The sequence below is a fragment of the Nitratireductor sp. WH36-1 genome (assembly GCF_058725515.1).
The window spans coordinates 1,207,270-1,322,047 of sequence record NZ_CM178970.1; the positions used below are offsets into that span (position 1 = coordinate 1,207,270).

At 61.6% G+C, this 114,778-nt stretch carries 101 protein-coding genes and 3 riboswitches (2 of these 104 running past the window's edge); of the genes, 51 read left to right on the top strand and 50 right to left on the bottom strand.

The genetic code is table 11. The features are described 5' to 3' along the window. From AC4PTT_RS05760 to AC4PTT_RS05820, 13 genes are all read right to left on the bottom strand, one after another. On the bottom strand, nt 1–392 hold the 5' portion of the coding sequence (locus tag AC4PTT_RS05760) for a flagellar basal body-associated FliL family protein (RefSeq protein ID WP_492162270.1). It extends 109 nt beyond the left edge of the window; the window shows 392 of its 501 coding nt (coding positions 1–392); the start codon lies at nt 390–392; its stop codon lies off the left edge, out of view. Between the two features lie 24 nt (nt 393–416). Further along, nucleotides 417–1,121 (bottom strand): flagellar basal body L-ring protein FlgH, encoded by a 705-nt coding sequence (flgH, locus tag AC4PTT_RS05765; RefSeq protein ID WP_113152875.1) that lies wholly within the window; start codon nt 1,119–1,121, stop codon nt 417–419. Then, complete coding sequence (locus AC4PTT_RS05770; protein WP_222473996.1) at nt 1,118–1,612, bottom strand: MotE family protein; 495 nt, start codon at nt 1,610–1,612, stop codon at nt 1,118–1,120. Before AC4PTT_RS05770 ends, flgH begins: the two co-directional genes overlap by 4 nt. A 27-nt stretch (nt 1,613–1,639) precedes the next feature. Beyond that, the gene (locus tag AC4PTT_RS05775; RefSeq protein ID WP_244974854.1) at nt 1,640–2,716 is read right to left on the bottom strand and encodes a flagellar basal body P-ring protein FlgI; all 1,077 of its coding nucleotides are present in this window, start codon (nt 2,714–2,716) and stop codon (nt 1,640–1,642) included. A gap of 23 nt (nt 2,717–2,739) precedes the next feature. Next, nucleotides 2,740–3,207, bottom strand: a complete 468-nt coding sequence (gene flgA, locus AC4PTT_RS05780; protein WP_113152872.1) for a flagellar basal body P-ring formation chaperone FlgA — start codon at nt 3,205–3,207, stop codon at nt 2,740–2,742. Nucleotides 3,208–3,213: 6 nt separating this feature from the next. After that, nucleotides 3,214–4,002: a flagellar basal-body rod protein FlgG gene (gene flgG / locus AC4PTT_RS05785; protein WP_113152871.1), complete on the bottom strand. Its 789-nt coding sequence runs from the start codon at nt 4,000–4,002 to the stop codon at nt 3,214–3,216. A 12-nt stretch (nt 4,003–4,014) separates the two neighbouring features. Continuing rightward, the gene (gene fliE / locus AC4PTT_RS05790) at nt 4,015–4,323 is read right to left on the bottom strand and encodes a flagellar hook-basal body complex protein FliE (RefSeq protein WP_206544144.1); all 309 of its coding nucleotides are present in this window, start codon (nt 4,321–4,323) and stop codon (nt 4,015–4,017) included. Then, nucleotides 4,320–4,739, bottom strand: a complete 420-nt coding sequence (gene flgC, locus AC4PTT_RS05795; protein WP_113152869.1) for a flagellar basal body rod protein FlgC — start codon at nt 4,737–4,739, stop codon at nt 4,320–4,322. Before flgC ends, fliE begins: the two co-directional genes overlap by 4 nt. A gap of 3 nt (nt 4,740–4,742) precedes the next feature. Beyond that, complete coding sequence (gene flgB, locus AC4PTT_RS05800) at nt 4,743–5,120, bottom strand: flagellar basal body rod protein FlgB (RefSeq protein WP_113152868.1); 378 nt, start codon at nt 5,118–5,120, stop codon at nt 4,743–4,745. 67 nt (nt 5,121–5,187) lie between these two features. Next, a complete protein-coding gene (locus AC4PTT_RS05805; RefSeq protein ID WP_113152867.1) occupies nt 5,188–5,853 on the bottom strand; it encodes a hypothetical protein in 666 nt (221 codons plus the stop codon). Further along, complete coding sequence (fliI, locus tag AC4PTT_RS05810; RefSeq protein WP_475082597.1) at nt 5,850–7,235, bottom strand: flagellar protein export ATPase FliI; 1,386 nt, start codon at nt 7,233–7,235, stop codon at nt 5,850–5,852. The genes AC4PTT_RS05805 and fliI overlap by 4 nt, the downstream gene beginning before the upstream one ends. Nucleotides 7,236–7,243: 8 nt before the next feature. Beyond that, nucleotides 7,244–7,960, bottom strand: coding sequence for a flagellar basal-body rod protein FlgF (gene flgF / locus AC4PTT_RS05815; protein ID WP_475082600.1), 717 nt, complete (start codon nt 7,958–7,960; stop codon nt 7,244–7,246). A gap of 8 nt (nt 7,961–7,968) precedes the next feature. Continuing rightward, complete coding sequence (locus tag AC4PTT_RS05820; protein ID WP_475082603.1) at nt 7,969–9,093, bottom strand: DUF1217 domain-containing protein; 1,125 nt, start codon at nt 9,091–9,093, stop codon at nt 7,969–7,971. Between the two features lie 144 nt (nt 9,094–9,237). Here AC4PTT_RS05820 and motA point away from each other — a divergent pair, with 144 nt between their 5' ends. The 6 genes from motA to AC4PTT_RS05850 all read left to right on the top strand — a co-directional run bounded on the left by motA (nt 9,238) and on the right by AC4PTT_RS05850 (nt 14,156). Beyond that, nucleotides 9,238–10,116: a flagellar motor stator protein MotA gene (gene motA, locus AC4PTT_RS05825; RefSeq protein ID WP_113152863.1), complete on the top strand. Its 879-nt coding sequence runs from the start codon at nt 9,238–9,240 to the stop codon at nt 10,114–10,116. 31 nt (nt 10,117–10,147) lie between these two features. Then, on the top strand, nt 10,148–11,086 hold the full coding sequence (locus tag AC4PTT_RS05830; protein WP_206553685.1) for a FliM/FliN family flagellar motor switch protein: 939 nt from the start codon (nt 10,148–10,150) through the stop codon (nt 11,084–11,086). 25 nt (nt 11,087–11,111) lie between these two features. Continuing rightward, entirely contained in the window at nt 11,112–11,498 is a 387-nt protein-coding gene (fliN, locus tag AC4PTT_RS05835; RefSeq protein WP_222473998.1) for a flagellar motor switch protein FliN, read from the top strand. 32 nt (nt 11,499–11,530) lie between these two features. Then, nucleotides 11,531–12,541: a FliG C-terminal domain-containing protein gene (locus AC4PTT_RS05840; protein ID WP_113152860.1), complete on the top strand. Its 1,011-nt coding sequence runs from the start codon at nt 11,531–11,533 to the stop codon at nt 12,539–12,541. A gap of 87 nt (nt 12,542–12,628) precedes the next feature. Further along, complete coding sequence (flhB, locus tag AC4PTT_RS05845) at nt 12,629–13,699, top strand: flagellar biosynthesis protein FlhB (protein WP_206544139.1); 1,071 nt, start codon at nt 12,629–12,631, stop codon at nt 13,697–13,699. 16 nt (nt 13,700–13,715) lie between these two features. Then, complete coding sequence (locus AC4PTT_RS05850; protein ID WP_113152858.1) at nt 13,716–14,156, top strand: BspJ family T4SS effector nucleomodulin; 441 nt, start codon at nt 13,716–13,718, stop codon at nt 14,154–14,156. Nucleotides 14,157–14,162: 6 nt separating this feature from the next. Here the strand turns inward: AC4PTT_RS05850 and AC4PTT_RS05855 are convergent, their stop codons facing one another. The 8 genes from AC4PTT_RS05855 to AC4PTT_RS05890 form a co-directional block, all read right to left on the bottom strand. Next, nucleotides 14,163–14,816 (bottom strand): response regulator transcription factor, encoded by a 654-nt coding sequence (locus AC4PTT_RS05855; protein ID WP_297561815.1) that lies wholly within the window; start codon nt 14,814–14,816, stop codon nt 14,163–14,165. A gap of 12 nt (nt 14,817–14,828) precedes the next feature. Beyond that, nucleotides 14,829–15,521: a helix-turn-helix transcriptional regulator gene (locus AC4PTT_RS05860; RefSeq protein WP_113152856.1), complete on the bottom strand. Its 693-nt coding sequence runs from the start codon at nt 15,519–15,521 to the stop codon at nt 14,829–14,831. Nucleotides 15,522–15,781: 260 nt separating this feature from the next. Continuing rightward, a complete protein-coding gene (locus AC4PTT_RS05865) occupies nt 15,782–16,870 on the bottom strand; it encodes an ABC transporter ATP-binding protein (protein WP_492162271.1) in 1,089 nt (362 codons plus the stop codon). Further along, nucleotides 16,867–18,555, bottom strand: a complete 1,689-nt coding sequence (gene bglA, locus AC4PTT_RS05870) for a beta-galactosidase BglA (protein ID WP_492162272.1) — start codon at nt 18,553–18,555, stop codon at nt 16,867–16,869. Before bglA ends, AC4PTT_RS05865 begins: the two co-directional genes overlap by 4 nt. Before the next feature lie 8 nt (nt 18,556–18,563). Continuing rightward, nucleotides 18,564–19,700 carry a carbohydrate ABC transporter permease gene (locus tag AC4PTT_RS05875; RefSeq protein ID WP_113152853.1) on the bottom strand — a complete coding sequence of 379 codons (1,137 nt, stop codon included), beginning with the start codon at nt 19,698–19,700 and terminating at the stop codon, nt 18,564–18,566. After that, entirely contained in the window at nt 19,697–20,659 is a 963-nt protein-coding gene (locus tag AC4PTT_RS05880) for a carbohydrate ABC transporter permease (protein WP_206544332.1), read from the bottom strand. Before AC4PTT_RS05880 ends, AC4PTT_RS05875 begins: the two co-directional genes overlap by 4 nt. A 282-nt stretch (nt 20,660–20,941) precedes the next feature. Then, entirely contained in the window at nt 20,942–22,297 is a 1,356-nt protein-coding gene (locus AC4PTT_RS05885) for an ABC transporter substrate-binding protein (protein WP_206544135.1), read from the bottom strand. A gap of 79 nt (nt 22,298–22,376) precedes the next feature. After that, nucleotides 22,377–22,601 (bottom strand): hypothetical protein, encoded by a 225-nt coding sequence (locus AC4PTT_RS05890; RefSeq protein WP_206547776.1) that lies wholly within the window; start codon nt 22,599–22,601, stop codon nt 22,377–22,379. Here AC4PTT_RS05890 and AC4PTT_RS05895 point away from each other — a divergent pair. Together AC4PTT_RS05895 and AC4PTT_RS05900 are read left to right on the top strand one after the other, a co-directional pair. Then, complete coding sequence (locus tag AC4PTT_RS05895) at nt 22,582–23,640, top strand: LacI family DNA-binding transcriptional regulator (RefSeq protein ID WP_244974852.1); 1,059 nt, start codon at nt 22,582–22,584, stop codon at nt 23,638–23,640. The genes AC4PTT_RS05890 and AC4PTT_RS05895 overlap by 20 nt on opposite strands. 56 nt (nt 23,641–23,696) lie before the next feature. Then, on the top strand, nt 23,697–25,052 hold the full coding sequence (locus AC4PTT_RS05900; protein ID WP_492162273.1) for a GH1 family beta-glucosidase: 1,356 nt from the start codon (nt 23,697–23,699) through the stop codon (nt 25,050–25,052). A gap of 17 nt (nt 25,053–25,069) precedes the next feature. Here the strand turns inward: AC4PTT_RS05900 and AC4PTT_RS05905 are convergent, their stop codons facing one another. After that, on the bottom strand, nt 25,070–25,852 hold the full coding sequence (locus AC4PTT_RS05905) for an SDR family oxidoreductase (protein ID WP_206553679.1): 783 nt from the start codon (nt 25,850–25,852) through the stop codon (nt 25,070–25,072). A gap of 365 nt (nt 25,853–26,217) precedes the next feature. Here AC4PTT_RS05905 and AC4PTT_RS05910 point away from each other — a divergent pair, with 365 nt between their 5' ends. From AC4PTT_RS05910 to AC4PTT_RS05935, 6 genes are all read left to right on the top strand, one after another. After that, the gene (locus AC4PTT_RS05910; protein WP_236042149.1) at nt 26,218–27,756 is read left to right on the top strand and encodes an OpgD/OpgG family glucan biosynthesis protein; all 1,539 of its coding nucleotides are present in this window, start codon (nt 26,218–26,220) and stop codon (nt 27,754–27,756) included. Further along, nucleotides 27,740–27,895 (top strand): hypothetical protein, encoded by a 156-nt coding sequence (locus AC4PTT_RS05915; RefSeq protein WP_162742196.1) that lies wholly within the window; start codon nt 27,740–27,742, stop codon nt 27,893–27,895. The genes AC4PTT_RS05910 and AC4PTT_RS05915 overlap by 17 nt, the downstream gene beginning before the upstream one ends. Before the next feature lie 69 nt (nt 27,896–27,964). Further along, entirely contained in the window at nt 27,965–29,761 is a 1,797-nt protein-coding gene (gene mdoH, locus AC4PTT_RS05920; protein ID WP_283799882.1) for a glucans biosynthesis glucosyltransferase MdoH, read from the top strand. A gap of 9 nt (nt 29,762–29,770) precedes the next feature. Next, complete coding sequence (locus AC4PTT_RS05925; RefSeq protein ID WP_492162274.1) at nt 29,771–30,949, top strand: OpgC family protein; 1,179 nt, start codon at nt 29,771–29,773, stop codon at nt 30,947–30,949. A 116-nt stretch (nt 30,950–31,065) separates the two neighbouring features. Continuing rightward, nucleotides 31,066–31,611: a hypothetical protein gene (locus tag AC4PTT_RS05930; protein ID WP_492162275.1), complete on the top strand. Its 546-nt coding sequence runs from the start codon at nt 31,066–31,068 to the stop codon at nt 31,609–31,611. A gap of 91 nt (nt 31,612–31,702) precedes the next feature. Next, nucleotides 31,703–32,383, top strand: coding sequence for an SH3 domain-containing protein (locus AC4PTT_RS05935; RefSeq protein ID WP_206547771.1), 681 nt, complete (start codon nt 31,703–31,705; stop codon nt 32,381–32,383). 67 nt (nt 32,384–32,450) lie between these two features. On the opposite strand, the gene AC4PTT_RS05940 is transcribed toward AC4PTT_RS05935, so the two are convergent. The 11 genes from AC4PTT_RS05940 to AC4PTT_RS05990 form a co-directional block, all read right to left on the bottom strand. Then, nucleotides 32,451–34,448 carry an alpha/beta fold hydrolase gene (locus AC4PTT_RS05940; protein WP_492162276.1) on the bottom strand — a complete coding sequence of 666 codons (1,998 nt, stop codon included), beginning with the start codon at nt 34,446–34,448 and terminating at the stop codon, nt 32,451–32,453. Between the two features lie 394 nt (nt 34,449–34,842). Further along, nucleotides 34,843–35,439, bottom strand: coding sequence for a dihydroxyacetone kinase subunit L (locus AC4PTT_RS05945; RefSeq protein ID WP_206544127.1), 597 nt, complete (start codon nt 35,437–35,439; stop codon nt 34,843–34,845). Nucleotides 35,440–35,451: 12 nt separating this feature from the next. Further along, on the bottom strand, nt 35,452–36,447 hold the full coding sequence (locus AC4PTT_RS05950) for a dihydroxyacetone kinase subunit DhaK (protein WP_492162277.1): 996 nt from the start codon (nt 36,445–36,447) through the stop codon (nt 35,452–35,454). Nucleotides 36,448–36,483: 36 nt separating this feature from the next. After that, nucleotides 36,484–37,500, bottom strand: a complete 1,017-nt coding sequence (locus AC4PTT_RS05955; RefSeq protein WP_210347710.1) for an ABC transporter permease — start codon at nt 37,498–37,500, stop codon at nt 36,484–36,486. Next, on the bottom strand, nt 37,497–39,011 hold the full coding sequence (locus AC4PTT_RS05960; protein ID WP_475082670.1) for a sugar ABC transporter ATP-binding protein: 1,515 nt from the start codon (nt 39,009–39,011) through the stop codon (nt 37,497–37,499). The genes AC4PTT_RS05955 and AC4PTT_RS05960 overlap by 4 nt, the downstream gene beginning before the upstream one ends. Before the next feature lie 152 nt (nt 39,012–39,163). Next, nucleotides 39,164–40,162, bottom strand: coding sequence for an autoinducer 2 ABC transporter substrate-binding protein (locus AC4PTT_RS05965; protein ID WP_204360835.1), 999 nt, complete (start codon nt 40,160–40,162; stop codon nt 39,164–39,166). 56 nt (nt 40,163–40,218) lie between these two features. Further along, the gene (locus AC4PTT_RS05970) at nt 40,219–41,733 is read right to left on the bottom strand and encodes an FGGY-family carbohydrate kinase (protein ID WP_492162278.1); all 1,515 of its coding nucleotides are present in this window, start codon (nt 41,731–41,733) and stop codon (nt 40,219–40,221) included. Beyond that, a complete protein-coding gene (locus tag AC4PTT_RS05975; RefSeq protein WP_206544122.1) occupies nt 41,733–42,833 on the bottom strand; it encodes a M42 family metallopeptidase in 1,101 nt (366 codons plus the stop codon). The genes AC4PTT_RS05970 and AC4PTT_RS05975 overlap by 1 nt, the downstream gene beginning before the upstream one ends. Continuing rightward, entirely contained in the window at nt 42,830–43,813 is a 984-nt protein-coding gene (locus tag AC4PTT_RS05980) for an ABC transporter permease (RefSeq protein ID WP_113152835.1), read from the bottom strand. The genes AC4PTT_RS05975 and AC4PTT_RS05980 overlap by 4 nt, the downstream gene beginning before the upstream one ends. 25 nt (nt 43,814–43,838) lie before the next feature. Further along, nucleotides 43,839–44,648: a BtpA/SgcQ family protein gene (locus AC4PTT_RS05985; protein ID WP_113152834.1), complete on the bottom strand. Its 810-nt coding sequence runs from the start codon at nt 44,646–44,648 to the stop codon at nt 43,839–43,841. 35 nt (nt 44,649–44,683) lie between these two features. Further along, entirely contained in the window at nt 44,684–45,457 is a 774-nt protein-coding gene (locus AC4PTT_RS05990; RefSeq protein ID WP_206544121.1) for a DeoR/GlpR family DNA-binding transcription regulator, read from the bottom strand. Between the two features lie 255 nt (nt 45,458–45,712). On the opposite strand from AC4PTT_RS05990, the gene AC4PTT_RS05995 reads away from it, so the two are divergent. Continuing rightward, a complete protein-coding gene (locus tag AC4PTT_RS05995) occupies nt 45,713–46,393 on the top strand; it encodes an outer membrane protein (RefSeq protein ID WP_492162279.1) in 681 nt (226 codons plus the stop codon). A gap of 111 nt (nt 46,394–46,504) precedes the next feature. Continuing rightward, on the top strand, nt 46,505–47,275 hold the full coding sequence (locus tag AC4PTT_RS06000) for a GGDEF domain-containing protein (protein WP_412032982.1): 771 nt from the start codon (nt 46,505–46,507) through the stop codon (nt 47,273–47,275). Between the two features lie 17 nt (nt 47,276–47,292). On the opposite strand, the gene AC4PTT_RS06005 is transcribed toward AC4PTT_RS06000, so the two are convergent. Further along, complete coding sequence (locus AC4PTT_RS06005) at nt 47,293–50,064, bottom strand: AAA family ATPase (protein WP_492162280.1); 2,772 nt, start codon at nt 50,062–50,064, stop codon at nt 47,293–47,295. A gap of 224 nt (nt 50,065–50,288) precedes the next feature. Between AC4PTT_RS06005 and AC4PTT_RS06010 the strand changes: the two genes are divergently transcribed. Both AC4PTT_RS06010 and AC4PTT_RS06015 read left to right on the top strand, forming a co-directional pair. After that, on the top strand, nt 50,289–51,557 hold the full coding sequence (locus tag AC4PTT_RS06010) for a serine hydrolase domain-containing protein (protein ID WP_492162281.1): 1,269 nt from the start codon (nt 50,289–50,291) through the stop codon (nt 51,555–51,557). A gap of 27 nt (nt 51,558–51,584) precedes the next feature. Beyond that, a complete protein-coding gene (locus AC4PTT_RS06015) occupies nt 51,585–53,252 on the top strand; it encodes a ShlB/FhaC/HecB family hemolysin secretion/activation protein (protein WP_492162282.1) in 1,668 nt (555 codons plus the stop codon). Nucleotides 53,253–53,292: 40 nt separating this feature from the next. Here AC4PTT_RS06015 and AC4PTT_RS06020 read toward each other — a convergent pair whose 3' ends face one another. Both AC4PTT_RS06020 and AC4PTT_RS06025 read right to left on the bottom strand, forming a co-directional pair. Next, on the bottom strand, nt 53,293–53,472 hold the full coding sequence (locus AC4PTT_RS06020) for a hypothetical protein (protein WP_113152827.1): 180 nt from the start codon (nt 53,470–53,472) through the stop codon (nt 53,293–53,295). A gap of 73 nt (nt 53,473–53,545) precedes the next feature. Continuing rightward, the gene (locus tag AC4PTT_RS06025; protein ID WP_492162283.1) at nt 53,546–54,469 is read right to left on the bottom strand and encodes a carbon-nitrogen hydrolase family protein; all 924 of its coding nucleotides are present in this window, start codon (nt 54,467–54,469) and stop codon (nt 53,546–53,548) included. A gap of 83 nt (nt 54,470–54,552) precedes the next feature. Between AC4PTT_RS06025 and AC4PTT_RS06030 the strand changes: the two genes are divergently transcribed. The 3 genes from AC4PTT_RS06030 to AC4PTT_RS06040 all read left to right on the top strand — a co-directional run bounded on the left by AC4PTT_RS06030 (nt 54,553) and on the right by AC4PTT_RS06040 (nt 57,514). Further along, nucleotides 54,553–55,470, top strand: coding sequence for a LysR family transcriptional regulator (locus AC4PTT_RS06030; RefSeq protein ID WP_492162284.1), 918 nt, complete (start codon nt 54,553–54,555; stop codon nt 55,468–55,470). Nucleotides 55,471–55,634: 164 nt separating this feature from the next. Beyond that, nucleotides 55,635–56,339, top strand: coding sequence for a GntR family transcriptional regulator (locus AC4PTT_RS06035; protein WP_206547758.1), 705 nt, complete (start codon nt 55,635–55,637; stop codon nt 56,337–56,339). Nucleotides 56,340–56,551: 212 nt separating this feature from the next. Beyond that, nucleotides 56,552–57,514, top strand: a complete 963-nt coding sequence (locus AC4PTT_RS06040) for a dihydrodipicolinate synthase family protein (protein ID WP_113155991.1) — start codon at nt 56,552–56,554, stop codon at nt 57,512–57,514. Nucleotides 57,515–57,599: 85 nt separating this feature from the next. On the opposite strand, the gene AC4PTT_RS06045 is transcribed toward AC4PTT_RS06040, so the two are convergent. Further along, nucleotides 57,600–58,628 carry an Ldh family oxidoreductase gene (locus AC4PTT_RS06045; RefSeq protein ID WP_492162285.1) on the bottom strand — a complete coding sequence of 343 codons (1,029 nt, stop codon included), beginning with the start codon at nt 58,626–58,628 and terminating at the stop codon, nt 57,600–57,602. 150 nt (nt 58,629–58,778) lie between these two features. On the opposite strand from AC4PTT_RS06045, the gene AC4PTT_RS06050 reads away from it, so the two are divergent. The 14 genes from AC4PTT_RS06050 to AC4PTT_RS06115 all read left to right on the top strand — a co-directional run bounded on the left by AC4PTT_RS06050 (nt 58,779) and on the right by AC4PTT_RS06115 (nt 76,131). Then, nucleotides 58,779–60,296, top strand: coding sequence for an aldehyde dehydrogenase (NADP(+)) (locus tag AC4PTT_RS06050; protein WP_432516079.1), 1,518 nt, complete (start codon nt 58,779–58,781; stop codon nt 60,294–60,296). A 250-nt stretch (nt 60,297–60,546) separates the two neighbouring features. Continuing rightward, nucleotides 60,547–61,608 (top strand): TRAP transporter substrate-binding protein DctP, encoded by a 1,062-nt coding sequence (gene dctP / locus AC4PTT_RS06055; protein ID WP_224873441.1) that lies wholly within the window; start codon nt 60,547–60,549, stop codon nt 61,606–61,608. Nucleotides 61,609–61,624: 16 nt separating this feature from the next. Beyond that, a complete protein-coding gene (locus AC4PTT_RS06060; protein WP_113152820.1) occupies nt 61,625–62,146 on the top strand; it encodes a TRAP transporter small permease subunit in 522 nt (173 codons plus the stop codon). A 1-nt stretch (nt 62,147) separates the two neighbouring features. Next, nucleotides 62,148–63,461 (top strand): TRAP transporter large permease, encoded by a 1,314-nt coding sequence (locus AC4PTT_RS06065; protein ID WP_492162286.1) that lies wholly within the window; start codon nt 62,148–62,150, stop codon nt 63,459–63,461. A gap of 132 nt (nt 63,462–63,593) precedes the next feature. Beyond that, the gene (locus tag AC4PTT_RS06070) at nt 63,594–64,403 is read left to right on the top strand and encodes an ABC transporter substrate-binding protein (RefSeq protein ID WP_113152818.1); all 810 of its coding nucleotides are present in this window, start codon (nt 63,594–63,596) and stop codon (nt 64,401–64,403) included. Nucleotides 64,404–64,460: 57 nt separating this feature from the next. Beyond that, the gene (locus tag AC4PTT_RS06075; protein WP_113152817.1) at nt 64,461–65,126 is read left to right on the top strand and encodes an amino acid ABC transporter permease; all 666 of its coding nucleotides are present in this window, start codon (nt 64,461–64,463) and stop codon (nt 65,124–65,126) included. A gap of 12 nt (nt 65,127–65,138) precedes the next feature. Then, the gene (locus tag AC4PTT_RS06080; RefSeq protein WP_492162287.1) at nt 65,139–65,792 is read left to right on the top strand and encodes an amino acid ABC transporter permease; all 654 of its coding nucleotides are present in this window, start codon (nt 65,139–65,141) and stop codon (nt 65,790–65,792) included. Beyond that, complete coding sequence (locus AC4PTT_RS06085; protein WP_113152815.1) at nt 65,785–66,507, top strand: amino acid ABC transporter ATP-binding protein; 723 nt, start codon at nt 65,785–65,787, stop codon at nt 66,505–66,507. Before AC4PTT_RS06080 ends, AC4PTT_RS06085 begins: the two co-directional genes overlap by 8 nt. Beyond that, complete coding sequence (locus AC4PTT_RS06090; protein ID WP_492162288.1) at nt 66,508–67,737, top strand: NAD(P)/FAD-dependent oxidoreductase; 1,230 nt, start codon at nt 66,508–66,510, stop codon at nt 67,735–67,737. 2 nt (nt 67,738–67,739) lie between these two features. Next, nucleotides 67,740–68,741, top strand: a complete 1,002-nt coding sequence (locus tag AC4PTT_RS06095) for a 4-hydroxyproline epimerase (RefSeq protein WP_206553658.1) — start codon at nt 67,740–67,742, stop codon at nt 68,739–68,741. Nucleotides 68,742–68,754: 13 nt separating this feature from the next. Then, on the top strand, nt 68,755–70,431 hold the full coding sequence (gene lhpI / locus AC4PTT_RS06100) for a cis-3-hydroxy-L-proline dehydratase (RefSeq protein ID WP_492162289.1): 1,677 nt from the start codon (nt 68,755–68,757) through the stop codon (nt 70,429–70,431). 25 nt (nt 70,432–70,456) lie between these two features. Continuing rightward, a complete protein-coding gene (locus AC4PTT_RS06105) occupies nt 70,457–71,485 on the top strand; it encodes a trans-3-hydroxy-L-proline dehydratase (protein WP_206547753.1) in 1,029 nt (342 codons plus the stop codon). Between the two features lie 662 nt (nt 71,486–72,147). Continuing rightward, complete coding sequence (locus AC4PTT_RS06110; RefSeq protein WP_492162290.1) at nt 72,148–74,700, top strand: autotransporter outer membrane beta-barrel domain-containing protein; 2,553 nt, start codon at nt 72,148–72,150, stop codon at nt 74,698–74,700. A gap of 294 nt (nt 74,701–74,994) precedes the next feature. Further along, the gene (locus AC4PTT_RS06115) at nt 74,995–76,131 is read left to right on the top strand and encodes a helix-turn-helix transcriptional regulator (protein WP_492162291.1); all 1,137 of its coding nucleotides are present in this window, start codon (nt 74,995–74,997) and stop codon (nt 76,129–76,131) included. 217 nt (nt 76,132–76,348) lie between these two features. Here the strand turns inward: AC4PTT_RS06115 and AC4PTT_RS06120 are convergent, their stop codons facing one another. Continuing rightward, a complete protein-coding gene (locus AC4PTT_RS06120; RefSeq protein ID WP_492162292.1) occupies nt 76,349–78,328 on the bottom strand; it encodes a TonB-dependent receptor domain-containing protein in 1,980 nt (659 codons plus the stop codon). A gap of 374 nt (nt 78,329–78,702) precedes the next feature. On the opposite strand from AC4PTT_RS06120, the gene AC4PTT_RS06125 reads away from it, so the two are divergent. Further along, on the top strand, nt 78,703–79,569 hold the full coding sequence (locus AC4PTT_RS06125; protein WP_492162589.1) for a helix-turn-helix transcriptional regulator: 867 nt from the start codon (nt 78,703–78,705) through the stop codon (nt 79,567–79,569). 233 nt (nt 79,570–79,802) lie between these two features. Here the strand turns inward: AC4PTT_RS06125 and AC4PTT_RS06130 are convergent, their stop codons facing one another. The 9 genes from AC4PTT_RS06130 to AC4PTT_RS06170 form a co-directional block, all read right to left on the bottom strand. Continuing rightward, entirely contained in the window at nt 79,803–80,327 is a 525-nt protein-coding gene (locus AC4PTT_RS06130) for a hypothetical protein (protein WP_492162293.1), read from the bottom strand. Next, entirely contained in the window at nt 80,320–81,624 is a 1,305-nt protein-coding gene (locus AC4PTT_RS06135) for a hypothetical protein (RefSeq protein ID WP_492162294.1), read from the bottom strand. Before AC4PTT_RS06135 ends, AC4PTT_RS06130 begins: the two co-directional genes overlap by 8 nt. Further along, nucleotides 81,621–82,382, bottom strand: a complete 762-nt coding sequence (locus tag AC4PTT_RS06140; RefSeq protein WP_492162295.1) for an ABC transporter ATP-binding protein — start codon at nt 82,380–82,382, stop codon at nt 81,621–81,623. Before AC4PTT_RS06140 ends, AC4PTT_RS06135 begins: the two co-directional genes overlap by 4 nt. Continuing rightward, nucleotides 82,379–83,431 (bottom strand): FecCD family ABC transporter permease, encoded by a 1,053-nt coding sequence (locus tag AC4PTT_RS06145; RefSeq protein WP_492162296.1) that lies wholly within the window; start codon nt 83,429–83,431, stop codon nt 82,379–82,381. Before AC4PTT_RS06145 ends, AC4PTT_RS06140 begins: the two co-directional genes overlap by 4 nt. 2 nt (nt 83,432–83,433) lie before the next feature. Then, nucleotides 83,434–84,522: an ABC transporter substrate-binding protein gene (locus AC4PTT_RS06150; RefSeq protein ID WP_113152796.1), complete on the bottom strand. Its 1,089-nt coding sequence runs from the start codon at nt 84,520–84,522 to the stop codon at nt 83,434–83,436. Nucleotides 84,523–84,892: 370 nt separating this feature from the next. Beyond that, entirely contained in the window at nt 84,893–85,819 is a 927-nt protein-coding gene (locus tag AC4PTT_RS06155) for a metal ABC transporter permease (protein ID WP_090327497.1), read from the bottom strand. Between the two features lie 29 nt (nt 85,820–85,848). Continuing rightward, entirely contained in the window at nt 85,849–87,063 is a 1,215-nt protein-coding gene (locus AC4PTT_RS06160; protein ID WP_492162297.1) for a metal ABC transporter permease, read from the bottom strand. Nucleotides 87,064–87,067: 4 nt separating this feature from the next. Further along, nucleotides 87,068–87,883 carry a metal ABC transporter ATP-binding protein gene (locus AC4PTT_RS06165; RefSeq protein WP_475082779.1) on the bottom strand — a complete coding sequence of 272 codons (816 nt, stop codon included), beginning with the start codon at nt 87,881–87,883 and terminating at the stop codon, nt 87,068–87,070. 96 nt (nt 87,884–87,979) lie between these two features. Then, on the bottom strand, nt 87,980–88,954 hold the full coding sequence (locus AC4PTT_RS06170) for a metal ABC transporter solute-binding protein, Zn/Mn family (RefSeq protein WP_475082782.1): 975 nt from the start codon (nt 88,952–88,954) through the stop codon (nt 87,980–87,982). A gap of 161 nt (nt 88,955–89,115) precedes the next feature. Here AC4PTT_RS06170 and irrA (AC4PTT_RS06175) point away from each other — a divergent pair, with 161 nt between their 5' ends. The 4 genes from irrA (AC4PTT_RS06175) to AC4PTT_RS06190 all read left to right on the top strand — a co-directional run bounded on the left by irrA (AC4PTT_RS06175) (nt 89,116) and on the right by AC4PTT_RS06190 (nt 91,572). Next, a complete protein-coding gene (gene irrA, locus AC4PTT_RS06175; RefSeq protein WP_492162298.1) occupies nt 89,116–89,622 on the top strand; it encodes an iron response transcriptional regulator IrrA in 507 nt (168 codons plus the stop codon). Next, nucleotides 89,622–90,164: an iron response transcriptional regulator IrrA gene (gene irrA, locus AC4PTT_RS06180; RefSeq protein WP_475082788.1), complete on the top strand. Its 543-nt coding sequence runs from the start codon at nt 89,622–89,624 to the stop codon at nt 90,162–90,164. Before irrA (AC4PTT_RS06175) ends, irrA (AC4PTT_RS06180) begins: the two co-directional genes overlap by 1 nt. Nucleotides 90,165–90,378: 214 nt before the next feature. Continuing rightward, nucleotides 90,379–90,930: a DUF2753 family protein gene (locus tag AC4PTT_RS06185; RefSeq protein WP_492162299.1), complete on the top strand. Its 552-nt coding sequence runs from the start codon at nt 90,379–90,381 to the stop codon at nt 90,928–90,930. An 87-nt stretch (nt 90,931–91,017) separates the two neighbouring features. Next, nucleotides 91,018–91,572, top strand: coding sequence for a superoxide dismutase (locus tag AC4PTT_RS06190; protein ID WP_492162300.1), 555 nt, complete (start codon nt 91,018–91,020; stop codon nt 91,570–91,572). A 77-nt stretch (nt 91,573–91,649) separates the two neighbouring features. Here AC4PTT_RS06190 and metE read toward each other — a convergent pair whose 3' ends face one another. After that, complete coding sequence (gene metE / locus AC4PTT_RS06195; protein ID WP_492162301.1) at nt 91,650–93,980, bottom strand: 5-methyltetrahydropteroyltriglutamate--homocysteine S-methyltransferase; 2,331 nt, start codon at nt 93,978–93,980, stop codon at nt 91,650–91,652. 94 nt (nt 93,981–94,074) lie between these two features. Further along, a riboswitch (cobalamin riboswitch) is annotated at nt 94,075–94,274 on the bottom strand. A 173-nt stretch (nt 94,275–94,447) separates the two neighbouring features. After that, a riboswitch (cobalamin riboswitch) is annotated at nt 94,448–94,647 on the top strand. Between the two features lie 99 nt (nt 94,648–94,746). Here metE and AC4PTT_RS06200 point away from each other — a divergent pair. The 4 genes from AC4PTT_RS06200 to AC4PTT_RS06215 all read left to right on the top strand — a co-directional run bounded on the left by AC4PTT_RS06200 (nt 94,747) and on the right by AC4PTT_RS06215 (nt 98,874). Continuing rightward, nucleotides 94,747–95,538: a (2Fe-2S) ferredoxin domain-containing protein gene (locus AC4PTT_RS06200; protein ID WP_492162302.1), complete on the top strand. Its 792-nt coding sequence runs from the start codon at nt 94,747–94,749 to the stop codon at nt 95,536–95,538. A gap of 47 nt (nt 95,539–95,585) precedes the next feature. Further along, nucleotides 95,586–95,777: riboswitch (cobalamin riboswitch) on the top strand. Nucleotides 95,778–95,908: 131 nt separating this feature from the next. Further along, complete coding sequence (locus AC4PTT_RS06205; RefSeq protein ID WP_492162303.1) at nt 95,909–96,943, top strand: ABC transporter substrate-binding protein; 1,035 nt, start codon at nt 95,909–95,911, stop codon at nt 96,941–96,943. A gap of 27 nt (nt 96,944–96,970) precedes the next feature. Beyond that, nucleotides 96,971–98,092 carry a FecCD family ABC transporter permease gene (locus tag AC4PTT_RS06210; RefSeq protein ID WP_492162304.1) on the top strand — a complete coding sequence of 374 codons (1,122 nt, stop codon included), beginning with the start codon at nt 96,971–96,973 and terminating at the stop codon, nt 98,090–98,092. Continuing rightward, nucleotides 98,089–98,874, top strand: coding sequence for an ABC transporter ATP-binding protein (locus tag AC4PTT_RS06215; RefSeq protein WP_492162305.1), 786 nt, complete (start codon nt 98,089–98,091; stop codon nt 98,872–98,874). Before AC4PTT_RS06210 ends, AC4PTT_RS06215 begins: the two co-directional genes overlap by 4 nt. A gap of 49 nt (nt 98,875–98,923) precedes the next feature. Here the strand turns inward: AC4PTT_RS06215 and AC4PTT_RS06220 are convergent, their stop codons facing one another. Beyond that, entirely contained in the window at nt 98,924–99,841 is a 918-nt protein-coding gene (locus tag AC4PTT_RS06220) for a helix-turn-helix domain-containing protein (protein WP_492162306.1), read from the bottom strand. Between the two features lie 211 nt (nt 99,842–100,052). Between AC4PTT_RS06220 and AC4PTT_RS06225 the strand changes: the two genes are divergently transcribed. From AC4PTT_RS06225 to AC4PTT_RS06235, 3 genes are all read left to right on the top strand, one after another. Then, nucleotides 100,053–103,424 (top strand): autotransporter outer membrane beta-barrel domain-containing protein, encoded by a 3,372-nt coding sequence (locus AC4PTT_RS06225; protein WP_492162307.1) that lies wholly within the window; start codon nt 100,053–100,055, stop codon nt 103,422–103,424. Nucleotides 103,425–103,514: 90 nt separating this feature from the next. Further along, nucleotides 103,515–105,026 (top strand): amidohydrolase family protein, encoded by a 1,512-nt coding sequence (locus AC4PTT_RS06230; protein ID WP_492162308.1) that lies wholly within the window; start codon nt 103,515–103,517, stop codon nt 105,024–105,026. 591 nt (nt 105,027–105,617) lie between these two features. Further along, nucleotides 105,618–109,244 carry a peptidoglycan-binding protein gene (locus AC4PTT_RS06235; RefSeq protein ID WP_492162309.1) on the top strand — a complete coding sequence of 1,209 codons (3,627 nt, stop codon included), beginning with the start codon at nt 105,618–105,620 and terminating at the stop codon, nt 109,242–109,244. A 525-nt stretch (nt 109,245–109,769) separates the two neighbouring features. Here AC4PTT_RS06235 and AC4PTT_RS06240 read toward each other — a convergent pair. Next, nucleotides 109,770–111,158 (bottom strand): type II toxin-antitoxin system HipA family toxin, encoded by a 1,389-nt coding sequence (locus AC4PTT_RS06240; RefSeq protein ID WP_492162310.1) that lies wholly within the window; start codon nt 111,156–111,158, stop codon nt 109,770–109,772. 470 nt (nt 111,159–111,628) lie between these two features. Here AC4PTT_RS06240 and AC4PTT_RS06245 point away from each other — a divergent pair, with 470 nt between their 5' ends. The 4 genes from AC4PTT_RS06245 to AC4PTT_RS06260 form a co-directional block, all read left to right on the top strand. Further along, nucleotides 111,629–112,387, top strand: coding sequence for a metallophosphoesterase (locus AC4PTT_RS06245; protein WP_492162311.1), 759 nt, complete (start codon nt 111,629–111,631; stop codon nt 112,385–112,387). Nucleotides 112,388–112,654: 267 nt separating this feature from the next. Beyond that, entirely contained in the window at nt 112,655–112,999 is a 345-nt protein-coding gene (locus AC4PTT_RS06250) for a hypothetical protein (protein WP_420505988.1), read from the top strand. A gap of 773 nt (nt 113,000–113,772) precedes the next feature. Next, on the top strand, nt 113,773–114,114 hold the full coding sequence (locus tag AC4PTT_RS06255; RefSeq protein WP_492162312.1) for a hypothetical protein: 342 nt from the start codon (nt 113,773–113,775) through the stop codon (nt 114,112–114,114). A gap of 176 nt (nt 114,115–114,290) precedes the next feature. Beyond that, nucleotides 114,291–114,778: the beginning of a hypothetical protein gene (locus tag AC4PTT_RS06260; protein ID WP_492162313.1), read on the top strand. 547 nt of this gene lie beyond the right edge of the window; the window shows 488 of its 1,035 coding nt (coding positions 1–488); the start codon lies at nt 114,291–114,293; its stop codon lies beyond the right edge, outside the window.

Here is a 114,778-nt window from a genome sequence, read left to right on the forward strand (position 1 = left end):
TCCACCTGGCGCAGCTTGATCGTGCGCAGATAGGCAAAGAGATCCTGATGGACGGCCTCGGCAATAACCGGGTCGGGTTCGCCCTCGAAGACCAGCGCCATTTCCGCGCGCACCCAGATTTCGCTGGGCTCGGCGAGATTGGTGGTGATTGGCTCGATCGTGTAGACGCCAACGGGACCGGGAACGGCAGCCTGTTCGCTGCCGGCATTGCCGTGCGCTGCGTCTTCACTTTCCGCCGTGCCGCTTTCCTCGACGGTGGTCCTGCTTTCCAGATAGCTGCCGGCGAACCAGGCAGCGCCACCGGCAAGCGCCGACATGACCAGCAGGATGGCCAGCTGGACGACGAGGGATGGTCCCTTGCTTTCCGGTGGTTGTTGTTCGAGCAGCGCCATGCGTGTTGAGGCTCCAGCGGCGGGTTAGAAGGGAAGCACCTGATCGAGGAACTGCTGGCCGTAGGGCGGCTGCTGAACCTCGCTGATCCGTCCGCGCCCGCCATAGGAGATGCGCGCTTCGGCGATGCGTTCGTAAGAGATCATGTTCTGCGGGTTGATGTCGCTCGGCCGCACGATGCCCTCAATGGTGAGGATGCGCAGTTCCGCGTTGACGCGCACTTCCTGCGTGCCGCGGATGCGCAGATTGCCGTTGGACAGAACCTGCGTGACGACGGCTGCAACGAGCAGGCGGATGTTTTCCGAGCGCTCCGTCTGGCCGCCGCCGGTGGTGGAGGTGCCCGAACCAATCTGCCCTTCGGCTGCTGCTGAAGAACCGGCACCGCCCACCGAATAGGAGCCGGACAGGCCAAGGCTGCGCGAGGCGTCGCGGGAGCGCTCCGACTCGTTCTTGAAACGCGCCTTGTCGTTGATCGAGATTTCGACCGTCAGGATGTCGCCCACATTGAGCGCGCGGGCATCGGTGAAGAGCCGGCTCTGCTTGTCGTCCCACAACGAATAGCGGGTGAGGGCCGGGGCCGGGCGTTTTGGATAATTGTAGGCGGCCATGACTTCCGGGTCGATGGTCGCGCCGACCTGGGTCATGGCCGGTTCCTTGCCGATTTCCTTCATCGACTGCGAGCAGCCGGCGACCAGCGCCAGCGGCAGAATCAGTAGGGGCCGGAACGTCATGACGGGTCCTCCGGCCGCGCGGCGCTGGCGATGATGGTCGTCAGCGTCGCTGCGGACTTGCTGTTCATTTCATTGAGGATGATGCCGGCCGTGCGTGGCTCGAGCTTCATCAGGATGGCGGCGGCGAGTTCGACGCGCACTTCCGCCAGTCGTTCTGCGGCGGCGTCGGGCCGCATGGACGAATAGATCTCGACAATGCCTGCCTCGGCCTGCGCCAGAAAGATGTTGCGGCGCTGGAGCCAGCCTTCGTAGTCGGCCCGCTTCTGCTCAAGAGCCGCGATGCGTTCGTCCACTTCGCCCTTGAGCTTTTCCAGCTCCATGGCCTGAAGGGCGTAACGGCGGTCGCGCGCCGCATCGGCGATGTTGGCGCAGAAGCGTTCCACTTCGGCGGGCTTCATGGTGGCGGGATTTTCTGCTGCCAGCGCGTGCAGCGGCGCAAGCTGCGCGGCAAGGAGAACGCCGGCGAAAGCGCCCGTTGCGATTTTCTTCAATGGGTTCCTGCGAGACATGCGGCGCACCTATTGCAGCACGAGTTCGGCCTGCAACGCGCCGGCGGACTTGATGCCCTGAAGAATGGCGATGATGCCATCGGGCTTCACGCCCAGCCGGTTGAGGCCGGAAACGAGGGTTTGCAGGTTGGGGCCGTCCAGCACCGCCACTCTGGCGTCGGGCTGGGTGGCTTCGATTTCGGTGAACGGCTCGACAGCCGTCTGCCCGCGCGAGAAGGGTTCGGGCTGAACCACGCGCGGCGTTTCTGTGATGCGCACGGTGAGCGCGCCATGGCTGATGGCGACGCGGGAGATGCGCACATCATTGCCGATGACCACGGTGCCGCTGCGCTCATCCACCACGACGCGGGCCGGTCCGTCGGATTCGACCATCAGGTTTTCGATCTCGGCGTAGAAACGGGCGTAGGAAACGCCCTTGGGCCGGCGAATGCGGATGGTGCGCGCGTCTTCTTCCTTGGCGAGTTGCGCGCCGAAACGCGGGCCGGTGTAGGAGTTGATGGCGTCGGCAACACGCACGGCGGTCGAGAAATCAGCATTGCGCAGCTGAAGCACCAGCGTTGCGCTGTCGGACATGGAGGCCTCGACCTTGCGCTCGATGATTGCGCCGCTGGGCACGCGTCCGGATGTGGGCACGCCCTGGGTCAGCGTTTCAGCCTGGCCCTGCGCATTGAAGCCGGAAACGATGACGGAGCCCTGCGCCACGGCGTAGATCTCGCCATCGGCAGCGCGCAGCGGCGTCATGACCAGCGTGCCGCCGGCAAGTGATGTGGCGTCGCCCAGCGAAGAGACGTTGACGTCGATGCGTGCGCCCGACTGAACGAAGGGCGGCAGGTTTGCCGTGATGATGACGGCGGCGACGTTCTTGGCGCGCGAGCGCACGCCTTCGGACGCGATACCGAGATTTTCGAGCATGGCGCGCATGGACTGTTCGGTGAAGGGCGAGTTGCGCAGGCTGTCGCCGCTGCCCTGAAGGCCGATAACCAGACCGTAGCCGACAAGCTGGTTGTCGCGCGCGGCCTGCAAGACGGCGATGTCCTTGATGCGCGAAGCCGCGCCGGCCGGGAGGGCCAGCGTGACGCTCATCATCACTGCGAAAAGGAGACGGGAAATCATATGGCGCCGACCTCGACGGTTCCGTCAGCGAGGACCACACCGGTGAAGGTGCGGCCGCTTTCGATATTGCGCAGGCGGATCATGTCACCGGCTGCCCCGTGCTCAAGCGGCACGGCGCGCAGCGAGATGGAGAGCGCGCCTTCATTGAAGGTGACGGTGACGGGGCTGCCCGTTTCCACCAGATAGGCCTCACGGACATAGCTGATGGGAATGAGCCGGCCCGGAAGCAGGGTGCGCCGGGCGACCTTGCCGTCAATGTCTTCCAGCATGCGGGCAACGGCGGTGTTGCCGCGCGGCGGGCGGCGCAGCATCACCTCGTTGAGGGCATCGACGGAGATCGTCTCGCCGGGATAGATGACGCGGGTGGACACAACCGCCTGCTCCTGCGCCACAGCCGAAAGGCCCGTGGCGAAGAGGCTTGCCAGTGCGAGGAAAAGCGCGGGGATGGGGTTGTGCCGTATCATGCGAACCTACCGGATCGACTGGGTGACGGTTGCGGCCATTTCATCGGCCGCGCGGATGACCTTGGAGTTCATCTCATAGGCGCGCTGCGCGGAGATCAGCTCGGTGATTTCCTTCACCGGGTCCACGTTGGAGCCTTCGAGATAGCCCTGTTCGATGACGGCGAAGCCCGGATCGCCCGGCACGCCCTGAATGGCCTCGCCGGAAGCCGGCGTCTCACGGAAGAGATTGTCGCCGATCGGATCGAGACCCGCTTCATTTGCGAAATTGGCGAGCGTGAGCTGACCGAGATCCTGAAGGTCGGCCTGTCCGTCGAGACGGGCGAAGACCTGGCCGGTCTTGTTGATCACGATCTCAATGGCGTCCTCCGGCACGATGATGGCCGGATTGACGTTGTAGCCCTGCGTGGTCACGAGCTGGCCGGTGGCATTGGTGTTGAAGGAGCCGGCGCGTGTGTAGAGTGGCTCGCCATCGGTGCCTTCGATCTCGAACCAGCCCTTGCCGACCAGCGCCACGTCGAGCTTGTTGCCCGTGTTGTTCATCGGGCCCTGAATGTGGAGGTTGCGCACGGCTGCGGCCTTCACGCCAAGACCGACATTCGCGCCTTCCGGCACGATGGCCTGATTGGCGCGGCTCGGCACGCCCTGCATGCGCTCGGTCTGGTAAAGCAGATCCGAGAACTCGGCGCGGGCGCGCTTGAAGCCCGTCGTGTTGATGTTGGCGATGTTGTTCGCGATGACTTCGAGGTTGAGCTGCTGGGCGCTCATGCCGGTTGCGGCGATCGAAAGGGCTTTCATGGATCAGGCTCCTCAGATGGCCATGCGGCTGATGTCGAGATAGGCGGTGACGAGCTTGTCACGCACGGCGATGGAGGCCTGCAGCGCCTGTTCGGCGCTCATCACGGCATCCACCACTTCGCGGGTGTCGGCCTCGCCCTGCAGGGCCTTGAGCGAAACGCCTTCGGCATGGTTGAGCTTGGCAACCGTGCTGGCCGCCGCCTCGCCGAGCATGGCGGAGAAAGCCTCGCCGGTTTCGGATGCGGGCATCTGGCGGGTGGGCTGAAGGCCCGTGGTCTCGGTCAGGGTCGAAGGGGCAATGCTGCCGACTGGAGGGATCATGACTGGCTCCGCATCAAATCAATGGTCATGGAAATGAGTTCGCGCGCCTGCTTGATCACCTGCAGGTTCGCTTCGTAACCGCGATTGGCCTCGCGCATGTCGGCCATTTCGATCAGCACGTTCACATTCGGCATCTTCACGTAGCCGCGCTCGTCCGCCGCCTCATGGCCGGGGTCGAACTGCAACGTGAAATCGGACGGGTCGCGGGCGACCGAGCCGACCTCGACGACGCTGCCGCCGATATTGCGGTCGAGTTCCGCGACGAAGCTGATCGTCTTGCGGCGATAGGGATCGCCCCCGGGGACGTCGCTGGTGGACTTGGCGTTCGCCAGGTTTTCCGAAACCACCTGCATGCGTTCGGACTGCGCTTGCAGGCCGGATGCGGCGACTTTCAGGGAAGCGGAAAGCGGATCCAAGATTTACCCCCTCGACGTGGTCATGAGCATGCGGTGAAACGCCTTGACGATGGCGGTGTTGAGCTCGAACGAGCGGCGCACCTCGCCGGCATTGGACAGCTCGTCTTCCATGTTCACCGTGTTTTCCGATGGCAGGACTGCCGGGTCATCCTTGCTGGTCACTGAGAAGGAGGCATTCGTTGCGCCAAACTGCAGATGGTTCGGATTGGTGTTCCGGAGCGCCACCCGCGTGCCGTTCAGAACGTTTTCGAACGGCTCCACTTCCAGCGCCTTGTAGCCGGCCGTGTTGATGTTGGCGACGTTGCTGGCCACCGTCGTCTGACGCACGGACAGCCATTTGGCCTGCTGTGTGGCGAGGTCGAACAGATTGACGGGCTGCATCTGGCAAGTCTCTCGGTCTATGCGAACATGTCTTCCGGCACTTTAGGCAGCCAGTCTTGTGCGGGCCTTACGTGCCGTTGCCGGCGTCGGCGGAAAGCGTGATGACGAGTTCGCGTGAGGTGATCACTTCCCAGTGGCCATTCTTCCACTGGATACGGGAGATGCGGCTGCCATCGGGCAGGCGCGAACCGCGCTGGAGCATCCAGTAGCCATCTTCGTCTTCGATCATGGCGCGACCGCCGACCACGTGAACCAGGCGAAAGCCCGGCTCGTCTCCGGGGAAGGGCTGATCCTCGAGCACCGCCGCCGGTCCACGGTCCACGGTGCCGGTGGCGGTGTAGTCCACCTGCGGCAACGGGATCATGTTGGTGGGCAGACGCGCGCCAATGAGCGCGGGCAGGGCGTCGCGCGATGGGCCTTCCGGCGTGGGACGTCCGGCAAAGGTCATCGGGCGCACGCCGAACTGTTCCTGATTGAAGAAGATGTACCAGGGGAACATGGCGCAGACGGCGGCGAGGCCGATCCCGCCCAGCATGATCATCCAGTCGCTGCGGCTGCTGCTCGGCGTGTGCAGCATGCCGGGCTTTGGTATGCGCCGGGGCAGGAAACCGGACCTGCGCCGTGGCGCTGCCTTTGCCGCCTGCGGGGGCTCGGGCATGGGGTCTGCTGCGGTCGGGTTGGGCTCCGTTCGCCGCCCGTCCGGAAGTTCGAGACTTGCCAGTCTGATTGTCATTGTACCGGCTCCCCGGCTTTCAGTTTCATCGCCAGATCCGTGAAGGGATCGGCGGAGCGTTGATCGTTCGGCGACTGCGTGAGGGCGTCGTAGATGAGCGGGATCTGCCGCACGGCCTGATCGAGCTCGGGGTCATGGCCCGGCTGATAAGCGCCGAGCAGGCGGATGTCTCGTGTGTCCTCGAAGCGGGCGATCATGGCGCGCAGCCGCGTGACGAGGCGCTTTTCGTCCGGGGTCCAGGCCCGGTCCGCAAGACGCGAGATCGAGGCCAGCGGATTGACGGGTGGAAAGCGCCCCTGTTCGGCAATCGCGCGGTCGAGCACCACGTGACCGTCGAGAATGCCGCGCACCGCATCGGCCACCGGGTCATTGTGATCGTCGCCATCGACCAGCACCGACAGGATGGCCGTGATGGAGCCGCTTCCCGTCTCGCCGGGGCCGGCGCGTTCCAGAAGGCGGGGGAGTTCGGTGAAGACCGAGGCCGGGTAGCCGCGCGCGACCGGCGGTTCGCCGGCTCCGATGGAGACCTCGCGCAGGGCGTGGGCAAAGCGCGTGATGGAATCCACGATGAGCAGAACCCGGTCGCCACGGTCGCGGAAATATTCAGCGATGCTCATGGCCGTGTCCGGCGCACGGCGGCGCATCATGGCGCTTTCGTCGCTGGTGGCGACCACCGCCACGGATTTCGCCATGCCCTGCGGGCCAATCGTGTCTTCGAGGAACTCGCGCACTTCGCGGCCACGCTCGCCAACGAGCGCGATCACCACTGTGTCGAATGCGTCGGCATTCGCCAGCATGGAAAGGAGCGTCGATTTGCCGACGCCGGAACCGGCGAAGACACCAAGCCGCTGCCCGTGGCAGAGCGGTGTGAAAATGTCGATCACGCGCACGCCCGTGCGGAAACCCTCCGAAACCCGCTGGCGCTGCATGGCGGGCGGTGTGACGGGGGCCTGGCCCGTGGTGAGCGGTCCGCCGGCGGGCGCAGGGCCGCCATCTGCGGGGCGTCCGAGCGCATCAACGACGCGCCCACGCCATGAGGGGCCGGGGGCGAGGCTGAGGGGGCCGCGATTGAAGACCGCTTCGCCGAGCCCGACTTCACCGGCCCGTTCATAAGGCGCAACCACCACGCCGTCGCGGGCAATCCGCACGACTTCGCCCGCACCCGCAGCGCCGCCATTGCGGCCGCGACGCGACACGAGATCGCCAAGCCTTGCCGTTTCCGAAAGGCCGCGCACGCTGTAATGGCTGGGCGAGACCTCGCTCACCCGGCCGCCATGGCTGACGAGAAAACGCACATCGCCTGCAATCCGCCGATAGGCTTCTTCCAGGGCGGTCAGCACGGTTTCCCGTGGCGGCGTTGCGGAGGAGGGCAGTTCTGTCACGGTGATGCTCACCCACCCAGAAGCTTGATGGCGTCCTTGAGCGCGGTGTCGCTATCGCTCATGAGCGCCGACACGTGCTCGAAGGTGCGCTGCACTTCGATGAGGTTCATCATCTGCTGCACGGGATTGACGTTGGCTTCTTCCACAAAGCCCTGCGCCACGCCGACGCCGGGCTGATCGACAACGGGCTGTGCGTCATCGGCAACGAAGCCGGAATTGCCGAAGCGGGCGTAGTTTTGCGAGGGGGCGAACTCATAGAGGCCGATGGCGCCGACAAGCTGGCCATTCTGGCGCAGTGTGCCATCGGCGCTGGCTTCCGGCGGGCCGGCCATCGGATCGAGCAGCAGCGGCGCGCCGCCGGCATCAAGCACCGGGTGCCCGTCGAGGCTGACCAGTTCGCCCGTCTCGCGCATGGTGAAGCGGCCATCGCGCGTGACCACGGTTCCCGCCGGTGTTTCGAGCCCAAACCACGCTTCCCCCTGTACCGCGAAATCGAACGGGTTCTTGGTTTCGCGCAGGCCCCCTTGATGGGTGTCGATGTTGGGGGAGCCGGGTGCGGCGAAAGAGACGGAATCCGGCCCGTCGCCGCTCACCAGGTCCCGGAAGTTCACCGATGTGCCGCGAAAGCCCACCGTGCCGGCATTGGCCACATTGTCGGCCAGTGTTCCAAGGCGCTTTTCCAGTGCGACCTGAGAAGAAAGAGCGACGTAAAGTCCGGTCTGCATCTGGTCTGCTACCTCTTTAACTGCGCAATGGTGAAAAGCATGTCGGTGGAAATGCCGAACTCCGCCGGCTGGCTGAACAGCGCGGCGATGGAGGTCTGCTGCGAGCCGGAGGGGTTTTCCAGCTCCCACATGGTGGTGAAGCGCTTCAGGAAATCCTCAAGCTTCTCGGGATCCTTGAAGTCCGCGATCTCGACGCGCTCCTTGATCATCTCGACCTGCTTGTCGATGTCGGCCTGCGCCAGCGCAGGGGGGAAGCCGAGCGCGGTGCGCACCACCTGCGCGATGGCCTTGTCGGCCAGCAATTCGTAGTAGGAACGGAATTCGGGGGCCTTGCGCTGGAAATAGAGCGCAAGCCGCACGCCCTCGTTTTCCTTGCCGGCATCCTCTTCGAGCGTCTGGCGCATATAGCGCTCGACGGCCAGATTGTTGGCGATGTTGTAGGTCGTCGCGTCCTCGCCATAGCGGGCGAAGTTGAACGCTTCGGCCAGCGCCCTGTAGCGTTTGTCTTCGGTCTGGTTGGCCGGGCTTTGCGGATCGTCGATCCCGCCTTCGAGCACCGAGCGCAGGAAGCGGAGGTCGATCACTTCCTCGACATCGAAACCGTGCGCCATGAGCGCGAAGGTCAGCATCTCCTGATCGCCCATCAGATCGTCGACCGATTTGATGTCGGGGATCTTCGCCAGATAGTTGTTGAGGCTGGCGATCAGCGTCGGGTCGTTTGGCGGCACGCCATTCTTGATGGCGCGCGTGAGATATTTGTCGACGGTGCCCTTCTGGGCCGGGTTGTAATTCGTGGTGTCGGGGCCGCCGGCGGCAAAATTATAGGTGCGGGCGAACTCGATATAGCGCTTGTCGGTCAGCTTGTTGGCAAAGCTTTCCGGGTCGCTGATGCCTTCTTCAAGCACCTTCACCATGAAAGCCTTGGCATAGGCCATGTCTTCCAGACCGTGCGCCTTCATGGCGTAGCGGAACAGGCGGTCATCATTGACGAATTCCTTGATGGAGGTCACCCGGCCGATGTTCTGCTGATAATATTCCGTCTCGCGCTGCACCATTGGCTGGGACTGGACGCGCTCCAGCGAGCGCGACAAGTCGCGGTTGATCAGGTTGTAGCTCGTGAACGTGTTGATCAAGGCGCACCCTCCGCCATCTTCGGTTGCGCCAAATTAGTCCGCGTATCTTGCGCGAGGCTTTCCGCGCGCCGTTCCGGGATTCAAGCCTCACGCAAGCCACGGCGGGTACACAGGAGAAAAGGCCTATAAAAGATGGCGGTATAGATGGGTATTCTTGTCGGACTCGTGGTAACGCTCGGCTGCGTGATTGGCGGCTACATGGCGATGGGCGGCCATGTGGACGTGCTTCTCCAGCCCTGGGAGGTCGTGATCATCTGCGGCGCGGCTTTCGGAACGTTTCTGGTCGCCAATCCGATGTCGACGGTCAAGGACGCCGGCAAAGCCTGTGTCGAAGCCCTGAAGGGCTCGGTTCCCAAGGAAAAGGACTATCTGGAGACGCTGGGCGTTCTTCACAGCCTGATGCGGGAACTGCGCACCAAGTCGCGCAGCGAAGTGGAAGCGCATATCGACAATCCCGAGGAATCGGCGATCTTCCAGTCCTACCCGACGGTGCTGGCGAACAAGGATCTGACCAGCTTCATCTGCGATTACTGCCGCATCATCATCATCGGCAATGCCCGTCCGTTCGAGATCGAGGCGCTGATGGATGAGGAAATCCAGACCATCCGCCGCGACAAGCTGAAATCCTACAATGCGCTCGTTGCGGTGGCCGAAGGTCTGCCGGCGCTGGGCATCGTTGCGGCGGTGCTGGGCGTCATCAAGGCCATGGGCGCCATCAACGAGTCGCCTGAAATTCTGGGTGGCCTGGTTGGCGCGGCGCTCGTCGGCACCTTCCTCGGCATTTTCATGTCCTATGCGGTGGTCGGTCCGATCGCCACCAAGATCAAGATCGTGCGTGAGAAGAAGAACCGGCTTTACGTGATCGTGAAGCAGACCTTGCTTGCCTACATGAACGGCTCGCTGCCGCAGGTGGCGCTGGAGTTCGGCCGCAAGACCATTTCGGCCCATGACCGGCCGACCATCGATGCGGTGGAGCAGAGCACGATGAACACCGGCGGGGCCGGTGACAAGCAGGCCGCGTGATGCGCGATCGTCAACGGAGCAACAACCGACCATGGCGCTGACCGAAGATCCAGAACTGATGCGTGCGCTCGTCGTGGAGCGTCTGGTGGGAGCCACCGGCGATCCGCGCCGCGTGTCGGAAGCAGCGCGCTCCTGTGCGACCCGCGCCCTGACGCGCGTGATGGACGCTCTGGAAGAAAAACTCCCCGCAGCGGTGAAGGTTGAGCTGATCGATGTGGAGATCGTTCGACTGGCGGAATTGAAGCCGAAGGAAGATTGCTGCGACGCGCTCGCGGTCATCGCCGGCGAAGTTTCGGGCGATGCGCTGACCATGCGTCTTGACCCGACGGCCATCTCCATTCTCGTGGGGACGATGTTTGGCGGCAATCCGGAACTGCCGGCTGTTCCGCTGCAGCGCCCGCCATCGGCGATTGAGCGCGATGTGGCGGCGCTGACATTTGATATTTTCGCCAAGGCTCTCAATGGCAAGGGCGCTCGCTCGCTTGGCCTGCGCCTTTTGCTGCCGACCGTTCAATCGGGAGCGGATTTCCGCCGTTTCGTCGTTCGCGACGGGCCGGGCGTGCGGATGCGCTTCGCTATCGGCGGTGAGGAAAGCGGCGGCGTTCTTACGGCCTGGATGCCGCAGCGCCTGCTTCTGGAAGCGCGGGAGCTGGAAGGCAGCGACCAGCGCCAGCAGAATGCGAAGGCGGCCGACTGGCACAATCGTTTCAGCGATGAAGTGATGCGCTCCAATGTGCGCATTCGCGCGACCATCCCGCTGATGCGCATGGCGCTCGGCGAGCTTGCCTCGCTGCACGAAGGCCAGGTCATTGAGTTCGGTGACGGCGCGCAGCCCGAGGCGCGGCTGGCGGTGCGCGACAAGACGGTGTTCACCTGTGATTTCGGCAAGGCCGGACATCACTACACGGTGCGGATCAAACAACCCTTCGATGCCCGCAAGGACGTCGTCGAAGGTCTTCTGGCGCAATGATGCGCCGGGAACGCGGTGAAGGAGAATGACTATGACCAATGCCGAGCCTGAGCCGCAGGAAAACGGCGAGGAAGAGCTCAACAAGGCCATTGAGGAGCTGAAGGACGTTCTCCACGAGGAAACGTCGGGCACCAGCGGCGAAGCCGGGTCTTTTGCGAGCAATCCCGAACTGGTGATGAGCATTCCGGTCGAGGTGCAGATCGTTCTGGGCAGTGCGGAAATGCCTGTTTCCCAGCTGATGGCGCTCAAGAAGGGATCGACGGTTTCGCTGAACCGTCGTGTCGGCGAGCCGGTGGAGATCGTGGTGAACGGCCGGCGCATCGCGCGCGGCGAGATCACGCTGGTCGAGGATGATCCTTCTCGCTTTGGCGTGAAGCTTACGGAAATTGCCGGCAGGGCTTCTGCCCAGTAAACTGGATTGCGAAGAGAAAGGTCGGATTGGTCATGACGGAAGCTCTGGCTCTGACACAGGCGCAGAAAGCGGCCACCATTCTGGTGGCGATGGGCAAGCCCGCAGCGGGCCGCCTGCTCAAATTCTTCAAGCAGGATGAGCTCAAGGCGCTGATGGAAGGCGCACGCCTGTTGCGGACCATTCCGCAGGCGGAGCTGGAAAAGGTGGTCGGCGAATTCGAGGCCGAGTTTACCGAAGGCGCCGGCCTGCTGGATTCTGCTGACAGCATTGACACCATTCTGACCGAGACGCTTTCCGAGGAGGAGATGAACCTCCTCATGGGACGCAACGACCCGAAGGCCGGCGAGGCCGAGGAAATCTGGGCCGAGCTGGAAAAGCTGAAATCCGAAGAGCTGATCGAGCTGGTTTCGAGCGAGCATCCGCAGGTGATCGCCGCCATTCTGAGCGGTATTTCGCCGGCGATTGCGGCCAAGGTTCTGGTGAGCCTGGAAAAGGCGCTGCGCACCGCCGTTGTGGCGCGCATGGCGGCCACCGGCGACATGCCGGCGGCGGCCAAGAAGCTGATCGAGAACCGCATGGCCGATCTGCTGCGCGACATGCGCGCCGGCAAGGATTCCACCGTGGGTCTGGCGCGCGTGGCTTCGCTGCTCAACGAACTCGACAAGGAACAGGCCGACGAGGTCATCCACGAGCTGGAGCGCAGCGGCACGAGCGATGTGAAAGCCATCCGTTCGCAGCTCTTCAGCTTCGAGGAGATCGTTCTTCTCGACCAGAAGGCGCGCGTCGCCCTGTTCGACGGTCTTTCGAGCGATCTTGTCACGACCGCGCTGCGCAATGCTTCGCCCGATGCGGTGGAGGCGGTTCTTTCCGCTCTTGGCCAGCGCACGCGGCGCATGATCGAGGCGGAACTCAGTGTCGGTTCCGAGGATGTGCCGGAGACGGAGATCCATCAGGCCCGCAAGCGCATTTCCGCGATGGCGGTTCAGCTTTCGCAGCAGGGCAGTTTCGAACTGCCCGGAATGCAGCAGCAGGCCGCCGCCTGACGCTTTTCGCAAGGCCTGTCCGGGTCGCGCCTGACAAGGCGTTCCGGGCGGCCGGTCTGGTCTGAATGCGTTTGAGCGAAGGGTCTGATGGCGGAAGGCGCTGACAAGGAAAGCAAAACAGAAGAGGCCACGGAGAAGAAAATCCGTGACTCCGTCGAGAAGGGACAATTGCCTTTCTCGAAGGAGGTGCCTGTTTTTGCATCTTTTCTGGCGATACTCACTTTCACGATCTTCTTCGCTCAGGACAGCGCGGTGCGGCTGAGCAGCTTCCTGTCGACCTTCCTTGAACGGGCCGATGGCTGGGCGCTCGAAACCCGCTCGGATGCGATGGCGATCTATCAGCTGGTGTTCTTCGAGATCGCCAAGGTGGTCGGCGTCGTGATGCTGCTTCTGGTGGCCGCCGGCATTTCAGCTTCGGTGTTGCAAAACACGCCCCGTTTCGTGCTCGACCGCATCAAGCCGAAGGTCTCGCGCATCTCGCTCAAGGAAGGCTGGAGCCGCATCTTCGGCGTCAAGGGCATGGTCGAATTCGCCAAATCCCTTGGCAAGATCCTTGTGGCGGGCGGGTTCCTGATATTTGCGATGCGTGAGGCGGAGACCCGCCTGCTTGCCGGGATGATCACCAATCCGGTCGAGTTCAGCACGGTCATCCGCGACATTGCTGTGGAAAGCCTCGTGGTTGTCACGCTCGTGGTGGCGGTGATCGCGGTGGCCGATCTGTTCTGGTCCCGCCATCAGTGGCGTGTCGACCTGCGCATGACCAAGCAGGAAGTGAAGGATGAGCACAAGCAGGTGGAGGGCGATCCGATCGTCAAGGCACGCCTGCGCTCACTCGCCCGCGACCGCGCACGCCAGCGCATGATGTCGGCCGTGCCGCAGGCCACGCTTGTGATCGCCAACCCGACGCACTTTGCAATTGCCCTTCGATATCGCCGTGACGAGGACGCAGCGCCCGTCGTGGTTGCGAAGGGGCAGGACCTCATTGCGCTGAAAATCAGGGAGATAGCGACGAATCATAACATCCCCGTCTTCGAAGAGCCACTGCTCGCCCGATCCATGTACAAACAAGTTTCGGTTGATAGTTTGATTCCATCACAGTTCTACAAGGCTGTCGCGGAGCTGATCCGCCGCATCTACAGAACTGGCGATAAACCGTAGTCAGCAGGATTATATTATGGATAAGCAGCCGCATTCGCCTGCTCGCGAAATCATAGTCGCCAATGCCATTCGCGCGGTGGCGAACGAATTGCGTCTTGTCGATGTTGCCGACTACATCGCGTTCATCAGGCTTGAGAGCCTGGCGAGTGTTGCGGATATCGTGGAGTCCGCTGCCGAACTCTATTTCATGCCGGGCACATTACGGTTGGGCCATGGCTGCGATGCGCGCGTTTCGTGGAGCGGAAGCCCGCAAATTTCGCTCGATCTGGAACTGCGCCCGGGTGGCGTGACCGTCTATTTCACGCTCGAACTGAGCGACGACAATGCGGCTGTCGAGGTCAATTACGTGGCCTTTGATGATCCGGCCGAAGACCCGGAAGTGAATTCGCGCTACCTGGCCGATGCGCTGCAGGCTTCGCGGATCGTGCGCAGCGAGCGACCGCTGATCAACGGGTAGACTTCTTCAGTCGATCAGGCCGTTGCGAAGCGCCTTGGCGACCGCGTGAACGCGGTTGACCGCATCCAGCTTCTGCGTGGTGTTTGCGAGATATTGGTTTGCAGTGTGCACCGACAGGCCGAGGCGTTTGGCGATTTCTTCGCTGGTCAGCCCGTTGGCGGTGAGTTTCAGGCATTGCAGCTCGCGTTTGGAGATCGCTGCGCCTTCGCTGTCCTCGGGGAGCGGGTCCTGCTCCGTGATCTGTGCAAAAAGCGCATTGCACCGGCTGTGCAGGTCGAGCAGCGCGTCGCGCTCGATCTGGATGTTCTGACCGATCATGATGACCGCGCCAAGGTGTCTCTGCTCTGTGGTGAGCGGCAGGACGAGCCCGCCGGCCTCATGCGCAGGCGGGATTTCCTCGCTGTGCATGCCGGCGTCGTCACCGGGCATGGCGATGCCCCAGTGAAAGGGGTGAAAGGCCTCGGCGATTTTCTTGCAGAAACGCTTTGGTAATCGACCGGCGAGTTCCTGCGCTTCATCATCTGTCTGCGGGCTTCTACCGGTGAGGGCGGGTGACAGTCGCTGTCTTGTGAGGCCCTTGACCGTATAGAGATGGAACCGGTCGGCACCGGTGCTTTCGGTGAGCTTTTGCAGCTCCTGTGCGATGTCCGAAAGCGTCATTGATCTGCCGTTCTAGATTAGCCCGTTGCGAATGGCCGTTGCGATGGCCATGGCTCGGTTTTTTGCTGCCAGCTTGTGAATCGCATGGGCGACATAGCTGTTTACCGTGTTGGAAGACACGTTGAGGATGAGAGAGACCTCATCGGCGGTCTTGCCTTCGGAGACCCAGTAGAGGCACTCGCGCTCGCGTTCCGATAAGGGTTCGCCGAGCGCATTGGTCTTTGTTCTGAAGCCTGAAAGGTGGTGGCACAGATTGATGTGCATGCGCCGCAGGTCTGCCGGATCGAGAGCGCCTGGCCGGTCCCCGGAAATCAGCGCGATGTAGCGCTTCTTTCCCGCTGGCAGTTTGAGGAGGAAGATTTCCTGATGATCATGAAGGCTCAGATTGGCAATGTCTTCACAGGAGAGAAGGGCGGCAAGTGCAGCCGGGTGCCAGGGGCGTGAGGTGAGGCCGGGAAAGGTGGAAGCAGAGCTTTCGATGAGCCGGGATATGGCCGTCATCCCGACATCTTCGATTGTGTCGAAGCTCCAGTTGGAAACGAGAATCCGGGCCATGCCGGTGGAACTGTCGGGTGCTGCTTCAGCGATCAGGTAGGAGGTGTTGCCACTGTTGGGGCAATAGCTGCGGGCAAGGCTGGCGAGGTCGCGCCGCGATATGGCCCTCAAGGGCCGGACGGATTGCTTTTCGCGTGTATCAGTTGCCATTCGCTCTCATCGCAAATCCCCACCGGCGGGAAGCCGGTATTGTTGGTTTTGCGGATACGCAATACGAGGCCCGCAACGTCCCCCGCCCAGCGTCGAAATCGGTGTCCGTACAACCGGCATGACCGTATAAATACGCTTTGAAACGGGCAGCGCTCTCGGGCCAGAACAGCTTTGTCATTCAGTGGCCCCCCAGTCACCTCGTTAATCGTTAGGTAAGGTTTCGATTCGGGTCAAGAAAAGCTCAAACCGGTTGAAATGCTTCAAATGTAGAACAGAGAACGCCCCTCTTCAGTGAAAAGATGCATCTTTTCTGCGGATGCGGTGAGGCGAAGGCGCTCGCCCCTGGCATGTTTCTGGACGCCGGCGATCTTCGCGACGACCGGTTCATCCACATCTTTCACATTTACGTAAACATTCGTGACCTCGCCGAGCCGTTCGACAAAGTGCACTTCGCCTTCGAAGAGAAAGTCATCTCCATCTGCAACCCGCAGATCTTCCGGCCTTACGCCGAAATGGGCCGGCGCGCCTGCCAGACTTTCGGGAGAAGGGATGGGAACGGCGACCTGCCTGCCGGAAAGGGAAATCACGGTCTGCCCGCCGGTCTTTTCGATGCGGGCCGGCTGGATGTTCATGGCGGGCGAGCCGATGAACCGGGCGACGAAAAGATTGGCGGGCTTCTCGTAAAGCTCGATGGGCGCGCCGACCTGCTCGATATGTCCCGCCGACAGGACGACGATGCGGTCTGCGAGCGTCATGGCCTCCACCTGATCGTGGGTGACGTAGACCATGGTGGTGTCGGGCATTGAGCTTTTGAGCTTGGCGATCTCGATGCGGGTGGCGACACGAAGCGCTGCATCCAGATTGGAGAGCGGTTCGTCGAACAGGAACACTTTCGGATTGCGCACGATGGCGCGGCCGATGGCGACGCGCTGTCGCTGACCGCCTGAAAGCGCCTTGGGCAGGCGATCAAGATATGGTGTCAGCTGCAGGATCTCGGCCGCTTCCTGTACGCGCTTGTCGATCTCTTCCTTCGGGGCCTTGGCGATCTTCATGCCGAACGCCATGTTGTCGTAGACCGTCATGTGCGGATAGAGCGCATAGGACTGGAACACCATGGCGATGCCGCGCTGCGACGGTGGGATGTCGTTCACGCGCGCGCCGCCGATGAACATCTCGCCACCGGTGATGCTTTCAAGCCCGGCGATCATGCGCAGGAGCGTGGACTTGCCGCAGCCCGAAGGGCCGACGAAGACGATGAACTCGCCTTCCTCTATGTCCAGGTCGATACCGTGGATGACCCTGGTATTGCCGTAGCTCTTCTGGATGTTCTTGAGCGAGAGATCCGTCATGTCTCCATCCCCTTGCTGCCGAACCAGCTTGCATAGGCCGGCAGCGTGACGATGCCGTCCTCCACCGTTCCGGCTGCGCCGGAATCGGCCATGGTCGCATAATCCCGGACATCGAGCTTCAGCGTGACCGGCCCGTCGCTCATGTTCACCGCCACCAGAATGGCGTGGCCGGCCATGGAGCGCTCGAAGACAAGGACCTCCTCAGTGCCTTCCCGGAAGGTGATTCCGCCCTTGGCGAAAACGGGATGGCGGGCGCGGAAGGCAAGTGCATTGCGATAGTGCGACAGGAGCGTGTCCGGCCCGTCCTGCGCCGACACGGCCAGATGCAGGTGCTCCGGCGGCACGGGCAGCCAGGGCTTTGCGCCGGAGAAGCCGCCATTGACCTGCGTTTCAGACCAGACCATCGGGGTGCGGCATCCATCGCGGCCCTTGAAGGTCGGCCAGAACTGGATGCCATAGGGGTCCTGCAGGTCTTTCAGGTCGAGTACGGCTTCGGTGAGGCCCAGCTCCTCGCCCTGATAGAGGCAGACGGAACCGCGCAGCGACAGAAGCAGCGTCGTGGTCATCTTCAGGAAGGCGTCGCGGTCGTGGACCTGATCGGCCCAGCGCGAGGCATGGCGCACCACGTCATGATTGGAGAAGCTCCAGCACGACCAGCCATCGGGCGCCTTGTCGCCGAATGCCTCGATGACGCGCCGGACACGGCCCGGCGTGAGCGGTTCCTGCGACAGGAAGTCGAAGGAATAGCACATGTGAACCTTGTCGCCGCCGCTCGTATATTCGGCGACAATGTCGAGGCCGCGCTGTGCATCACCCACTTCGCCGACAGCCGTGGTGCCGGGATATTCATCGAGCAGCGCACGGAAGCGTTTCAGGAATTCCAGGTTCTCGGGCTGGTTCTTGTCGTAAAGGTGGTTCTGGAAGTTGTAGGGATTGACCGCAGGCGCGATGGAGGCGTTGCGCTGGTCCTGCTCAAGCGGCGGATTGTCTTCCAGACCGGCCGAGTGAACATAGAAATTGATCGTATCGAGGCGGAAACCGTCGACGCCGCGTTCCAGCCAGAAGCGCACCGTTTCAAGCAGCGCGTCCTGAACATCGGGATTGTGGAAGTTCAGGTCCGGCTGGCTGGCCAGGAAATTGTGCAGATAATACTGGCAGCGGCTTGTGTCCCATTCCCATGCGGAGCCGCCGAAGATCGACAGCCAGTTGTTCGGCGGGCTGCCATCGGGCTTCGGATCGGCCCAGACATACCAGTCGGCGCGTGGATTGGTGCGGTTCTGCCGGCTTTCCACGAACCAGGGATGCTGCGCGGAAGAATGCGAGATCACCTGATCGATCATCACCTTGAGACCGAGCCGGTGGGCCTCGGTGATCATGGCGTCGAAATCGGCCAGCGAGCCGAACATCGGATCGACCTGGGTGTAGTCGGAGACATCGTAACCGAAGTCGAGCATGGGCGACTTGAAGAAGGGTGACAGCCAGATCGCATCGACACCAAGCGAAGCGATGTAGGGCAGGCGCTGGGTGATGCCTTTGAGGTCGCCGATCCCGTCGCCGTTGGAATCCTGAAAGGAGCGCGGATAGATCTGGTAGATGACCGCGCCGCGCCACCAGTCGGCGTCTTCCGCGTGGCGGCTTACGGCTCCGGGAGCATGTTCGAAGGGAGCATCGTGAAGGACATTCATGGGAGCGGTCAGCCTCCTTTGACGGACCCAGCCAGAAGGCCGCGGACCAGGTAACGTTGCAATGCGAAGAAAACGAGAATGGGCACCACGATGGCCACGAAGGCCGAGGCGGTGAGGATTTCCCAATTGCCGCCGCGCGAGCCGAGCAGTTCGCGCAGCCGGCCGGTCAGAACCAGCTGTTCTTCATTGTTTCCAAGGAAGACGGTGGCGACCAGCAGGTCGTTCCAGACCCAGAGGAACTGGAAGATGGCGAAAGAGGCGAGTGCGGGAAACGACAGCGGCAGAATGATCTTGCGGAAGATCTCGAAATCCGACGCGCCATCGACGCGCGCGCTTTCGATGATCTCACGCGGCAGGCCGGCCATGTAGTTGCGCAGGAGGTAGATGGCGAGCGGCAGGCCGAAACCCGTATGTGCGAGCCAGATGCCGATGAACGATTTGCCGATGCCGATCGTGTTGTAGAAACGCAGAAGCGGGATCAGCGACATTTGTAGCGGGACCACGAGCAGGCCGACAATGGCGGCAAGCAGAAGCGCGCGGCCCGGAAACTCCATCCATGCCAGTGCGTAGGCCGCATAGGCCGCAATCAGGATCGGGATGACGGTGGCCGGAATGGTCACGGTCATCGTGTTGATGAAGCTCTTGCCGAGTCCTTCGGAGAACAGGACGTTTTTGTAATTTTCCGTGGTGAAGCGCGGCGGCTCGACCGAGCTCACGAAGATGCGCTGGCCGCGGCCGGGTTCGGGCTGTTCGGCATAGGTGATGGTGTAGTCGCCACTGGCCTCGACGGTGAGCATGCCACCGTCGCGCAATTCAGCGCTCTCGCCGACGGCGAAGGCCGAAGGGGCGCGCGATGATATGCCGAAGCCAACGGCCTTGCCGCTGCCATCCTCGAACACATTGCCGGTGAGCACGTAGCGGCCGTCTTCCAGCGTGGCGTTTTCCGGCGGGGCTGCGCGTGCGACCACGTTGCGTTCGGACGCGGTGAGGGCGGTCCACCAGCCGCTCACGGCGAGCTGGTCCTTGTCGCGAAGCGATGAGACGAGAATGCCGAAGGTCGGCAGGGTCCACAGCGCCACGAGCAGGAGGACGGATATGTTGACAACCCATGAGAGGGCAGGGCGCGAGCCGACGGGCGTGCTCATTTCATGTCCTTCCGTGCTTCGCGGATGTTCCAGATCATGATCGGCGTGACCATGGCCATGATGACCAGCGCGATGGTCGAGGCGCGGCCGAAATCGAGCCCGCGGAACATCCAGTCGAACATGTAGTTGGCGAGCACCTGGCTGCCCCACTGGCCGTTGGTCATGGCCAGCACGATGTCGAACACTTTGAGAACCAGAATGGTGATGGTGGTCCAGACCACGGCGATGGTGCCCCAGATCTGCGGCACCTTGATCTTGTAGAAAATCTGGAAGGGCGAGGCGCCGTCGATGATGGCCGCCTCGATGGTCTCTTCGGGAATGCCGCGCAGCGCGGCCGAGAGGATGACCATGGCAAAGCCGGTCTGGATCCAGATCAGGATGACCATCAGGAAGAAATTGTTCCAGAAGGGGATGGTGATCCACGCCTGCGGCTCGCCACCGAAGAAGGTGACGACGGCGTTGAGGATGCCGATCTGTTCGGAGCCTTCGGCGCGGTAATCATAGATGAATTTCCAGATCACGCTTGCGCCGACGAAGGAGATCGCCATGGGCATAAAGATGAGGCTCTTGGCGACATTGCCCCAGCCGATGCGGTCGGTGAGGGCGGCGGCGATGAGGCCGAAGAAGGTGGCGGCGGCGGGCACGACGATGAGCCAGAGAATGTTGTTGCGCATGCTCTCGCGGAAGGCTGCGTCCTTGGCAAGCCAGGCGTAATTGGCTCCGCCGACCCAGGTTTCGCCGCTCGGCCCGTGGAACGACAGGAAGATCGAGTTGATGACCGGATAGACCAGATAAATGCCGAGAATGACGATGGCCGGCCCCAGAAAGAGCCAGGGGCGGATGCCGTTGGCGGCGTTGATGTTGTCCGCGACGCGGCTGCCGCGTGGCGGATAGATCAGGTCGAGGAGCCGGTTGGAACCCCAGAAATAGCCGAAGCAGGCGGCCACGCCGAGCACCATGACAAGCACTGCCTGGACGAGCTTGATGTCGGGCAGGACCGTGTTGAGCGCGGTGAAGACGGCGACGGCGCAGAGCACCGCAAAGACGATGCCGGCAATCATGATGCCAAGCGCAATCGCCATATTGAAAAGGAAGCGGCCGAGGCCCGATGGACGGGACCGCGGGGCGGCTTCGGTCGAGGAGATGGCCATGTCAGCCTCCTGGGCGCATGCCGGCTGTGCCGGTGCTCCCACCCCGCATGCTCAATGGCGGCGGGGTGGGGCGGTGTTGCATGCGCAGTCCTACTTGATGGCGTCCCATTCCTTCTGGATCTCGCCGGCGACCTCTTCGGCGGACTGGCCGCCGACATAATCGATCATGCCGGTCCAGAAAGCGCCTGCGCCGATCTTGCCAGGCATCAGGTCGGAGCCGTCAAAGCGGAATGTGGTCGCATTGGTCAGGATTTCGCCCTGCTTGCGCAGCGCATCATTGGCGTAGGCCTCCGGGTTCACGCCCTTGTGCGGGGTGAGGAAGCCGGCCTGCGCCATCCAGATTTCATGCGCGATGGGCGTCTTCAGGAATTCGATGAAGGCGCGCGCCACATCCGAATCCTTCGTGATGGCGAACACGGTGCCAGCACCCAGAACCGGGGTGCCGAGATCCTTTTCCGCATAGGCCGGCAGGTAGAAGAAGTCTGCGTCGCGGCCAAGCTGCGTGCCCTCGGGGAAGAAGGAGGGGATGAAGGACGCCTGCCGGTGCATGTAGCATTTCGGCGGGACGGCGAAGAGGCCTTTGGGGCTGTCGCGGAAGTCGGTGGAGGCCACGGCGCCCGCGCCGCCATCCACATAGTCGTCATTGCGCGCGAACGCGCCGAATTCCTCGATGGCCGCAACGACGCGTTCATCGTTGAACGGGATTTCATTGGTCACCCACTGGTCGTAGACCTCGGGCGACTGGGTGCGCAGCATCAGGTCTTCCACCCAGTCAGTGGCCGGCCAGCCGGTTGCGCCGCCCGAACCGAGACCGATGCACCAGGGCGTTTCGCCATCGGCGACGATCTGGTCGGAAAGCGCCTTCAGTTCTTCCATGGTCTGCGGCACTTCATAGCCCGCATCCTCAAAGTTTTCCGGCACGTACCAGACCAGCGATTTGACATCTGCCTTGTAGGGGAAGGCGAAGAAGGCCTTCGCCCCGTCCTTGCCGGCATAGGTGCCGAGATCCACCCAGGACTGGCCGGCAGCATAGTTTTCCTTCATCCAGCCGGCAGTTTCGTTGCCGAGCGGCACGAGCAGGCCCTTGGAGGCGAGGTCGCCTGCGAGGCCCGGCTGCGGGAAGACTGCGACATTCGGTGCGCTGCCGGCCTGCGTGTCGATGACGATCTGCTGCTCGAAGGAGTCGGAGCCTGAGTAATTGACCTTTGCGCCGGTCGCTTCCTCGAAATAGGCGGTGACGGATTCGATCAGATCCTTGTCGGAGCTGAGCCAGGGGCCGAACAGGCTCATCTCCTGGCCGGAGAGATCGTGCGCGGCCTTGAAGTCTTCGAAACTCTGCCAGTTGAAACGGGCATCCTCGCCCGGGGCGAATTTGAGATCGGCGGCATGGGCGACGCTGCCGGACAGTGCCAGGGCAAACGCGCCAATAAGCATGGACGTCTTCATGGTTCCTCCAATTGCGGCCGGAGCCGCTCCTCCTCAGGTCTTTGCGGGTCCGGCGCATTGCTAACGTTTTAAACGAAATTCAAAGCGCTTTGGATTTTGGCAGCATCAATCCGGGAAGCCTTTGAGTCAAGAGCGCCTTGCTGCCAGCGCGAAGATTCATGAAGAAAATTGGTTTCACCGCCGTATTGATATGAAAACGACCAATTGTCCGCCTGAAGGGCTTGATCTCCCCAAAACGCTGTGACACCAATTTTTTTAAAGCGCTTTGAAGGAAAGGAACCGCCTTGGCTACCCGCAAAGCCATGAACCTGAAGATGCTGTCCGAGGCGCTTGGCCTGTCGCAGACCACCGTTTCGCGCGCGCTCAACGGCTTTCCGGAAGTGGCGGAGAAAACGCGCGCCCGCGTGGTCGAGGCGGCGGAGCGGCTGAACTATCGCCCGAGCCCCAGCGCGGCAAGTCTGGCGACCGGCAAGTCACGCATGATCGGGCATGTGGTGAGCCTTTCCGAACACATCATGATCAATCCGCATTTCGCCGATTTCATCGCCGGGGCGGGCGAAATCTATGCGCAGAGCGGCTACGACATTCTCCTTCGGCTCGCGCCGCTGGAAGAGCAGGAGCGCATCTATCTGAACCTTGCCGAAGACCAGCGTGTGGATGGCGTGGTGGTTCATGGACCGCTGACCGGCGACAGCCGCATCGGCATTCTGAATGCACTGGGAATGCCTTTCGTGGTTCATGGGCGCTGCGATGAGGAGGGGGCGGATTATTGCTGGATGGACGTCAACAACCGGCGGGCTTTCCATCGTGCGACGAAGTTTCTGCTGGATCTGGGACATGAGCGCATCGCGCTGATCAACGGTCTTGAGACGATGAACTTTGCCGAGCGGCGCAGGCAGGGCTATGAGGCGGCGCTGGCAGAGGCCGGTGTCGCGCTCGACGAACGCCTGCTTCACAGCGCCGATATGGTCGAGCCCTATGGCTATCAGGCGACGCGGGCGCTGATGGAACTGGATGAGCCGCCGACGGCCATTTTGGTGGCGAGTGTTCTGCCGGCCATGGGCGTAACGCGCGCGCTGGTCGATCTTGGCCTGCGGGCTGGCGAAGACGTTTCCGTGATCGCCTTTGATGACTGCCTGTCCTTTCTTCAGTCGGGCTACAAGGGCAGCGCGCCGGACATTCCCTATTTCACGGCGGTTCGTTCCTCCATCCGGGAGGCGGGAAAACGGGTGGCGCAATTACTTCTTGAGCGCATCGAGACCCCGGACGGGCCGCCTCTGAGCGAGCTCTGGGAGGCCGACTTCGTGATCGGCCAGACGACCGCGCCGCCACGCCGCCGCTAAAGGGCGGAAACGGCATTTTCAGAAAGAACGGGTCCAGAAAGAACGGGGAGAGGCTGATGCCCGCCAACGGAATGGAAGCCATGGAGCTTGAATTCTCACGCGACGATTTCCCCGGGGATTTCGTCTTTGGCACGGCCACTTCGAGCTATCAGATCGAGGGCAGCCGGTTTGGCGGTTGCGGAACCTCGCACTGGGACACGTTTGCGGCAACGCCCGGCAACACGGTGCGCGGCGAGGATGGGGCCACGGCCTGCGACCACTATCACCGCTGGGAAAGCGATCTCGATCTGGTGCGTGACGCCGGGTTCGACTGCTATCGCTTCTCGATCTCCTGGTCGCGTGTGCTGCCGGATGGAAGGGGAGACGCCAATCCAGAGGGGCTCGATTTCTACGACCGCCTCGTCGATGGCATGCTGGAGCGCGGGCTGAAACCCTTCGCCACGCTCTATCACTGGGATCTGCCGGCGCCGCTTGCCGATCTGGGCGGCTGGCGCAACCGCGATATTGCAGACTGGTTCGCCGATTATACGGAACTGGTGATGAAGCGCATTGGAGACCGGGTGGCGACGGCGGCGACCATCAACGAGCCCTGGTGCGTGGCCTGGCTCAGCCATTTCATGGGCGCACATGCGCCGGGATTGCGCGACATTCGCGCCGCCGCCCGCGCCATGCACCACGTGCTTCTGGCGCATGGGCGGGCGACGCAGGCGATGCGCGCGCTCGGCATGGACAATCTTGGGCTGGTCACCAATTTCGAATACGCCGCTCCCGCCGATGACAGCGAGGCGGCGCGGAAGGCCGCCCGTCTTTACGACGGCATTTACAATCGCTGGTTCCTTGGCGGCGTGTTCGACGGAGCCTATCCCGAGGATGTTTTGGAAGGGCTCGGGCCTCACATGCCGCAGGGCTTTGAGAAGGACTTTGGCGTGATCGGCACGCCGGTCGACTGGCTGGGCATCAATTATTACACGCGCAAGCTGATCGCCCCGGACGGTTCAGGCCGGTTTCCGGCGCTGAAAGAGGTCGAGGGGCCGCTGCCCAAAACGTTCATGGACTGGGAGATCTATCCCGACGGCCTGCACCATTTCATCACATGGGCGCATGAGAACTACACGAAGGGCCTGCCGATTTATGTGACGGAAAACGGCATGGCCGCGCCGGACCGGCTGTCGGCCGGGCGGGTCGATGATCCCGCGCGCATCGATTTTCTGAACCGGCATCTGGGGGCGGTGCGGCGCGCCTTGGATGAGGGCGCGCCGGTGAAAGGCTATATCGTCTGGTCGCTTCTGGATAATTACGAATGGGCGCTCGGCTATGAGAAGCGTTTCGGGCTTGTCCATGTGGACTTTGAAACGCTGGAGCGCACGCCCAAGGCATCATGGTATGCTCTTGGGCGTGCGCTGAAGCGCTAGGTCCTGACCCAAGGCGATCAGACTGAACGGGTCGCGCCGCCGTCGATGCGGACCTTGGTGCCCGTGACATAGGACGCGCGTTCGGAAGCGAGGAAAACGGCCATGTTGGCGAATTCTTCGGGATCACCGTAACGCCCCATGGGAATCGTGTCGGCGGCAGCAGCCGAAACCTCTTCCACCGGCTTGCCGGAGCGGTTTGCGGCGGCGGTGTCCAGTTCGACCACGCGCTGCGTGTGGATGCGGCCGGGCATGAGAATGTTCACGGTCACGCCGTCGCGCGCAATTTCGGTGGCGAGCGTTTTGGACCAGCCGACAATGGCCGAGCGGATGCCGTTGGAAAGCGCCAGCATCGGAATCGGCTGTTCCACACCCGAAGAGGTGACGGTGAGAATGCGGCCCCATTTGCGCTCGCGCATTGGTGGCAGAAGACGCCCGGTCAGGTGGAAGACATTGGCCGCCATGGTCTCGAAATTGGAGATCCAGTCGCTGCGACCGGCATCGACAGCCGATGACGGGGGCGGGCCACCGGTGTTGTTCACAAGAATATCGACGCCGCCTTCGGCCAGAAGCCTGTCGGCGAGCTCATCGATGGCGGCAAGGTCTGAAATGTCGAGCGCGCAGGCTTCCACCGTGCCTGCGCCATCGGGCAGTTTGCCGGCCCAGGCCTCGATCTTGTCCTTGCTGCGCGCGGCGGCGATCACGGTTGCGCCTTCACGCGCCAGCCCTTCCGCGATGGCCGCGCCGAGGCCGCGACTTGCGCCGAGCACCAGCGCGCGCTTGTTGTTAAGTCCTAGATCCATTGACAAATTCCCCGGATTTCTGCGCCGCGGTTCGCCCTGACATGCCTGGGGTGCAGCGGCTTTTGGTGGGTTCTCTCACCCTGGGTGAGGTGGGGGATTGGGCACGATTCAGATGAGGATTGCAAGTCGGTATGGGACGCTGTAAAGCGATCCGCCGCTTGGCGCTGTCCCTTCAAATTTTGGTAACGCGCAGTCTTGGAATGTTATGTGCCCTGCCGAAACTAAACCGCAATTGATGCGTTGAAAGCGCGTGGTTTGTGCCGCGGCTTCACCCTGAGACTTTCTGCATACGAGTTCCATATATGGACCGACGATCCTTTCTTGTTTCCTGCCTGTCAGCCTCGCTGTTGGGCGCCTCCAGCTTGATGACAATCGCAACCTCTGCGCGCGCCGAAGACGTTGCCGCGCAAGGCGGCGGGGTGAAGAGTGGGGCGCAGCCCTTCTCCTTCGATGCGCTGACGGAGGCCATGAAGAACAAGGCTTCCCAACCTTTTGCAAAGGCCGATTTTGAACTGCCGCAGCAGATCGCCGAACTGACCTACGATCAGCACCGTGCGATCCGGTTCCGCCCCGATCACGCATTGTGGCAGGGCGAGGCCCCATTTGAGCTTCAGGCCTTCCACATGGGCTGGCTCTTCAAGGAGCCGGTGCGCCTTTATGCCGTCGAGGGTGAGACGGCTGAACCGATCCTCTTCACCGGTCGCGATTTCGAGTATCGCAAACCGCTCGACCCGACCGCTTTTGAAGATCTGGTGATGGAAGGCGAGGCGGGTTTCCGTCTGCACTACCCGCTCAATGCGCCGGACGTGATGGACGAACTCGTCTCCTTCCTTGGCGCAAGCTATTTCCGTGCGCTTGGCCGCGACACGCTTTATGGCCTGTCGGCGCGTGGCCTCGCCATCGATACGGCGACCGCCAATGGCGAAGAGTTCCCGCGTTTCACCGATTTCTACATCGAGAAGCCGAATCGCCGCAGCAAGGAAGTGACCGTCTACGCGGCGATGGACAGCGAGAGCGTGACCGGCGCATACCGCTTCGTCATTTCGCCCGGCCGCAACACGGTGATGAATGTGACGGCGCGTCTTTTTGCACGCAGGGATATCGGTCGTCTGGGCGTTGCGCCGATGACCTCCATGTTCCTGTTCGCCGAGAACAATGACAGCGCGTTCGACGATTATCGCGGTCAGGTGCATGACAGCGACGGTTTGAAGATCGTGCGTCAGGATGGCGATGAGCTCTGGCGCAATCTGAACAACCCGTCCGAGCTGGCGACATCCTTTTTCACAGAGGACAGCCCGCAGGCATTCGGCCTGTTCCAGCGCGACCGCGATTTCGCGAACTTCCAGGACGCCGGTGCGCACTATGAGGAGCGGCCTTCGCTTCTGGTCGAGCCTCTGGAATCGTGGGGACGCGGCAATGTCACACTGGTCGAGATCCCGACGGATCTCGAGGTTAACGACAACATTGTCGCTTTCTGGGTTCCCGAAAAGGCGGTGAAGGCCGGCGATGAGCTGGAATTCAACTACCGCCTGACCTGGGGCGCGATTGAAGAGCCAACCAACCGTTTTGCGCGCGTCATGGCGCTGCGCGGCGGCGAGGGCGGTGTCTCCGGCGTGAAGAACGAGGAAGGGCTGCGCAAGTTCGTTGTCGACTTTGACGGTGAGGTTTTGCGGAACCTTCCGGGTGACTCGAACATTGAAGCCGTTGTGAATGTCAGCCGTGGCGAGATCGCCCATTCCACCGTCTCCCGCATCGGGAGCAACGGGATGTGGCGGCTGGTGATCGACCTGAAGCCAAACGGCTCCGGGCCAGTGGAGATGAATGGTCATCTCAAGCTGGATGACAAACGGCTTTCGGAAATTTGGAGCTATCAGTGGAGAGAGACAGATGACGCACGTTCTTGAGACGGATAGCAGGCACGTGACGCTCGCACGCCATGCACTGCCGGCAGCCCCCATGGCCATGCCCGATCAGGTGCTGGAGCGCCGCCGCGCCCGTCCGGCGCTTTTCTCGATGCTTCTGAAACGCTTCGCCTGGAAGTGACCCGACATGCCGCGCATCCGCGTGGCATCGGTCCGGCCCTGCAATGATGCCGGCAATTATGAGTGAGTGATGGTCAGCGTAAGACGCGTTTTATCGATCCTGTTCTGCCTGCTTATGGCTGGCCTCGTCTCCTCGCTTGCCGTCGGCTATTTTTCCGCTGACGGCATTCAGTGGATCGACGCGGTCAGGATCGTGCTTCTGGCGGCCAGCACTGGCTGGCTCGCATGGGGCGCTGCCTATGCGTTCAACGGTCTTCTGAGCCTGCCGCTGAAGCGTGAGGACAAGACCTTTGAACTTGTGCCGACCAGCGCCCGCACGGCGGTTCTTGTGCCGGTCTACAATGAAGATCCGGTCAAGACCTTCTCGCATGTGGCGGCGATGATCGGCAGCCTGCACGCCCTTGGCGTGGCGGGCCGTTTCGACTTTGCCATCCTGTCGGACACGCGCGACCCCGAAGTCGCGGAAAAGGAAGAGCGCTGGTTCCAGCGGCTGCAACTCGAATGCGGCGCGCATACCGACATCTTCTATCGCCGGCGTGAGCAGAACACCGGCAAGAAGGCCGGCAATGTCGCCGATTTCATCCGCACATCCGGCGCGCTCTACGAGTACATGATCGTGCTCGATGCCGACAGCCTGATGGAAGGCGTGACCATGGCCGAGATGGTGCGGCGCATGGATGACGATCCACGGCTTGGCCTGCTGCAGACCCTGCCGAAGATCGTGCACGCACGCTCCTTCTTCGGTCGCGCCATGCAGTTTTCGACCGGCTATTATTCCCCGATCTACACGCGCGGCCTGGCCGCGCTGCAGGGCACGGCCGGTCCTTTCTGGGGCCACAATGCGATTGTGCGCACCCGCGCCTTTGCCCAGAGCTGCGGTCTGCCGGAGCTTTCGGGCCGTCCGCCCTTTGGCGGGCATATTCTGAGCCACGATTATGTCGAGGCCGCGCTTTTGACCCGCAATGGCTGGACCGTGCGTGTCGATCCCGATCTGACGGGCTCCTACGAGGAAGGGCCGGACAATGTGGTGGACTTCGCCAAGCGCGACCGCCGCTGGTGTCAGGGCAATCTTCAGCATGGCCGCGTGATGGTGGCCCCGGGCCTGAAGCCGTGGAGCCGGTTTGTTTTTGTACAGAACATCATGGCCTATGTGGCGTCGCCGCTCTGGGCGCTGTTCATCATCGCCTCCATTGCAGCACCCACGCTGAAGGGCGTGCCGGACTATTTCCCGGAGCCTGGCCTCTCCGCTGTCTTTCCGCGCGTGGAGCAGGGGCTGGCGCTGACGCTTCTGGTCGGTGTGTTCGGCCTTCTGATCGGGCCCAAGCTTCTGATCGTGGCGCGCGGGGCGATCAGCGGTGTGAATGAGACTTTTGGCGGCACAGGCCGCGCGCTTCTGAACACGCTGACCGAGATCCTTTCGACGAGCCTGCTCGCACCGATCATGCTCATGTATCAGTGCCGCGCCGTGCTTGAGGTTTTCTTCGGCATGGATGGCGGCTGGCCGGCGACGGACCGCGAGGCGGGGTCCGTCAGCCTTTCGGAAGCCTGGTCCGCGAGCTGGTGGATCAGCGCGACGGGTCTGGTGACGCTGGGCCTCGCTTTCCAGTTTGCGCCTGAATATGTCGGCTGGCTGCTTCTGGTGGCAGGGCCACAGGTGTTTGCGCCGATCCTCATTCATGTGAGTTCGCGAAGCGCGCTGGGCACGGCCGAGGCGGGGCTGTTTGAAACCGCCGATGACCGCAACCCGTCTCCCGTCGTGCTGCGGCAGGAGGCCATTCTCGCGCATTGGCGCGGCGCCGAGGCGTCTGCGCCGGCATTCCGGCCGGTTCCTGAGCCGGCATTTGAAGCCGCCGACGCGGAGCGGTAAGGCCCAGCCATGAACGCACCCTTCGTTCCCGCAAGCGTTGGCCGAGACCAGCGCCTTGACGTGTTTCGCGGTCTCGCGCTGATCACGATCTTCATCAACCATGTGCCGGGCAATCTTTATGAGAACCTGACGTCGCGCAATTTCGGCTTTTCCGATGCGGCCGAGGCGTTCGTTCTCATGTCCGGGATTGCGGTTGGTCTTGCCTATTCGCGCGGTTTCCGCAGCGGTCCGTTCTTTGAGGCCTGCATGAAAGTGTGGCGGCGGGCCGGTGTGCTCTACGTCACGCACATCGTGACCTCGGTCATCGCCATCGGCATTGTGGCGGCCGGCGCGCTTTATCTCGGCGTGTATGAGATGCTGACCCGTATCAATTTCGGCCCGCTGCTCGCAAAGCCGCTGGAGACCATGGTTGGGCTGCCGCTTCTCGGGCACCAGCTTGGCTATTTCAACATTCTGCCGCTCTATGCCGTTCTACTTGTGATCTCGCCGCTCTACATCATGATCGGCCTGCGCAGTCCGCTGGCGCTGATCGGTGTTGCGGTGGGCGTGTGGCTGTTGGCGGGAACCTTCCGGCTCAACCTGCCCAATTACCCCAATCCCGGCGGCTGGTTCTTCAACCCTGTCGCCTGGCAGCTGATCTATGCCGTGGGCATTGCCGGTGGGCTCTCCATGATGGACGGGCGCAAGCTGGTGCCTTACCGCGCATGGCTGTTCTGGCTCTGCACGGCCTTCCTCGTGTTCTCCTGCATCTGGGTGTCGCTCAGGGCAGGGGCGCTGCCGGGCCGCAAGATGCTGCCTTTCTTCATTGCCGGTTTCGACAAGACCTTCCTGTCGCTCCCGCGTCTTCTGCATGCGCTGGCGCTGGCCTATGTGCTGACCAATGTCGCCTGGGTTTTGCGCATCTTCCAGTGGCCGGTCTTCCGCCCCGTTGAGCTGATGGGCAAGAACGGGCTTGCCGTTTTCGCCACCGGTTCGGTTCTGGCAATCGTGCTTCAGGTGCTGAAGCTGCGCTATGAGCCCGATTTTGCGTCGGACGCTGCCCTGCTGGGCATTGGCATCGCCATCCAGTATGGCGTGGCGTGGTTCCTGTCGCAGCAGAAAGAAGCAAAGAAGGGCAGGAAGCGGGCCGCTGAAAACAGGTTCATGCCGGGCTCGCAGGAAAAGGAACGCCTCCGCGAAAGCGTGTGAACCCACGTATTCCCGCAGCAAGAAGCGGTGTTCCGTACCACTAATTACGCGGTCGCAGACGTTTTGCCGGCATTTTATACTCTCGGCAGGCGAGGGAAATTTGCGAGGGTATTTCCATGATGAAGCGACTTTTTGCATGCCTGTTCGTTGTCGGGCTCGCGGGGTGCCAGTCCGACACCCAGACATCACAACCCATGACGACCATGCCGCCTGCGGGCGGCGGGGCCGGTGTTTCCGATCTCGTTGGCGCACGGGGCGCTGGCGGTGAAACGCAGCTCATGGTGCGCGGTTACACGCTTTCCAGAACGCAGGGACTGACCGCCTATTGGTGGAACGCGGCCAGCGGAAACTGTGTACGGGTGGTGACCAGCGATGGACGCTATCAGAGCGTCGATCCGGTTGGTCCGGCCGAATGCGGGCAGGCTTCGATGGCTGCGTCTGCACCGGCTGGCGGGCCGCCGGCTGACATTGCAGATCTGGTCGGCGCGCGGGGCGCTGGCGGTGAGACCCAGCTCATGGCGCGTGGCTACACGCTGGCCAGAACCCAGGGACTGACGGCCTATTGGTGGAAGGCGTCCACGGGCACATGCGCCCGGGTTGTCACGGCCGATGGCCGCTATCAGACGGTGGCGGCGGCCAGCGCCGCCGATTGCAGGGCCTGAAGCGACAGGGTTCGGTTGAGCAGCGGGGATCTGCCCGGTACCCTGAGGATCGGGTGAAACGGTTTCTGTGCGCCGATAAAGGAGATCTGCAATGCGTATTCTGGGTTTTGTTCTTCTGGTTGCGGCGCTTGCCTGGTCGCCGGCGTCCGCGCAGGACCTCCGTGAGGTCCGGGTGCAGTTCGAGGCGGGTCGCTCCGGCACAACGATCAATGGCCGGATCAAGGGATATGAGATTGTCGATTACGTTCTGGGCGCAAGACGCGGCCAGCGCATTGCCATTGATCTCGGCACCGACAATCTGGCGAATTACTTCAACCTGCTGCCGGCTGGCAGCGAGACGGCCATTCACACGGGATCGGTCGCCGGGAACGAATATACCGGCGTCCTGCCGGCCGATGGCGATTATCGCATCCGCGTCTACATGATGCGCAGTGCGGCCCGCCGCGATGAAGTGGCCAATTACCGGCTTTCCGTCGACATCGAAGCCGATGGCGCGGGACGCAGCGCCAATCCCGATTTTGCAGACGGTCTGAGCGGTGGTCCCGATTACTGGGCGGTGTCCGGTGTTGCGCGCAACGATCTCCTGAATGTGCGGACCGCGCCCGGCACGAAGTCCGCAGTGATCGGCCAGTTGGCCAATGGCGACCGGGTGCGCAACCTCGGCTGTCGCATGGTGGCCAAGTCCCGCTGGTGCCGCATCGGACTTGGCGGCGACCAGAGCATGACTGGCTGGGTCAATGGACGCTATCTGGTTGAAGCGGCCGGGCCTTAGCGCGGTTCATTCCCTTGTTCTGCGCATAAACGCCCTGTGAAGCGCCGGTGAATGAGATGCTGGCGCCTCACGGGTCCTGCGCTTGCGAAGCTTCTTCTACCCAGGGAGCAATGTAGAATGTCGGTCTGGCGCTTTCCGCACAGCTATTGTCCAGCTTGCGGCTCGGGTCGTTGATGAAAGCCACCCCCATATCCACGACGCAGGGCTGATAGACCACCGCGCCATGCCCGGCTTCGGGAATGATGAAGGACTGGCTGTTGCTCAGCGTCTCGGTGGCCAGCTGCGCCCAGCTTGCCGCGGTCTGCACATCCCACGTCGAGCCGATTGAGAGGGTTGGAATGTCGCTGACGACCGGGTCGTGAAACCCCTCACGCGGCTGCGGTTCGAAGAGTTCGCACACCGTGTAGAAATCCTGGGCCATCCTGTCCCAGCCTGATCGGATGATGCGCCCGTACTCAAGCCCGTCCGTTACCTCCCTGTAGCGCTCGAGGCTGTTGTAGGGCCGGTCTTCCTGGCAGGCGTAGATCCAAAGGTGCGAGCTGCCGAGAATGTCCTTCTCCAGACGTGCTGTCGCGGCCCTGATGGCGTCGAAGGCCTTCTGCACCTCGCTATCCGACATTGCCGTGACCAGCGCCTGAAGTCGTTGCTGCGCCGCGCCATCGAAATACTGGCTGACAAAATTGCGCAGAAGATCCTTCGAGGGCGTTGCGTTCTGCATGGCGGCATAGTCGATCACCGCGGCCCGCAGGCGTTCCGGGTTGGTGGTAAGCGGGCCGATCGCCTTTGACATCTCTTCATCGAAAAGGGCTGCCAGAGGACCGAAGGTGCGGTCGCGCAACAATGCGTCCTTGAGTTCCTGTATGGTCAGGTCGAGCGCGCTGTCGCTTGCTTTCAGCGCTTCCGCTTCGGCCAGCACGATGTTTACGAGACGCTCTTCTGCATCTGTCAGTTTCTTTGCTGCATTGCGGGCGTCTGTGGCGCCGGGCAGGGGAAAGCTCAGCTCTTTTTCGACAAGCATGGCCACCGTCGGCATCTCTTCGCCGCGCGCCATCTCATAGATCGCTGCGGGTATATAGGCCGTGTAGCTGCCCTGTCCGTACTGCCCGTTGCGCTTGCTGAGCAGGACGGAAACGATCTGCGGCGGCATGGTCGCGCCCTGAATCCGGACCTTGCCGGCAAGAGCGTTGTCATAGGCTTCGTTGAGCTTCTGCCCGAGGTCCGGATAAGCCCGGTTGCAGGCTTCGTCTGCCTTGCATTCCGCCAGGAAGGCGAGAATAGCCTCATGCTCCGGCACCGCAAGCGTGTCATAGAGATGGATTGCGGGCGGTGCGACGCCATCGATGATGACCGAGCGCAGTCCTTCCGGTGCGCTGCGCATGACTTCCAGTGAGAGTTTCGTGCCGTATGATATGCCGTAGAGATTGTAGGTTTCATATCCGAGCGTTTTCACCACCGCACGCACGTCGAGCGCATTCTGATAGGTGTTGAAATTCTCAAGTCCGACGCCTGCTTCCTGCAGTTCCCGCACACAGTCCGCCACCAGTTTCGATGGCCGCACCGTATCCTCCTCGGTTTCGGTGGAGGTGATTGTCTCCTTGGCAATGTCGATCACATTGATGGTGAGTGCGTCATAGCAGGTGGTGGAACGCGCCGAGAGACCGGCGGCGCGTTGATCGAAGATCACGATGTCCCGCGTGTCACGCCAGGGATCGAATATCTCCGCGAATTTCCGTAGTCCGCCAAGCACCCCCGCTCCGGGGCCGCCATGCAGATGCACGACGGGATCGGGGGCGGGATAGGAGGAATTGGAGCGCAGAACCGTAAAGACCAGATCAAGCGTTCCCGCTTCGGGCTGCGCGTGATCCTCGGGAACCGTCACCGTGCCACAGACGATGGTTTTGCCTTCGATCTCCGTTCTTCCAAGGGGGCGCGGGCATGGCGCAAGCGCGACCGGATAGGCCTTCTGTGCGCCACCTTCCATGAGAGTTCGGAAATGCATGTCATCTGCTTCTCCGCTGGAGAGCGCGATGATCAGGGCGATAATCTGGTCGTACGACGTCGACATGCTAGCCTCCCATTTCTGCTGGCGCGTTATGCATTGCGGCTGAATGCGTGTTGTGCGTCCACACCTTGTTCGCGGGCATGCAGATCTGGCGAACCTGCCCGAAGTGCCGGTTATTGCTCATGGGGAAGGGGCGGTTATGGGCGAACAAAAGCACCATCGCCTTGATGGTAAATCGCCATGTCCGCTTAACAAAGCACATGCGCCCCTCAATGATCTGGTCTGTGGAATGAACCAGTCAGGAGGGGCAGTATGCCTGAATGGCGAAACCCGAGCCAGCACCACTATCGGATAGGGTGTTGCGGAGGCAGGCAGTTTTGCCTGTCGCCGGGAAACCGGCGGTGATGCGCACCGCCGGCATGTGGCTAGAGCGTTCCCGCTTTTCCTGGAATTGCATTTAGCCGTGTTTTAGCCCTTCGACGATGCGCAGAAAGGCCAGTTGGCCGGGGTCGGCCAGTCCGATGCTCTTCTCGCCGAACATGCGGGCGCGACCGAGCCTGTTGGGCTGGTTGCGGAACTGTTCAACGGCGTCGCCGGCGGCGGTGATGGCCGTGTCGACCATGGTTTCCGGCGCTGCGCCTTCGAGCGCCTCTGCGATGGCGTCGAGGCTGTCGAGCACCGTCTTGTCGCCGAGATTGCCTTTGCCGCGCGCCATCATGGCGTCGCGGGCGGCGGCGACGAGGCCCGGAATGTCGTCCGGCGCAATTTCCGTCTTTCCCTTCTCCAGCTTCGCGGCAGCCATGAAACCGGTGGCCAGCAGCGTTCCATAGGAGGATGACGAGACGCGCTGGAAGGCCTTGGCGACTGCAAAAAGCGCCATGCCCACATCGTCGGGAAGCTCGGTTTCTGCGGCTTCGGCAAACCCCTTGGATACGGTAATGCCGAGATCGCCGTCACCGAGTGCGCCGTCGGCGCTGCACAGCTCCTCGCTGGCAGTCGCGGTGTGAGCGGCAATGCCGCTCAACGCTTTCGCGATGGCTGAACTGTCGATCATCGCGTCCTCTCCCTATACGCGCCAGAAGGCGCATTCTGCCGGAGCCTTGAGCAGGGTTTCAAGCTCTTCGTCCAGCTTGATGACCGTGATGGTCGCGCCCGTCATCTCCATGGAGGTCGCGTAGCGGCCAACCAGCGGCATCACGATCTCGACACCGAGCGCATCAAGCTTTTGCTTTGCGTGGCGATAGAGAATGTAGAGTTCTTCGGCGGGCGTTGCGCCGAGCGAGTTCACGAGAATGGAAATGCGGTCGCTCTTTGCGAGCGGCTGGTCGGCCATGAGGCGCTCCAGCATTTCTTCTGCAATCTCGTCGGCGGGCTTGATCGCGTCGCGCCAGATGCCGGGTTCGCCATGGATGCCCATGCCCATTTCCATTTCCGTTTCGCCGATCTCGAAGGTCGGCTTGCCTGCCTGCGGGATGGTGCAGGGCGTCAGCGCCATGCCGATGGAGCGGCAGGCATCAGCGGTTTTCCGGGCGATGCGGGTGACTTCATCCAGGTCGTCGCCGCGCTCGGCGGCAGCGCCTGCGATCTTGAAGGCATAGACCATGCCGGCCACGCCGCGCCGCTTCTCGGCCTCTTCCTTCGGGGCTGAAACCACATCGTCGGTCAGAAGCACGGTGGTGGTGCGGATGTCGTGTTCCATCTCGGCCATTTCGCCGGCCATGTCGAAATTCATGACATCGCCGCCGTAATTGCCATAAAGGCGCAGCACGCCCGCGCCGCCATCGGCCAGCCGGATCGCTTCGGCCATCTGCTCGGCGGAGGGGCTGGCGAACACGTCGCCAATGGCGCAGGCATCGAGCAGGCCGGTGCCCACATAGCCGGTGAAGATCGGGAGATGGCCGGAGCCGCCGCCCGTCACGATGCCGACCTTGCCCTTCTTCGCGCCCGCTGCCCGCGCAATCACGCGGCGCACCGGCTGCGCATAGGTTTCGGGATGGGCCGCGATCATGCCTTCGAGCATTTCATCGACATAGTCTGCGGGGTTGTTCAGGATCTTTTTCATGCCTTGTCCTCCCAGGGGGTGTGTTCAAGCCGGCGTTCAGGCTTCCAGCGGGCGCGCCATGCGCTGGCGGTGTTTTGCCAGACGGTCGAAGACGATGGGCAGGCCGGTGCCCACAATGATCAGACAGCCGATGACGAATTTCTGCCAGTAGGACGGAACCCCGGCCATCAGCAGCGTGGTGTTGATCATGGTGATCACGAACACCCCGAGAAGCGTGCCGAGCACGGTGCCGTGTCCGCCGGTGATGCGCGCGCCGCCCAGAACCACGGCGGCGATGACGTTCAGCTCCATGCCGACGAGATCGAACGGGTTGGCCATGCGCGAGAGCGTCACATGCGTCATGCCGGCAAGACCGGCAATCGCGCCGGCAATCACATAGATCAGCACCTTGACCCGCTTGATGCGGATGCCGATGCGCTGGGCTGCTTCTTCCGAACCGCCGATTGCGTAGACCTTCCGCCCGAACAGGGTGAAGTTCATGATGATGGCGAGCGCAATGGTGACCGCCACGAGCACGAGGAAGGAGGCGGGAAGCGACACCATTTGGCCAACCGCATTCTCGATGCGGATGAGGATGGTGCGGGAGAAATTGATCACTTCACGCGGCACCGAGGTGATGTAGGTGGTGCCAAGGAAGGTGAGCAGCGCGCCGCGAAAGAAGGAAAGCGTGCCGAGCGTGACGATCAGCGTGTTGAGGCCCAGACCGCCGATGAGCAGGCCGTTGACGAGCCCGAGCCCTGCGCCGATGGCGGCGGCGATCACGAAATAGGCGATGATCGGCAGGTCGAGATCGATGCCCAGCACGATCTTCATGGTCGCATACATGGCGAATGCGCCGATGGCGGTGTGCGAGACATCTATGCCGCCGGAGGCCAGGACCATCATCACGCCCAGCGCAAAAATGCCGGTCACCAGCCCGTTGCGGGCAAGGTCGATCAGTGTCGAGGGCGTGAAGAAGGCCGGGTTCAGCAGGCCGAGAACGACTGCGAAAAGCACCGCGACGAGGAACACGATGCCCTGCGGGGTTGCAAAGATGCGGGCAAGCGCGTTCATGTCCGGTCCTCCCTGATGACTTCGTTGTAGAGTGTGTCTTCGTCCACCGTCGCGGCGTCGAAGCCTGCGGTGATGCGCCCGCGCACCATCACCAGAATGCGGTCGGACAAAGCGATGGCCTCCGCGATGTCGTCGGTGACGACCATGACCGCCGTGCCGCTGCGGCTGAGCGAAACGAGCAGTTCGTGGATCTCGCGTTTGGACCCCACATCGACGCCGACCGTAGGCCCGTTGAGGATGAGAAGCCGGGGATCGATCTCCATCCAGCGCGCCAGCACGACGCGCTGCTGGTTGCCGCCCGAAAGCGTCGCGACGGCGGGCGTCACGTCAGGCGTCTTGATACGCAGGCTCTTCACCGCGTCGCGTGCGCGTTGCAAAAGGCTTGCGGCGCTGACGATGCCGAAATGGGTCGACTTTTCCAGGCTGGAGACGGTGATGTTGTCGCGGATCGACTGGTTGAGGAATAGACCTTCCGTCAGCCGGTCTTCCGGCACATAGGCGATGCCCCGCTCGATGGCGTCGTGCTGGCTCTTGAAGGTGACGGCCTCGCCATCGATCTCGATGCGCCCGGCATCCGGCTTCATGTAGCCGAACAGGGTCTGGGCGAGTTCGGTGCGGCCGGAGCCGAGAAGGCCGACCACGGAGACGATCTCGCCCGGTCGCAGCTCCAGATCCACATCGACGAAATTGCCGCGACGGCCGAGGCCGCTGGCGGCGAGGAACGGGCGCTGGACTGCGCCTTCTTCGCGCGGCAGCCGCTGACTGTCCACGGAACGGCCGGTCATGGCCTCGACGAGACGCTCGGTATCGAATTCGCCGATGGGGCCTTCCACCACCACGGAGCCATCGCGCAGCACGGTGATCGTGTCACAGACGGCGAAAACCTCTTCGATCTTGTGGCTGACGAACAGGAAGGAAACGCCTTCCTTCTTCAGTGCGCCGACGATCTCGAGAAGATGGGCGACCTCGCTGCGGGTCAGCGCGGTGGTCGGCTCATCCATGACGATGATGCGCGCCCTGTTGGCGAGCGCGCGGGCGATGGCGACGAGCTGTTTGGACGCGACGGGGAGGAGTTCGACCGGCGTGTCGGGGTCGATCTCCACCTGCATGCGCTTCAGCGTGTCGATGGCCAGTCTGCGGCGCGCGCTGCGTTTGTGCAGCACGTCTGCGGAGGTAACCGAGGTCAGGAAGCCGATATTTTCCCAGACGCTCAGATTGGGAAACAGTGAAAAGTCCTGATAGATGACCGAAAGGCCGGCGGTGATGGCGCCCATCGGGTCGTTGCCCAACTGGCGGCCGTTCAGCGAAACCTGGCCTGCGTCTGCGCTCACCACGCCTGACAGGATCTTGATCAGTGTCGATTTGCCCGAGCCGTTCTCGCCGGCCAGACAGCGCACCTCACCGGTGCTCAGTTCGAGATTGACGTCTTCGAGCACGCGCACCGGCCCGTAGGCCTTGCGGATGTCCCGCATCTGCAGGATGGGCGTGCTTCCGCTCGCTTCGTCGTTCATGGGAAATCTCTGTTGTTCAGGCAAGGCCGCCGGGCGCACAAGGCCCGGCGGCGGTTGGATCGAGAGGCGCGCAGACGGCTGCCGGTCCTGATGCCAGGACCGCAGGCGGGCTCCATGCGTCTCTCGTTTCCGGTCACGTCAACACGCTACGATCAGAAATCGTATTCGCTCATGTTGTCCGTGGTGACATCGACCCAGGCCTGGCCGTAGAGCACCTTGCCGTCGAGCTTGATGGCGTTGTAGCCCTCGACGCCGAGGTCCATGCCGTCGGTGATCTCTTCACCTGCGATGGCCATGGAAGCGACTTTGTTCATGGCGATGCCTGCCTTCGCGGGATCCCAGAAGGAGATCATCTCGATGGCGCCGGTCTCCAGATAAGGGCCGGCAACCGAAACGAGGCTGGTGCCGACGATCTTGACCTTGCCGTCGAGACCGGCTTCTTCAACGGCCAGAGCCGCACCCACGACATCTTCGCCTGCCGAGCCCTGAATGCCCCTCAGGTTCGGATAGGTGCGCAGAAGCTCCTTGGTCTTCTGGTAGGCGGTCTGCTGCTGCTCGTTGCTCTCCAGCTTGTCGGTGACAAGCGTCATGTTCGGGTATTTTTCTTTCTGGTACTCGATGGCGGCGTCGACCCATTCATTGTGGGTCTTGGCGGTCAGGTGGCCGACGAACACGGCATATTCGCCTTCGCCGCCCATGGCCTGTGCGAGCGCTTCCATCAGGTGACGGCCATAGGCCGCATTGTCGAAGGCTTCCACGTCATAGGTGATGTTCTGGAGGCTGGACGCCTCGTGGCCGATGACCTTGATGCCGGCGTCGAGCGCCTTGCCGAGAACCGGTTCCAGAGCCTCTGGCGAATTCGGCACGACGGTGATGGCGTCGACCTTCTTGGCGATCAGGTCTTCGATCATCTGCACCTGTAGCGCCGCGTCGGCGGAAGCCGGTCCAACCTGCGTTGCATCGTGGCCGGTTTCCGCAGCGTATTCATTGACGCCGTCTTCCATGCGGTTGAACCAGGCGATGCCCGAAAGCTTCACCACCGTCACGATGGAGTGCTTGGCATCCTGCGCGTGCGTAACGGCGCCGGCCCCGACGATCAGCGCGGCGCCGAGCGCCACGCCGGCGGTCAGTTTCCTCAAATTCAAAGCCATGTTTTCCTCCTCTTGATACACTTCCAGTGCGCCCCGTCGGCCGGGATGGCCGTCAGTCAGGCTTCATCGGACGTCCGCTGTTCCGCTCCCCTCATCAGATCGCTGTTGCGGGCGTACAATTCCTTGAATGTGCGATAGCGCGCGTCATAGACGGCGCGGTTCTCCTCCTGCGGCGCGATGCGCCGCTCCATCGGGTTCCAGCGCCGGATGTCTTCGCGTCCGGCCGCTCCCACGGCCACGGCTGCGAGAAATGCGTTGCCGAAGGCTGCGCCGACCGTGTTGGCGGCGACGTCCTGTGTCTTGCCGCTCGCATCCGAGATGGCCTGCGACCAGACGGCGTTCTTGGTGCCGCCGCCGACGGCGGCGATGCGCTCGATCGCTGCGCCGGCACCCTCATAGGTCTCGATCACCGACGTCACGCCATAGGCGATGCCCTCGAGGAAACCGCGATAGATGTCTGCCCGCGTGTGGGTGAGGTCGAGGCCGAAAATGACGCCGCGCGCATGGGGATCGTGGATCGGCGTGCGTTCGCCGGAGAAATAGGGCAGGACCACGATGCCATTTGCGCCGACCGGCGCGCCCTGCGCCTCTTCGGCGAGCAGCCGCAGCGCCTCTTCGGCGTCCAGCTCGCGGGCGAACTGCTCCTGAAACCAGCGGGTGAGCGTGCCGCTGGTGGAGGTGCCGGACATGCAGGCGTGCTGTCCCTCGAAAAGCCATGGCGCATACCACAGCCGCCCATCCTCCACGCGGTGATCCGTAACGAGGATGATGAACATGGTCGAGCCATACATCATCATCATTTCGCCGGTTCCCAGAACACCGACGCTGACGGCCTCGGCTGCCGCATCGATGGTGCCTGCCGTAACCGGCGTGCCGGGTGCAAGTCCGGTTTCCTTCGCCGCCTGTTCCGTGACATGGCCCGCAATCTCGGTGCTCCAAAGAAGCTCCGGGAGACGCCCGGGCGCGATGATGCGGTCGGCGTAACGGTCGCTCCACCGGTTGGCGTGGATGTCGTAGAGCGGGCTTGAGGAAGACGCGGAATAATGATCGATGACGAAGCGTCCCGTCAGCCGGTGCACCAGGAAGGATGAGGAGTTCATCACCTTGTGGGTGCGGGCATAAAGCTCGGGCCGGTTCTTCTTCAGCCACAGGATCTTGGGGCCGACCGACTGGGAGGTGAGGGTGTTGCCGCATTCGGCAAGCAGCGTCTCCTCGCCGATCTCCGCGGTCAGTTCCTCGATCTCCTCGGAAGCGCGGGTGTCGACGCCATAGAGCACGGCGTTCATCAGCGGCTTGCCGTCTTCATCGACCGGCAGCATGCAGGGGCCGATGCCGCTTGCCGCCACCGCCTTGATATCGCCGGGGGCGATGCCGGTGGTGGCGATCAGTTCTTTGCTTATGGCGCAGAACTCGCCCCACCAGTCTTTCTCGGCGTCATGTTCGGCCCAGCCGGGCTGCGGCACGATCATGTCGTGCCGTCGCTTTGCCGTGGCCAGAATGCGTCCCTGACCGTCGGCCAGAACGCCCTTTGTTTCGAAGGTTCCGATGTCGATGCCGAGGTAGCAATCCATCAGGTGTAGTCATCCCGGTTGAGGCTGAAACCGGCGTCGACCCGGCGGATCGCGGCGATCAGCAGTTTGGTGAGGGCTTCCAGATCGCGCAGGTCGCACATTTCGAGCGAGGTGTGCGTGTAGCGGCAGGGGAAGCACATATCGATACAGGCCACGCCCTCATTGACGAGCTGCACATAGGAGGAATCGGTCAGTGCACCCGTGTGGGCCGTGCGCTGGAGATTGATCCCCTCGGATGAAGCCGTGTCGGAGAAGAGTTTTGGCAGGGCAGGGTGCGGGATCGTGCCGTTCAGCGTGCCGCGCCCGTGGAACGAGTAGAGGCTCATCGCCGGGCCGTTGCCGAGCGCGACTTCACCGCGCTGGGTCATGTCGGGTGTGTCGGCGTTGAGCGCCAGATCGAGCTGGATGGCAATGTCGGGGTTGATCGCGCGGGCCGCGACCATTGCGCCCTGAAGATTGAACTCCTCCAGCACGGCGAAGACGAAATGCACCGTTGGGCGCGGGCCTTCAGCGGCGAGTGCGCGGGCGACCTCGACGATGACGGCACAGCCCGCGCGGTCATCGACCGAAGTGCCGATCAGGCGGTTTTCATTGAGTTCAATGACGCGCGGGTCATAGACCACCGGCGTGCCGATCTCGATGCCCAGCGCCTTGACGCCCCCGGCGTCTTCCGCGCCCACATCGATGAACACTTCCTGATAGGGCGTGACCTTGTATTTCTCTTCCGGCGGCGTGGCGTGATGGCTCTTGTTGGCAATGACGCCCTGCACATCGCGGCCCTCGCCGACGCAGAACAGAACGGCCTGCGCGGGCAGGGCCTTTTCCGGGATGCCGCCCAGCCGCTCGATGCGCACCAGACCGTTATCCTCGATCTTGCGCACCATGAAGCCGAGCTGGTCGGTGTGGGCGAACAGCATGACGGAGGGCGCACCTTCGTCACCTTCCAGTGTGGCGATCAGATTGCCGAGGCGATCCGTGCGCATGGAAAGCGGCAGATCGGCGAGCTCTTTCTCGATGCGGCGGCGCACGCGGTCTTCATGCCCGGACAGGCCCGGTGTCAGCATCAGGGTTTTGAGCAGGGAGCGGAGACGCTCTTTCATGATTGGTGAGCCTTTCGTTTGAAGAACGCCTTCACATCGAAGGAACCGAAAGCCGCGCGATAGGACATGACCGCAATGAGCAGGCCGCCGAAGAAGAGGTCGCGGGAGAAGGCGCTGAAGGAGAGAATGTTGAGCCCGCTGGAGATGAACTGCAGGCAGATCACGGCCAGAGCCACGCCGGTGACGGTGCCGAAACCGCCGGCAGGGCTGACGCCGGCAAGGATGTTGATGAGGATGACGAGCAGCAGATAGGAGCTGCCATAGTCGGCATTGGCCGAGTTGACGCGCGCCAGAACCACCAGACCGGCAAGTGCGGCGATAAAGCCGGCGATTGCGTAGATCTGGATGATCAGCTTCTTGCCGGGCACACCGGCGAAATCGGCGGCGACCGGGTTTGCGCCAAACAGGCGCAGCCGCATGCCCACCGGCGTGCGGCGCAGAAGGAAGGCAAGGCCCGAGGCGACCAGTGCAAACAGCACAAGCGGAAGCGGGAGCACGCCGCCGATCGTCCAGTTGCCGAACGCCGTGTACCAGTCGGGAAGACCGGTGATGGCCGGGCCGCGCGTGATGATGATGCCGATGCCGGCGAAGAGCTGCATGCTGCCGAGCGTCGCGAGGATGGGCGGCAGCCGCAGATAGGCGATGAGAAAGCCGTTGAACGCGCCGCAGACGAGCCCCACGGCGAGACCGGCGGGGATGGCGAGCCATGCCACTTCCGGTCCGGCTTTCATGGTCACCGCGGCCACGATGGAGGCCAGATTGGCGATGGCGACGACCGAAAGGTCGATGCCACCGGAAATCATCGTCGGCAGGACCGCAAGGGACAAAAGCCCGAATTCGGGGAACTGGAAGCCCATGGATTTGAGGTTTGACGATGACAGGAATGTCGGACTGGCGATTGCAAGCGCAACGAATATCAGCGCCGTCAATATTCCCAGGCTCTTTAAGTGTGAGCCTGTGGTGTCCTGTCTTGCGTCCATGGTCTTCCTCCCCAGGTCCCGATGGTTAGCCGCCGCGGGCGGCTTTTACGATCTGCATGAACTCCCTGGCCCGCTCCGGATCGACCGGGTTCCAGGTATTGCCGTCGACCTTGAGCGACGAGCCCACGATGCAGCCATCGGCGATCTTGAGAATGTCGGCCACGGTGTTGTGGCGAACGCCCGTATTGGCCAGAACCGGTGTGTCGGTGACCTTTTCCTTGACCGATTTGAGATCGGTCATCTCGGCGGCCTCGCCGGTGATGGCGCCCGAAACGAGGACGGCGTCGGGAATGGAGGAGAAAACGGCAGAGCGGGCGCGGTCGGCCAGCGGGCGCTTGTCCATGGAATCGGCGAATTCGGCCGACACGTTGTAGAGCATCACCAGATCGTCACGGCCAAGGCGGTTGCGGTAGCGCAGCGCCTCGCCGGCATTGGGCGTCCATGGGCCCATGTCAGAGGCATAGGTGCCGGTGAAGATTTCGCGGACGAAGGAAGCGCCGGTTGCCGTTGCGAGCGCCACGGTGCTCATCGGATCCCACAGAACGTTGACGCCGAAAGGCTTCTTGATCTCGCTGCGCAGCTGGCCGATCACATAGGCCATGGCGGCGGTGGAGGCGATGTCGACCTTGAGCTCATAGGGGCGGTCGTTCTCATTGCCGAACATCACCGCATCGACATCGGCTTCCTGCAGGGCGGTGAGATCCTTGCGCGCTGCGGCGACAATGCCGTCAATGCCGGCATCCGCATCATAGAGCGGTGAGCCGGGCATCGGCAGAAGATGCACCATCGAGATGATGGGTTTCCTGTCGCCGAAGAGCTGCTTGAACTTTGACATTCCGTGCCTTTCTTTCTTGTTGTCGGCCGCCCCCCTCAGGCGAGCGTTATGGCCGGTATCAGCTTCCGATAGGGCGCAATCAGATCCTCCGCGTCCCTGTCGGTGATGAGTTCGTCGATGGCGTCGAGCCCGCAGACTTCTGCGAACACGCGTTTGCCGAATTTGCTGTGATCGGTGATGACCACGGTGCGCTTGGCGCGTGACATGGCGAGCCGCTTGGTCTCGGCCTCGTCGAAGGTTGCCGTCGTCACGCCGCCTTCATCGATGGCGTCGGCGGCGATGAAGCAGATGTCGGCCTGAATGGTGGCGAGCGCGGTCTTCGCCCAGTTGCCGACCAGGCTGAAATAGCCGTTTCTCACACGGCCACCGACGATGTGGACCTCGGTTGGCCCGACGGCGGCTGCCTCGGCGACTTTTATGTCCATCGTCACCACGGTGATGCGCCTTCCCGCCAATGCGTGAGCGGTGGCCAGCGCCGTGGTGCCGGAATCGAGCAGCGCCACCTGACCGTCTTCAATGCTGGCGGCGGCCTTCTGGCCGATACGCTGCTTGAGTGTCTGATGGTGGCGCACCTTCTCCAGGAAGAGCGGTTCGGTGTCGCCCTCGCCAATGCCGCGCGCGACCACGCCGCCATGGGTTCTGGCAACGATGCCGGCCTGCTCCAGGACCGTCAGGTCACGGCGAACCGTCGGCAGTGAAATCTTGAGGAGTTTGGCAAGCTCGGCCGTGCCCACGCGCTTACGCTCGACGATTACGTCGATCATCTGCTGCTGGCGTTCCTGCGGAAAACGGTGGCGCGTACTTGTCAATTTATCCTCCCTGGTATGATCGATAATGATCGTTTGGGTATGAGTCAATAATTATCGATCATATCCACAGGCGCGAAGCCTGACGAGCGGTTCCTGCGCAGCGCTCCCTTTTGCCGCACCACGTGTGCGTGAAATCGCGCACCGGGCCGGAGCAGAGAGGGAGAGGCGAGGCTATTTAATTTGCCGTGCAACTAAATTTTCATTTTTTGAGCATGCACTTGCCTGTCTTGAATGCACGCGCAGAGAGGCACGACAATGCGCACGGTATGTCTCGTTTCGGCGGTTCTTTTTCTGTCGCTTTCAAGGACGCTGTCCGCCGAACCCGACGCGGCGTTTTTTTCAACGGCGTCTGACTGGAATGGCTTTTATGCCGGGGTGCAGGTGGGAAATTTGCGCGGCGCTCTGCATCAGGCCTATGCGGTCGGTGACCATTCCCGGGCGGATGTCAGCGCATTCTTTGCGGGTCTCCATGCGGGTTATCAGCGACAGGTCACCCGCAATATCGTTGCCGGCGTTGAGCTGGATGGGGCATGGCTGCGTGCCGAAGGCAGGAGCCATTTCTACACGCGGGGCGGATTTCAGATTTCGCCGGGTTACGTCGCGCGTTCCCGGCTCGACTGGACAGCGGCGCTGCGCGGACGGCTCGGTTATGTGGTGGATCGGCGCATGCCCTATCTTGCGGCTGGTCCGGCAATCGCTGACGTGCGCTTTGTGGGAATGCATGGCAACGGTGTGTTCGATCCGGGTGGACGGAAAATCCATGTTGGCTGGACGCTGGGTGGCGGCGTCGACTTTGCCGTGGGAAACAGGCTCATTCTGAAAAGTGAGTATCGCTACAGCGATTTTGGTCGCCGTGTTTTCAACGATGGCGCAAACCCCTCGCGCATCGGGCTGAAAACGCACGGTCTGCGTCTGGGCGCGTCCTACAGGTTCTGATGCAGGGAAGCGTGCTGGAAGCATGGCCCATCGCTTGTCCTGTGGGCAGTTTGCGTTCTTAACCGGCTCGCAACACATGCGCTGATAATCGCCGCGGGCATGAAGCTCGTATTGTTCAAAGCGGCAGTCGCCACCTTTATGTCCATCATCGCCTCGCTGGTGATCTGCTGGGCTGTGCTCAGCCTGGCTGGCGGCGGGATCAACTGGTTTCCGGTGATCATGAGCATTCTGTGTCCGCTTTTGATCGCATTTCCCACGTGCACCTACACATTCTACCAGAACCACCGGATCGCGCTTGCGCATGCGCAGCTGGAAGCGGCGCACACAGAGCTTGCCGATGTATATGACGAACTGGCCATTGCCGCGCGCACGGACGGGATGACGAGATTGCTGAACCGCAGCTCGTTTGTCACCGATCTGGATGAGATCGGTCAGCGCGGGGCCGGCGGGGTTCTGCTGGTCATTGATGCGGATGACTTCAAGAACATCAATGACACGCACGGTCATCTGGTCGGCGATCAGGCGCTTTGCGCCATTGCCAGCGTTATCCGAAACGTGGTTGGCGAGACCGGGCTTGCGGCGCGCATCGGTGGTGAGGAATTCGGTGTGTTTGTTGAAGCCGCTTCGTTTGATGACGGGGTGCAGCTTGCTGAGAAGGTGCGCGCCGATGTCGAGCGGTTGGGGCTGCGCACGCCGTCTGACATGGTCGTGCCGCTAAGCGTGAGCATCGGTGTGGCATTTGCGGAAAGCAGGGCTGACTTCTCGGTGCTCATGACGATTGCGGACAGCCAGCTCTACCGGGCAAAGCGCAACGGGCGCAATCGGATCTGCGTGCCCGATTTTGTTGGTCCGGGCGACGGTCTGCGCGCTGCCTGCGCATAATCCCGCATCAACGCTGGCTAGGCTTTCAGGCTGATTTCCGCCAGTTGCGCCAATGTCTGCTTTTCAAAGGCAATTGCCCCCTGCCGGCGGGCAATGTTGAGCGCTCTTTCGAGGGCGCGTTGCGCGTTCTTGGGCCGTCCTGTCTGCTGCGCCAGCTTCGCCCAGAGGCGGTGAAGCTCGGCTTCATACCAGCACTCGCCGGTGGAGCGAACGAGGCGCAGGGCGCGGCGGAGCGTGTTGAGCGCGTCGGAGGTCCTGCCGTCGTGGAGTAGAACTTCGGCGAATAGCCCCAGACCATAGGGCAGGGTCAGGCGCGCATTCATCGCCTCATAGGCGGTGAGGCCATTGCGCAGCTGCTCCTCGCCTGCGGGGTCTCCGAGCATTGCGCGCGCCCATCCAGCCAGCATGTTTCCCGGAGGAATCCAGTAGGGAATGTCGGCGCGCCGGCAGGTCTCGATCATGCGCTGCGCGCGCTCCAGCGTGAGCGCCGCATCGCCACGCTCGCGGGCGATGATCGCGCCTGCCCAGAACATCTGGGCCTGTCCGAACGGTTGATCGAGCGCTTCGGCTTCGCGCATGCCCGCCGTCAAATGCGCGTCGGCCTCTGCATCATTTCCGAGAATTTGCTGAACGCAGGCGGCGTATTGTCGGCAGACAATGCCTGCATTTTCGCCGAGCAGCGTGTCGCCGGCTTCCTCTTCGGCACCCTCATGCAGGGACAATGCGGCATTGATCTCAGGCAGGCTGGCCGCAAGGGATCCGGTGAAGAACGCGGTCTGACCAATGGCGTTGTGCGTTGCCATGGCTATCTGCACGGGGACGTTTGCTGAAAGGTTGCGAAGACCGAGGGCGATCTCTTCGGCCTTGCCGAATTCTGCGCGCGAGAGATGGTAGTTCCACATGCCGGCCAGAACCGGGGCGATTTCGGCAGGGTCGCCCACCTCAAGGGCGAGCGTGCTGGCCCGTTTGTAGACGGCCCTGAGTTCTTCGCGCGTAAAACCCTCGGAGACGATCAGCGCCGCGCCGAGGCCGAGAAGTGTCCTGAGTTCGGCTGCGCTCTGGCTTCTGTCGGCATCCGGACAGCGTTCGTGAAGCGCAAGCGCCTGACGAAGCTGCGTGGCGGCGTCATGGGCTGCGCCGCGATCAAGCGCGCGTATGCCGGAGAGCCCCCGATACCGGGCTGCCTTCAGCCAGTCTGCCGCGCGCTCGAAATGGTCTGCAAGCGTTGTCGCCACTTCGGCAGTGTCGGATGCAAAGACGGTCTCGAGCCGGTCGCCGATGCGCTGGTGCAGGCCCTGCCGGATGGCGGCGGGGATGCCGTCATAGATCGCTTCATGATAAAGCGCATGCCGGAAGGCATAGCGCGTGGCGAGCGTGCCATCGGGCTGTTGGCTCACGCCGGCCTGTTCAATGAAGCGGCGATTGCGGGCGAGCGTCTCCAGCCTGTGTTCGACGTCTTCCCGTGCTTCCCGCGTGTCGGCCATGGCAGCGGCAGAGAAACGTGGTCCGGCGACGCTCGCAGCTTCCAGAAGCTGGCGCTCGGCCGGTGTGAGGCGGCCAATCTCTGCTGAAATCACGTCACGCACGCCGGGGGCGATTGCCAGAACCAGTTCTTTCTCGGGGCGGTTCAACTGCCAGCGTCCGGCCGCCTGACCGATATCGCCATTCCGCAGCCATTGCTCCGTGACCGCTTCGACGAGGATGGCGTGACCTTCCGTGCGGTGGGCCAGAGCGGCAGCCAGCGAGGGCGGAAACGCGTTGCCGGGAAAGCGCTGCGCCAGATAGTCATGCACGGCTTCTGCGCCAAGCCCCTCCAGAGCCAGCGTCTGGATGCCCGGTTGCCGGTTCAGGTGGCTGAGTGTCGTGGCGAGTTCGTCCGCAGTATCCACCTCATCGAAGCGATAGGTGACGAGCACCATCAGGCGCGCGGGTGTGCGCTGCAACCCCCAGGCGCAGAGCCAGGCGAGTGTGCTCTGGTCGGACCAGTGCAGATCCTCCAGAACCAGTATGCCCGGCTGTTCGCGGGTGATCCGCTCCATGAGAAGCGTGAATTCGCGCGGCATCGGGTCTGGACGGTCGGGGCCGAATTTCTGGCCGGGGTCGAACGTTGCCGGGTCGTGGCCGTGATCGGCTCCGGGCAGATGCCCCAGCCAGGTGGGGGCCGTTTCACGCAGGAGGCGCGGCAGGTTTGCGACGGGGCGGGCATTGACGATCTGCGAGAGGATTTCGAGCAATGGGCCGTAGGGCTCGCGGGCGCCCGGATGCGGCAGGCACTGGCCATGCGCGATCCACATGGCCGGGGCTGCGCCGGTCAGGGTGGCCAGAAAACTGTCGACGAGGCGCGTCTTGCCGGCACCGCTCTCTCCGGCGATAAGCGCGATGGCGCGATTGCCGCGGCGGGCGGCGGTCAGGCTTTTGGTGAGTGCTTCCAGTTCTCGTTCGCGCCCCACGCACAGGGGGCGTTCACTGGAGGGGGAAGGTGTGTTCGCGCCGGGAATGTCGATTTGCCCGGAGAGCCTGTAGCCGTAGCGACCAACCGTCTCAATGAAGCGGGGGGCGGTGGCGCTCTCGCCCAGAAGGCGGCGCAACTCCCGGATGCACTGTTTCGGGCCGGCATCGCTGCCGTGCCGGTTTCCCCATATCAGACGGCGCAACTCGTCCTGACTAACCGTCTCGCCCTGCCGCTCGATGAGCGCAAGAAGAACGGCCAGGGTCTTCGGGCGCAATGGCAGGGTTTCGCCCTCCCGCCGCAGCGCGCCGCCAGCGATGTCGAGTTCGACCTGTGTCAATAAGTTGCCTGTCTTCTGGCGCTGGTCATGCTCGCCCTTCAGAAGCGAATCCGCGCATCGCCGATTTCACGTGTCCGGGGATGGTTTTATACCAAAATTGAACCGTTTCATCACTTTGTTTGCCGGCGAGCCCGCGTCATACCGAAACCCGATTCAGACTGGTGGAGCCGAGCCCCTCTGGCAAGACGGACGGGGCCGTTTCGCACATCAAGGGGCAGAGCAACATGACGAAATCCGGCATCTCCAAAAAGATCACGGGGCGTGCAACGCTGCTCGCGGCAACGGCAGGTGCAGCGCTGTGCGTGTCCGCAGGGGCAGCGGCGGCGCAGGCCTGTGTCGCCGATCCGGCTGCCGTCATCGCTGCAGCGCCTACCGCCGCAATGACGCAGACGCCGCTGCCGGACGCAGTTGCGCAAAAGCTTGATGCGGCGGTTCGCGATGCGCTGGGCAAAGCCGCAGCGCCGGGCTTCATCGTTGGCGTGCGCACGCCTGAGGGGCACTGGAGCGGGGCCTGGGGCGTGGCCGATCCCGCAACCGGTGCTCCGATGGAAGTGGGCATGCACACCCGCATCGGTTCGATCACCAAGACCTTCACCGGCACGCTGTTGATGCAGCTCGTGGAAGCGGGAAAGCTCTCCCTCGACGATAAGATCGAGACCTATGTGCCGGGCGTTCCGAATGGCGACAAGATCACGCTTCGTCATCTGGCCAACATGACCAGTGGCGTTTCCAGCTACACGCGGGCCGAGCCTTTTCTGGAGGTTTTCCTTGAGCATCCGCAGGTGGTCTACAAGCCCGAGCAGCTTCTGGCTTTCGCCATTCCCGATTCGCCGGTGTTCGAGCCGGGCGAGGCCTTCGACTACTCCAACACCAACACGGTTCTTCTGGGCATGGTCATCGAACAGGTGACCGGGATGCCCATCGCCGAAGCCCTGAAGACGATGGTGTTCGACAAGCTGGGCCTGAAGAATACGGTCTGGCCGGGCGACAGCACGGAGATCCCTGAACCCTTCCCGCAGGGCTTTACACTGCAGGGCAATGCGGCGACGCCGAAGAACCCTTCCAACGCGACGCACTGGAACCCGTCCTGGGGCTGGACCGCTGGTGAAATGATCTCGAACCTCGACGATCTCCTCACTTATGGGCGTGCCCTGGGCACGGGGCAGGGGCTTTTGGGAGAAGAGGCGCAGGAGGTTCGTCTGCGCTCGTTCCCCGAACCCATGGGCTACGGCATCGGCATGGGCTGCACGGGAGGCTGGGTTGGTCATACCGGTGAGCTTCCGGGCTACAACACGACGCTCTTCTATAATACGGCGCATGACATCACGGTAGTCGTTCAGGGCAACAGCGACATCCGCTCGGGCGATTGCGTGGATGAAGATGTGCTGCCGGACAACCCGACCGATGTGAGCTGCTCGTCGCCTGCCTCCCGCATTTTTGATGCGGTCTCGGTGGCGCTGGGACATCCCTTCTCCATGACCCCCGCCGAATAATTGGAAGCGTTGAACGAAATGCAGGCGATGTCTTCAGTGCGTGGCAGGAGCCGTCACGCATTTCTTGCGGCTTTGTTCCTGTCTGCGGCGCTGATGCCGCAGACGGCTTTCGCCCAGTCAACGCCGGTTGAACGCACGGTTGCCGGCCAAACGGTCATTCTGCAGCGTTTCACCCCGCCTCAGGCGCTGGGCACGGTGGACATCAGGGTTCAAGATCAGCGCAAACGCGTTTCCGATGCCGATGCGGAAGGCGTGCGCATTCAACTTCGCTCGGTCAGTGTTGATGGCGCGCGCAGTCTGCCGCTGGAAGCACTGGCTCCAATCTGGCAGGACCAGCTTGGCAAGACCATCACCATGGCCGAGCTTTACCGGATTGCCGATGCGGTGGATGCGGCCTATCTCGCCGCCGGCTATTACTCCATGACCGTCGTACCGGTGCAGGATTTCGCCTCCGGGCGCGTACGCCTGCAGGTCTATGAAGGTTATGTGCAGCGCGTGGAGATCACGAGCGATTTGCCCGGGATCGAGCAGCGTCTGGCGCCTTACATCGATCGTATTCTCGCCATGCAGCCGATCCGCGTGAAAGAGGCGGAGCGGGTTCTCCTTCTGATGAGTGATCTGGGCGGGCTGGAGATCGAGGGCACGTTCGTACGCCCTGAAACACCGAGCGCCGGTGGTCTCCTGAAGCTCAAGGTCGGCTTTTCGCCACGCTCCGGTGTCATTTCTCTTGATAATTATGGGTCGAGCAGCGTCGGGCCGCTGGAACTGCTCGCCAGTGCGGAGTTCAACGATCTGTTCGGTCGTTTTGAAACGACGAGTCTTCTGGGGGTCACCATTCCCGACAATCCGCAGGAAATGGTCTTTCTTCAGCTCGCACAGGACATGCCGATAGGCCATGATGGCCTGAAGGCAGGCTACAGCCTTGCCTATATCGGTCAGAAACCGGGTGGTGACCTCAGTGCGCAGGATATCCGCATCGCATCGGTGATCGGCACGGGCTATCTTTCTTTCCCATTCCTGCGAAGCCTGCAGCAGAGCCTTGTCGGGCGGGCCGAGGTCGTCATTCACAACGACCATGTGGATGTGATGGGGATGCCGGTCTCGCGCAGCCGTGTGCGCCGGGCAGGGTTTTCCCTGACCTATGACCGCGTTCTGGGTGAAGGTTCGCTCTCCGCCGAGGCTGGGATCAATTTCGGTGTGGTTTCCGATCTCGATCTTGGCGATGTGCCGGGGAGTTATCACTATCTGCGCGGCTCGATGGATTATTCCCGCCCGCTGGGTGAGCATTTCAGCTTTCGTGTTCGCGCTGCCGGCCAGTATTCACCAACGGCATTGCCGGCCTCCGTCCAGTTCGCGCTGGGCGGGCAGTCCTATGGGCGCGCCTTCGATGCAGGCGCCCTGATGGGCGACAGTGCAGCTGCGGCGGCGGTGGAGCTTGGCCACCGGGTGGATACGGGGCTCTCGGCGCTGCCATTTCTGTCCTTCACGGCTTTTGCCGATTACGCGTCGGCGTGGAACCACGAGACGGGTGATGTGCTCGTGCAGCAGGGGCTGGGCTCTTATGGTCTCACCATGGGCGGCGTGCTGAATGAGAGCCTGTTGTTTGAAGTGGGCGCAGCACTGCCCTGGACCAGGCCGGAGGCGCAGGACGATCCGGGCGCGCGGCTGTTCTTCCGTATGGGCAAGGCATTTTGATGAGGCAGGCGTTCGCCGCGCGTGGCCGGCGACGCCTCTTCTAAACGAATACGAGCGCAATCGATCCCAGAACCACCACGCCGACGGCTATCGCGGCAGCGAGTGTTCTGGAGCTTCGGTCTTCGCATGGCTCCGCAATGATCGAATGAAACCCGATCCCCACCAGCGTTGTGAGGAGAGCGGCAGCCACGATCACGCCGTAGAATTCGAAACTGGCCATCTGCTCCTCTCATCCCGGCGCTGGTGTATGAGCCGGCTGCGGTTGCGGGTGTCGGCTCTTTCGGCCCATCAGGTCAACCGGTAAACCGCACCGTCGCCTTTGGCCGTTCATCCACGTTGAGGCTGAAGACATCCGGTCTTGCGTAATGGCCGACGACGTCGAAATCGTAGCGTGCGCGGACAAGCTCGGAGCGGTCGATTTCGGCCGTTACCAGCCCCTCGCGCCCCGTGAGCGGACCAGCCAGAACATCGCCCAGAGGACCGACGATCATGCTTCCGCCATTGATCAACGGGCGCGCATCGTCCCAGTCTTCGACGGTTACGCCCAGCTCTTTCGGGGATGGCTGATACTGGCAGGCGCTGACGAGGAAGCAGCGCCCTTCATGGGCGATGTGGCGCATTGAAGCCTGCCAGACATCGCGTTCGTCCACGGTCGGCGCGCACCAGATCTCGATCCCTTTGGCGTAAAGGGCTGTCCGCAGAAGCGGCATGTGGTTTTCCCAGCAGATCGCCGCGCCGATGCGTCCGGCGCCAGTGTCGATGACCGGCATGGTGGACCCGTCACCCTGACCCCAGATCAGTCTTTCGGTTCCGGTCGGCATCAGCTTGCGGTGCTTTGCGACCAGCCCTTCTTCGGGGGTGAAGAACAGGGCCGTGCAGTAAAGCGTGTTGCCGCCACGCTCGATGACGCCGACAACCAGATTTGCCCCGGTGCGGGCTGAGAGGCCGGCCAGTTCTTCCGTCTCCGGGCCGGGCAGCTCGATGGCATTTTCGTAATAGGCGGCAAAGGCCTCGCGCCCCTGCGGAAGCCGGTAGCCAAGCCGGGTGCCGAATGTCTCTCCCTTTGGATATCCGCCAAGCACGGCTTCCGGCATGACGACAAGGTTTGCGCCGGTGCTTCGGATCTCCTGTTCATGGCTCAGGATCGCTGACAGCGTCTCAGCCTTTCCGGCTGGTGATGAGCCGATCTGCAACGCGGAAATGATGGATTTGGTCATGAGCGGCGAGCCTCCATATTAATGGGGCCTGACCCTAGGTTCCTGATGCAATATAAATCAAGATCGAGTCGGAACTAACCATCATGAATGAAATTCATATTCTGGATGTGGACCTGAACCTGCTGAAGGTTTTCGAGGCGATCTACGAGGAAGGCAGCGCGAGCAGGGCGGCTCTACGGCTCGGGCTCACCCAGTCTGCCGTGAGTGCCGCGGTTTCCCGTTTGCGAACGGTCTATCAGGACCGGCTGTTTGAGCGCGGGGGCGGGGGCATGGTGCCCACCGCGCGGGCGCATGAACTGAGCGCAACGGTCCGCGAGGCGCTGAACCTGTGTCGAAAGACCCTGCTCGCCACGGACGAAGGCAGCCGGTCCTTCAGCGACCGCACCATATCCATTGGCCTCTCGGATGATCTGGAGATCGCCATTGGCCGAGCGCTGGCAGACAGGCTGCGGGTCGATGCGCCGGGGCTTCGCCTGCTGCTGCGGCAGACGAACAGCTATCAGGCGACGGATATGCTCGCCGGCCGGACGGTGGATCTTGTGCTGGCGGCGGGCGGGTTTACATCGCGTTCCATTGGACGCCAGACGGTCATGACCGGTGGATATTCCTGTGTTGCCCAAAAACGCCCCGGCGGCGGGGCGGGAGAACTGGATCTGGAGGCGTTTTTGCGCCGCGATCACCTGCTGATTTCGTCGGGCGGCTATGTCGGGATCGTCGATGATGCATTGTTCGCCCTTGGGCTGCGGCGACGCGTGGAGGTCTCGACGACGCATTTTGCCGCCGTGCCGTTTCTTCTCAGCGGAGAAAACGCAATCGCGACGATGCCGACCCACGCGGCGCGGGCCGTTGCGGAGCTGGCTGGTCTGGAAGTCCTGTCCTGCCCGCTGGAGCTTCCGGTCTATGGCATTGAACTGGGATGGCGGCCAGACGTGCTGCGCGATCCGGCGGTGCTCGTGGTGCGTGACGCCATCGTTTCCGTGTTTGAGGAACTGCCGCTTTGAAACGCGCCCGCCAGCCGATCTTTCCCGGATCTGCGGATTTACTGTCATGGATCGCAGGCGGCATGTCTTGCCAGCCACAAACTGACTTTATGGCCTCAACTGAACTTGACGATTAATCCATCTGCCATCTAACAGTATTTTTCTTGTGCACACGAGGAGCGAAAATGTCTGATAGCGCCACGCGCAAAACTACTGAACGCAAGCGCGGTTCCGGCGTACAGTTTGTCTACGACGTATTGCGGGACGAAATTCTGGATCTGGCGCTGGCTCCTGGAAGCCCCATCGACGAGATCCAGCTGGCCAAGCGCCTGTCGATGTCGCGCACGCCGATCCGCGAGGCCCTCGTGCGTCTGGCCGGTGACGGGCTGGTGACCACGCTTCCGAACCGCTCAACTGTCGTCGCCAATATCGACTTTCTCAACCTGCACACATTCTTTGACGCCATCACGCTGATGTATCGCGTGACCACGCGGCTGGCGGCGCTGCACTACCAGCCCGAAGACCTGGTCACGATCCGCGCCCGCCAGGCGGAGTTCGCCAAGGCGGTGGAAGATCAGGATGCGCTGGCGATGATCGCCACCAATCGTGAATTTCACGCAGCCATCGCTGCAGCCGCGCGCAACCCTTATTATGAGAGCCTGTTCCTGCGCCTGCTTGACGAGGGACGGCGACTTCTGCGGCTCTATTACTCGTCTTTCAACGACCGGCTGCCGCAGCGCTATGTCATCGAACACGAGGACATGATCGCCGCAATCGAAGCCCGCGACGTGGAAACGGCCGACAAGCTGGCAAGCGAGCATGCCGATCAGATCGTTGCGCAGATCCGCAACATGATCGCCCGGGATCATCGTCAGCAAATCGCGCTTTAGGCCAATGTCGGCGTCCTTTGTCCGGGACGCTGGCCTGTCAAATGCATGTCTGTTTTCCCTGCGCCTCAATGTCTGGGGCAGGGAAAGCACATTGCCTAAAATTTGTGTCGACAAAAAAAATACAAGTGATATTTTCCTCTTGATCCAATCTGGAATCAGGTGCGGACGGATGTCGTGCGCCGCGCGAAACCATGCATTCGAAGGAGACGAGCATGAGCAACGATATTTTCACGGGCTGCATTCCCGCGCTGATGACCCCGTGCAAGGACGACCGGACGCCGGATTTCGACGCACTGGTGCGCAAGGGCAAAGAGCTGATCGCGGCAGGCATGCGCGGCGTTGTCTATTGCGGGTCCATGGGTGACTGGCCGCTTCTGACGGATGAGGAGCGCATGGAGGGCGTGGCGCGTCTGGTCGAAGCTGGCGTTCCCGTGATTGTCGGCACCGGTGCGGTCAACACCGCCAAGGCAGTGGAGCATGCGGCGCATGCGGCCAAGGTGGGTGCTCATGGTCTGATGGTCATCCCGCGTGTCCTGTCGCGCGGCAATTCGCCCGCAGCACAGCGCAACCACTTCAAGGCCATTCTCGCGGCTGCGCCCGACCTGCCGGCGGTCATCTACAACAGCCCGTATTATGGTTTCGCTACCCGTGCCGACCTGTTCTTCGCGCTGCGCGCCGAGCATCCCAATCTGGTTGGCTTCAAGGAATTCGGCGGCGCTGCCGATCTGCGTTACGCGGCCGAGAACATCACCAGCGGTGACGAGACGATCAAGCTCATGATCGGTGTCGACACGACTGTCGTTCATGGTTTCGTCAATTGCGGCGCCAGCGGCGCGATCACCGGCATCGGCAATGTGCTGCCGAAGGAAGTGCTGCATCTGGTTGCGCTCAGCCAGGCTGCCGCTGCCGGCGACGCCGATGCGCGCCAGCGGGCCGCCGAGCTGGATGCGGCGCTGGCCGTTCTCTCTTCCTTCGACGAGGGGCCGGATCTTGTCCTCTACTACAAGCACATGATGGTGCTGAACGGCGACAAGGAATACACCCTGCATTTCAACGAGACGGACGAGCTCTCCGACAGCCAGCGCGGCTATGCCGAGGCGCAGTATCGCCTGTTCCGCGAATGGTATGCGGAGTGGAGCAAGCTGCCCGGCGCGGTGACCAAATACGCCGCCTGAGGCCTGTGACGACAAACAAAGCCCTCCCGGCTGGTTCCGGGAGGGCTTTTTCATTTTCGATGGAATGAAGGCTGCCCCTAAGGGGTTAGACCGCGTCCAGCCCCTGTTCGCGCAGCCGCTCCAGCAGCGCCATCTCGTCTGCACTGAGGCGAATGCCTTCCGCGCGGGCCTTTGCCCTGGCCGCGAAACGGCGCTGCGATGGCAGGCGTGCGCCCTGTCCGGCAAACGCTTCGAACAGCACCTCGGCGCGCGCCATCGGGTCGCCTGCGCGTCCCTGTGCGAAGCGGGCGGGATCGAAGGCGAGGATCAGTTCGCCATGGGCGGGCGCGAGTGTGGTGGTGCCCAGCGCTTCCAGCGCCTCGGGGCTGGTCAGGTCGCCGATCATCACACCGGCCAGCAGCTCGACCATGGTTGAGATGGCCGAGCCCTTGTGTCCGCCGAAGGGCAGCATTGCACCGGCAAGTGCTGCTTCCGGGTCGGTGGTCGGGTTGCCGTCCGGATCGATGGCCCAGCCCTCGGGCAGGGTTTTGCCGGCGCGGCGATGCAGTTCGATCTCACCGCGTGCGGCGACGCTGGTGGCGAAATCGAACACATAGGGATCGCTGTCGCGGCGCGGCCAGCCGAAGGCAAACGGGTTGGTTCCCAGAAGCGGGGCGCTGCCGCCGGCGGGTGCGACGCTGGCATAGCTCGGGCACATGGCCATGGCGGCAAGGCCCAGTTCGGCCAGTGCCTCGACCTCCGGCCAGAGGGCCGCAAAATGCGTGCAGTCGTTGATGACGAGCGCGGCCAGCCCCATCGTGCGGGCTTTCTCCGCCAGCACCGGCGCGCCAAGCTCGAACGCGGCATTGGCGAAGCCGCCGCGCGCATCAACGCGAACAATCGCGGTCCCGTCGCTGGTCAGCGCCGGCTCGGCATCCGGCACGACCTTGCCGGCCTTGATGGTGCGCAGGCAGCCCTCGATGCGATAGACGCCATGCGATTTGCAGGCGTCGCGCTCACCCGCCACGATCACGCGCGTAACCGCTCCCGCATGAAGCGGTGACAGTCCTCCCTTGCGCAGGATCTCCTCGACGAGCTGTTCCAGTTCGCCGATGGCCAGCGTTGTTTCCGTCATAAAATGTCCTTTCCTCCGGTTGCTGGGTTGCAATCCTGTATACATATTGTATGCAGAAAGAGGCGGATGCAAGCCATGCAGCAGCAAAGACCTGCGGCTTTCCGACACCCTCGCGATGGACTGAAACCCACAGCAAGAAGGAGGGGACTCATGCCCTTCAAACCTCACGGCAAACACCTGATTGCAGGTGAATGGATCGCTGGCAGCGACACGTTCGAATCATCGCCCGCGCACGGTCCCGGCCATCACTATTCGGTGGGCACCGTCGATCTCGTGGATCGCGCGGTTCAGGCTGCCGAGCAGGCGTTCGAGACCTATTCGGCGACCTCGCGCGAACAGCGCGCCGTCTTCCTCGAAACCATCGCTGACGAGATCGATGCGCGTGGCGCAGACATCACCGAAATCGGAACGCAGGAGACGGGCCTGCCCGCCGGTCGGCTCGAAGGAGAGCGTGGACGCACGGTCGGCCAGCTTCGCCTGTTCGCCGATCACATCCGCAAGGGTGACTATCTGGACCGCCGGCATGATGCGGCTCTTCCCGATCGCCAGCCCGCTCCGCGCCCGGAACTGGTGATGGTGCAGCGCCCGATCGGACCGGTCGCGGTGTTCGGCGCATCGAATTTCCCGCTCGCCTTCTCGACCGCCGGTGGCGACACGGCCGCCGCGCTGGCCGCAGGCTGCCCGGTCGTGGTGAAGGGCCATTCGGCGCATCCCGGCACCGGCGAGATCGTCGCCGAGGCGATCCTTGCGGCAGTTGAAAAATGCGGCATGCCCGCCGGCGTCTTTTCGCTCATCCAGGGCGGCGACCGCAAGGTTGGCGCCGCGCTCGTGCAGCACCCGCTGATCAAGGCGGTTGGCTTCACCGGCAGCCTTGCCGGCGGACGCGCCCTGTTCGATCTGTGCGCCGCGCGGCCCGAGCCGATCCCCTTCTTTGGCGAGCTTGGTTCGGTCAATCCGATGTTCGTGATGCCGGAGGCGCTTCAGGCGCGCGGCGAGGAAATCGGACGCGGCTGGGCCGGGTCGCTGACCATGGGGGCAGGGCAGTTCTGCACCAATCCCGGCATCGCCCTTGTCATTGATGGTGAAGCTGCCGACCGTTTCATCGCGGCCGCCGCCGATGGGCTGAAGCAGATCGACGCGCAGGTGATGCTGACGGACGGCATCGCGCAGGCCTTCTGCTCTGGCCGTGATCAGATTGCGCAAAGCAGCGCCGCGCGCCCGGTCATGGTGACCGAGGCCGAGGGGCGCAGCGCCTCGCCGGCTCTCTACGAGACCACGGCGGCGGAGTTCCTCGAGAACCCGATGCTGCATCACGAAGTGTTCGGCCCGCTCGGCCTCGTCGTACGTGCGGCTTCGGCTGAGGAGTTCGAGGCCATCGCGCGCGGTCTGGAGGGACAGCTCACGGCGACGCTGCATATCGACGAAGCCGACATCGAGGCTGCGCAGGCGCTGCGTCCGATCCTTGAACGCAAGGCCGGTCGCCTGCTGGTCAATGGCTTCCCGACCGGTGTGGAAGTTTCCGACACGATGGTGCATGGCGGGCCTTATCCGGCCAGCACCAATTTCGGAGCGACCAGTGTCGGCACGCTGTCGATCCGGCGTTTCCTGCGGCCGGTCTGCTACCAGAACATGCCTGAGGCGCTGCTGCCGGAAGACGCGCGCGGCTGACCGCACTGCGGTTCAGGGAGCTTGGCGCCAATCGTCCTTGAAGGGGCGCGGTGTGCATCATGGATGCGCGCCGCGCCTTTTCTTTTTTGGGTTCAACCGGTTCCGCCGGCTTTCGGAACAGGGCGCGCGCGCCTTCAAAAATTTAATTATTTTTTTTGTCGACATGGAGAATTGAGTTTGTATAAATTTTGAGTGCATCCATAGCCGGCTTTGGTTGGATGCCACCAAGAACGTCAAAGGAGGAGTTGATATGTTTCTTGATCTCAAAGGTTTGGCCTTTGCCGGAGCAGTGGCGCTGGCCGCCACGGCCGCACAGGCGCAGGAAGTGACCTGGCGCGTGCCGACCTCGGTGCCCGAAGGTTCTCCCTTCTATGTGAATTTCCTTGAGCGCTTTGCCGACAATGTCGACCGCCTGACGGATGGTGCTGTCGAGATCCAGCCATTCGGCGCGGGCATTCTCGTTCCGGCGCTTCAGGTCTATGACGGTGTGAAGGACGGCATTGTGGAGGCCGGCCACTCCACGCCGAGCTATCTCGTCAACCAGAACCCGGTAAATGCGATCTTCGCAGGTTTTCCGGGCGGCATGGGCCCCGAAGCCTATTCCACCTGGATCTTCGAAGGCGGTGGCCGTGAGAAGCTTTCCGAACTGCGCGCCGAAGAAGGCCTGAAGTCGCTTGTCGTCGGTATTGGTTCTTCCGAGATCATGGCGCACGCCAACAAGCCGATCAAAGGCGCTGCCGACCTCAAGGGCCTGAAATACCGCACATCCGGTCCCTGGGCCGAGGTGATGCGCGACTATTTCGGTGCGGTTCCGACCGTCGTGCCGCCGGGTGAAATCTACACACTTCTGGAGCGCAAGGGCGTCGACGCCATTGAGTGGGGCCCGCCCTCGGGCAATCTGCCGGAAGGGTTCCATGAGGCCGCGCCGTATATCGTCGTGCCGGGCGTGCATCAGCCGACCTTCCTGTGGGAAGTGGTCGTCAAGCAGGAGACCTGGGACGCACTCGACGATGCCCTCAAGGCAAAGATCGAAGCTGCATCCGAGCTGACCACGATGCAGTCGCTGATCCATTTCTATGATCAGGACATGAAGGCGATGGAGACGCTTCGCTCCAGCAAGGCCGAGGTGATCGAGCTGGATGCTGCCTTCCAGCAGGAACTCTCCGATGCCGGGCGCGACTGGATCCGCAAGACCGCCGAAGCGCAGAAGGCCGACGGCAAGCCGCTCATGGCCGAGATCCTCGACGAGTACTTCGCTTATGAGAATCGCTGGGCGGAGCAGAGCGGCTATCTGATCCGCAACGGCAACTAGACGCGGGGAGGCGATCATGAAGAGCTTCCTGCTCTCCGTCGCAGACCGGATTTCCCTCGGGTTGAACTACATCGCGCAGGCGATGGTGCTGATCCTGATCGCCTCCATGCTTTATGAGGTGGTGGCGCGCTATGTCTTTGGCGCGCCGACGCTCTGGGCCTTCGATATCGCTTACATGAGCACGGGCGTGCTCTTCGTCCTCGGGGCGGCGCAGGCGCTGCGCGAAGACGCCCATGTGCGCATCGACTTCCTGTCGTCGCGCATGCCGGTGCGGGTGCGTGGCGCTATCGACGGTTTTGCCTTTCTTGCGGTTCTCTGCCCGGTCTTCACATGGCTGGCGCTGATCGCCGGCCAGCGTGCCCTGCGCGCCTGGCAGACCGGAGAGGTGGAGCATGTCAGCCCGTGGGCCCCGCTGATGTGGCCATTCTACAGCGCTCTGGCGATCGGCCTTGCCGCGCTGGCGCTGCAACTTGTCGCCGAGGGGCTGCGGGCGTTGACCGCACCGCGTAGCGACGACAGTTTCAAGATCGAGACCTGACATGCTGATTGCAGGACTTATGTTTCCGGCGCTGTTCGCGCTGATCCTGTTGGGCTTGCCCATCGCCTTTTCCCTGATCGTCGTGGCAGTCGGGGCAGGGCTTGCGGCCTTCGGCGAGGTGGCTTTCAACCAGCTTTACGGCTCGTTCTATTCCGCCTCGACGAATTTCATCCTGTCGGCGATCCCGATGTTCATTCTCATGGGCGCGCTGCTGGAGCGTTCGGGCATCGCCGAACGCCTGTTCCGTGTCATGAACCTGTGGCTTGCCCGCCTGCCGGGTGGACTGGCGCTGGCGACCATCGCCATGGGCGCGATCTTTGCCGCCGCCGCCGGCGTTGTCGGCGCGGTCGAGGTGATGATCGGCATGATGGCGATCCCGGCAATGCAACGGGCGCGCTACGGCAACTCGCTGATCGCAGGCACGATCTGCGCCGGCGGCTCGCTGGGGACCATGATCCCGCCCTCCGTCATTGCCGTGATGTATGCTTCGCTCGCGCAGATGTCGGTGGGCAAGCTGCTCGCCGGCATGATGGTGCCCGGACTTTTGATGGTGGTCCTGTTCCTGGGCTACATCTTCATCCATGGCCTCATCAATCCGCCGCAGCCAGAGCCCGGTGATCCGAAAGAGGAAACGGTCGCGCTCGGAGAAAAGCTGTGGCTGACGGTCACGGTCATGCTGCCGGTGGTGCTTTTGATCCTTGCCGTTCTGGGATCGATCCTGGCCGGCATCGCGTCGCCGACCGAGGCAGCCGCAGTGGGTGCGGCCGGCGCATTGGCCCTTTGTGTTCTCAATGGGCGTTTCTCCGTGCCGATGCTGCGCGACGCGCTTGCGATCACGGTGCGGATTTCGGCGATGATCCTGCTGATCGTTGCAGCCGGCACGATGTTCATGGGAGCGTTCGCGGCCAATGGCGGCGCTCGGCTGATCCGCGAGTTCATCGACAGCGCCGGGCTTGGCCCGACAGGAATGATCATCTTCTTCCTGCTGGTGGTCTTCGTCCTTGGCTTCGTTCTGGACTGGACCGCGAATGTGCTGATCTGCGTGCCGCTTTTCACGCCCTTCATCCGTGCGGCCGGTATTGATCCGGTGTGGTTTGCGACGCTGGTGCTGATCGTCATCCAGACAGGGTATCTGACGCCACCCATGGCATCGTCGATCTTCTACCTGAAATCGATCGCGCCGCCGGGCATGACCTATGGCCAGATGTGCCGTGGCGTTCTGCCCTTTATCGCCCTGCAGGTTCTGACCCTGCTGCTGGTCGCTTCCTTCCCCGCGCTCGCCACATGGCTTCCCGACAGGATCGTGGGATTCTGACAAACAATGGAAAATTTTTTCTGTCGGCAATAAATATGCAAATTGTATTTTGGTGGGTTTTGTGATTGCCTGTACTGGTTTCAGCCGCGCTGCGTGCCGGCCGGCTGAAACTCAAAAACCTGGGAGAGAGACATGAACTTCAAGATTATCGCTGGCGGCCTGATGGCTGCCGCCATGGTTGCCGGCCCGGCAAAGGCCGACAAGCTGGACGACATCATCGCCTCCGGCACGCTGCGCTGTGCGGTGGTGCTGGACTTCCCGCCCATGGGCTCGCGCGATGAGAACAACGAGCCGATTGGCTTCGACGTCGACTATTGCAACGACCTTGCCAAGGCGCTGGGCGTTGAGGCCGAGATCGTCGAAACCCCGTTCCCCGACCGCATTCCCGCACTCGTTTCGGGCCGTGCGGATGTGGGTGTCGCCTCGACGTCCGACACGCTTGAGCGCGCCAAGACGGCGGGCTTCACCATTCCCTACTTCGCCTTTACCAATGTTGTCCTGACCCGCGATGGCACCGAGATCGACGGTTATGAATCGCTCAAGGGCCGCACCGTCGGATCGGTTGCCGGCACCTATGAGGCCATCGCTCTGGAAGAGGACATCAAGAAGTGGGGCGAGGGCGGCAGCTTCCGTCCCTACCAGTCGCAGGCCGACGTGTTCCTCGCGCTGTCGCAGGGCCAGATCGACGCCACTGTCGTGACCTCCACGGTTGCCTCCTCCATCGTGGAGAGCGGCCGCTATGAGGGCCTGACCATTGGCGGCGACGCGCCTTACCTGCCCGACTACGTGTCGCTGATCACGCTGCGCAGCGAATACGGTCTGCTGAACTATCTCGACCTGTTCATCAACCAGCAGGTGCGCACGGGCCGTTACGCTGAACTCTACGACAAGTGGGTCGGCAGCGAAGCACCGGACCTGACGGTCAACAAGGTCTACCGCTGATCCGGGAAGGGGGGCTTTGCGCCCCCCGCCCAATACGGACACAAAGCGGAGCGCAGGATGTTCGACTACACCTTTCAATGGCGGCAGGCCTTTCGTGCCCTGCCGCAGATGCTGGACGGTGCGCTTGTAACGATGCAGATCGCGGTTCTGTCGATGGTGATCGGCATAACCATCGCGGTGCTTCTGGCGGTGGCGCGCAACTCCGGTTCAAAATGGCTGCAATGGCCGGCCATGGCCTGGGTCGAGGTGGCGCGCAACACGCCCGCCCTGTTTCAGATCTACATGGCGCATTTCGGCCTCGGTTCCTTCGGTATCTATCTCAGCCCCTTCGTCGCGCTTCTGGCCGGCATCACCTTCAACAATGCCGGATATCTGTGCGAGACCTTTCGCGGCGCGCTGCGGGCGATCCCCGGCACGCAGGTGCGCGCGGGCCGCTCGCTCGGCATGGGGCAGGCCAAGGCGTTTCGCCTGATCGTGATGCCGCAGATGTTTCGCATCGCGTTTCTGCCGACCACCAACCAGATGGTCTGGGCGATCCTCATGACCTCGCTCGGTGTGACCGTCGGCATGAGCACCGATCTGACCGGTGTGACGCAGGATCTCAACGCACGCACCTTCCGCACCTTCGAGCTCTTCGCTCTGGCGGCCGTGCTTTACTACTGCATCGCCAAGGCCGTGATGTTCGCAGCGCGGCTCGTCGCCTGGCGCCTGTTCCGGTATTGAGGAGGATAGGCGATGTTTGAAACCTCTCTGAGCTTCAACGACATTCTGTTCCTGATCAAAGGTGCAGGCGTCACGCTGTCTATCACCATTCTGGCGGTGGTCGGGGGCACGCTTCTGGGCCTTCTGTTCGGTGTCCTTCGAAGTCATGTGAGCCCGTGGCTCACACTGCCGCTGGTCTTCGTGCTCGACATTTTCCGCTCGGTCCCGCTGCTTATCCAGCTGATCCTCGCAAACGCCTTTCAGGCCATTGCGGGCCTGCAACTCTCGCCCTTCGTCACCTCCTGCGTGGTGCTGGCGCTCTACACCTCGGCCTATTGCACCGAGATCGTGCGTGGCGCGATCGATGCAGTGCCGCTGGTGACACGCCGGGCGGCGCGTTCGCTGGGGCTGAGCTGGGGACAGGACATGACGCAGATCGTCTTTCCGATGGCGCTGCGCGTGGCCCTGCCAAGCTGGATCGGTCTCACCCTGGGGGTGATGAAGGACAGCGCCCTAGTTCTGTGGCTCGGCATCATCGAATTGCTGCGCGCCAGCCAGATCCTCGTAACGCGCCTGCAGGAGCCCATGTTCATCCTGCTCATTACCGGCGCGATCTATTTCGCCCTGAGTTTTCCCATCGCCCGCCTGGGAGGCCGGCTGGAGAAAAGGTGGCAAGAGAATGATTGAGATTGAAAACGTTCACAAATCCTTCGGCGCGCTGGAGGTTCTGAAAGGCATCAACCTGACCGTCGACAAGGGCGAGGTGGTGTCGGTGATTGGCGGTTCCGGTTCCGGCAAGTCGACGCTTCTGACCTGCATCAACGGGCTGGAGCCCATCGACAGCGGGCGCATCCTCGTTGACGGCACGGAGGTGCACGCCAAGACAACGGACCTGAACCTCTTACGCCGCAAGATCGGCATCGTGTTCCAGCAGTTCAACGCGTTCCCGCATCTCACGGTTCTGGAAAACGTCACGCTCGCGCCGCGCAAGGTGAAGGGCATGTCGCGCCGCGACGCCGAGGAGATCGCCGTTCAGCAGCTGAGCCATGTCGGCCTCGCCGACAAGCTGAAGGTCTATCCCAACCGGCTCTCGGGCGGGCAGCAGCAGCGCATGGCAATCGCCCGTGCGCTGGCCATGTCGCCCGACTACATGCTGTTTGACGAAGTGACCTCCGCACTCGACCCCCAGCTTGTGGGTGAAGTGCTGGACACGCTGAAAATGTTGGCAGACGATGGCATGACCATGATCTGTGTGACCCACGAGATGAGCTTTGCTCGCGACGTGTCGAACCGGGTCGCGTTCTTCCACAAGGGCGTCATGGCCGAGATCGGCCCGCCCGAGCAGATTTTCGGTGATGCGCAGCATGAAGAGACACGCAATTTCCTTTCGAGTGTACGTTGAATGAGCCGGCCTGAGGTTGTTGTTGTCGGGGCCGGGGTCATCGGCCTTTCGGTTGCACTGGCGGCGCAGGCGCGCGGCCTGAAGGTTCAGGTGATCGACCGTGAAGGGCCGGCGGCGGGTGCGTCCGCCGGCAATGCCGGGGCATTCGCCTTTCCCGACATCCTGCCTCTGGCCTCACCGAGGATCATTCGCCAGGCCCCGAAATGGCTGCTCGATCCGCTCGGGCCGCTGAGCATCCGGCCGGGATATGCGCTGCGCATCGCGCCCTGGATGCTGCGTTTCTGGCGGGCAAGCTGGCCGGCACAGGTGCGCGCCTCCATCGTCGCGCAGACGGCGATGATGCGCCGCGCGCAGGAAACGCTCGATCCTTTCCTTGAGCGGGCTGGCCTGACCGGCATGCTGCGTCGCGAGGGGCAGTTGCAGGTCTATGAAGGTGCGCGCGAGTTTCGCTCTTCTCTGCCCGGCTGGCAGGCGCGCGAGGCCGCGGGCATTGCTTTCCGTCATCTTGAGGGCGACGAGATCGCCGAATATCAGCCGGGGCTCTCGCCGCGCTTCACCCACGCCACCTTCACGCCGGGCTGGGCGACCATCGACGATCCGAAGGATTACACGCTGGCGCTGGCCGAGCGGTTTCGCGCCGATGGCGGCGAGATCGAGATTGCCCAAGCGCAGGCATTGATACCGGGCGGCGTGCGCACCACCGCCGGTGACCGGATGGGCCTTGTCGTTCTGGCAGCCGGCGCATTCTCGCACCGTCTGGCGCGCACCGCCGGGGTGCGTATCCCGCTGGAGACGGAACGCGGCTACAACACCACCTTTCCCGGCGGCGGGTTCGACCTGCGCATGCACATCACCTTCGGCGGACATGGCTTCGTGATTTCGCGCCTGCGCTCAGGACTGCGCGTCGGTGGCGCGGTGGAGCTTGGCGGGCTGGACCTGCCGCCCAACTATGCCCGCGCCGAAGCGATGCTGAAAAAGGCGTCCGCGTTCCTGCCGGGGCTGGACATTTCCGGCGGCAGGCAGTGGATGGGCTTCCGGCCTTCGCTGCCCGACACGCTGCCGGCCATCGGCCCGCTGCCGGGCCGTCCGGATGTGATCTGCGCCTTCGGTCACGGTCATCTGGGGCTGACCCAGTCGACCGGCACGGCCGATATCGTGGCCGATCTTTTGACGGGGCAGGAACCCGGCATCGACATTGCGCCATTCTCGCCGGCGCGTTTTACGAGGTAGACATGACCCAGTACACTTTTCCCTGCATCGACGGCCACACCTGCGGCAATCCGGTTCGTCTGGTGACAGGGGGCGCGCCGATGCTGCGTGGCGCGACCATGCTGGAAAGACGTGCGCATTTCCTGGCCGAATATGACTGGATCCGCACCGGCCTGATGTTCGAGCCGCGCGGGCATGACCAGATGTCCGGCGCGATCCTCTATCCGCCGACACGCGAGGATTGCGACGTGGCGGTTCTCTTCATCGAGACGTCGGGCTGCCTGCCCATGTGCGGTCACGGCACCATCGGCACGGTCACTATCGCGCTGGAGAATGGCCTGATCCGCCCGCAGACGCCGGGCGAACTGCGGCTGGAAACGCCGGCCGGCCGCGTTGATGTCACCTATCGTCAGGAAGGCCGCTTCATCGAGGAAGTGCGGCTGACCAATGTGCCCGCCTTCCTTTATGCCGAAGGGCTTTCCGCCGAGGTGGAGGGGCTTGGCGAGATCGTCGTGGACGTTGCCTATGGCGGCAATTTCTACGCCATCGTCGAGCCGCAGAAGAATTTTCGCGACATGGCCGATTTCACCGCCTCCGAGCTGATCGGCCTGAGCCCGAAACTGCGTGCGGCGCTGAACGCGAAATATGAGTTCGTTCACCCCGAGCATCCGGCGATCAACGGTCTGAGCCACATTCTGTGGACTGGCGCGCCGCGCGATCCCGAGGCCCATGCGCGCAATGCGGTCTTTTATGGCGACAAGGCCATCGACCGTTCGCCCTGTGGCACCGGCACGTCGGCCCGCATGGCGCAGCTCGCCGCGAAGGGCAAGCTCAGGCCCGGCGATGATTTCGTGCATGAAAGCATCATCGGTTCGCTGTTTCGCGGTCGTGTCGAGCGGGCGACGCAGGTGGCCGACCGCGCGGCAATCGTGCCGTCGATTGCCGGCTGGGCGCGGGTGACCGGCTTCAATACGCTCTTCATCGATGATCGCGACCCGTTCGCGCACGGCTTTGTTGTTACCTGATCGGCGCGAACCAATGGGAAAGCTCATTCTGTCTGCCGTGGCCGAGGGGCCGGTGCTCGCCTTCTCCGAGGGCCTGAGCTTCTGGGGCGGGGTCGATCCGGCCACTGGCCGTGTGATCGACGCGCATCATCCGCTGTGTGGCGAGACCATCGCGGGAAAAGTGGTGCTCATGCCGACGAGCCGTGGCTCGTGCACCGGCAGCGGCGTGCTGCTGGAACTCGCGCTCAATGGCCACGCGCCGGCAGCGCTGGTCTTCCGCGAGGCGGAGGACATTCTGACGCTTGGCGCGCTGATTGCCGCGCGCATGTTCGACAGGCCGCTCTCCGTTGTGCGGCTGGGGCCGGCGGACTACGACGCCCTTGCGGACGCACCATTTGCGCGGATTGATGCAGATCGCATTGAGGCCGGCGCGCTGTCGGTGCCGTTGAAACCTCTCGACAGCGCCGATCTTGTGTTGGGCGACGACGACCGGGAGATGCTCTCCGGCGGGCAGGGCGCTGCAGCACAGCTGGCCATGGAGATGATCTGCACCATGGCGGCGAGCCAGGGCGCGGAAGGGCTGGTGGATGTCACGCGCGGCCATATCGATGGCTGCATCTATGCCAGCCCCGCAAATCTGCGATTTGCCGAGGCGATGGTGAAGCTTGGCGCGCGGTTGCGCATTCCCACCACGATGAACGCGATTTCCGTCGATTTCGCAAACTGGCGCGCGCAGGGCGTTTCGCCCGATTTCGGACAGCCGGCGGCGCGTCTGGCGCAGGCCTATGTCGACATGGGCGCACGCCCCAGCTTCACCTGTGCGCCCTATCTTCTGCCGGAAGCGCCGGGAAAGGGCGAGGCCATCGCATGGGCCGAATCCAACGCGGTGATCTACGCCAACAGTGTTCTGGGCGCACGCACGGTCAAACACCCCGATTTTCTCGATCTGTGCATTGCGCTGACCGGTCGCGCCCCGCTTTCCGGCGTTTATCTCGACGATAACCGCGCCCCGCGCCGCGTGATCCATGTGGATCTGCCCCATGGATATGACGATGCGCTCTGGCCCTTGCTTGGCTGGCTGGCCGGGCGGCTTTCGCCGGACCGCATTCCACTCCTCACGGGGCTGGAGAGCACCAACCCGTCCGAAGACGATTTGAAGGCGCTGTGCGCCGCGTTCGGCACGACCTCGGCCGCACCCATGCTGCATGTGGCTGGCGTCACGCCTGAGGCGGACGGACCTGTGGCGGCGGATGCCGACAGCGCGCGTATCGGCTCCGCCGATCTGGCCGGTGCGTGGCAGACCTTCAATGCCGGCGGCGAGCAGGTCGATCTGGTGGCCTTTGGCAGTCCGCATTTTTCGTTCGCCGAGTGCGCGGCGCTGGCGCAGCTTCTCGACGACCGTGTCTGCCACGCCGACACGGCGGCGATTGTCACGCTGGGGCGTGATGCGCTGGCGCAGGCCAGAGAGGCGGGTGTCATCGCCCGGCTTGAAGCCTCGGGCGTGCAGGTGGTGGCGGATCTGTGCTGGTGTTCGATCTCCGAGCCGGTTTTCCCGCCGAAGACCCGCACGCTGATGACCAATTCCGGCAAATACGCCCATTACGCGCCTGGCCTTTCCGGGCGCAGCGTCCGGTTCGGCTCTCTGCGCGACTGCGCAGAAGCTGCGGTGAGTGGTCGGGCGCGCACGGCGCTTCCCGACTGGCTCGCCTGACACTTTATGCAAAGGAGACGATGAGATGCGCAGCAGCAAGACGGTTCACGTCATTTCCGCCCATGCCGAGGGCGAGGTGGGTGACGTGATCGTGGGCGGCGTCACGCCACCGCCGGGCGACACGCTGTGGGAACAGAGCCGGTGGATCGCGCGGGACGAGACGCTGCGCAATTTCGTTCTGAACGAGCCGCGGGGAGGCGTCTTTCGCCATGTGAACCTGCTTGTGCCGCCGAAAGACCCGCGCGCCGACGCTGCCTTCATCATCATGGAGCCGGAAGACACGCCGCCCATGTCCGGCTCGAACTCAATCTGCGTCTCCACGGTGCTGCTCGATGGCGGCATTCTGCCGATGACCGAGCCGGTCACCGAGCTGGTGCTTGAAGCGCCGGGTGGTCTGGTGCGGGTGCGGGCCGAGTGCGCCAATGGCAAGGCGCAGCGCATTTTCGTGCAGAACCTGCCGAGCTTTGCCGCACGGCTTGATGCGCCGCTGGAAGTGGAAGGCCTTGGCACGCTCAGCGTGGACACGGCCTATGGCGGCGACAGTTTCGTTTTCGTGGATGCGCAGGCGCTTGGCTTCTCGCTGGAACCGGATGAGGCGCATGATTTGGCGCGGCTTGGTGTGAAGATCACCGCCGCCGCCAATGAGGCGCTGGGGTTCCATCATCCGGAAAACCCGGACTGGCGGCATATCTCGTTCTGCCTTTTCGCCGGCCCTGTCGAGCGCGATGCGGACGGTCTGCGCGCAGGCGCTGCGGTGGCGATCCGTCCCGGCAAGATCGACCGCTCGCCCACCGGCACTGCGCTCAGCGCCCGCATGGCGGTTCTGGCGGCGCGTGGGCAGATGGGGCCACAGGACCGGCTGACGGCGGTTTCGCTGATCGGCTCGACCTTTACCGGCCGCATTCTCGGCGAGACCCGCGTGGGCGACGTGCCAGCCATCCTGCCGGAAATTTCCGGGCGTGGCTGGGTCACGGGCATTCACCAGCACATGCTGGACCCCGACGATCCCTGGCCCGGCGGCTACCGCCTCTCCGACACCTGGGGCGCACGATAGGCCAGCCCTCAGACGCCCGCGACATCGTTGCGGGCGTTTCTATATGCGCGCAGAGTGTCCGCTATGGCGCTTTCCGCCCGGATGCGGGCAGGAGAATCTGGACGTCGCGCAGGACAAGATGACGCGCGCAGAACGGCACAAACGACGGGAAACCGTTCTATCCAACTGATGGGATTTTTTGGCCTGAAGGAGAATGGTAGCGGAGGAGGGATTCGAACCTCCAATCCTTCTAAGTCGTTGATTTTCGCAATCAAATATCTGACATTCGCGTTCAGTCATCTTGTACGCTCGTACCGGGACCCGAAAAAACTGTCAAGTGATCGACCGCAAGGCGCTAGCGGCAAGCAGCCGCCGGTAACGTCTATGAAAGGCACATTCGCGGCTCCCGTTTCAACGTCCCTCCGGCAAGCCGCATGAAACTTGGGCCAGTTATGTGGGGTAGGCCTCCGATCGTGTTGTGAACGCATAGCGGCACACACAGTGAGATCGTTCTGTATCCGTCCAGAACTCGCCGGTTCATAGTCAATTTGCATCATGAGTCCTGTGCGTGGCTCCGCTAGACCGGTTTCTGGCCCTGTCGCTACGGTCCGTTTCGCTGGATCTGCGCGGGCTTTCAGGGTGGGAATTCGGTTGAAAGCCGTTCAGGTGAAGAGGACAGTGATTTGACGACGAACAATGTCGCCAGAAAAATCGGGCAATTCGCGATTGAAAATGAGGAGCGACGCAGCCGATGCCAGGGGCCGGCTCTGCTTTCGATCAATATCGCCGCGTTGTGTCTTGTATCGATTGGCGTGACACCGGCGTTGGCGCAACAGACAAGTTGGACAGCGGGGTCCGGCGTCAATCAGATCAACTGGTACGACAATGCAAACTGGGATTCCGGAAGACCGGGAACTGGCTTGAATGCGTTCATCAAAATGCCGGCGGGCTCCAATATGCCGATTATCAACGGGGGCACAGCTCTCGCTGGCGATATCTATGTCGGTTCCGATGCATCAGCTTCGATTGGGGATGGAAGGCTGATCATGCAGAACGGTAGCATCCTCAATTCTGACGAGGGATACATCGATCACAACGCCAGTGCGGGAAACAATAACGGTGTGTTCGTCTCCGGCGCGCAGTGGAACAATTTGCAGCTGGTGGTTGGTAATTTGAACCACGGCCTTTTGCAGATCACGAATGGCGGTAAGGTCACCAGCGACATCGTTAGCGGAGCCGGGCTGTCGACTGGCGGAAAAGGTGAAGTCATCATCACCGGACCGGGATCACAATGGTCGATCACGAATGGCGACCTAAAACTCGGAGGCTCTGGCGAAGGGATCATGAAGATCGCCAATGGCGGCAAAATGGGGGTCAAATCGGGGGCGGGTACCTTGCTTCTCGCGGAGTATACTGGTTCGTTCGGCGGCTTGGCCATCGGGGGGTATGCAAATGACCCTGCCGAGGCAGCAGGCACACTGTCCGCCAGCAAAATCGAGTTCGGAGACGGCACGGGCAACCTGCTGTTCAACCACACCGACACGGGCTACGTTTTTTCGCCCGATATCTCCGGGGTTGGAACCATCACCCATATCGCCGGGGAAACCGTTCTTACTGGCGATGGGGGCGGGTTTAGTGGGCAGGCGCATGTGATCGGCGGCCAGTTCTATGTCAACGGAGCACTTGGTAACGGGTTTGGTGGTGACGTAACCGTCTACAGCAATGGCACTCTGGGCGGCACCGGCAATGTCGTCTCTGCGACCATTCGGTCCGGTGGCACACTGGCGCCGGGCAATTCCATCGGCACGCTCAACATGTTCTCGGCGACCTTCGAAGGCGGTTCGTTCTATGAGGTCGAACTCAAAAATGGCGGCTTTTCTGCTGGAACACACAACGACCTGCTGGACAGCACAAATGTCACGATCCACGGCGGCACGGTGCACGTAACACCTGAGAACGGAACCGATGACGGTTCGACCTATACGCCGGGCACTTACACCATCGTCACATCTGCGAATCCGTTGGTGGGAACTGGCTTCGACAATGTGACGGACGGTTTCGCCTTCCTCGACTTTACGGACACCTACGACGCCAACAATGTCTACCTGACTTCGACGCTATCCGTGACGCCTGTGACGGGCTTTTGCGTGTCAGGCATGTCCGCCAATCAATGCGCGACGGGTGATGGCACCTTTTCGCTGGGCGCGGGAAACAGTGTGTATGATGCGGTTCTGCCGTTATCCAACGCGGAAGCACCCATCGCTCTCGACCGGCTTTCAGGCGAGGTCCACGCTTCGGCGAATACCACACTTCTTGATGACAGCCGATTTCCCCGCGAAGCGGCGATGGGTCGGATGCGCATGGCACTGGGTGGCGTTGCTATCGAAAATGATGCCCAAGACAGAGACTCTCTGACCCCAGGGGTGTGGGGGCAGGCTGTTGGTTCGTGGAGCCAATGGAATGGCGACGGAAATGCCGCCGGTCTCGACCGCTCCATAGGCGGTATCCTGATGGGTGGTGATGCGTCGGTTTGGGAAGATCTGCGCTTTGGCGTGTTAGGAGGCTATTCTCGCTCGAGCTTCAGTGTCGATGATCGCAGGTCCTCCGGCACGGTCGATACATACACACTTGGTGCCTACGGGGGTGGGGAGTGGGACAGTTTCACCCTGATGGGCGGTGTGGCCCATAGCTGGCATAGCCTCGATACATCACGGACGGTGACGTTCTCGGGTTTCTCAGACAGTCTTTCTTCTTCCTACAGCGCCCGAACCCTGCAGGCCTGGGGGGAGGCGGCTTACAGTCTCGAAATGGGCTCCGCCCGATTGGAGCCTTTTGCAAATCTGGCGTATGTGAACCTCTCCACCGACGAATTCACCGAGACTGGTGGGGCAGCGGCTTTGACCGCGGCGTCTGGCACTGTCGATGCGACCTTCACGACGCTCGGCCTGCGCGCTGAAGCCGATATGATGCTTGGGGATATGGATGCCACGTTGCGTGGCATGGTCGGTTGGCGTCACGCATTCGGTGATGCGCCGACCTCGCAAATGCGGTTCGCTTCGGGCGGCAATGCTTTCACCATTGCTGGTCTGCCTTTGGTGCAGGATACTCTGGTGCTCGACGCCGGGGTGGATGTGAGCGTTACCGAGAGGGCCACTCTTGGTCTTTCCTACGGCGGGCTGTTCGGGTCGGGCCTGCGGGATCAGTCGGCCAAGGCCACCCTGAGCGTCCAGTTCTGATCGTAGGGCCAGAGCCAAGTCCTTCTCCCAAGAAACCTGGTGGAATCGAACGGCAGCGCCTTTCTGGTTGGTGGAAGGCGCGCTGTACGGGGAGGAGTAGAGGTCGGTTGCGAAAAGGCCGTTTGCCGTAGTTGTCTTTAACCCCCACAGGCGCGTGGCTGCTGAGGAAGGCCGGTGCCAGGCGCGCCTGCTCAGCGGGTGCTTTTCCGCACTGTTTACATGTGAGGAACACTTGCCTCATGATGCGCTTGCACCACGAGACGCACTTGATCATTCGCCCTGGGGGAGAGGGATTTGAAAGACCGGCTCGAGACGCTGACCATGCTGGCCTATGGGGCTGCACTGGACGACAGGAAGTGGGGTGCATTTCTTCAGGCGTGCTCGGACCTGGTTGGTGGTGGTGTGCGAACCTGCCTGTTTGGCTACGACATGGAAGCGCGAATAGAGTTGGGTGCGCGCCAGTTCGGATATGATCCTGCATTCGAGCAGTCCTACGTGGATTACTATTCCGAGAAAGATTTTTTTGCTGCACGACTGATGAAGCATGGGGCGGGCGAGCTTGTCGCATATGAGGATGTCTGGAGCGAGGCTGGCTTGCGCGGCACAGAGTTCTATCACGACTGGGTGCGACCGCAGGAGGATATCACCGGTGGGTGTTCCGTCTTGCTGTTCAAGCAGGACAAGCGCCTGTTCGCTTTCAGTGGCAGCATACGTTCGCAGGATTCCGAGTGGCTGGAGACGCCGTGGCAGCAGATCGTCAGGCATCTGACACCTCATCTGCGGCAGGCGTTTGAGGTGGCGCGGGTTCTGGCGAGCGCGGACCTGGAAAAACGGGCGCTGGTCAATGTGCAGGACCCAGCAGGAGCAGGCTGTATCGTGCTGACGCGTGATCGCCGGATTGTGTTCGCCAATGCAAATGCTGAAGCGATGCTCTCCTCGGGAGAGGTCATCCGCAGCGATTTTCGTCAACGGCTGGTGTTTCGCGACGCTGGATGTGAGGGGAACTTCGCGCATGCCCTTTCTGGAGGAGCGACCATGGAGCCGCAGACCTTGCGTATCCATGATGCTGCAGGTGGGGCGGATATTGTTTGTCGGATTGCTCCCATCGGGCCGGGTGATATCGGCCACAGGCCGTCCGGCATACTGTTCGGTCGGGAAGAACCCCGATACCTGCTGACCATCGCGCGTGACCACCTCGTGTTCGACGCAGCAGCGCAAATGCGTGGCAGGTTTGGTTTAACGCCGCATGAGACGCAGGTGGTTCTTCATGTCGCTTCTGGCCTTTCAGCAAGGGAAATCGCTGAGGTCCGTGGCACGAGCGTCTACACGGTGCGAAACCAGATCCACAGTGCAATGAGCAAGATGGACGTGCGTCGACAGCCCGAAATCGTCCGCATCATCGAAGCAATGCGCAATCCGCTTTTTCAGTGAGCGATGGCGGTGGCATTCATGGAGCCACGGCTTCATGTCGGCGCATCACCAATGCTCTCAGACTGTACTGAAGCCTGAACCAGTCCTCTGACGAAAGCACCAGTTCTGGCTATTGGCAGATGACCAGCTTTCTATTGGTCGGGGTGTCTTGGGCGGCGAGGTGCCGCCGCCCAAGGCGTGGACAATACCTGAGCGGGCGGGCACCCGCTCCATTCAATCAGAACTTCACGGCCGTGTGGAACGTAAAGGTGCGACCTGGGGCATACACCGGATCGATGCCACCACGGTTCGAACTGGCGGCGAAGCCTGTGCGCTCATAGTAGGTTTCGTTGAACAGGTTCTCGACACCGACACGAATGGACATGTTTTCATAGGATGGCGGGGTCCATTCGGCATAGGTGTTGACCACTGTATAGGCAGGCTGGTCGTAGAAACCGGCGGCGGTGGCCGCATCGTCCGAAATCTTGCCAGCCCAGGCCAGTGATGCGCCGAGCTTCAGATTGTAATCCGGCATTTCGTGATCGATGTAGAGCGTTGCCATGTCGCCGAGCGGCATGAAGGTTCCGCTGTTGGGGAGCACTGACGCGCCGGACGCAGTAACTTTCGCTTTGGTAAAGGTCGCGCCGATCCGTGTGTTTTCCCAGCGATAGCCGGCGTTCAGTGTCACGCCGCGCGAGCGGAACTCGTTTGGATTGTTGTGCAGGGTTGCACCCGAACCCCAGCCATATTCAGGCAGGCCGTCGATACGGGTGTCGAACAGGGTCACGCCGGCATTCCAGTTCTCGCCACCGAAGTTCGCGCCGACCTTCAGGTTCTGCGCCGTTCCGGGGCTGAAGCCGGGATCGGTGGAGAAGCTGTCGTCACGGGCGTGGACATATCCGTAATCACCGATGACATAGCCGAGCCAGGTGCGGGACGCGCCTGCAAACACCTCGAAATGGTCGTTGAACTTGTAGGACAGGGTTGCGTTCACGCTGGCGCCGCTGTCGGAGAACCTGTTGTCATCCCAGTCGGTGAAGCGGTGTCCGTCATAGCGCGCGCCGGTCGACAGGTTGAAGCCGTTGTCGAACTCGAAGCGGCCCTGCGCGAAGACGCCAAGCTGCAGCGTTGAAAACTCGCGATAGCGGCGATTGTTATTGCCGTAATTGTCGGTGAAGTAACCGTGCCGTCCGAAGTCTACGCCGGCGGTGATGTTGCCATTGTCGAGCGTGAAACGGTTCTGAAACTTGCCGCCGAACAGATCCTCGTCGAGCGCCATGTTGCCGTTGGTGCGGTTTTGATAGTTTGGCCGCCAGTAGTCGTTTTCGCTGTAATAGACCATCACTTCCGGGTCCCACATGTCGGTGGGGGCGGTGGTCGTGTATTTCAGGTTCACGGCGTCCCGTGCCACTTCGAGCGGATGAACCGTGTCTCCGGCGAGACCCATGTTCATCTTGATCAGGCGGTCGGCCTTGTCGCGGCTGCGCTCATAACCGAATTCGAGGCGGTGACCTTCGGCTTCGTAACCCAGCTTGGCGAGCACATTACGGGCAGCAGGTTCGGTGCCCAGAATTTCCACGCCATCGCCGTTCTCGTAGTTCTTCCCGGTCGCGCCATGGGTCATCACGAACCAGTCGAATCCTTCGTAGCGGCCATAACCGGCGGCGCTGCCGGAAAGACCGCGCCCGTTGGTGCCGTAGGAAAGGCCAAGGCGCGCGCCGAGATTTCTGCCGTCCTCCAGCAGGTCGAGCGCGCCAACGGTTTCGTAGCGGATGGCGCCGGCTGCCGCGCCGAATCCTGAATCCGCGGCTGCAGCGCCGGCCTCAACCTCAACCTGTTTGAGGAAGACGGGGTCGACGACATTGGAGCCCGTGTGATGCCAGCTCGTTGCAGTCTGCGGGACACCGTCCACGGTGACGGCGAGGTTTGACTGCTCCATGCCGAGAACGTGAATGCGCCTGGAGGGACCGCCGCCGCCTGAGACGCTGACCGAGGATTCGCGCGAGAACAGTTCCGAGACGTTAGACGGTTGCAGGATTTCGAGATCTTCCTGGGTGATGACGGTTCCACCCGTCGCCTCGATGTTCTCCTCGCCCTGGCTGATGACCGTGATCGTGTCGAGAAGGGTCGTGCCCTGGCCTGCGTCCTGCGCCTGTAGCGCGGATGCGAGAGCGAGCAGGGAGACACCGGTGAGCGGCAGTACCCGCGGTAACGTCATTTGCTTTCCTCGTTAAGTGCCGGCCGTGAAGCGCGTAGCCCCCGCTCTGCGGCCGCAGGTCAGATATGGACGGGGCGGGCAGAATTCGTTGTCCGAGCGCGCATATGTCGTGCATTCGGCATCTTCGAACTTCATGTAACCGGCCCCTGAACACTGTCTCCGGCAGAGTCCGCACCGCTTGTTGACCGCAGGCAGTCACCGGGCGTGGACTTGCTTCTCACCGGGATGCAGCATAATCTTGAGAAGATTTGTCATGTATAGATTTGGCCAGGCTACGAAGTCGAGCCGGAAGCGTTTCGCGGCAACCGCAATGTCTTAGGCGCAAACGGCGCGATGCATTGGCTGGAAGCAGATTGCGGCATCAGGGGCATCGAATGCAATACACCTCACATGAGCTCTTTGTCGGTGCAATCGAGGGAGTGCCGAACTGCACAACCGAGACGCAAGAGCTGGAAATCTGGCCGAAATTCATGCTCATGGTGTTGTTGCAGGGCGCGCAGCACTTTGCGATCGACGGTACTCATTTCCACATCGGTGCCGGTTCGGGGGAGACGGAGCCGCCGGTCGTCTTCATGTTGAACGTGGCCAGGGACAGCAGGCTCCGCTTCTTCAATGAAAGCGAGATGCCGCTGAACAAGGTGATGATCTCGGCTCCTCTGCCGTGGTTGAAGCGGTTGTTTGACACGCGGGACGTCGAGCAGAGATCCGTTCTTCAGGACTTCTTCAGCGCGCATCTCGCGCATTTTTCTTTCGAACCTGGCAAGCACATCCTTCAACTGGCGAAGAAGATCATGAGCCCGCCACCGGCGCTGAAGGGCGAGTTGCGTTCGCTCTATCTCCGGGCGCAGGCGCACGACATGATGTGGCAGACGCTTTTGGCGATGCTTGCGGAAAGGAAGGAAAAGGCACTGCCCGCGCCGGCGCTGATGAGCCTGCGCCAGTGCGAGCGCGTGCGCGAATTCATCGTTGCCAATCTGGACAAGGATCTCACGACCGACCTGATTGCGCGGGAAGTGGGGTCCAGCGCCTCCACCCTGCAGCGGCATTTCAAGGCGCAGTTCGGGATAACGGTCTTCGATTTCATCAGGCAGGAAAGGCTGGACGCAGCGCGTGTGGCGCTGACAAGTGGCGGCATCCCTATATCCCATGCCGCTCACATGGCCGGCTACAACAGCATTTCGAGTTTCACAACCGCGTTCCGAAGGGCCTATGGGGTGACCCCCGGCCAGGTTCGCGTGTGAACGCGTTATGCGACATCTCGAATGCGGGTTGCTACCGAACTCGGCTTGCGAAAATCCGTGACATAAAAGGAGCCGGCGCAGAAGGCCGTTGAGGACATCGGTTTGCAGCGTGTTGCAAGGCCAAGTGCGCGGCGAAGTCAGCGCATCGGACCGAAAACGCTTTCTGCGTTTCGGTCCGATGCTTTTCAAGAGTTCAGATCGTCCATCGCGCGTCCGAATGGATGCTCGGCGATTTATGCCTGCGTATCAGCCAGAACGCGAACGTTGTAGATCTCGTCAGCCGGCAGGGGCAGGAGGCGTTGCGCCATTTCTGATTTCAGCGCTTCATGGCGCGTGATCTCTTCGGGCGACTTGTCTTTCTTCGCGCCCAGCACCACGAATTCTTCACGAACATGGCCTGCTTTGATCGTGGCTTCGGCAGTGCGTCCCCGATAGCTGAACCGGAACAGATACGGCCCCGGCAGGTCTGAAATGACGTCCTTGCCGCCGATGGAACGGTCGACCGTCAGACGATCATCGGTCAGCGCGCGTGTCACGGCTTCCAGCGCATCCCGACCACCTGGGCCAGAAAAGGCTGTGAGGATGGAAATCTCTCTCCGTTCGACAGGTCCATCCGACAGGAGCGGAAAGGCAGCCTGCATGGCTTTCAGGCCATGCACCACCCCACCGGGGAATCCGCCGCCATGAAAGGTCAAAAGCTGGTCGAAAGTGAAGGTAAGTTCGGTTCCGTTCTCAAGAACGGTAATCTTGTCATGCATTCAGATAGTCTTTCAGGTTGGGAATAAAGCGATCAAGAAAGCGCGTGGTGGCAGGCATGAAGTGTGAGCCATGGTGGAAAAACGGGTCCAGCGACGAAACAATCATCCGGCCGGGTGTGGTAACCGTATCCTCGTAGAGGATCGCGCGATCCTCACGGTCGGTCGCCAGCACATGCGCGCCTTCAGGCGGTCTGAACCAGCCATGCAGGTGCCAGGTCAGATCCTTCCTGCCCATGCTGGCCAGCAGGGCGTGGTCCGGGGCAGTGATGGACACGCCGAGATCTGCTCCCGTCTCAAGCCACCACCACCAATTGGTTGGCACCGACGTGAATTCAATGCCGGGCATCCAGAGTTCGGAGCGGCTTTCGCCAAGTGCAACAACCGTTCCGCCTGCCTCAAGGTGTCGTAGCACCACATCGCGCTGTTCGATCATCCTGTGCGCCGGCGTACGACATGGCACCCACAGGGCATCACTCGGCCGCAGCTCATCTGCCAGCGTCTCCGGGGCGCAGACAACGTCAAATGTGTCTGCATAGCGTGGGCTCTCAAGGCTGTGGATGTGGTAATAGGTCCCCGATGACGGCGCAATGAGGCGACGCTTCCTGCTCTGCGACGACTTCATCCCGTTATAGGACTCAGGCGGCGCAAGTTTCGTCTCCGCCTGCCATGCTTTGGCAGCAGAAACCGGTGTTGAAAGGCACGCACCGCCGCCTGCCCAGTCGATTATGCGCCGGGCAAGCTGCGGAGAGAGCCCCCATTCGCGCCCCATCGAGCCCAGGTCATTGCCGGAATGGGAAAAGACGCGGCCACCTTCCGGCCGGCTCCAGACCCAGTCGACCGGCACATGCGTGGAGCCAAGCCCGTTGATGACCACCGCGCCCGGCGGTGGCGGGTTGCAGCCTCGGCCATAAAAACCGGCAACGCCCTTGTTGGTTTCCAGTTTTTCCAGATCGATGCCATCGAACAGCGGGTGCCGGTTGACCGAGATCAGATCGAAGTCGGCACGCTTTGGTTGGCAAATCGGTCGATACCGGGAAAGGCCGTCGATCAGCGGTCGCACCATATGACCATTGAAAAACCAGCGGCCACCGGCATCAAGGAATGCCGTGAGGGCATACCTCATCGTCATCATGGCATTCTGGTCGAGCTGGTTGCCGGTGATCAGCCCCTTGTGCGCCAGGAGTGCGCCGGGCGTAAGCTCATTCTGACGAACAATTGAGACTTCACCCCGGGTAGCTGCATCAAGAACCGCCTGTGCCGGTTCCTCGTAGGTGGAGTGCAGGTAGAGAACACTCATGCGGCGGCCTCGATGCCTGCGAATGTGGGAACGATGGCCTGGCGTTGCGCACCGGACGGGGCGTCGACGTCGACCCAGCACATGGGCACACCGTAGAGTTCAGAAAGCCGTGCGGGTTCGATCATCTCTCGGACAGGGCCGTGTACTTCCTGGCCGCCGGGCATCATCATAAGAACGTCGTCGGCCGCTGCCAGCGCATGATTGGGGTCGTGCGTGGTGAACAGGATCGCCCTGTCCCGCCGCTCACGCAGCCCATCGAGCAGTTCCAGCGTTCGGGCCTGATTGCCGAGGTCCAGCGCTGATGTTGGTTCGTCGAAGACCAGCGCCGGTGAGCCCGTCGCCAGTGCACGGGCGATGAGCACCATCTGGCGCTGCCCGCCCGACATTCGATCATAACGCAGATCCGCCAGATGGTTCGCGCCGATTTCGGACAAGGCTTCAAGCGCAGCCGCACGGTCCTGCGCCTGGGGCTGGCCGAACAGGCCCAGGCGATCAGCGCGGCCCATTATAACCACTTCGGCACCCGTCATCCTCGCCTGCGATGCGCCGTGCTGCGGCACATAGCCGGTCACCCGTGGCGCATTCCTCGTGCCCCCCGAGAGAGGCTGAAACCCCAGAAGTGCGCGCAAAAGCGTGGTCTTTCCCCGTCCATTGGGGCCAAGCACCGCCATGGAGCGCCCCACGGGCACTTCGAAGCTGATGTGTGTGAAAAGAGCCCGGTCGCCAAATGAGACCGTAGCATTCTGCAAACCGATCATGCCCGGTTCACCTCCTTGAAATGACGCCGCAGCAGGAATGCAAATACGGGCGCTCCGATGAGGGCCGTAAGGACGCCAAGCGGAATTTCAGCCGCTGTCAGCGTGCGTGCGAGCGTATCGATAAAGGTCAGATAGGCCGCCCCGAGAAGGGCAGAGGCAGGGATCATGACCCGGTGATCCTCACCGACCATAATGCGGGCTGCATGCGGGACCACCAGGCCGATCCAGCCGATTATGCCGGCAACAGCAACGGATGTGCCCGTCATCAGCGCTATCGCGATGAAGACATACCAGCGCTCGCGGTCTGGATTGACGCCAAGAGCGCGCGCTTCCTGTTCCTCCAGCGCAAGAAGGTTCAGCCGGTAACGCATAAGCCAGATGAGAAGCAGCCCAAGCATCATGCCGGGAACGGCAAGCCACAGGCGCGGCCATGTCGCGGTCGAGAAAGAGCCCATCAACCAGTAGACGATCGCCGGCAATGATGTGTTGGGATCGGCGACGAACTGGACGATGGACACGAGCGCAGCGAAAAGCGAGCCAACGATCATGCCCGATAGAATGACGGTGATGATTTCCGTACGGCCATTGATGCGGGCGAGCAGTCCAACCAGAACAAGCGCCACCAGACCCAGAGCGAAGGACATGCCGAGCAGGATGACGCCGGCATAGCCAAAGAGGATGGCCAGTGCGCCGCCGAAGGCCGCACCCTGGCTGATCCCGAGCACCTGCTGCGATACAAGCGGATTGCGAAAGACACCCTGCAGCGCTGCGCCGCCAACCGCCAGTGCTGCCCCCGAAAGAGCCGCCAGAAGCACGCGTGGCAGGCGCACGAGCAGCACGATGCGCTCATCCATCTGCTCGATGGACGCGGTTGGATTGGTCGCCGCAGCAAACAGGATTTGCGCGATGCGCGGTGTGTCGACGGAGAAACGGCCAGCGCCGATTGCAAACAGGAGCGATGCGATGAGCACGGCGATCATCACGCCAAACACGCCTGCCTGAAGGCCGGCGACATTGCGTCGTCCGGCCTCCCGGGTAATGAGGCTCATTGTTACTGCGCCCTGAACTGGGCGTAGTTCGCCGTCTCACCCTGTGTGTTCAGCCGAAGGATATCGTCGATGTCCTGTTCGGTCAGATCATAGCCGTACAGTTTCTGATACGCATCCTTCATCTCCGCGCGCAGATCGTACTGGAACACCTGCGGGTGGAGCAGGTTGGCAAGCCACATCCAGGTGAGCGGGCTTTCCTGGTTCGGCGGGTCCCAGCGGTAGCCGCCAAGCGGCATCTTGTAGACGCGTCCGTCCTGCGCTGCATTGGTCAACGACAGGATGGGATCGTCGTGGATGCGCTCCAGATCGAGATCGGCTTCGAAGCTGTTCAGCAGGATCACGTCGGGATTCCATTCGGCAATCTGTTCCGGGCTGATGGTCACGCCATTGCCTGCGAGGTCGGCCGATGCAGAGAGCCCACCTGCCAGTTCGATATAGAACGTGTTGTAATTGCCCTTGGCGCCTGAGGCTTTCATGCTCTCGAGCGCACGCAGAAGATAAAGCACTCTGGGCTTGTCAGTTTCGGTGATTGCTTCGGCCCTGTCGGCCATCTCGGTCGCCACTTCTTCGCGCCAGCGGGTGTTGGCCTCGGCGCGTTCGGGCTTGCCCATCGCTGTTGCGACCATAGACTGATACTGGCGGGCCTTCTCTTCCGTTCCATAGGAGATCAGAAGCGCGTTCAGACCGGCATTGGTAATGGGGTCTACGTAGTCGGCCCCGCGACCGGCCCACTGAACCACCAGATTGGGGTTGGTCGCCGCGAGTTCCTCCACATTGGGAATGAAGTTCGGCGCCGTGATGTCGGAGGGAATGTTCTGAGCTTCAGGAAAGATCTTTCCAAGAATGCCCTGCATGATCGCGCTTTTTGCGGTCGGGTTCATACCGGCCAGCTTCGACGTACCGCCATCCATCGCGATGATTGTCGAGGCCATCGGGATGGGGATGGAGGCGATCCGTTCCGCAGGCTTGTCTAGCGTGATGGTGCGGTTTTCGTGATCGATGATGCTGATCGGTTCCGCGAGGACACTTCCAGATAAGCAAACGGATGCGAGCGCCACCACGCCACCGAGCGGAAATTTCAAGCAGGACATTGAGGACTCCAAAAACTGGATAAAAAGAGGAAGGTTTTTGGATGCATATAAATATGATTTAGAATGTCAAGTTATATTCTGCTTCTCTGGAATGGTTCGTTCGAGGATTTGAGTGAACGCGGGAACGATTGATGAGACTGCTCTGACTGGCCCGCAGGTCGGGATCGGGACGGACATGAAGCGCAGATGCGTTGCGGACGTTTCATGCGGCCCGCGAACTGCAGGCGTGAGCTTTTCCCCTGAAAAGTCCGCGAGTTGAAGCTAGCGCGTTCTCAAATTGACAAGTATGACCGAATGACCCGCGCAGAGAACATCACGTCACCGAGGTTTTCTCGCTGACGTGATGTCCCTTGCGGCGTCAACAAGAGTATCAGGCGTCCCGGGGCGCGCCGAGGCGGGCGCGGTGCGGTGCGAAGAGGCAGGTCAGACCCAGGATGATGCCTGATACCGTGGCGATCATGCCAGCGGCACTGACTGCATGCTCACTGCCAAGCCACAACGGTCCGTAACCGGCCAGGACATAGCCGATTGTTGCTGAAAGGGTCGCGAAGACGACGCTCCACAAAACCTGGATTTCCAACCGGTTGGTCATCAGCCGGGCCGCACCGGGCGGGCAGATGAACATCGCGATGACGATGATCGACCCGACGGCGTCGAACGCCGCAACGGCAGCGACTGCGGCCGTCACCACAAGCCCGAAACTGAAGGCTGTGGTTGGAACGCCGATCGTGCCGGCGAAGCCCTCATCGAAGGTAGAGAGCTTCAGGGGACGCCAGAACAGAACCGTTAGCAGAGTGATGACGAGTGTCACGACCGCCATGCGCGGCAATTCCGGAGGCAGATCGGCCAGCGCCGCAGCATCCGTAAGCGACTGCCAGCCATCGGCGGAAAGCCAGATCAGGCTTTCCAGATTGCCATAAAGCGCGTGCTGAACGTCGAGATGAACGGTGCTCGTGTCGCTCTGTTCGAGCAGGAGAACACCGCCAGCAAACAGCGAGGTGAATGCAACCCCCATTGCTGCGCCAGGTTCGATGCGCCCCAGCCGCTTGATGAGCTCAATGAGAATGACGGCGGCTACCGCAGCGCCGGCGGCACCGAGCATCATCGGCCATGTGGTGATGGAACCGGTTATAAGGAAGGCGACGACGATGCCGGGAAGAACGACATGGCTGATGGCGTCGCCGATGAGAGCCTGCCGGCGAAGGATGAGAAAATTGCCTGGCAGTGCGCAGGCAATTGCTGCGAAGATGCCGATCAGAAGCGGTGTCAGGCTCAACTGAACAAATTCGGAACCCATGAGTAGGAAGTCCTTTGAATGCAGACGTTTCAGGCGGTTGCCGGAACGGGTGGGCCGAGATGCCGGTCGATCTCCGAGATTTCGTCTCGGGTGAGGATGGCTTCGATGGGGGTGAGGCCGTCATAGCGACCGGAAATGACATCGTCCTGGTGGATCTGGCGTGCAACTTCCCAGCGCTTCTCGTCGCGCAGCGTTTTCGATGCGAGCGCCTTTCCCTTGGCCGTCGCCACACTGTCGGCCCGTATGAGACCTGCGCGGCGCAGAACCCGAATGGTGAGTGGGTCGAAGATCTGCTCCTGATGCGCGAGAGCGAGCAGCCCCTGACGCATGTGCACCCTGCGCTGAAAACGCAGATGACGGAAAACGGCTGCCAGAACACCGCGATTGGGTGCGAGCAGAAGTGACAGTGCGAAGAGCGCAAAGCACACAATGACGATGATTGGCCCGGTTGGCATTTTGGGAGCGGAGGCCGAAAGCGCCGTGCCGATGTAACCGGAGAGGCCACCCACAGCGCCTGCAATCCATATCACGTGATCTGTTCGGTCGGTCCAGAAGCGGGCGGTGACGGGTGGGATGATGAGCATTGCCACGACAAGGATCAGGCCGACGAGCTTCAGGCCGATCACCGTGACAGCCATCACAAGACCCATCATCGCCAGATCAATCCTGCGAACATTGACGCCAGAGGCGGCTGCAAACTCCGGATCGAACGCAACCAGCGTCATGGGGCGGCGCAGCATGATCACCGCAAGAATGGACAGTGCGCCACCGATGGCGATGACCACCGCATCCTGGAACAGCATGCCGGCGGTGGAGCCGAGCAGAAACCCTTCCAGACCTGCCTGCTTGCCACGCGACATGGTCTGGATGATCGTCAGAAGAACGATGCCGAGACCGAAGAAGACCGACAGAACCGCACCGATTGCGGCGTCTTCGGCAAGGCGCGTGCGTCGGGAAATCCATTCGACGATAAGGAGGCCGATGCCGGCGCTGATGGCAGAGCCGAGAAGCAGGCCGATGAGACTCCGGCCGTCGCCGCCAAACGCGACCATCAGCATGAAGGCGATGCCGACGCCAGGCAGGGTGGCATGCGCGACGGCGTCACTGACCAGCGCGCGCTTGCGCAGGAAAAGAAAGGTCCCGCCGCTCCCGGCAGCGATCCCGAGCAGCGTCGCTCCGATGGCGACGAGTGCGGCGTTATAACCGGACTGCAATAGCAGGGCGTTGATGAAATTGCTCGACATGGGACTAGGCTGCCGAAAGATTCAGTTGATCGATATGCGCGGTTGCCAGGCGTCCACCATAGGTTTTCTGGAGGTTCTCGCCGGTGAAGGTTGTGGCGACCGGTCCTTCAGCCATCTTGCGGACATTGATCAGCAGAACATGATCGAAATAGTCCGCAACGGTCGCCAGATCATGGTGTACGCAGACGACGGTGCGCTTGTCGGCCTTGAGCGATTTCAAGACATCGATGATCGCTCTTTCGGTAGCCGCATCCACGCCGGCGAAGGGCTCGTCCAGAAGGTAGAGATCGGCGTTCTGGGCCAGGGCGCGGGCAAGAAAGACGCGCTGCTGCTGTCCGCCGGAGAGCTGGCCGATCTGCCGGTGTGCGAAATCCACCATGCCGACCCGTTCCAGGCAGGCCAGCGCGGTCTTGTGATGTTCCCGGCGGACGAGTTTGAGCAGACCCAGTTCGCGAAACAGCCCCATCATGACCACATCGATCACCCGGGTGGGGAAATCCCAGTCGACGGAAGCGCGCTGCGGTACATAGGCGACACGGTGCCGGGCTCTGGTGAAGGGCTCGCCAAACACCGTTACGCTGCCTGAAAGGCGCGGAACGATGCCAAGAACGGCTTTCAGAAGTGTGGACTTTCCTGCACCGTTCGGCCCGATGATCGCGGTCATGCTCTCGGCCGGAATCGAAGCGTCGACCGAGAATACTGCGGGCTTCTCGCCATAGGATACGGTGACGCCCTGCACGGCCAATGGGGTCTCCACTGAACCGTGGGGATTGGTTGTCTGGCCGCCTGGGGAGACCAGTTCCACCGCTGCTTCACTCATGTCTTGTTGCCTTTTAAACTGCGGGGCTGGCCCCGCTTATGGAATCCGGAAAATACGGAAGAGCGCCAGCGAGGGCGCTCTTCCGGGGGGCTGCGGTCAGCTGCCCACTGCAAGCCTGTCAGCCATTCCGCGCTCTGGGGCCTCGCCGCCGAGGGCGCGGGTGATGATCGTCGTGTTGTGGTCGATCATGCCGATGTAAGTGCCCTCATAGGTGCCATCCGGCCCCATCGCATCGGAAAACAGTTCGCCGCCGATGACGACGTCGTGACCCTTGGCGGCCGCGCCTTCGATGAGTGCGCGGATGTTGCGGTCGGATACGGATGATTCGACGAACACCGCGCCGATATCGCGATCAACGAGCAGATCGACCAGTTCGGCGATGCGGTTGAGACCGGCCTCACTCTCTGTCGAAATGCCCTGAATGCCCATCACTTCGAAACCGTAAGCGGAACCGAAATAGTTGAACGCGTCATGCGCGGTCAGGAGGACGCGGCTTTCTGCGGGGACGGAGGAGAGAACCTTGGTCGAATAGTTGGCGAGCTGCGCCACGTCATCCAGGTGCTTTGCGGCATTCGCCTTGAAGGCGTCAGCCTGTTCGGGATTGGTCTCGGCCAGCGCATCACGAACGGAGATGACGACCTTGGACCAGAGATTTGGGTTCATCCACACATGCGGGTCGAACTTGTCGTCATAATCGTCATGCGAGAGGAGCATGTTCCTGGGCAGGCCTTCGGCAACGGCGACCACATTTCGCTTCTCTGAAAGGTCATGCATGAAGTCCTGCATCTGCGCTTCCAGGAAGAGACCGTGCCAGAGCACCAGGTCTGCATTGGTCATGGCGGAGATGTCCGTGCGGGTCTGGCGATAGGCGTGCGGGTCCACACCCGGTCCCATCAGTGCCTTCACGTTCACCAGGTCGCCGCCCACCTGGCGGGCAGCGTCGGCGATCATGCCCGTGGTTGCGACCACGTCGATCTTTTCTTCAGCGCTTGCCGTTGTGGCGAGGTTCATGGCCCCCAGCGCGGTTGCGGCCAATGCGGCCAGTAAAGACCGCCTCATTTTGTTGAACATGCAACTCTCCTGTCGAGTTTGGTTTGCGATGGCGATGCACCGCACTGAAAATCTGCTCCCTAATTGCAAATCATTCGCAAATGCAATTGACGTCCGGGACGATCGCAGACACTATGCAAATGCGAATGAATTGCAACTGAAATATTCAGGAGAAGATTGTGGTGGCTGGTTCAGTCGGCATGGCATGGAAGGGGGAAGGCAATGCGGAAGCACCGGACGATGCCGCTGCCCGCGCACTTCTCAGGCAGGCGGGTCTTCGCGCGACACGGCAGCGGATGGCGCTTGTCGATCTCCTGTTTGGGTGCGGTGGCAGGCACGTGTCGGTCGAAGGGCTTCATCGGGAACTGTTGGGCGTGGGGGCGCCCGGCTCCATCAGCTGCGTTTACAACAGCCTGCGCCGCTTTAGCGAAGTGGGCCTCGTGAGGCGGGTGCCGGTCTATGGAGCGACGAGTTACTTCGACACGAAGCTCGACCATCACCACCACTTCTATGCGGAAGACGAGGATCATCTGATGGATGTTCCCATGAATGCTATCGCCCTTGATGACCTTCCGCCTCCGCCGCTTGGCTATGAGCTTGTCAGTGTGGATGTCGTCGTGCGGGTCCGACGCGAGCATTCGGCAAAACCGGTCCGGCCGTCATTTCGATCCGGGGAAGGGGCGTCCTGATGCTTCAGATCCCGGAAGAAACCCTGGAGAGGATGCGCGCGGCCCGTGAGCGGACGGGCAGTGCGCGTCACGAGGTCCAGGACATGCTGAAAGCGGGCGGGTTACGTCCCACGCGGCAGCGTATCGCGCTTGCCGCCCTGCTGTTTTCCACCGGCCGACATCGCCATGTTACCGCCGATGACCTGCATCGGGATGCGCGTGCCGACGGTACCGCTTTATCGCTCGCCACTGTTTACAACACGCTCAACCAGTTTGCCGATGCCGGGCTGATCCGCAAGATCGGCATGAATGGCGAGCGTATGCATTTCGACACGGATCCGGGCGATCACCACCATTTCTACGTGGAGGCTGAGGGCCGGGTGCTGGACGTGGAACCCGGCGCGGTCTGTTTCAGCGCGCTTCCGGCTGCTCCGGCTGGCTACGAGATCGCCGGGGTTGATGTCGTGATCCGTCTTCGCAGGTCAAAGCCTGAAAAAGCACGCGACGCCTGCAGCGGCGGGTGCGCCCGGCGCGCGGGTTCTGGCGGTGACATGCCCCGATGACCCAATTGCGAGCCGTTCTTTTCGGGCCGGACGGAGTTTCTCGCCGCAATCAGGTTCGAACTCTCAGCAATAGTCAAAGGAACACAACCCATGCACACCATCTGGGGCAGGCCGCCCGTCCTTGATTTTTCTTCAGTTCCGCTCGCTCCGGATGGGGTGTTTTCCCGTTCGCTCATTGCCTTGCTGTTCGGCAGATTGCGTGAGGGCGCATGACATGAAGCCACACATCAATGGTCCGGCTTCCGGGGCGGTGCCGCCAGCGTCTCTCGGGCCGACTTTCGACCTGCGCTGGCGCACCCTCACCGAAGAAGCCAATGCTCTTTACAGGGGAGGCGATACCGCATCTGCGCGCAAATGCTATGAGGCGGCGCTCTCAGAGGCTGAACGCTTGCTTGATGCGGTCGCGGCGGAGCACGATGCGCGGCCGGCGCCGATTATCTACAATGTTTCCTGCCACAATCTCGCCGAACTGGCGCGGGCTCTTGGTGAGAACGCTGAAGCGGAGGCCTATTGCCGGCGCGCCTATGAGCGCCTTCTCGCGGTGGCGCAGAACCCGGCCTCGCCGCTCGAACTGCGCATTTCATGCGTCCGGAATCTGCGTAACGCGCTGGCTGAATTGACGGTGCGCCTCAACGAACGCCATGCGCCGCCAAGGGAACTTGATCGCATCGTCGAGCCGGTTCGCAACGCCGCATTCAGCGTTTTTCGCATTGCCCGACATGCCGAACTTGCGCGGGACAACTGCCCGCACTGCCCGCTTTCGTGATCCCACGATCAGATCTCCGCACAAAGGATCGAACTTTTGTTTCAGCTTCCAGAACTTCCATACGCAATGGACGCGCTTGCGCCTTACATGTCCGCAGAGACCCTCGAATTCCATCACGGCAGGCACCACAAGGCCTATGTCGACAAGCTCAACGCGTTAACGGCAGACAGCCCCTATCGGGACATGAGCCTTGAAGAGGTCATTTTGACGAGCGCCAACAAGCCGGCCGAAAGCGGCCTGTTCAATCAGGCTGGCCAGCACTGGAACCACAGCCATTTCTGGCTTGGCATGAAGGCCGGTGGCGGCGGCGCGGTTCCGGGGAATCTCGAAAAGCACCTGATCGCCGATTTTGGGTCGGTTGACCGTTTCAAGGAAGAGTTCAAGGCGGCCTGCATTGCGCAGTTCGGAAGCGGATGGGCATGGCTCGTTTTTGATGGCGAGAAGCTCGCCATTGCCAAGACGGGCAATGCCGACACGCCGCTGACAGAAGGCAAGTCGGCATTGTTGACCTGCGATGTCTGGGAACACTCCTACTACATCGATTATCGCAATCTGCGTCCCAGATATGTCGATGCTTTTCTGGAAGGTCTCGTCAACTGGGAGATGGTGGCCGAGCGCTATGAGAGTGCCATCGGGGCTTAGGGTCAGGACCTGTTGATATGGCCTTCCCCTAAGTCCGGTGCGCCGCCGGCCTTGAGAGCCGGCGGCGTTTACAGGTGTCAGGCGCTTGCGTTTTCGGTGCGCATCGTGCGGGCGGCGGCAACCATGTTGACCAGGGCGGGACGCACTTCGTCCCATTTGCGGGTCTTCAGGCCGCAGTCCGGATTGACCCAGATCTGCTCCCCGGCAAGGCGCTGGCGCGCCAGCGAAAGCAGCGCCGTCATCTCACCAATTTCGGGGACGCGCGGCGAGTGGATGTCGTAGACGCCTGGTCCGATCTCATTGGGATATTTGAAGGTTTTGAAGGCATCGAGCAATTCCATCCTCGAGCGCGATGTCTCGATGGAGATCACATCCGCGTCCATGGCGGCGATGGCGTCGATGATGTCGTTGAACTCCGAATAGCACATATGGGTGTGAATCTGGGTTTCATCCGAAACCCCGCTGGCCGAAATGCGGAAGCTCTCCACTGCCCAGTCGAGATAGTGCTTCCAGTCCGCATGGCGTAGCGGCAGGCCTTCGCGCAGGGCCGCTTCGTCGATCTGGATAATGCGCGCACACGCTGCCTCAAGGTCACGGACCTCGTCGCGAATGGCAAGCGCGATCTGCCGGCAGGTCTCGCTACGCGGAATGTCGTCGCGCACGAAAGACCAGTTGAGAATGGTCACAGGGCCAGTCAGCATGCCCTTGACCGGCCTGTCCGTCAGCGACTGGGCATACTGCCACCACGAAACGGTCATCGGAGTGGGCCTGGATACGTCGCCGTAGATAACCGGCGGTCTGACATAGCGCGATCCATAGCTTTGCACCCAGGCGTGCTGGGTGAAGGCGAAGCCGGAAAGCTGCTCGCCGAAATACTGAACCATGTCGTTGCGCTCGAACTCGCCATGGACCAGCACATCGAGGCCGACGTCCTCCTGCCAGCGGATCGTCGCTTCGGTTTCCTTCTTCAGGAATGTGTCGTAGTCGACAAAGCTAAGCTCGCCGCGTGCATGTGCGGCTCTTGCCTTGCGAACCTCTGGCGTCTGCGGGAAGGAGCCGATCGTGGTGGTCGGAAAGGCGGGCAGGCCGAGCCGGGTAGCCTGTAGCTTCTGGCGCTCGACAAACGTGGCGCCGCGCGTCTTCATCTCGTCGTTGATCCGCGCCATGCGGCCCTGAACCAGAGGGTCGCTGACCTTGGGGGAGGCGTGCCGCGCGGCGACGGCATCGGCTGCTGCTTTCAGGGCACCGGCAACGTCTGCTCCGTTCCCGGACAGAACATCGGAGAGCACATGAAGCTCGTCCATTTTCTGCAGGGCGAATGCAAGCCAGGAGCGCAGGTCGGCGTCGAGCGTGGTTTCCAGTTCCAGATCGATGGGTACATGGAGCAGCGAGCAGGACGGAGCGAGCTGGACCATCGCTGCGCCGCGCGCCTTGACGACGGGCCCGAGCCTGTCTGCGAGGGAAGCCAGATCAGCGCGCCAGATGTTGCGGCCGTTGATCACGCCAAGCGACAGAACCAGATCCGGCCGCGCAGCGGCGAGCACCGCGTCGAGTTGCTCCGGCGCGCGAACGAGGTCCAGGTGAAGGCCGGCCACAGGCAGGGAAAGCGCGGTTTCCAGATTGCCGCCGAGCCCGCCGAAATAGGTTGCAAGCATGATCCGGAGATCTGGGGTAGCGGCTGCAAGCTTCCGGTAGGCAAGCCGATAGGCATCCTGTTCGTTGGGAATGAGGTCGGTGACGAGGGCCGGCTCATCAATCTGTACCCAGTCCGCTCCGGCCTCCTTCAGCTTGCGAAGCAGTTCTTCATAAACAGGCAGCAGGCGCGGCAGAAGCGCAAGCGGATCGTAGCCTGCATCGCTGGACTTGCCGAGTTTGAGGAAGGTGATCGGACCAAGGAGTACGGGCCGGGTATGGATGCCGAGCGCTTTTGCTTCAAGAAACTCATCCAGCGGCTTGGTGGAGGAGAGGGCGAAGACCTGGTCGTCGGAGAATTCCGGCACCATGTAGTGGTAATTGGTGTCGAACCATTTGGTCATTTCCTGCGCTTTGTGGCCGCCGGGGTGCCCGCATCCCGCATCCCTGGAGCCCTGGCTGCCGCGCGCCATTGCGAAATAGACGTCAAGCGGCACCGGGCCACCCTGCCAGCCATAGTCTGCCGGAACCGCGCCGACCATCACACTGGTGTCCAGTACCTGATCGTAGAGTGAGAAATCATTGGAAGGGATGATTGCAACGCCACGATCGCGCTGCTCCTTCCAGTTCTCGGCCCTGAGTTCCCTTGCAGTCTGGAGAAGGGTTTCTGCGCTGCTTTTGCCGGACCAATGGCTTTCAAGGGCGAGTTTCAGTTCTCGGCGGCGGCCGATACGCGGCACGCCGAGCGTGGAGACAGGAATTGAACGTTCAGACATGGCACACCCGATGCTGTTTGGGGCGGGGGGGGGGGCGTACGCAGACCGCGGCCTGAACGGCCGCCGCATGACGAACACCGGACACCCCGCCCGTTGACGTTGTTTCGTCATGGCAGGTCTCCTGGCTCACGGGTCTCGGCCTTGATCCGTCTTCCCGGACGTCTGTCCAGTGACTTGAATGGATTTCGGCTCGCCGCTGACAGTTGCGGGGGCAGCGCCGGATTTGAACCGGCTTCCCTCTTAGCCCGAATCCGCCTGAAGGCAGGTTCGAGAACCACGACGCGCCCAGATTCCTCGCAATGCGGCGGAAAGTCAAGAATGATATAAAGAAATGTTTATATCTTTACGTCTTGCCTGAAGGGTGATGTGCCTCTCTATTTTAGCTGTCGGGAAATCCTGTTCCGGAGTTGGTCCATGTGCGCGCGCGGGTCGGCCGGCAGACGGTTGACAGGCGCGGGTCTGAGTATACTTTTCGAAGCGGTCAAGGTTCCGTCGGCAGACCTGTCTCGGTCGGCGGCTAAGAGGGAATCCGGTTCAAATCCGGAGCTGACCCGCAACTGTGAGCGACGAGCCGCTTTGCCGATCATGTCACTGGCGTTATGCCGGGAAGACGGGTGAAGCTGTGATGAGCCGCAAGCCAGGAGACCTGCCTGATCGTGTGAAGTTCCGTGGTCGGGATATGCCACAGGAGCTCGTGCTTCGGAATATCCGGTTCCGACGCGCGATCTCCCTGCCGTTCCCGATCGCATCAGCTCGAGGAATGGCAGTGGATACGAATGCATTATTGAATGAAGGGCAGGGAAGCCGCGCGATCCTGCTTCTTGCAAAGTCGGCTTTTGCTGCTGCACCTCATGGCGAGATGGCGCGCCTCGCTGAAATGGCCGCAGGTTTTGAAGGTGTGACGGCGGTTCAGTACTGTTTCTCCGAACAGGGGACGCCGTCCTTGCGGTCCGCACTTCTGGAGCTGCGGGCAGAACATCATTCTGAGATCGTGATTGTCCCGCTCCTGCTTCCGATGGAGCCGAGCTTCCGGAACTGGCTGTCGAAATCGCTCCGGCGCTGGCAAGCCGAAACATCCGGCGGCTGGCCACCCATCCGCATAGCATCCGACATTGCCCGCAGTGCACATTTTGAACGGCTTCTTGGCGGTCTCATCGGCGACATTGTCCAGGAGCCGGCCGTTCCTCCCGCTGAAACTCCGGTGCGGGAAGGCTCTCTGGTGCCGGCGCAGAAAAGGCGGGTTCTGGTGTGTGAGGGCGGGGCGTGCAACGCTGCCGGGGCGGACGTTCTGTGGTGTCATTTGCGCAACCGGCAGAAGGAACTGAACCTGCGCAACACGGGGGATGGCACCATGACCGCGAAAGCAACCTGTCTCGGCCCCTGCAATCTCGCGCCGGTTCTTCAGGTATTTCCCGAAGGCACCTATTACGGTGGCGTGAATGAGGATGCGATAGACCGCATCATTGAAGAGCACCTGCTTGGGGGACGCGTTGTCGCCGATTTCGCCTATGAGCCGACCGGTCGCAAACAGCGGCTTCGCGGGACTTTAAACAGGTAATGGTAGCGGCGGGGAGGAAAACGGTTGGCCTTGCAGGTCAGATCAGGTTAACGATTGCGCGCCACGGTTCCGCAACGTCGGATGAAACGGGAACGCAGGACGGGTTCGTCCCAGTCTGCGGCTGCCCTCGCAACTGTAGGCGGCGAGTTCGGTATCGATCCACTGGTCAGTCGGCCGGGAAGGGATATTCGAACGCTTGAGCCGCGAGCCAGGAGACCGGCCTTGGCGCAAACGCAATTGTCGGCGAGGTGTCCGGCAAGAGGGTAGCGTAGACCGGTCTCGCGGGGTGCAAGGACGCCCTGCGGCGCATTCGGTCGATGCGGGCGCTCTTTCACGCACCTCCCGGCGCCCCGTGTCGATCGAGGTGATCATGTTGTTCAAGTCCGTTCTCGGCGCTGCCATTGTCGCGCTGTCACTCTCCCAATCCGCTTTCGCAGAAACCATTACCGATGATGTCGGGCGTCAGGTCGATGTCGACCTGCCCGTCAAGCGCGCTGTGATCTTCAACCGCTATTCGGTTGAATTCGCACGCGCCATCGGCGCCATCGAGCAGGTGGTTGGCACCGGCGCCAGCACCTATCGCGATCCTGCCTACTGGCCGGAATTCGGCCCCGACGACGTGGTGGGCCAGGGGCAGAGCGAGCCCAATTACGAGGCCATCATCGCCAAGAAGCCGGATCTCGTCATTCTGCCGCGCAACGGCGTTTACGAGGAGGCGGCGCGCCAGCTTGAGCCGTTCGGAATTCCGGTTCTGGTCGTAACCTCCTGGGATACGCTCAAGCATGTCGAGAACGTCAAGCTGATGGGCAAGCTCTTCGGTCGCGAAGAGCGGGCGGCCGATCTCGCCGCCTATTATGAGGATTACAAAGCGCTTCTGGCCGAGCGGCTTGAGGGCGTCGAGCCGGTGCCGGTTTATCTGGAGGAGAAGCGCCCGCTGGTGACGGTCACGCCGGGCTCTGGCTGGCACGACATGATCGAAGCCGGTGGTGGCAGGAACGTTTTTGGCGAAATCGTCATTGAGGACGAGCCGGCCGCGCGTGGCAATCCCAACGCCTTCACCATCGATCCGGAGGAACTGGTCGCGCGCGTGCCGTCGCTGATCGTGAAGCTGGAACCGGGCGCTTACACGACCATCCCCCAAGAGCAGTACAAGGCGACATGGGACGGGCTTATGGCGCGTGAGGACATCCGCGCCACCCCGGCGGCAGAGGCGAAGAACGTCCACGTCATCAACTACTACCTCGCCGGCGGCTCCTCGAAGATCACCGGCGCGCTGCAGATCGCCAAATGGGCGCATCCAGAGCTGTTCAAGGATGTCGATCCGGAAGAGGCCATGCGTCGCTGGATCGAGGACTTCCAGGGACTGCCCTATCAGCCGGGCATGACCTATCAGGGCGACTTCTGAGCAAGCTGACATGACGGGGCGGGGCCGATGACCGATACGCTTGAAACCGAAGCCGGGGGTACAGGTGCCGCCTCGGTCGAAAAAGGCAGGGGCCTTGCCGCCCGGTATCGGGAGGGCGGACGGCGACGCATTCTGCTGATCGCCCTGTCATTCGCGCTTTTGATGATTGCCGCCGCAGCGGTTTCCGTACGTGGCATCAACGATACAAGTGTCGGAACGCTTGCGCTCGTTCTCATGGAGCGGGCAAGCCTCGGCTATTTGCCAGGATCATCGGACGAACAGGCGGCGCGGGTTCTGCTTTACCTGCGCCTGCCGCGTGTGGTGATGGCGCTGGTGGCCGGCGCTGCCCTATCCGTGTCCGGCGTTCTCATGCAGGCCATTACCCGCAATCCGCTCGTCAGCCCCTATACGATCGGCGTGTCCTCGGCTGCCGGTTTCGGGGCTTCCGTCGCCATCATGTTCGGTATCGGTCTTCAGGCGGCAGGCGTCTATTTCGTCCCCCTGTCGGCCTTTGTCTGCGCGCTTCTGTGCGCGCTGGCCGTTTTTTCGTTGAGCTGGTGGCGGGGCATGGGGGCACAGGCGATGATCCTCACCGGCATTGCGCTGATGTATCTGTTCAGCGCATTGACCGCTGCGGTCCAGTTTGTCGCCACCGAAGAGCAGCTGGCCCGTGTCGTGCACTGGACGTTTGGCAGCCTCAACGGGGTGCAGTGGGATGCGGTCGGTCTGTGCGCCGCTGTTCTCTTCGCGGTGCTCATTCCGATCCAGGCAAGAGCCTGGCAGCTCAACGCACTCACCGTCGCCGGCGATGATGTCGCGCGTTCGCTGGGCGTCGATGTGCGCCGTCTGCGCACCTTCGCCATTCTCTTTTCCGTCGTCTCCGCAGCCTCGGTCATCAGCTTTGTGGGCGTCATCGGGTTCGTTGGACTGATCGGGCCGCATCTGGCACGCATGATGATCGGCGGTGATCACCGGCTTCTGCTGCCCTTCGCAGCAATCTGCGGCGCAGTGCTTCTTCTGGCCGCCGACACGATCGGGCGGCTGGCTTTCAGCCCGACGGTCCTTCCGGTGGGCATTGTCGTTGCCTTCGTTGGTGTTCCGGTCTTTCTGCACCTGATCGTGTCGCGGCGGCGGGAGGCTTTCGCATGACCCTTCTTGAAGCGCACAATCTGCGGCGGGTGCTGAACGACAACGCCGTTCTCGACGGCATATCGTTACGGGTAGGACCTGGCGAAATCGTCGGTCTGGTAGGGCCAAATGGCGCCGGCAAATCCACGCTGGTCCGCGCGATGCTCGGTCAGACGCGTCTCGAAAGCGGCCGGGTCCTGCTCGACGGGCGCGACATCGCTGGCATTTCGGCAAGGGAGCGGGCGCGGCTCGTGGCTTATGTTCCCCAGCGCACGCCGGACGGTTTTCCGGTCAGCGTTTTCGATGCCTGTCTTCTGGGGCGAACGCCCTATATGGGTATGAGCCCGGGCGCGCGCGACATTGCGCTGGTGGAGGAAGTTCTGGAAAAGCTCAATCTTTCCAGCCTTGCGTTCCGCTCCCTTGATGCGCTCAGCGGCGGAGAACGCCAGCGCGTCATGCTTGCGCGCGCCCTTTCGCAACAGACGCCGCTTATCGTGCTCGATGAGCCGACGAGCGCCCTTGATATTGGCAACCAGCTTTTCACCCTGCGGTTTCTGGCCGATCAGGTGCGCGAGCGGGGTGTCGGCATTCTGGTCGCCATACACGATCTGGCGCTGGCGGCGCGCTTCTCCAACCGGATCGCCCTGCTGCACAGGGGGCAGCTTATTGCCGAGGGGCCCTGGCAGCACGCGTTGACTCAGGAAACCATCCGCGCGACCTACGGCGTGGACGCAGAGTTTGGCGAACTGAACGGGGCGCCGGTGATTGCTCCGTTCGAGATGGAGCGGCAGGGCGGGGCCTGAGCTTCCTGTCGCCATACCAACTCCGCTTGAAACGGACGGTTTTCCCAGACTATCCGCGCGGTGTTTTTCGTCTCGGTCTGTGCAGCGTCGTTGCCGGTGATTCTCCGAATTGAGCCCGGTAGGCGCGTGAGAAATTGGCGACATGCCGGTATCCCAACTGGTAGGCTACTTCGCTGACCTGGCACTTTTCATCGAGCAGCAGGCGGCGGGCCGTGCGCAGTCTTTCGGTGCGCAGAAAGGCGGCAAGGCTCACGCCGCGCAACACCTTGAACATCTGCTCCACCCGCGCGATCTTGAGACCTGCGCGCGTTGCAAAGTTTCGTGCAGCCGCACCGTCGTTCAGATTGTCTTTCACATGGGCGACAAGTTCATCGAAGCGCATAAGCTCCCATTCGGTAAACATCTCGCCGTCCGGATCATATTCGCAGAAAGCGGTCATCGCCTGGCTGAAAAGCTGCTTGCCCAGGCCTTCAATGGTCATGGCCCGCAACGGGCCATCTATGCTGGGGCCGAAGAGGCTTGTGGCCAGCGTCTTGACGCCGGCTGGAAGCGGAATGCTCTCAAGGCGCTCCAGTGATTTGCCACGCGCCATGAAGGGGGCAAGCCTCATCGGCTGATTTCCGTTTAGCTGGCGTTTGAGAAGGCGTAGCGAGATGGCCACGCCGGTATGCCGTATCAACGTTCCAGCGCGAACATCCAGGATGAAGCCGGAGGGCCCAACCCTCATGAGGCTCAGCGTGTTCTCGGCCATGGGGCCCGTGGTCCCGATGGGGGTGCTGAAATCTGCGCCGCCGGCGAGTTGGACAGAGAAGCCGATCCACGGCTGGGGCAACCGGTTTGTCACGGTAAAACGGCAGTCTGCTTCGGCTTCGATCTCCGACCGATAGATGGCGACACCATTGTCGAATGTCAGGCGCTCCACCCTTCCATGTGCACCGGGAATGGCAATCGCATTGCCTCCGACCATGCGCCATTCCGGTGCATCTCCATTTTGCCGCATTGATCGTCCTGCCCCTGAAAACGTGGAAAACTGCGCGCTGGCTGAATGTCTGAAACCAGAAATGAAAATGATAAGTCATCATGAAAGTGATAATCAATTCATGTAGCTAAATAAAACGCCTGCCAGTAGCTTCCGGTCGAATTTGTAATTTGCGAATACCGGAAAGTCAGGGCGTCCCATGAAATTAAAAACGCTATCGAGCGGTCGTGTTTCCAGCGGCGCGGAGGCAATCAGAAAGAGGCGGCTGTGGGCAAGCACGGCCCTGGTCGCCTTCAGTGTCGTTGCGGTGGTGGGACACGGTCGGGCGCAGGAAATTATCGATGGCTCCATGGAAACCGTCGATGGCGATGGCACGGGAACCAAACCGAGCCCGTGGCTGCTTCCTGGTAGCCTTATCCTTGGTGATCAGAGTGCTGGAATGCTGATCCTGCAAAACGGAGGCCTTGCGTCTGCGACCGACGTGCAGCTTGGCGCCAGGGCTTCGGGCGAGGGGCAGCTCTGGCTTCATGGATCAGTAGCTGATCGCGGCGTGCTTGAAACCGGTCAGGTCAGTGTTGGTGCGGGCGGCGGAACGATCAGTTTTGACGGCGGCATTCTTCGCCTGACGCGCGATGAGGCGGACCTCTTTGCGGGCTTTGACGATGGTGACATCAGAATCGGCTATTCGAATGCCTATATCGACACGCAGGAACACTCGGTTGCGACGTCTGTTGGTCTCGAAGGTGTTGGCGGTCTGCTCAAGCGTGGCTCGGGCACGCTGACGCTCACCGGACACAATCGCTATCAATCCGGAACGACCGTTTATGAAGGTGTACTTGCGGTCGATGGCGGAAGCATTACCCATACGGCCGGGCACGTTGTGGTGGCTGCGTCCGGCGGGGATGATGCGTCCCTGATTATCAGCAATGGAGGCGTAGTCAGCGGCTACAACAGTCAGATCGGGTGGGGTTCCGGGACGACCGGAAAGGCTCTCGTCACTGGTGCCGGGTCGTCGTGGCTCAGCGCCGGAACGCTGGAGATTGGCCGTTTCGGAAAGGGTGGGCTCACCATTGAAAATGGTGGACTTGTCGAAAGCCGCGATGCGCGCATCGGATACGCCCAGAGCGCAGTTGGCGAGGTGCTGGTTTCCGGAGCTGGGTCGAATTGGCGTCTGGATGACGGACTGGAGGTCGGTCGAACTGGCAAAGGCGCGCTGACCATTGAGGATGGCGGCGTCGTACAGTCCGGCTCTGTATTTCTCGGGACAAACGCAACCGGTCGTGGGACGGCTTTGGTTTCAGGCTCCGGGACTCACTGGGAGGTTGACGGGAACCTTGTCGTTGGCCGCGCCGGTGAGGGGATGCTCGAAATTTCCGAGGGCGCGCTTGTCTCTGCCGACCGGGTCGAGCTGGGCATGTTCAGCAACGCGTCCGGTACGCTGAGGCTTTCTGGCGCGGCGGGGGCGAGAGGCGTTCTGGAAACCGGGCAGGTCAGCGAAACGTCCGGGGACGGAAGCCTCACTTTCGATGGCGGAGTTCTGCGGCTTACTGCCAATCAGTACAACCTTTTTGCCGGGTTTGAGGCGGGTGACGTCACAATCTCCGCGGGTGGCGCTTACATCGACACGCAGGGCTTCTCGGTTCACAGCGCTTACGCTCTTGGCGGTTCGGGTGGCCTGATCAAGCAGGGCAACGGGTCTCTGACGCTTCACGGCGCGAACACTCATACCGGTGGCACGATTGTTGAGGCGGGAACGCTTGTTCTCAAGGGCGGTGACGCGCTTGCCGATACGGGCGCGGTCGAGCTTCAGGGCGGCGTGCTTCGGCTTGATGACGATGAAACGATAGGGTCACTTGCCGGTGTTGCTGGTGCGCATATCAGTCTGCAGGCCAACACGCTGATCACCGGCGGAAGCGACTACAGCTCCGTTCTCGCCAGCAGCATTTCAGGAACCGGCGGGTTTGAGAAACAGGGGGCGGGAACGCTTGTTTACACGGGCGATGGTTCCGGCTTTGACGGAACAACCAGGGTTGTCGATGGTGCGCTGATCGTCGGAGTGGGCGGCAATGGCGCTTTGGGTGGCGCGGTTGAAGTCCTCAATCGCGGGGTGCTTGGCGGCTCCGGCGACCTGGGAGCGCTGACCGTGGCTTCAGGTGGTGTTCTAAAACCCGGCAACTCCATCGGGACACAAAGCGTTTCCGGAAACGCGACCTTCGAAAACGGCTCACTCTTTGAAGTCGAAGTGGACAATGCCGGAAGCGGCGATCGGCTGGCGGTCTCGGGCCATGCCTTTATCAATGGTGGAACAGTGAATGTGCGCGCCGAAAACGGGACGGACGACGGTTCCACCTATGATCCCGCGACAACCTACACGATCCTGACCGCAACGGGTGGTGTGAGCGGTGCGTTCAGTGGAGTGACGGAGAATTTCGCCTTCCTCGATGCCGCGCTTGCCTACGATCCCGACGCTGTGTTGCTCACTCTTTCGCGCAATGACACGGACTTTTCCGAACTGGCAAAAACACACAATCAGCGTGTTGCAGCCATTGGAGCGCAAGGACTGGGGAGCGGCAATCAGCTTTTTGACGCCATTCTTGGCCTGAGTGACGCTCAGGCGCCAGGTGCATTCGACGCGATCTCCGGAGAAATATACGGATCGATCAGAAGCGGCTTCATCGCCGACAGCAGCTTTTTGCGGGACGCGGCTTCGGAGCGCGTCCGGAGGGCATTCGGGATCGGGGTGCCCGCATCTGCGCCGGAGTTCTGGAGCATGGGTTTCGGCTCCTGGCAGAACTTTTCCAGCGATGGGAACGCGGCGCAATACACGCATGATACGCGTGGTCTGTTGCTGGGGGCTGACGCCGAGGTCGCTGGCTGGAATTTGGGGCTCATGGCGGGGTACAGCCGTTCATCCCTTCGCTCGGCAGATCGAGCTTCGGCTGGCAGCGGCGATAACTACCATCTCGGCATCTATGGTGGACGCCAGTGGGAGGCGCTCACGTTCAGCGGCGGGTTCGCCTATACCCGACATGAAGTGGATGTGCGCCGCTCGGTCGCGTTTGCGGGGTTCAGCGATGCCCTGTCTGCAGGGTATGACGCCGGAACGGCGCAGGGCTTTGGAGAGCTGGGCTATCGGGTAGAGACGCCTGTGGCGAGGGTCACACCTTTTGCCGGGATTGCTCACATCTCCCATTCGTCTGGCGGTTATGCGGAAGAGGGCGGCGCTGCAGCTCTGGAGGCGCTCGCGCAGACCAGCAATGTCACATTCACAACGCTGGGAATGCGCATGGAGCGCGATGTCAGTCTCGACGTCTTCAGCGGCGCATTACACGGGGCGATCGGCTGGCAGCATGCATTTGACAATGAAGTGGCCCTGGCGCGCCATGCACTGGCGGGAGGCGATGCCTTCAGCGTTGCCGGTGCGCCCATTGCGGCAGACACATTGCTTCTGGAGGCAGGCTTCTCGTTTGCATTGAGCGATGCCGCCAAGCTCGGAGCAGCCTATGGGGGGCAGGTTGCCCGTGGCGCTGCGCGACACACTTTCGACGCGACACTCTCCATCAGCTTCTAAAATTCGTCCCAGCGTTTCCGGCCTGCCTGTTATCCGCAGGCCAGGCACAGTGACGCGCAGCCTGTGACGGGCAAAAGACAGGGAAACGTCATGAAAACCAGACACAGCATTCTTCTCACTGCGGCAGCCGTAAGCTGCTCCCTCATCACTCTGAACATTGCGGGGGCGGAAGCCGTGCCGGAATATGATCTGGTGATTGCCAACGGCCGCGTGATCGACCCGGAATCGGCACTGGACGCAACGCGGCATGTCGGGATTGTCGACGGCAAGGTGATGGTCGTCTCCGAAGAGCCGCTTGACGGCGCAGAAGAAGTCGACGCAACGGGACTGGTCGTTGCGCCCGGCTTTATCGACCTTCATTCACATGCCCTCAATATCCCGTCCGCATGGATGCAGGCCTTCGACGGTGTGACAACCACGCTGGAACTGGAGCGCGGCGCATGGCCGCTGGAGCAGGCCTACGACAATGTTGCAGAGAATGGTCTGCCGCTGAATTACGGCTTTGCCGTCAGCTGGATCGATGTGCGAATGGAGATACTCGGGGAGAAGTTCGACCAGAGGGTGACTTCAGACGTTTCAGAACAGGTGATTGAGCGCATTGAAGATGGGCTCAAACAGGGGGGCATCGGCATCGGCCTTCTTCCAGGCTATGTCCCGAACACAAACCGGGTCGAGTATTATGAAGCGGCGAAGCTCGCCGCGCGCTACAATGTTCCCACCTTTACCCACGTGCGTGGCAAGTTCCATGACGAGCCCGGCCACGCAATCGAGGGCTATGGCGAGGTGCTTGCAGCAGCGGCAGCGACGGGCGCTCAAATGCATATCTGCCATCTCAGCAGTTCAGCGACCCGTTTCATTCCGGAGGTTTCCCGAATGATTCTGAAGGCGCAGGAACAGGGCCTGCGTGTGACGACGGAAACCTATCCTTATGGTGCCGGGTCCACGGTGATTTCCGCACCCTTCCTGCGCGCACGCGAACTTCAGCGTGTAGGGCTGGAACACGACAGCATCGTCTACCTAAAGACAGGCGAGCGGCCGGAGAGCGACGAACGCCTGACCGAGATCCAGGAAACAGACCCGATGGGACTGTCCATCATCCATTACCTTGACGAAGGCATAGAGGAAGATGCGACGCTGATCGACAAGGCCGTCATCTTCCCCGACGGCATCATAGCCAGCGACGCCATGCCGTTCACCGTGGACGGCGAAGAGGTTCTTGATCCCGTCTGGCCGCTGCCAGAAGAGGCCATATCCCATCCCCGCTCGGTTGGCACGTTCGCGCGCGTTCTGGGTCGTTACGTCCGTGAACGCCAGCTCATGAGCCTGAGCGAGGCCATCCGTCGTTCAAGCCTCCTTCCTGCAAGGCTGCTGGAGGATTCCGTGCCCGACATGAAGAACAAGGGCCGCATCCGCGAGGGCGCAGACGCGGACATCGTCGTCTTTGATCCCGAAACCATCATCGACAGGGCAACGTTCGAGGATCCACGGCAGCATTCGGCTGGTGTCCGTCATCTGATCGTCGGTGGAGGCTTTGTTGTTCGCGATGGTGAGCTGGATCAGACGGCGCGTCCGGGCAGGCCGGTTCGTGCGACTGCGCACTGAAGGTTGATGGAAACAGGGTGGCAGGGCATCGTTTGAAAGCCCGGCCGACGGGGGCTTTCCGTCTCGCTGCCCTACGCGAGTTTCACCTGTCGGCATGCCGGATCGAACGCGGTTGGCAGGAATGTTGCCACAAGCGGCTGCGGAAGTGGCGGGTTTCTCCGCTAGAGCTTCGGGCTCGGACGAGCGCTTTGTACAGCACGATAGCCGGTTCGCCCGCGTCAGTTTCGCGGTTCGGCACCATAGGGTGTTTGGTGTTGGGAGCCTCTTTGAGGGCCATATGTGGGCGACCAGCACAACGGCGTGATTTTGATGGTTCTTTTGATTCATCCGTCGGCCTTTTGAGTTGGGCTGATGATGCGTCAGTGCCTCATATTCCTACGGGAACGCCGCTTGCGGCTGACAGGTGCGTGCTGTTGCATCGCGTCGGCCCTGCCACTTTTTGCTTCAGCCAAATAGACGACTGGTAATCGATGGCCGGCATCGCAAGACTTGTCTTGACGGTAGTGTCGGCGGCGAACCGCCTTACTGTCAGATGCTCTGTTCGATTGTGGGGCAGCATTATGTGATCTGTATTTCCGCAGCGGGGCCGTCATGCTTAGGATATTTCTTGCACCGATATTTGCGCTTGTCGTCGCAGTGCCGATGCCGGCAACCGCTCTTGATCTGAATGACATTTCCAGGGGGCTGAATGCAGTCTCCGATCTCGAGAGGGCGCTTCGAAGGCATCAAGAGACGCCCCCGGAACGCTCGCGGCAGGTGCCGCCATCTGCGCGCATAGTGCAGCGTCCTTCTGTCAGGCAGGATGTGCGCGAGGTGCAGTCTTTACTCGCCCGGCTTGGTTATGATCCCGGACCTGCCGATGGTCTGATGGGACGGCGTACCCGCAATGCAATCATTGCGTTTGAGCGCGATTCCGGTCTTGCGGTGAGGGGGGAGGTAAGCAGCAATCTGCTGGATCTTCTGCGCAATGTTGCTTCCGGTCATACTGGAAGCAGGACTGTGGCAAACGAACACCGGCCCAGCTTTGACTGCGCAAAAGCCTCAACCAGAGTTGAACATACCATTTGCGGCAACGCGGACCTGGCAGAACTCGACCGCGCCGTTGCCAGACATTACGCAGCCGCGCTGGACGGGCTTGATGCAGGCGGCAGAGCGCAGCTTCAGGCCGAGCAGCGCGCATGGATAGCGCAGCGCGATCGTTGCGGCGGTGATGTCATGTGTCTGGTGTACGCGCTCGGCAAGCGGTCACAGGCGCTGGTGATGATTGGTCAGAACCAGAGCGGCGATGCTGCCGCGCAAAAAGCGATTGTGCAGCAAGGTGCACTGGACGCGCCTGCTAATTCTGGCGGAGCCATTGATGAGCAGATCATCATTCTTTCCGCCGGCTCTGGAGGAAGTCTTGCGCGAGAACTGCTTGGCAAGGAGAGTGTTCAGCGGCAGCGAGACTATCTGGTGTCCATGGTGGCCGCGGCAACCATTGGAACCGAGCATGAGCAGATTTTCGTGAATCACCAGTCGCTTTCGCCAGCAGAAGTGCGCGCGGCAGCGGCAGAAGCCAGCCTTGCAGATACCAGCAAGCTCGAAGCCTATATCTCCAAGGGGATGATCAGCAAGGTACAGGATGTCGAAAACGGCTATCTGACCGTTGACTACAACCAGTTTGAAGTTGCGCGCTTCAAATCTGCGCTGCGGGAAAAAGCACTGGCCGCCATTGCGCGCGATCGCCGCTCTTCACCACAGCGTTTGATGCTGGTTTGTGGCTTGCGTGCTGGCGAGTATGATTTTGAAAAGCAGCATTTTCCGTTCGGTGAAAAAGAACTGGATACCTGTTTTGCGGGAGAGCAGAGCCCTGCGCGTGAGTTTAGTGGCTACCGGGCGCGCATTCCGGTGCATACAACCCTGCGCCCTGAAGGATTTTCAGTCGATCCTGCGGCCGCCGAAGCATTGATCAACCGGCTTGGACGGGCCCGATTTGCGCTCGCCATACCCGCGGTTGTCGAAAGCCGGATCTCTTCTGACCGCAATGGACGACCGGAATTTGTATTTGATGCGCGGCCTGCCGGTCCGCTTGAGCTGCGTTCAGGGCAGAATCTCGCAGAAGTCATTTACCGCTATCCCGATGCCGCGCTGCGTGACATTACCGATACGCCCGAGGCGCGCAGGCTGTCAGATTTTAACAGACCGTGGTGGCTGGATACGCAGGAAGAAGTCGCGCTAATAACGGGCAGGGCGGATACGGTGCGCATTGAAGCGCTTGATGCTGGCAGTCTGTTTGGCGCGGAAACCGGGCTGACATTTTCCTTCCGCGTCAAATATGGTGGAGCGCTGGCAGATGGGAACCGCAATCTTGCTGCCTTTGCGAAGCCACAGAGCGACCGGGCTCTGGAGGAGGTCGCTCAAGCCCTGCAGCTTCCTTTGGAAAATCTGCTGGTGACACCATTGCCGGTGGTTGGCCACAATAACGAGTTCGGGGCGGCCATTCTTGTGTTTCCGCAAGATAGCGCTGGTTATGTCGTCTCTGAGGAACTGCCCGCCCATGAAGAGCAGGATGGCGGGTGGCCGTTTGCTGCAGTGGAAATGGCCGTCACCGCAGAAAAACTCCTCACCCTGCACGGTGGACAACAAAGGCTCTTGCTCGCCGGGCATCCGGAACGACTGGTAGTGCGCCGTACGTCACGCAACACAAGATGGCAGGATGCCCCTGAAATTGGCGCTGCGACGTTCCCAAGGGCCGCGCCTCGCGAATTTGAAGAGGTCAGTCTTGCCTGGAAGTCGGACCTGCTCTCGGTCGGTGCGAAACTTGCTGACTGGGACACGGAAGAACTTTTTCGAGAGCAGCTGGAAAGCAGCCCTTATGCGCGCAACGACACGTTTGCCAAACGAGAGGCCGCATCACAGCTGGCCGCCGCCGCTTTGGCGCGGAGCGGCGAGGAAAACGTGCACTGGCTAAAGGCGTATATTCGCTTTGAACCCTACGATTTCGAGCGCAAAGGCTGGCTGGTTCGTCCCGGAATTGAATTCAGTGCCAGGGCCCATGAGGCGGACAGTGCGCTGAACGTTTCGTTGATGTCTGGTGACACTGCGCAAGGCGTCATCTCTGATCAGGGTATGTTCATAGCCATGCCCCCTGAAGAGGCGCAGGCTTTTCAGCAAAGTAGCAAGAGTTTTCCGGTGTTCGACGGGTTGCTGGCCCTTCGGATAACGGATGTGGATCATTCTTCTGCCCGCACATTCTCAATGGGCATGACGCTGCGCTATCAGCCGGTCGAAATGTTGCTTTTCGATGCCGGGGAGGCGCAGACGATCATCAATCCGCGATCGGTCCGCTTGCGGCATACATTTGAAGTGCCATCAGTTGTCGATGAAACCCCTGATGCGATGGCCGATAGCGCCATCGTGGCTGAGCTGATGGGGGAGTTTGCGGTTCTTGGTGTGTCTCTTGGTGCCGGCTTTGAGGCGTCGGTAGACGAGATCGCAGAGCAGATTGGTGCAGAGCGGCGGCTCTTCGCGCGGACTGCTGCCAGGCAGGATGCTCTGCAGAATGAGCAGCCGATTAATGACTGGGATTCCTACCATAACGGGATCTTGCTGGAATCTGCCGAACAACAGGAGATGGTCGCCCTCTACCACGAGCCGCCTGCTCTTTCTGATACCGTCACGGCCATCGTGCGTACGAGACTTTTTGGGCCCGGCAAAGGTCCGGCGTGGGGGCAACTGCGTGAACAGCTCTTGCAGACATACAGTCAGATTAATGCGGAGATGTTGCAGGAACTGGAAAGGAGCGGTGCTGTCTCTATCTGGGCCGAGCCTGCTGTGGTGCCGGGGGCGCGTGTGAGGCCCGTTGATAGCGCTGCGGCGGCGTGCAAGCGCAGCCTAAATGCGATCGCGAGGAGTTCCTCGACGCAATTTCTGTCGAGTATAAAGGCGCGGGAGGCGGGCAATATGCGACCAGCTGACGCCAGAGCGACATGGGTTGATGAAAATGGACAGCCAACGATTCCCGCCTTTGCGTCAACTTATTCTCTGCCACAGCTATTTGGTAGACGTCAGGACTGTCCGGATTTTGAGGTGATGGTGCTTGCGATCAAGATCGGCGACGATGGAAAGGTCGTTCATTTCCGGCAGGCGGTTTCTGTCCCCACGCGCATGGCGGTCGTTGAGGAAGAGCGGAAGGAGGCAGCTATGAGTGATGAAGGCAGCAGCGATTTTGATCTCTGAAGGCTATCGGTACACTGATCGTCCGACCGCAGGTTTAGGCAGGATAGGAGGAACCCCTCGCTGAATTTTCGACCGCTGCTTCCGTGTTTTTAGGCACCGAAGGTGGAGGGAAGCAGGGGTAAGCTACCTTGGTTCTGTCATTATCTCGCAACTTCCGTCTGTTTCGAACGCAGCCTGCAGGACCCGTCGTCTATCACGCTGTCTGGTGAGTTGTTCTTCTCTGGTCTGGTCATCTCTTTTCTATCGCCGTCAGTGAGTTTCATCCAAATGGCAAACGGCGTTTGACGTGGTGGCGCCTTTCCACAAATCAGAATCGCAAATGTCGAAGTCTGAATCGCTTCACAAGTAACTGGAATCGAATGACCACAAATCGTCTCGACCTGTTTCAATTTGAATTGAGTTATCGGAGCAACATATCTAGTTGCCACCGCGCGACAGGTGTCATCACCTGTCCCACGGCACTTGGGGATCCATCAGCGGCATAAGCCTGTCAGGCGGTTCTCCGGTTCTGATGCACGGTGGCGTTCACGGAACCAACCGGTGAGCGCTGCCAATCCTGAGTGCCGTCTCCCCGTCAATCCCTGCCTCATCCGCATGGTGGAGCCAGTTCGCAACGACGTCTCTGACGCTGGAAACCAACGCTCTCGCTCTGGCAGGCTTGATTGATGCGTTTTCAGCGAAGGAGAAGAGGTCGGCAAGCTCGAAGCCATCCCGTTTGCCATTCAGGCTCATCTGATGCTGGCCGGTCCATTCACCGCGCGGATTGTAGGAATAGGTCACGTCAAATGCTGGCGACAGTGCCCACGCACCGGATTGGTCCATCAGAAAAGCGATGTTCTTGACGTGATCGTCCTGATTTCTGGCGATGATGTTGAAGGCTGCCCGAAGAAACTGTTGCTCCAGTGCCCGAGTGCCAAGACCAAGATTGCGAATGGTCATGATTGCCTGTTCGTATGAATGGCTGACCGGGTCGTTGAAATCCAAATGCTGCAGGCCGCAAAGCGATTGCATGTGGAGCTTGTGTGTCGACCCGCTCTCGTCGATGGCTCGGTCAAACCGCCTCGTCATGAAATGACTGCGCCCACCCTCATGGTGCAAACGGCATGGCATCATGTCGATGCCGGCAGCCGTCGCCATCAGATGGTAGCCGTACTCGATCTGACCAAAGCCCTGCGGGTCCGGTTCTTCCTTGTCCCTGTTGTTGTCGATGCCGTCGAATTTCATCAACCAGTGTTCAAAGCCGTGCCCGGCATCAGTCTGGCCGTGACGAAACTCTCCGGTCTTCGAATTCCAGGCGAGGATTGCCTTCGCGCGGGCTCCGCCCGCCGAGATGCCAACCCGAAGAATGTCATCAAATGCGTCAGGGTCATGCCTGGCTGCGCGCACCTTTGAATTGACGCTCTCAGACCCCGCTTTTTCGTTTAGTAGCTGATTGACCATACGAACGAGCGCAACCACCTCGACGCTGCGGGCCTTTCGGTCGCAAACTGCCAGTGCTGGCCTGAATTCGAGAGCTCCCATGCCCTGCGCCCCGAGATAGCAAAGCCGCTCAACCGGGTTGTAGCTTTCGGGTGTGCGCGCCTGTTCTGCAAGCCAGGCATTGATCAGCTGGTTGCCAAAACGGTCTGGTAGGGCGTCTGCCAGCATTCCTGGCAGCCCTTTAAAGGTTGTTCGGGGCAGTGCGGGAAATGAATACGGGTCTCCGCTCAAAGGCATGACCAGCGGCGACAACTCAACGCCGGTGGCGGCGAATTCAGGAGTGTACCGAAAGACGGCAAACCCATCGTCTGCCGACCAGGAAACGGTCGCGACTTCTCGCCCCCAAAGGTAGATGGATGCATCCGCAATTGGTTCAGTCATGATCGGCTCTTTGTCACCTGTTTGCATTCCCTTGTCGTGCTGCTTGCCCCGCATGAACTCGACGTTGCCATTGTGCCTCCTTCGTTCGTCTCCTCTCGATCGGGCCAGTGCGTTCGTTGGGACCAAGAAGAGCAGTCTTTTCGTTGTCTGTCGAATGCCGTCAATGTCTCCAATGAAAGTCTGCGCCTCTACATGGACGTCGTGCAGGCGTGCAGCGAGCAGGGGCGGATCGGGTAGTGCAGATAACGTCAGTCTCACCGCCAGCTCGTCGATCTCGCCGCGGCTGAAAACAGCAGCCCAAAAGCGGAACCTATTTATCTCCGAGGAAAATAAGTAATTTGAACATTTACCTAGGGAGTGAGGTGGTTCGGACGTTCCGAGCTTCCGCAATTAATTGATATTAAATGGCTTTTTGAATTCTCCGCTTGACTTTGCGACGTCTGCGCGCGAGCAATCCACCGCTTCGAAACGCGATCAAAGCGTGGCTCAGGCTACTCGTCCCTGAAAATCCGGGAGGCTACACATTGAAGCTCTGGTTTCTTTCCGACCTGCATCTGGAATACGCAGATTTGTCGGAGCCGCTGAAGATCCCCGACGCAGATGTCTGCATTGTTGCGGGCGATCTGTGCTGTGGTGTCGCCAATGGCGTACAATGGCTGGCGGACCATGTCGCGCCTGCCATGCCCTGCATCTATGTCGCGGGAAACCATGAGTTCTACAATGGCGGGATCAGGGAGAATCTCGAGGACGGAAGAGCGGCGTGCCGACGTGTTGAGAATGTCCACTTTCTTGAGAACGATATTGTCGTGATCAATGGTGTCCGGTTCATTGGCGCAACCCTATGGACCGATTACCGGATTGCGGGCCATCAATTTCTTGCGATGAGGCATGCGCGAGAGCGGATGAATGACCACCGAAAGATCGCCCTGCAGAAAAACCCCTGGCAGCGGTTTCTTCCGGAGAGCGCGTATCGGATGCACGTGGAGTCGCGTCTGTTCATCGAGAGTTCGATGAAAGCCGACCAGGCACAGACGGTTGTTGTTACGCATCATCTGCCGTATCCCGCGTCGGTCCACCCCAGGTTCAAGGGCGACTTGCTGAATGGTGCCTTCGCATCAGATCTGGGTGCCGTTATCGATCAGGGGCGACCAGCGCTCTGGGTTCATGGGCACACCCATGACAGCTGTGACTACAGGGTCGGAGCAACGCGCGTGCTATGCAATCCACGTGGCTACGACAACGAGAACGCAGCGTTCAATCCTTCCATGATCGTGGGGATCTGAACGGGGGCAACTCCGACCGGATGACGAGCAGTGGCGGTGATGGGCCTGTCGTCAGGGGGGGGGGACACTGTGGCAAGGGCAGCCGATTTGCGCACTCAGCGTCTCAGATCAACCTGACTTAAATCGAGATGATTTGCGGTCGTCCGATTCAAATTTCCCGCAAGGCGATTCAAAACTCGACACTGACGATTCTGATTTGCGGAAAGACGTTACCTTTTCAAACGCCGTTTGCTAGAGAGGTGAGGAAGGCAGGTGGAGGAAGGGAAGATGGTACAGTCCAGAAAAGACCGCTTGGCGAAACAGCGTGATCGGCAACGGGCGCTGCGGGCTGCCAGCAAGAGCCGACGGAAACCGTCTCGAGACGACATAGCCAGGACCCTGCTCCACTTTGCCATCACGAAGAACCTGTCCGAGGAGCGGAGGGAGCGGCTTGAAGAGCTTCAACATCACATTGTTGCAGCGCTTGTTCTCCAGGGTTTCGATGAGAGGGAGGCGGAGATCGTATGGGATGCCCTGGTCGACAAATACCGGTCGGGGTGGGCCTTCCAACAGAAACGACATCTTTCAAAGGATGATGATCTCGATGCTTACGAAGCTGATGCCAATGGCTGATCGGGCAGTCTGCTTTCCCCGCAGGCGCTCGGTTTCGATACCGGATTGATGGCATCCTCAATTGATTTGCAAATCTCAAATGTTCGGTTCTCCCCCCGTTACTCCCTGAAACGGCGTTTGCTGGTGAATCGCAAATCTGTAGCTTTTTCTGCTAGCTTGGCCCGAAACTCGACCATGGTCTGGTTTAAAAATACGGGATTGCGGTAGCTGAAAGCGTAGTCACGATCGTGCCCATATGTGTCGGCACCCCGCTGCAGCTGAGCCAAGGACAAGTCTCAGGCATCTGCCGTGAGCGTCTGTTCATCGGGCTTTCAACGCCATAACAAATCAAAAGAACGCGCCGAGACGTCAATCCAAATCAGAATGATTTGAAATAATTTGCGGTATTCCGATTCCAGGTTCTGGTTATTCGATTCAAACGCGTGAGCAATCGATTCTGAATGCTCGAAAAGCGTTACACACCCAAACGGCGTTTGACGTGAGGCGACAGGCAGCAGGAACCCCAGATTGCTGCTCCCTGATGGCCCGTGAAAATTCTGCCCACGCAAGCAGAATGCGATGCAAGATGAAGCCGTAGTCTTTGTCCAGAAGAGCTGCGGTTAACCATCCGGTCGCAAGAAAATCGATCGACGAACATTTTAGGGGCTCCGCGGCGATCCGGGATATGCCAGGATGCCCTTGCTTTCGGGGAACACAACCTCGAAAACGGCCTCCGAAGGTGCTCCAACACCGACGAAGGCCTGACCCGCAACCTAACGAGGAGGCCTTGGGCTATGACAGATACTATTTCCTTTGAACTGACGATTGAAGCCGCAGCGCAGCGCAACCCCCAGATTCATGTTGACAGCATGATGTCGCTCTGGGTCGACGAGGATCGAACGGTCTGTAGCGACGATGCCATCGAGCTTTTCGGTCGTGCATCTTATGCGCCTAGTGCAGCGGCCCTGATTGCTGCCCTCGCGGCTGAGCTTGAAGCTGCTGAAGGTCGCCTGCGCCATGCAGAAGAGAAGCTTGCTTTCTGCCGTGAGACGCTGCTCCACGAAGCCATCGCACTTGATGATATCGATGATGACGATGAGGTGAAGCGGTTCAGCACCTACTGCCTCGCGGCATAGCAGTATCGCTCTTTCATTGGCTTTGAGCTGCCGCTGAACGGACCTCGTCCCTGAACGGAGGGGGGGGGGACGTTCACCGCTGATCTGCGCACCCAAAAATCCCAGCACAGCCAGCATTGAGACCGTAATAGCGGTCTCGATGACCGCTGCTTGCTGCCGTTGTTCAAGGAAGCTTCATGATTACAACCAGACGCCAACCGGGGGGAACGCTTTCTCGACCAGATTCCGACGCACCGATGATGGACGAAGTGGATACCCCATCGGCCGCAACGAGCCTTCTGGAAGAGCTGATTTCCGACTTCGAGCGCATCGTCGCGGATACGATTGCGCAGGTCGAGGCATGTCCAGCAAAGCACGACCCGACTTTCGAGGGCTATCAGGAACTGCTTGCCGCAGTCCGCTCGGCAACGAGTCTCGAAGGAGCGCTCCTCAAAAGAGCTATAGCTCTCGTTGTCGGAAAGAACCCCAAACTCAGCCTGATTCATCTTGAGCGCCCCCTGCCAGTGCATCAAGCCGCGAAGGCGCTGTTCCTTCGCAGCGACTGGGCAGGGGCATCGATGATCAGGCGCGATGCGGAGGTCATCACACGTGAATATTACCGTCCTGATCTGCTGGTGGTCGACCGTGCGAAGCAGCATGCACTGCTCCTCGATATCAAGCGAAC

Excerpts from the sequence above, each read along its gene's own strand:
- flgH (WP_113152875.1), bottom strand. The coding sequence starts at position 1,121 with ATGACGTTCCGGCCCCTACTGATTCTGCCGCTGGCGCTGGTCGCCGGC.
- AC4PTT_RS05775 (WP_244974854.1), bottom strand. The coding sequence starts at position 2,716 with ATGATGAGCGTCACGCTGGCCCTCCCGGCCGGCGCGGCTTCGCGCATC.
- flgA (WP_113152872.1), bottom strand. The coding sequence starts at position 3,207 with ATGATACGGCACAACCCCATCCCCGCGCTTTTCCTCGCACTGGCAAGC.
- flgG (WP_113152871.1), bottom strand. The coding sequence starts at position 4,002 with ATGAAAGCCCTTTCGATCGCCGCAACCGGCATGAGCGCCCAGCAGCTC.
- fliE (WP_206544144.1), bottom strand. The coding sequence starts at position 4,323 with ATGATCCCTCCAGTCGGCAGCATTGCCCCTTCGACCCTGACCGAGACC.
- flgB (WP_113152868.1), bottom strand. The coding sequence starts at position 5,120 with ATGCAGCCCGTCAATCTGTTCGACCTCGCCACACAGCAGGCCAAATGG.
- AC4PTT_RS05805 (WP_113152867.1), bottom strand. The coding sequence starts at position 5,853 with ATGACAATCAGACTGGCAAGTCTCGAACTTCCGGACGGGCGGCGAACG.
- flgF (WP_475082600.1), bottom strand. The coding sequence starts at position 7,960 with ATGCAGACCGGACTTTACGTCGCTCTTTCTTCTCAGGTCGCACTGGAA.
- motA (WP_113152863.1), top strand. The coding sequence starts at position 9,238 with ATGGGTATTCTTGTCGGACTCGTGGTAACGCTCGGCTGCGTGATTGGC.
- AC4PTT_RS05830 (WP_206553685.1), top strand. The coding sequence starts at position 10,148 with ATGGCGCTGACCGAAGATCCAGAACTGATGCGTGCGCTCGTCGTGGAG.
- fliN (WP_222473998.1), top strand. The coding sequence starts at position 11,112 with ATGACTATGACCAATGCCGAGCCTGAGCCGCAGGAAAACGGCGAGGAA.
- AC4PTT_RS05840 (WP_113152860.1), top strand. The coding sequence starts at position 11,531 with ATGACGGAAGCTCTGGCTCTGACACAGGCGCAGAAAGCGGCCACCATT.
- flhB (WP_206544139.1), top strand. The coding sequence starts at position 12,629 with ATGGCGGAAGGCGCTGACAAGGAAAGCAAAACAGAAGAGGCCACGGAG.
- AC4PTT_RS05850 (WP_113152858.1), top strand. The coding sequence starts at position 13,716 with ATGGATAAGCAGCCGCATTCGCCTGCTCGCGAAATCATAGTCGCCAAT.
- AC4PTT_RS05855 (WP_297561815.1), bottom strand. The coding sequence starts at position 14,816 with ATGACGCTTTCGGACATCGCACAGGAGCTGCAAAAGCTCACCGAAAGC.
- AC4PTT_RS05860 (WP_113152856.1), bottom strand. The coding sequence starts at position 15,521 with ATGGCAACTGATACACGCGAAAAGCAATCCGTCCGGCCCTTGAGGGCC.
- AC4PTT_RS05865 (WP_492162271.1), bottom strand. The coding sequence starts at position 16,870 with ATGACGGATCTCTCGCTCAAGAACATCCAGAAGAGCTACGGCAATACC.
- bglA (WP_492162272.1), bottom strand. The coding sequence starts at position 18,555 with ATGAATGTCCTTCACGATGCTCCCTTCGAACATGCTCCCGGAGCCGTA.
- AC4PTT_RS05875 (WP_113152853.1), bottom strand. The coding sequence starts at position 19,700 with ATGAGCACGCCCGTCGGCTCGCGCCCTGCCCTCTCATGGGTTGTCAAC.
- AC4PTT_RS05880 (WP_206544332.1), bottom strand. The coding sequence starts at position 20,659 with ATGGTGCTCGGCGTGGCCGCCTGCTTCGGCTATTTCTGGGGTTCCAAC.
- AC4PTT_RS05885 (WP_206544135.1), bottom strand. The coding sequence starts at position 22,297 with ATGAAGACGTCCATGCTTATTGGCGCGTTTGCCCTGGCACTGTCCGGC.
- AC4PTT_RS05890 (WP_206547776.1), bottom strand. The coding sequence starts at position 22,601 with ATGGCTTTGCGGGTAGCCAAGGCGGTTCCTTTCCTTCAAAGCGCTTTA.
- AC4PTT_RS05900 (WP_492162273.1), top strand. The coding sequence starts at position 23,697 with ATGCCCGCCAACGGAATGGAAGCCATGGAGCTTGAATTCTCACGCGAC.
- AC4PTT_RS05905 (WP_206553679.1), bottom strand. The coding sequence starts at position 25,852 with ATGGATCTAGGACTTAACAACAAGCGCGCGCTGGTGCTCGGCGCAAGT.
- AC4PTT_RS05910 (WP_236042149.1), top strand. The coding sequence starts at position 26,218 with ATGACAATCGCAACCTCTGCGCGCGCCGAAGACGTTGCCGCGCAAGGC.
- AC4PTT_RS05915 (WP_162742196.1), top strand. The coding sequence starts at position 27,740 with ATGACGCACGTTCTTGAGACGGATAGCAGGCACGTGACGCTCGCACGC.
- mdoH (WP_283799882.1), top strand. The coding sequence starts at position 27,965 with ATGGTCAGCGTAAGACGCGTTTTATCGATCCTGTTCTGCCTGCTTATG.
- AC4PTT_RS05925 (WP_492162274.1), top strand. The coding sequence starts at position 29,771 with ATGAACGCACCCTTCGTTCCCGCAAGCGTTGGCCGAGACCAGCGCCTT.
- AC4PTT_RS05930 (WP_492162275.1), top strand. The coding sequence starts at position 31,066 with ATGATGAAGCGACTTTTTGCATGCCTGTTCGTTGTCGGGCTCGCGGGG.
- AC4PTT_RS05935 (WP_206547771.1), top strand. The coding sequence starts at position 31,703 with ATGCGTATTCTGGGTTTTGTTCTTCTGGTTGCGGCGCTTGCCTGGTCG.
- AC4PTT_RS05940 (WP_492162276.1), bottom strand. The coding sequence starts at position 34,448 with ATGTCGACGTCGTACGACCAGATTATCGCCCTGATCATCGCGCTCTCC.
- AC4PTT_RS05945 (WP_206544127.1), bottom strand. The coding sequence starts at position 35,439 with ATGATCGACAGTTCAGCCATCGCGAAAGCGTTGAGCGGCATTGCCGCT.
- AC4PTT_RS05950 (WP_492162277.1), bottom strand. The coding sequence starts at position 36,447 with ATGAAAAAGATCCTGAACAACCCCGCAGACTATGTCGATGAAATGCTC.
- AC4PTT_RS05955 (WP_210347710.1), bottom strand. The coding sequence starts at position 37,500 with ATGAACGCGCTTGCCCGCATCTTTGCAACCCCGCAGGGCATCGTGTTC.
- AC4PTT_RS05960 (WP_475082670.1), bottom strand. The coding sequence starts at position 39,011 with ATGAACGACGAAGCGAGCGGAAGCACGCCCATCCTGCAGATGCGGGAC.
- AC4PTT_RS05965 (WP_204360835.1), bottom strand. The coding sequence starts at position 40,162 with ATGGCTTTGAATTTGAGGAAACTGACCGCCGGCGTGGCGCTCGGCGCC.
- AC4PTT_RS05970 (WP_492162278.1), bottom strand. The coding sequence starts at position 41,733 with ATGGATTGCTACCTCGGCATCGACATCGGAACCTTCGAAACAAAGGGC.
- AC4PTT_RS05975 (WP_206544122.1), bottom strand. The coding sequence starts at position 42,833 with ATGAAAGAGCGTCTCCGCTCCCTGCTCAAAACCCTGATGCTGACACCG.
- AC4PTT_RS05980 (WP_113152835.1), bottom strand. The coding sequence starts at position 43,813 with ATGGACGCAAGACAGGACACCACAGGCTCACACTTAAAGAGCCTGGGA.
- AC4PTT_RS05985 (WP_113152834.1), bottom strand. The coding sequence starts at position 44,648 with ATGTCAAAGTTCAAGCAGCTCTTCGGCGACAGGAAACCCATCATCTCG.
- AC4PTT_RS05995 (WP_492162279.1), top strand. The coding sequence starts at position 45,713 with ATGCGCACGGTATGTCTCGTTTCGGCGGTTCTTTTTCTGTCGCTTTCA.
- AC4PTT_RS06010 (WP_492162281.1), top strand. The coding sequence starts at position 50,289 with ATGACGAAATCCGGCATCTCCAAAAAGATCACGGGGCGTGCAACGCTG.
- AC4PTT_RS06015 (WP_492162282.1), top strand. The coding sequence starts at position 51,585 with ATGTCTTCAGTGCGTGGCAGGAGCCGTCACGCATTTCTTGCGGCTTTG.
- AC4PTT_RS06020 (WP_113152827.1), bottom strand. The coding sequence starts at position 53,472 with ATGGCCAGTTTCGAATTCTACGGCGTGATCGTGGCTGCCGCTCTCCTC.
- AC4PTT_RS06025 (WP_492162283.1), bottom strand. The coding sequence starts at position 54,469 with ATGACCAAATCCATCATTTCCGCGTTGCAGATCGGCTCATCACCAGCC.
- AC4PTT_RS06030 (WP_492162284.1), top strand. The coding sequence starts at position 54,553 with ATGAATGAAATTCATATTCTGGATGTGGACCTGAACCTGCTGAAGGTT.
- AC4PTT_RS06035 (WP_206547758.1), top strand. The coding sequence starts at position 55,635 with ATGTCTGATAGCGCCACGCGCAAAACTACTGAACGCAAGCGCGGTTCC.
- AC4PTT_RS06040 (WP_113155991.1), top strand. The coding sequence starts at position 56,552 with ATGAGCAACGATATTTTCACGGGCTGCATTCCCGCGCTGATGACCCCG.
- AC4PTT_RS06045 (WP_492162285.1), bottom strand. The coding sequence starts at position 58,628 with ATGACGGAAACAACGCTGGCCATCGGCGAACTGGAACAGCTCGTCGAG.
- AC4PTT_RS06050 (WP_432516079.1), top strand. The coding sequence starts at position 58,779 with ATGCCCTTCAAACCTCACGGCAAACACCTGATTGCAGGTGAATGGATC.
- dctP (WP_224873441.1), top strand. The coding sequence starts at position 60,547 with ATGTTTCTTGATCTCAAAGGTTTGGCCTTTGCCGGAGCAGTGGCGCTG.
- AC4PTT_RS06060 (WP_113152820.1), top strand. The coding sequence starts at position 61,625 with ATGAAGAGCTTCCTGCTCTCCGTCGCAGACCGGATTTCCCTCGGGTTG.
- AC4PTT_RS06065 (WP_492162286.1), top strand. The coding sequence starts at position 62,148 with ATGCTGATTGCAGGACTTATGTTTCCGGCGCTGTTCGCGCTGATCCTG.
- AC4PTT_RS06070 (WP_113152818.1), top strand. The coding sequence starts at position 63,594 with ATGAACTTCAAGATTATCGCTGGCGGCCTGATGGCTGCCGCCATGGTT.
- AC4PTT_RS06075 (WP_113152817.1), top strand. The coding sequence starts at position 64,461 with ATGTTCGACTACACCTTTCAATGGCGGCAGGCCTTTCGTGCCCTGCCG.
- AC4PTT_RS06080 (WP_492162287.1), top strand. The coding sequence starts at position 65,139 with ATGTTTGAAACCTCTCTGAGCTTCAACGACATTCTGTTCCTGATCAAA.
- AC4PTT_RS06085 (WP_113152815.1), top strand. The coding sequence starts at position 65,785 with ATGATTGAGATTGAAAACGTTCACAAATCCTTCGGCGCGCTGGAGGTT.
- AC4PTT_RS06090 (WP_492162288.1), top strand. The coding sequence starts at position 66,508 with ATGAGCCGGCCTGAGGTTGTTGTTGTCGGGGCCGGGGTCATCGGCCTT.
- AC4PTT_RS06095 (WP_206553658.1), top strand. The coding sequence starts at position 67,740 with ATGACCCAGTACACTTTTCCCTGCATCGACGGCCACACCTGCGGCAAT.
- lhpI (WP_492162289.1), top strand. The coding sequence starts at position 68,755 with ATGGGAAAGCTCATTCTGTCTGCCGTGGCCGAGGGGCCGGTGCTCGCC.
- AC4PTT_RS06105 (WP_206547753.1), top strand. The coding sequence starts at position 70,457 with ATGCGCAGCAGCAAGACGGTTCACGTCATTTCCGCCCATGCCGAGGGC.
- AC4PTT_RS06120 (WP_492162292.1), bottom strand. The coding sequence starts at position 78,328 with ATGACGTTACCGCGGGTACTGCCGCTCACCGGTGTCTCCCTGCTCGCT.
- AC4PTT_RS06125 (WP_492162589.1), top strand. The coding sequence starts at position 78,703 with ATGCAATACACCTCACATGAGCTCTTTGTCGGTGCAATCGAGGGAGTG.
- AC4PTT_RS06130 (WP_492162293.1), bottom strand. The coding sequence starts at position 80,327 with ATGCATGACAAGATTACCGTTCTTGAGAACGGAACCGAACTTACCTTC.
- AC4PTT_RS06135 (WP_492162294.1), bottom strand. The coding sequence starts at position 81,624 with ATGAGTGTTCTCTACCTGCACTCCACCTACGAGGAACCGGCACAGGCG.
- AC4PTT_RS06140 (WP_492162295.1), bottom strand. The coding sequence starts at position 82,382 with ATGATCGGTTTGCAGAATGCTACGGTCTCATTTGGCGACCGGGCTCTT.
- AC4PTT_RS06145 (WP_492162296.1), bottom strand. The coding sequence starts at position 83,431 with ATGAGCCTCATTACCCGGGAGGCCGGACGACGCAATGTCGCCGGCCTT.
- AC4PTT_RS06150 (WP_113152796.1), bottom strand. The coding sequence starts at position 84,522 with ATGTCCTGCTTGAAATTTCCGCTCGGTGGCGTGGTGGCGCTCGCATCC.
- AC4PTT_RS06155 (WP_090327497.1), bottom strand. The coding sequence starts at position 85,819 with ATGGGTTCCGAATTTGTTCAGTTGAGCCTGACACCGCTTCTGATCGGC.
- AC4PTT_RS06160 (WP_492162297.1), bottom strand. The coding sequence starts at position 87,063 with ATGTCGAGCAATTTCATCAACGCCCTGCTATTGCAGTCCGGTTATAAC.
- AC4PTT_RS06165 (WP_475082779.1), bottom strand. The coding sequence starts at position 87,883 with ATGAGTGAAGCAGCGGTGGAACTGGTCTCCCCAGGCGGCCAGACAACC.
- AC4PTT_RS06170 (WP_475082782.1), bottom strand. The coding sequence starts at position 88,954 with ATGTTCAACAAAATGAGGCGGTCTTTACTGGCCGCATTGGCCGCAACC.
- irrA (WP_475082788.1), top strand. The coding sequence starts at position 89,622 with ATGCTTCAGATCCCGGAAGAAACCCTGGAGAGGATGCGCGCGGCCCGT.
- AC4PTT_RS06185 (WP_492162299.1), top strand. The coding sequence starts at position 90,379 with ATGAAGCCACACATCAATGGTCCGGCTTCCGGGGCGGTGCCGCCAGCG.
- AC4PTT_RS06190 (WP_492162300.1), top strand. The coding sequence starts at position 91,018 with ATGTCCGCAGAGACCCTCGAATTCCATCACGGCAGGCACCACAAGGCC.
- metE (WP_492162301.1), bottom strand. The coding sequence starts at position 93,980 with ATGTCTGAACGTTCAATTCCTGTCTCCACGCTCGGCGTGCCGCGTATC.
- AC4PTT_RS06205 (WP_492162303.1), top strand. The coding sequence starts at position 95,909 with ATGTTGTTCAAGTCCGTTCTCGGCGCTGCCATTGTCGCGCTGTCACTC.
- AC4PTT_RS06210 (WP_492162304.1), top strand. The coding sequence starts at position 96,971 with ATGACCGATACGCTTGAAACCGAAGCCGGGGGTACAGGTGCCGCCTCG.
- AC4PTT_RS06215 (WP_492162305.1), top strand. The coding sequence starts at position 98,089 with ATGACCCTTCTTGAAGCGCACAATCTGCGGCGGGTGCTGAACGACAAC.
- AC4PTT_RS06220 (WP_492162306.1), bottom strand. The coding sequence starts at position 99,841 with ATGGTCGGAGGCAATGCGATTGCCATTCCCGGTGCACATGGAAGGGTG.
- AC4PTT_RS06225 (WP_492162307.1), top strand. The coding sequence starts at position 100,053 with ATGAAATTAAAAACGCTATCGAGCGGTCGTGTTTCCAGCGGCGCGGAG.
- AC4PTT_RS06230 (WP_492162308.1), top strand. The coding sequence starts at position 103,515 with ATGAAAACCAGACACAGCATTCTTCTCACTGCGGCAGCCGTAAGCTGC.
- AC4PTT_RS06235 (WP_492162309.1), top strand. The coding sequence starts at position 105,618 with ATGCTTAGGATATTTCTTGCACCGATATTTGCGCTTGTCGTCGCAGTG.
- AC4PTT_RS06240 (WP_492162310.1), bottom strand. The coding sequence starts at position 111,158 with ATGCGGGGCAAGCAGCACGACAAGGGAATGCAAACAGGTGACAAAGAG.
- AC4PTT_RS06250 (WP_420505988.1), top strand. The coding sequence starts at position 112,655 with ATGGTACAGTCCAGAAAAGACCGCTTGGCGAAACAGCGTGATCGGCAA.
- AC4PTT_RS06255 (WP_492162312.1), top strand. The coding sequence starts at position 113,773 with ATGACAGATACTATTTCCTTTGAACTGACGATTGAAGCCGCAGCGCAG.